Origin of the sequence: Janthinobacterium sp. BJB301, assembly GCF_002735685.1 — a bacterium.
GTDB lineage: Bacteria > Pseudomonadota > Gammaproteobacteria > Burkholderiales > Burkholderiaceae_D > Janthinobacterium > Janthinobacterium lividum.
Genome location: NZ_PDZJ01000001.1, coordinates 512283 through 625442, shown reverse-complemented (window position 1 = coordinate 625442; position 113160 = coordinate 512283). Strand labels below are relative to the sequence as shown.

105 protein-coding genes and 1 tRNA gene (2 of these 106 running past the window's edge) are annotated in these 113160 nt (G+C 63.1%); 45 read left to right on the top strand and 61 right to left on the bottom strand.

Going from position 1 to position 113160, the window contains the following annotated elements; genetic code table 11:
- Positions 1-360, bottom strand: partial view of an NADPH-dependent FMN reductase gene (ssuE, locus tag CSQ91_RS02825; RefSeq protein WP_092610500.1) — the 5' portion only. It extends 261 nt beyond the left edge of the window; the window shows 360 of its 621 coding nt (coding positions 1-360); it begins with the start codon at positions 358-360; its stop codon lies off the left edge, out of view.
- Between the two features lie 253 nt (positions 361-613).
- Between ssuE and CSQ91_RS02820 the strand changes: the two genes are divergently transcribed.
- The 7 genes from CSQ91_RS02820 to CSQ91_RS02790 all read left to right on the top strand — a co-directional run bounded on the left by CSQ91_RS02820 (position 614) and on the right by CSQ91_RS02790 (position 8263).
- Complete coding sequence (locus CSQ91_RS02820; RefSeq protein ID WP_099387325.1) at positions 614-1828, top strand: acyl-CoA dehydrogenase family protein; 1215 nt, start codon at positions 614-616, stop codon at positions 1826-1828.
- Between the two features lie 21 nt (positions 1829-1849).
- Positions 1850-2677, top strand: coding sequence for a MetQ/NlpA family ABC transporter substrate-binding protein (locus CSQ91_RS02815; protein WP_034785687.1), 828 nt, complete (start codon positions 1850-1852; stop codon positions 2675-2677).
- 3 nt (positions 2678-2680) lie between these two features.
- The gene (locus CSQ91_RS02810) at positions 2681-4072 is read left to right on the top strand and encodes an LLM class flavin-dependent oxidoreductase (protein ID WP_034785688.1); all 1392 of its coding nucleotides are present in this window, start codon (positions 2681-2683) and stop codon (positions 4070-4072) included.
- Positions 4073-4460: 388 nt separating this feature from the next.
- A complete protein-coding gene (locus tag CSQ91_RS02805) occupies positions 4461-5825 on the top strand; it encodes a hypothetical protein (protein WP_099387324.1) in 1365 nt (454 codons plus the stop codon).
- Between the two features lie 112 nt (positions 5826-5937).
- Positions 5938-6720, top strand: a complete 783-nt coding sequence (locus CSQ91_RS02800) for a hypothetical protein (RefSeq protein ID WP_099387323.1) — start codon at positions 5938-5940, stop codon at positions 6718-6720.
- 65 nt (positions 6721-6785) lie between these two features.
- Positions 6786-7691 carry a subclass B3 metallo-beta-lactamase gene (bla, locus tag CSQ91_RS02795; protein WP_099387322.1) on the top strand — a complete coding sequence of 302 codons (906 nt, stop codon included), beginning with the start codon at positions 6786-6788 and terminating at the stop codon, positions 7689-7691.
- A gap of 92 nt (positions 7692-7783) precedes the next feature.
- Positions 7784-8263: an META domain-containing protein gene (locus CSQ91_RS02790; RefSeq protein ID WP_099387321.1), complete on the top strand. Its 480-nt coding sequence runs from the start codon at positions 7784-7786 to the stop codon at positions 8261-8263.
- 93 nt (positions 8264-8356) lie between these two features.
- Here CSQ91_RS02790 and epsC read toward each other — a convergent pair whose 3' ends face one another.
- The gene (epsC, locus tag CSQ91_RS02785) at positions 8357-9295 is read right to left on the bottom strand and encodes a serine O-acetyltransferase EpsC (RefSeq protein ID WP_092610475.1); all 939 of its coding nucleotides are present in this window, start codon (positions 9293-9295) and stop codon (positions 8357-8359) included.
- Positions 9296-9484: 189 nt separating this feature from the next.
- Here epsC and CSQ91_RS02780 point away from each other — a divergent pair, with 189 nt between their 5' ends.
- Positions 9485-10660 carry a multidrug effflux MFS transporter gene (locus CSQ91_RS02780; RefSeq protein ID WP_099387320.1) on the top strand — a complete coding sequence of 392 codons (1176 nt, stop codon included), beginning with the start codon at positions 9485-9487 and terminating at the stop codon, positions 10658-10660.
- A 92-nt stretch (positions 10661-10752) separates the two neighbouring features.
- Here the strand turns inward: CSQ91_RS02780 and CSQ91_RS02775 are convergent, their stop codons facing one another.
- Together CSQ91_RS02775 and CSQ91_RS02770 are read right to left on the bottom strand one after the other, a co-directional pair.
- On the bottom strand, positions 10753-11061 hold the full coding sequence (locus tag CSQ91_RS02775; protein WP_099387319.1) for a hypothetical protein: 309 nt from the start codon (positions 11059-11061) through the stop codon (positions 10753-10755).
- Between the two features lie 80 nt (positions 11062-11141).
- On the bottom strand, positions 11142-11582 hold the full coding sequence (locus CSQ91_RS02770) for a carboxymuconolactone decarboxylase family protein (RefSeq protein WP_034785695.1): 441 nt from the start codon (positions 11580-11582) through the stop codon (positions 11142-11144).
- A gap of 104 nt (positions 11583-11686) precedes the next feature.
- On the opposite strand from CSQ91_RS02770, the gene pdxR reads away from it, so the two are divergent.
- Positions 11687-13159, top strand: coding sequence for a MocR-like pyridoxine biosynthesis transcription factor PdxR (pdxR, locus tag CSQ91_RS02765; protein WP_099387318.1), 1473 nt, complete (start codon positions 11687-11689; stop codon positions 13157-13159).
- On the opposite strand, the gene CSQ91_RS02760 is transcribed toward pdxR, so the two are convergent.
- The 5 genes from CSQ91_RS02760 to trxC all read right to left on the bottom strand — a co-directional run bounded on the left by CSQ91_RS02760 (position 13128) and on the right by trxC (position 16073).
- Positions 13128-13718, bottom strand: coding sequence for a DUF1287 domain-containing protein (locus tag CSQ91_RS02760; protein ID WP_099387317.1), 591 nt, complete (start codon positions 13716-13718; stop codon positions 13128-13130). The genes pdxR and CSQ91_RS02760 overlap by 32 nt on opposite strands.
- A gap of 190 nt (positions 13719-13908) precedes the next feature.
- The gene (locus CSQ91_RS02755) at positions 13909-14274 is read right to left on the bottom strand and encodes a DUF6616 family protein (RefSeq protein ID WP_099387316.1); all 366 of its coding nucleotides are present in this window, start codon (positions 14272-14274) and stop codon (positions 13909-13911) included.
- 24 nt (positions 14275-14298) lie between these two features.
- Positions 14299-15045 (bottom strand): DNA alkylation repair protein, encoded by a 747-nt coding sequence (locus CSQ91_RS02750; RefSeq protein WP_099387315.1) that lies wholly within the window; start codon positions 15043-15045, stop codon positions 14299-14301.
- Positions 15042-15551 (bottom strand): MarR family winged helix-turn-helix transcriptional regulator, encoded by a 510-nt coding sequence (locus tag CSQ91_RS02745; protein ID WP_373630471.1) that lies wholly within the window; start codon positions 15549-15551, stop codon positions 15042-15044. Before CSQ91_RS02745 ends, CSQ91_RS02750 begins: the two co-directional genes overlap by 4 nt.
- A gap of 69 nt (positions 15552-15620) precedes the next feature.
- On the bottom strand, positions 15621-16073 hold the full coding sequence (gene trxC, locus CSQ91_RS02740) for a thioredoxin TrxC (RefSeq protein ID WP_099387313.1): 453 nt from the start codon (positions 16071-16073) through the stop codon (positions 15621-15623).
- Between the two features lie 147 nt (positions 16074-16220).
- On the opposite strand from trxC, the gene CSQ91_RS02735 reads away from it, so the two are divergent.
- Positions 16221-17648, top strand: coding sequence for a coniferyl aldehyde dehydrogenase (locus tag CSQ91_RS02735; RefSeq protein ID WP_099387312.1), 1428 nt, complete (start codon positions 16221-16223; stop codon positions 17646-17648).
- Between the two features lie 4 nt (positions 17649-17652).
- Here CSQ91_RS02735 and CSQ91_RS02730 read toward each other — a convergent pair whose 3' ends face one another.
- A complete protein-coding gene (locus CSQ91_RS02730) occupies positions 17653-18258 on the bottom strand; it encodes a LysE/ArgO family amino acid transporter (protein WP_034785705.1) in 606 nt (201 codons plus the stop codon).
- Positions 18259-18460: 202 nt separating this feature from the next.
- Between CSQ91_RS02730 and CSQ91_RS02725 the strand changes: the two genes are divergently transcribed.
- Positions 18461-19351 carry a LysR family transcriptional regulator ArgP gene (locus tag CSQ91_RS02725; protein WP_099379669.1) on the top strand — a complete coding sequence of 297 codons (891 nt, stop codon included), beginning with the start codon at positions 18461-18463 and terminating at the stop codon, positions 19349-19351.
- A 105-nt stretch (positions 19352-19456) separates the two neighbouring features.
- The gene (locus tag CSQ91_RS02720) at positions 19457-20488 is read left to right on the top strand and encodes an alpha/beta hydrolase (RefSeq protein ID WP_099387311.1); all 1032 of its coding nucleotides are present in this window, start codon (positions 19457-19459) and stop codon (positions 20486-20488) included.
- Between the two features lie 105 nt (positions 20489-20593).
- On the opposite strand, the gene CSQ91_RS02715 is transcribed toward CSQ91_RS02720, so the two are convergent.
- From CSQ91_RS02715 to CSQ91_RS02690, 6 genes are all read right to left on the bottom strand, one after another.
- Positions 20594-21232: a phasin family protein gene (locus CSQ91_RS02715; RefSeq protein WP_034785710.1), complete on the bottom strand. Its 639-nt coding sequence runs from the start codon at positions 21230-21232 to the stop codon at positions 20594-20596.
- A 280-nt stretch (positions 21233-21512) separates the two neighbouring features.
- Complete coding sequence (locus CSQ91_RS02710; RefSeq protein ID WP_052140423.1) at positions 21513-21848, bottom strand: hypothetical protein; 336 nt, start codon at positions 21846-21848, stop codon at positions 21513-21515.
- A 26-nt stretch (positions 21849-21874) separates the two neighbouring features.
- The gene (locus CSQ91_RS02705) at positions 21875-22246 is read right to left on the bottom strand and encodes a VOC family protein (protein WP_170846428.1); all 372 of its coding nucleotides are present in this window, start codon (positions 22244-22246) and stop codon (positions 21875-21877) included.
- A gap of 108 nt (positions 22247-22354) precedes the next feature.
- On the bottom strand, positions 22355-23626 hold the full coding sequence (locus CSQ91_RS02700) for a YVTN family beta-propeller repeat protein (RefSeq protein ID WP_034785711.1): 1272 nt from the start codon (positions 23624-23626) through the stop codon (positions 22355-22357).
- 55 nt (positions 23627-23681) lie between these two features.
- The gene (locus CSQ91_RS02695; RefSeq protein WP_099387310.1) at positions 23682-24452 is read right to left on the bottom strand and encodes a creatininase family protein; all 771 of its coding nucleotides are present in this window, start codon (positions 24450-24452) and stop codon (positions 23682-23684) included.
- Positions 24453-24724: 272 nt separating this feature from the next.
- The gene (locus CSQ91_RS02690) at positions 24725-25192 is read right to left on the bottom strand and encodes an SRPBCC family protein (protein ID WP_257217197.1); all 468 of its coding nucleotides are present in this window, start codon (positions 25190-25192) and stop codon (positions 24725-24727) included.
- A 381-nt stretch (positions 25193-25573) separates the two neighbouring features.
- Between CSQ91_RS02690 and CSQ91_RS02685 the strand changes: the two genes are divergently transcribed.
- The 4 genes from CSQ91_RS02685 to CSQ91_RS02670 all read left to right on the top strand — a co-directional run bounded on the left by CSQ91_RS02685 (position 25574) and on the right by CSQ91_RS02670 (position 30500).
- On the top strand, positions 25574-25993 hold the full coding sequence (locus CSQ91_RS02685) for a hypothetical protein (RefSeq protein WP_099387308.1): 420 nt from the start codon (positions 25574-25576) through the stop codon (positions 25991-25993).
- A 213-nt stretch (positions 25994-26206) separates the two neighbouring features.
- Positions 26207-27322: a helix-turn-helix domain-containing protein gene (locus CSQ91_RS02680; RefSeq protein WP_143450932.1), complete on the top strand. Its 1116-nt coding sequence runs from the start codon at positions 26207-26209 to the stop codon at positions 27320-27322.
- A 278-nt stretch (positions 27323-27600) separates the two neighbouring features.
- A complete protein-coding gene (locus tag CSQ91_RS02675; RefSeq protein ID WP_143450931.1) occupies positions 27601-28758 on the top strand; it encodes a nuclear transport factor 2 family protein in 1158 nt (385 codons plus the stop codon).
- 2 nt (positions 28759-28760) lie between these two features.
- The gene (locus CSQ91_RS02670) at positions 28761-30500 is read left to right on the top strand and encodes a serine hydrolase domain-containing protein (protein ID WP_180278324.1); all 1740 of its coding nucleotides are present in this window, start codon (positions 28761-28763) and stop codon (positions 30498-30500) included.
- Positions 30501-30742: 242 nt separating this feature from the next.
- On the opposite strand, the gene CSQ91_RS02665 is transcribed toward CSQ91_RS02670, so the two are convergent.
- The 3 genes from CSQ91_RS02665 to CSQ91_RS02655 all read right to left on the bottom strand — a co-directional run bounded on the left by CSQ91_RS02665 (position 30743) and on the right by CSQ91_RS02655 (position 34830).
- The gene (locus CSQ91_RS02665) at positions 30743-32389 is read right to left on the bottom strand and encodes a methyl-accepting chemotaxis protein (RefSeq protein WP_099387304.1); all 1647 of its coding nucleotides are present in this window, start codon (positions 32387-32389) and stop codon (positions 30743-30745) included.
- 79 nt (positions 32390-32468) lie between these two features.
- Positions 32469-33590, bottom strand: coding sequence for a patatin-like phospholipase family protein (locus tag CSQ91_RS02660; protein WP_070259166.1), 1122 nt, complete (start codon positions 33588-33590; stop codon positions 32469-32471).
- A gap of 313 nt (positions 33591-33903) precedes the next feature.
- The gene (locus CSQ91_RS02655) at positions 33904-34830 is read right to left on the bottom strand and encodes a LysR family transcriptional regulator (RefSeq protein WP_099387303.1); all 927 of its coding nucleotides are present in this window, start codon (positions 34828-34830) and stop codon (positions 33904-33906) included.
- Positions 34831-34953: 123 nt separating this feature from the next.
- On the opposite strand from CSQ91_RS02655, the gene CSQ91_RS02650 reads away from it, so the two are divergent.
- The 12 genes from CSQ91_RS02650 to CSQ91_RS02595 all read left to right on the top strand — a co-directional run bounded on the left by CSQ91_RS02650 (position 34954) and on the right by CSQ91_RS02595 (position 51369).
- The gene (locus tag CSQ91_RS02650) at positions 34954-36519 is read left to right on the top strand and encodes an MFS transporter (RefSeq protein WP_099387302.1); all 1566 of its coding nucleotides are present in this window, start codon (positions 34954-34956) and stop codon (positions 36517-36519) included.
- A 238-nt stretch (positions 36520-36757) separates the two neighbouring features.
- Positions 36758-37975, top strand: coding sequence for a maltoporin (locus CSQ91_RS02645; protein ID WP_034783044.1), 1218 nt, complete (start codon positions 36758-36760; stop codon positions 37973-37975).
- A 312-nt stretch (positions 37976-38287) separates the two neighbouring features.
- Entirely contained in the window at positions 38288-39301 is a 1014-nt protein-coding gene (locus CSQ91_RS02640; RefSeq protein ID WP_099387301.1) for a substrate-binding domain-containing protein, read from the top strand.
- Between the two features lie 283 nt (positions 39302-39584).
- Positions 39585-41222, top strand: a complete 1638-nt coding sequence (locus CSQ91_RS02635; protein WP_099387300.1) for an alpha-amylase family glycosyl hydrolase — start codon at positions 39585-39587, stop codon at positions 41220-41222.
- A gap of 221 nt (positions 41223-41443) precedes the next feature.
- A complete protein-coding gene (locus CSQ91_RS02630; protein ID WP_099387299.1) occupies positions 41444-42529 on the top strand; it encodes an ABC transporter ATP-binding protein in 1086 nt (361 codons plus the stop codon).
- A gap of 98 nt (positions 42530-42627) precedes the next feature.
- Positions 42628-43848, top strand: a complete 1221-nt coding sequence (malE, locus tag CSQ91_RS02625; protein WP_070259175.1) for a maltose/maltodextrin ABC transporter substrate-binding protein MalE — start codon at positions 42628-42630, stop codon at positions 43846-43848.
- A 140-nt stretch (positions 43849-43988) separates the two neighbouring features.
- Complete coding sequence (gene malF, locus CSQ91_RS02620) at positions 43989-45500, top strand: maltose ABC transporter permease MalF (protein WP_071653731.1); 1512 nt, start codon at positions 43989-43991, stop codon at positions 45498-45500.
- 10 nt (positions 45501-45510) lie between these two features.
- A complete protein-coding gene (gene malG / locus CSQ91_RS02615) occupies positions 45511-46401 on the top strand; it encodes a maltose ABC transporter permease MalG (RefSeq protein ID WP_034783032.1) in 891 nt (296 codons plus the stop codon).
- Positions 46359-48038 carry an alpha-amylase family glycosyl hydrolase gene (locus tag CSQ91_RS02610; protein ID WP_257217196.1) on the top strand — a complete coding sequence of 560 codons (1680 nt, stop codon included), beginning with the start codon at positions 46359-46361 and terminating at the stop codon, positions 48036-48038. The genes malG and CSQ91_RS02610 overlap by 43 nt, the downstream gene beginning before the upstream one ends.
- The gene (locus CSQ91_RS02605; RefSeq protein ID WP_099387297.1) at positions 48035-48946 is read left to right on the top strand and encodes a carbohydrate kinase family protein; all 912 of its coding nucleotides are present in this window, start codon (positions 48035-48037) and stop codon (positions 48944-48946) included. Before CSQ91_RS02610 ends, CSQ91_RS02605 begins: the two co-directional genes overlap by 4 nt.
- Before the next feature lie 94 nt (positions 48947-49040).
- Entirely contained in the window at positions 49041-50327 is a 1287-nt protein-coding gene (locus CSQ91_RS02600) for an O-acetylhomoserine aminocarboxypropyltransferase/cysteine synthase family protein (RefSeq protein ID WP_099387296.1), read from the top strand.
- Between the two features lie 49 nt (positions 50328-50376).
- Positions 50377-51369, top strand: a complete 993-nt coding sequence (locus CSQ91_RS02595) for an AraC family transcriptional regulator (protein WP_218963710.1) — start codon at positions 50377-50379, stop codon at positions 51367-51369.
- 18 nt (positions 51370-51387) lie between these two features.
- Here CSQ91_RS02595 and CSQ91_RS02590 read toward each other — a convergent pair whose 3' ends face one another.
- Positions 51388-52191 (bottom strand): SDR family NAD(P)-dependent oxidoreductase, encoded by an 804-nt coding sequence (locus CSQ91_RS02590; protein ID WP_099388544.1) that lies wholly within the window; start codon positions 52189-52191, stop codon positions 51388-51390.
- A gap of 166 nt (positions 52192-52357) precedes the next feature.
- On the opposite strand from CSQ91_RS02590, the gene CSQ91_RS02585 reads away from it, so the two are divergent.
- Entirely contained in the window at positions 52358-52921 is a 564-nt protein-coding gene (locus CSQ91_RS02585) for a TetR/AcrR family transcriptional regulator (RefSeq protein WP_099387294.1), read from the top strand.
- Here CSQ91_RS02585 and CSQ91_RS02580 read toward each other — a convergent pair.
- The 9 genes from CSQ91_RS02580 to CSQ91_RS02540 form a co-directional block, all read right to left on the bottom strand.
- A complete protein-coding gene (locus CSQ91_RS02580) occupies positions 52893-53921 on the bottom strand; it encodes an AAA family ATPase (RefSeq protein ID WP_099387293.1) in 1029 nt (342 codons plus the stop codon). The genes CSQ91_RS02585 and CSQ91_RS02580 overlap by 29 nt on opposite strands.
- Entirely contained in the window at positions 53918-55285 is a 1368-nt protein-coding gene (locus tag CSQ91_RS02575) for an AMP-binding protein (RefSeq protein WP_099387292.1), read from the bottom strand. Before CSQ91_RS02575 ends, CSQ91_RS02580 begins: the two co-directional genes overlap by 4 nt.
- The gene (locus CSQ91_RS02570) at positions 55282-55875 is read right to left on the bottom strand and encodes a hypothetical protein (protein ID WP_070259199.1); all 594 of its coding nucleotides are present in this window, start codon (positions 55873-55875) and stop codon (positions 55282-55284) included. The genes CSQ91_RS02575 and CSQ91_RS02570 overlap by 4 nt, the downstream gene beginning before the upstream one ends.
- A gap of 1 nt (position 55876) precedes the next feature.
- Positions 55877-57640, bottom strand: coding sequence for a vWA domain-containing protein (locus CSQ91_RS02565; protein ID WP_099387291.1), 1764 nt, complete (start codon positions 57638-57640; stop codon positions 55877-55879).
- Positions 57637-58608, bottom strand: a complete 972-nt coding sequence (locus CSQ91_RS02560) for a hypothetical protein (RefSeq protein ID WP_099387290.1) — start codon at positions 58606-58608, stop codon at positions 57637-57639. The genes CSQ91_RS02565 and CSQ91_RS02560 overlap by 4 nt, the downstream gene beginning before the upstream one ends.
- Positions 58609-58617: 9 nt before the next feature.
- Positions 58618-59103 carry a hypothetical protein gene (locus tag CSQ91_RS02555; protein ID WP_099387289.1) on the bottom strand — a complete coding sequence of 162 codons (486 nt, stop codon included), beginning with the start codon at positions 59101-59103 and terminating at the stop codon, positions 58618-58620.
- Positions 59100-60680: an AAA family ATPase gene (locus CSQ91_RS02550; protein WP_070259207.1), complete on the bottom strand. Its 1581-nt coding sequence runs from the start codon at positions 60678-60680 to the stop codon at positions 59100-59102. The genes CSQ91_RS02555 and CSQ91_RS02550 overlap by 4 nt, the downstream gene beginning before the upstream one ends.
- A gap of 75 nt (positions 60681-60755) precedes the next feature.
- Entirely contained in the window at positions 60756-61361 is a 606-nt protein-coding gene (locus tag CSQ91_RS02545; RefSeq protein WP_099387288.1) for a glutathione S-transferase, read from the bottom strand.
- A complete protein-coding gene (locus tag CSQ91_RS02540; RefSeq protein WP_099387287.1) occupies positions 61358-62215 on the bottom strand; it encodes an alpha/beta fold hydrolase in 858 nt (285 codons plus the stop codon). The genes CSQ91_RS02545 and CSQ91_RS02540 overlap by 4 nt, the downstream gene beginning before the upstream one ends.
- A 99-nt stretch (positions 62216-62314) precedes the next feature.
- Between CSQ91_RS02540 and CSQ91_RS02535 the strand changes: the two genes are divergently transcribed.
- On the top strand, positions 62315-63199 hold the full coding sequence (locus CSQ91_RS02535; protein WP_099387286.1) for a LysR family transcriptional regulator: 885 nt from the start codon (positions 62315-62317) through the stop codon (positions 63197-63199).
- On the opposite strand, the gene CSQ91_RS02530 is transcribed toward CSQ91_RS02535, so the two are convergent.
- The 9 genes from CSQ91_RS02530 to CSQ91_RS02490 form a co-directional block, all read right to left on the bottom strand.
- The gene (locus tag CSQ91_RS02530; protein ID WP_143450930.1) at positions 63196-63714 is read right to left on the bottom strand and encodes a hypothetical protein; all 519 of its coding nucleotides are present in this window, start codon (positions 63712-63714) and stop codon (positions 63196-63198) included. The genes CSQ91_RS02535 and CSQ91_RS02530 overlap by 4 nt on opposite strands.
- 2 nt (positions 63715-63716) lie before the next feature.
- Positions 63717-64865: an ABC transporter permease gene (locus CSQ91_RS02525; protein ID WP_099387284.1), complete on the bottom strand. Its 1149-nt coding sequence runs from the start codon at positions 64863-64865 to the stop codon at positions 63717-63719.
- A complete protein-coding gene (locus tag CSQ91_RS02520; protein WP_099387283.1) occupies positions 64862-66043 on the bottom strand; it encodes an ABC transporter permease in 1182 nt (393 codons plus the stop codon). Before CSQ91_RS02520 ends, CSQ91_RS02525 begins: the two co-directional genes overlap by 4 nt.
- A 6-nt stretch (positions 66044-66049) precedes the next feature.
- Positions 66050-67024, bottom strand: coding sequence for an HlyD family secretion protein (locus CSQ91_RS02515; protein ID WP_099387282.1), 975 nt, complete (start codon positions 67022-67024; stop codon positions 66050-66052).
- Between the two features lie 2 nt (positions 67025-67026).
- Positions 67027-68436, bottom strand: a complete 1410-nt coding sequence (locus CSQ91_RS02510; RefSeq protein WP_225317275.1) for a TolC family protein — start codon at positions 68434-68436, stop codon at positions 67027-67029.
- A gap of 177 nt (positions 68437-68613) precedes the next feature.
- On the bottom strand, positions 68614-70224 hold the full coding sequence (locus tag CSQ91_RS02505; protein WP_099387281.1) for a bifunctional aspartate transaminase/aspartate 4-decarboxylase: 1611 nt from the start codon (positions 70222-70224) through the stop codon (positions 68614-68616).
- 56 nt (positions 70225-70280) lie between these two features.
- Positions 70281-71969 (bottom strand): aspartate-alanine antiporter, encoded by a 1689-nt coding sequence (aspT, locus tag CSQ91_RS02500; RefSeq protein WP_070279039.1) that lies wholly within the window; start codon positions 71967-71969, stop codon positions 70281-70283.
- Between the two features lie 56 nt (positions 71970-72025).
- Complete coding sequence (gene aspT / locus CSQ91_RS02495; RefSeq protein ID WP_070279038.1) at positions 72026-73708, bottom strand: aspartate-alanine antiporter; 1683 nt, start codon at positions 73706-73708, stop codon at positions 72026-72028.
- Between the two features lie 261 nt (positions 73709-73969).
- Positions 73970-74842 (bottom strand): substrate-binding periplasmic protein, encoded by an 873-nt coding sequence (locus CSQ91_RS02490; RefSeq protein ID WP_099387280.1) that lies wholly within the window; start codon positions 74840-74842, stop codon positions 73970-73972.
- A 248-nt stretch (positions 74843-75090) separates the two neighbouring features.
- Between CSQ91_RS02490 and CSQ91_RS02485 the strand changes: the two genes are divergently transcribed.
- Positions 75091-75354, top strand: coding sequence for a heavy-metal-associated domain-containing protein (locus CSQ91_RS02485; protein WP_099387279.1), 264 nt, complete (start codon positions 75091-75093; stop codon positions 75352-75354).
- Between the two features lie 23 nt (positions 75355-75377).
- Here the strand turns inward: CSQ91_RS02485 and ubiT are convergent, their stop codons facing one another.
- From ubiT to ubiU, 3 genes are read right to left on the bottom strand one after another with little or no spacing between them, the layout of a single operon-like run.
- Complete coding sequence (ubiT, locus tag CSQ91_RS02480; protein ID WP_081345836.1) at positions 75378-75905, bottom strand: ubiquinone anaerobic biosynthesis accessory factor UbiT; 528 nt, start codon at positions 75903-75905, stop codon at positions 75378-75380.
- 20 nt (positions 75906-75925) lie between these two features.
- Complete coding sequence (ubiV, locus tag CSQ91_RS02475; RefSeq protein ID WP_099388543.1) at positions 75926-76822, bottom strand: ubiquinone anaerobic biosynthesis protein UbiV; 897 nt, start codon at positions 76820-76822, stop codon at positions 75926-75928.
- Positions 76823-76831: 9 nt separating this feature from the next.
- Complete coding sequence (ubiU, locus tag CSQ91_RS02470) at positions 76832-77869, bottom strand: ubiquinone anaerobic biosynthesis protein UbiU (RefSeq protein WP_412101868.1); 1038 nt, start codon at positions 77867-77869, stop codon at positions 76832-76834.
- Between the two features lie 162 nt (positions 77870-78031).
- Between ubiU and CSQ91_RS02465 the strand changes: the two genes are divergently transcribed.
- From CSQ91_RS02465 to CSQ91_RS02435, 7 genes are all read left to right on the top strand, one after another.
- Positions 78032-78442: a hypothetical protein gene (locus CSQ91_RS02465; protein ID WP_099387278.1), complete on the top strand. Its 411-nt coding sequence runs from the start codon at positions 78032-78034 to the stop codon at positions 78440-78442.
- 123 nt (positions 78443-78565) lie between these two features.
- Positions 78566-80314 (top strand): ribonucleoside triphosphate reductase, encoded by a 1749-nt coding sequence (locus tag CSQ91_RS02460; protein ID WP_099387277.1) that lies wholly within the window; start codon positions 78566-78568, stop codon positions 80312-80314.
- Entirely contained in the window at positions 80311-80511 is a 201-nt protein-coding gene (gene nrdD, locus CSQ91_RS02455) for an anaerobic ribonucleoside-triphosphate reductase (protein ID WP_070279034.1), read from the top strand. The genes CSQ91_RS02460 and nrdD overlap by 4 nt, the downstream gene beginning before the upstream one ends.
- Positions 80501-81208 carry an anaerobic ribonucleoside-triphosphate reductase activating protein gene (locus CSQ91_RS02450; protein ID WP_099387276.1) on the top strand — a complete coding sequence of 236 codons (708 nt, stop codon included), beginning with the start codon at positions 80501-80503 and terminating at the stop codon, positions 81206-81208. The genes nrdD and CSQ91_RS02450 overlap by 11 nt, the downstream gene beginning before the upstream one ends.
- Positions 81209-81356: 148 nt before the next feature.
- Positions 81357-85412, top strand: a complete 4056-nt coding sequence (locus CSQ91_RS02445) for a Pls/PosA family non-ribosomal peptide synthetase (protein ID WP_099387275.1) — start codon at positions 81357-81359, stop codon at positions 85410-85412.
- Positions 85413-85423: 11 nt separating this feature from the next.
- Positions 85424-85939 carry a 4'-phosphopantetheinyl transferase family protein gene (locus CSQ91_RS02440; protein WP_180278323.1) on the top strand — a complete coding sequence of 172 codons (516 nt, stop codon included), beginning with the start codon at positions 85424-85426 and terminating at the stop codon, positions 85937-85939.
- Between the two features lie 198 nt (positions 85940-86137).
- Positions 86138-87046, top strand: coding sequence for a LysR family transcriptional regulator (locus tag CSQ91_RS02435; protein WP_034784063.1), 909 nt, complete (start codon positions 86138-86140; stop codon positions 87044-87046).
- On the opposite strand, the gene CSQ91_RS02430 is transcribed toward CSQ91_RS02435, so the two are convergent.
- On the bottom strand, positions 87043-87720 hold the full coding sequence (locus tag CSQ91_RS02430; protein WP_099387273.1) for a phosphoribosylanthranilate isomerase: 678 nt from the start codon (positions 87718-87720) through the stop codon (positions 87043-87045). The two genes, CSQ91_RS02435 and CSQ91_RS02430, sit on opposite strands and share 4 nt — an antisense overlap.
- A 286-nt stretch (positions 87721-88006) precedes the next feature.
- Between CSQ91_RS02430 and CSQ91_RS02425 the strand changes: the two genes are divergently transcribed.
- Positions 88007-88411 carry a hypothetical protein gene (locus CSQ91_RS02425; RefSeq protein WP_070279031.1) on the top strand — a complete coding sequence of 135 codons (405 nt, stop codon included), beginning with the start codon at positions 88007-88009 and terminating at the stop codon, positions 88409-88411.
- A 56-nt stretch (positions 88412-88467) separates the two neighbouring features.
- On the opposite strand, the gene CSQ91_RS02420 is transcribed toward CSQ91_RS02425, so the two are convergent.
- The 7 genes from CSQ91_RS02420 to CSQ91_RS02390 form a co-directional block, all read right to left on the bottom strand.
- Entirely contained in the window at positions 88468-89493 is a 1026-nt protein-coding gene (locus CSQ91_RS02420; protein ID WP_099387272.1) for an RNA methyltransferase, read from the bottom strand.
- A gap of 67 nt (positions 89494-89560) precedes the next feature.
- Positions 89561-89902 carry a zinc ribbon domain-containing protein YjdM gene (locus CSQ91_RS02415; protein WP_034784061.1) on the bottom strand — a complete coding sequence of 114 codons (342 nt, stop codon included), beginning with the start codon at positions 89900-89902 and terminating at the stop codon, positions 89561-89563.
- Between the two features lie 91 nt (positions 89903-89993).
- On the bottom strand, positions 89994-90953 hold the full coding sequence (dmeF, locus tag CSQ91_RS02410; protein ID WP_099387271.1) for a CDF family Co(II)/Ni(II) efflux transporter DmeF: 960 nt from the start codon (positions 90951-90953) through the stop codon (positions 89994-89996).
- A 10-nt stretch (positions 90954-90963) separates the two neighbouring features.
- Positions 90964-91239: a metal/formaldehyde-sensitive transcriptional repressor gene (locus CSQ91_RS02405; protein WP_034784058.1), complete on the bottom strand. Its 276-nt coding sequence runs from the start codon at positions 91237-91239 to the stop codon at positions 90964-90966.
- Between the two features lie 123 nt (positions 91240-91362).
- On the bottom strand, positions 91363-92199 hold the full coding sequence (locus tag CSQ91_RS02400) for a TlpA disulfide reductase family protein (protein ID WP_099388542.1): 837 nt from the start codon (positions 92197-92199) through the stop codon (positions 91363-91365).
- A 58-nt stretch (positions 92200-92257) separates the two neighbouring features.
- A complete protein-coding gene (locus CSQ91_RS02395; RefSeq protein WP_257217318.1) occupies positions 92258-92797 on the bottom strand; it encodes a DUF2325 domain-containing protein in 540 nt (179 codons plus the stop codon).
- Positions 92798-93071: 274 nt separating this feature from the next.
- A complete protein-coding gene (locus tag CSQ91_RS02390; RefSeq protein ID WP_143450928.1) occupies positions 93072-93689 on the bottom strand; it encodes a hypothetical protein in 618 nt (205 codons plus the stop codon).
- A 247-nt stretch (positions 93690-93936) separates the two neighbouring features.
- Between CSQ91_RS02390 and CSQ91_RS02385 the strand changes: the two genes are divergently transcribed.
- Both CSQ91_RS02385 and CSQ91_RS02380 read left to right on the top strand, forming a co-directional pair.
- Positions 93937-94767 (top strand): PoNe immunity protein domain-containing protein, encoded by an 831-nt coding sequence (locus CSQ91_RS02385; protein ID WP_180278322.1) that lies wholly within the window; start codon positions 93937-93939, stop codon positions 94765-94767.
- Positions 94764-95075, top strand: coding sequence for a hypothetical protein (locus CSQ91_RS02380; RefSeq protein ID WP_099387268.1), 312 nt, complete (start codon positions 94764-94766; stop codon positions 95073-95075). Before CSQ91_RS02385 ends, CSQ91_RS02380 begins: the two co-directional genes overlap by 4 nt.
- Before the next feature lie 7 nt (positions 95076-95082).
- Here CSQ91_RS02380 and CSQ91_RS02375 read toward each other — a convergent pair whose 3' ends face one another.
- The 11 genes from CSQ91_RS02375 to cysS all read right to left on the bottom strand — a co-directional run bounded on the left by CSQ91_RS02375 (position 95083) and on the right by cysS (position 109370).
- Positions 95083-96231, bottom strand: coding sequence for an FAD-dependent oxidoreductase (locus tag CSQ91_RS02375; RefSeq protein ID WP_143450926.1), 1149 nt, complete (start codon positions 96229-96231; stop codon positions 95083-95085).
- Positions 96231-98417 carry a LodA/GoxA family CTQ-dependent oxidase gene (locus tag CSQ91_RS02370; RefSeq protein ID WP_099387266.1) on the bottom strand — a complete coding sequence of 729 codons (2187 nt, stop codon included), beginning with the start codon at positions 98415-98417 and terminating at the stop codon, positions 96231-96233. The genes CSQ91_RS02375 and CSQ91_RS02370 overlap by 1 nt, the downstream gene beginning before the upstream one ends.
- A gap of 47 nt (positions 98418-98464) precedes the next feature.
- A complete protein-coding gene (locus CSQ91_RS02365; protein WP_099387265.1) occupies positions 98465-98824 on the bottom strand; it encodes a hypothetical protein in 360 nt (119 codons plus the stop codon).
- Positions 98821-100515 carry a tyrosinase family protein gene (locus CSQ91_RS02360; RefSeq protein ID WP_180278321.1) on the bottom strand — a complete coding sequence of 565 codons (1695 nt, stop codon included), beginning with the start codon at positions 100513-100515 and terminating at the stop codon, positions 98821-98823. Before CSQ91_RS02360 ends, CSQ91_RS02365 begins: the two co-directional genes overlap by 4 nt.
- Positions 100516-100591: 76 nt before the next feature.
- Positions 100592-102643 carry a multicopper oxidase family protein gene (locus CSQ91_RS02355; RefSeq protein ID WP_180278320.1) on the bottom strand — a complete coding sequence of 684 codons (2052 nt, stop codon included), beginning with the start codon at positions 102641-102643 and terminating at the stop codon, positions 100592-100594.
- 370 nt (positions 102644-103013) lie between these two features.
- Positions 103014-103106, bottom strand: a tRNA-Ser gene (locus tag CSQ91_RS02350).
- Between the two features lie 110 nt (positions 103107-103216).
- Positions 103217-104464, bottom strand: coding sequence for an aspartate kinase (locus CSQ91_RS02345; RefSeq protein WP_034784049.1), 1248 nt, complete (start codon positions 104462-104464; stop codon positions 103217-103219).
- Positions 104465-104660: 196 nt separating this feature from the next.
- Positions 104661-106079, bottom strand: coding sequence for a tRNA lysidine(34) synthetase TilS (gene tilS / locus CSQ91_RS02340; protein ID WP_099387262.1), 1419 nt, complete (start codon positions 106077-106079; stop codon positions 104661-104663).
- A gap of 145 nt (positions 106080-106224) precedes the next feature.
- Positions 106225-107199 (bottom strand): acetyl-CoA carboxylase carboxyltransferase subunit alpha, encoded by a 975-nt coding sequence (locus CSQ91_RS02335; RefSeq protein WP_034784047.1) that lies wholly within the window; start codon positions 107197-107199, stop codon positions 106225-106227.
- A 54-nt stretch (positions 107200-107253) separates the two neighbouring features.
- On the bottom strand, positions 107254-107973 hold the full coding sequence (locus CSQ91_RS02330) for a DNA-3-methyladenine glycosylase family protein (protein ID WP_070279786.1): 720 nt from the start codon (positions 107971-107973) through the stop codon (positions 107254-107256).
- Complete coding sequence (cysS, locus tag CSQ91_RS02325; protein ID WP_099387261.1) at positions 107973-109370, bottom strand: cysteine--tRNA ligase; 1398 nt, start codon at positions 109368-109370, stop codon at positions 107973-107975. Before cysS ends, CSQ91_RS02330 begins: the two co-directional genes overlap by 1 nt.
- Before the next feature lie 278 nt (positions 109371-109648).
- Between cysS and CSQ91_RS02320 the strand changes: the two genes are divergently transcribed.
- The 4 genes from CSQ91_RS02320 to CSQ91_RS02305 all read left to right on the top strand — a co-directional run bounded on the left by CSQ91_RS02320 (position 109649) and on the right by CSQ91_RS02305 (position 112504).
- Positions 109649-110278: a peptidylprolyl isomerase gene (locus CSQ91_RS02320; protein WP_180278319.1), complete on the top strand. Its 630-nt coding sequence runs from the start codon at positions 109649-109651 to the stop codon at positions 110276-110278.
- A 73-nt stretch (positions 110279-110351) separates the two neighbouring features.
- Positions 110352-110843: a peptidylprolyl isomerase gene (locus tag CSQ91_RS02315; protein WP_092610294.1), complete on the top strand. Its 492-nt coding sequence runs from the start codon at positions 110352-110354 to the stop codon at positions 110841-110843.
- Positions 110844-110929: 86 nt separating this feature from the next.
- Positions 110930-111685, top strand: coding sequence for a UDP-2,3-diacylglucosamine diphosphatase (locus tag CSQ91_RS02310; RefSeq protein WP_099387260.1), 756 nt, complete (start codon positions 110930-110932; stop codon positions 111683-111685).
- A 69-nt stretch (positions 111686-111754) separates the two neighbouring features.
- Complete coding sequence (locus tag CSQ91_RS02305; protein ID WP_099387259.1) at positions 111755-112504, top strand: DUF72 domain-containing protein; 750 nt, start codon at positions 111755-111757, stop codon at positions 112502-112504.
- Here the strand turns inward: CSQ91_RS02305 and CSQ91_RS02300 are convergent.
- Positions 112501-113160: the end of a hypothetical protein gene (locus tag CSQ91_RS02300; protein ID WP_143450925.1), read on the bottom strand. Its footprint extends 1602 nt past the window's final position; 660 of the gene's 2262 nt are visible here — the last part of the coding sequence; its start codon lies off the right edge, out of view; the stop codon is at positions 112501-112503. The genes CSQ91_RS02305 and CSQ91_RS02300 overlap by 4 nt on opposite strands.

The following is a 113160-nucleotide window of genomic DNA, read 5'->3' as shown; positions in this document are numbered from 1 at the left end:
CGCATAGTCGAGCGCCAGGGTGTGGGCATGGCCGCCGCCCGTGGCCAGCGGCAGCACCAGCTTGCCGGCCAGGCCATCTTGCGGCAACAGGTCGAGGAAGGCTTTCAGCAAGCCGGTATACGAAGCCTTGTAGATGGGCGTGGCGATCACGATGGCGTCCGCGTCAGCCACGGCGCGCACGGCGCGGGCAATCGCCGCGTCGTCGTAGTCGGCCAGCAGCAAGGCTTGCGCCGGCAAGTCGCGCACATGCAGCTTGGCGTAGCTGTGGCCCTGCAGCGCCAGCTGTTCGCCGATATGCAGCAGCAGACGGCTGGAACTCGATGGGAGTTGCGGGCTACCGCCCAATAACAAGATGCTCATGTGATGCCCGTCCCTGTACGTTGTCGGATTGGAGTTGCTCGGATGCTTGCAGCCTATCGCCATCAGCAGCCGTGTAAAACGAATGCTTTCGCGCTTCGATATGCGTTTTTTGACTATCCGGGCCTGACGCCCCGCAAGCGAAGTCGCCGCTCCTTGCGCGGCTTTTTTCGCATATCCATGCGCGGTTTTCTTCGTGTACGGCGCGTGCCTGGGGGTGCAATATCGGCGTCATCGTCTTTCTGGAATGTCACCCATGTCTAGCGTTTTCCTCCATGCCGCCCGTCCCCAGCCACCTGTGCCGGAACCCCTGCAGGACGCCATCAGCATCGCAACAAAGCTGGCCGCTCGCCTGGCTGAAACGGCCAATGCCCGCGACCAGGCCGGCGGGCATGCGGCGCAGGAACGCGAATGGCTGCGCGAGTCGGGTTTGCTCACCTTGTCGATCCCCGTGGAATTCGGCGGCCAGGGCGCGTCGTGGCCCCTCGTGTACCAGGTGATCCGCATCCTGGCGCGGGCCGACAGCGCACTGGCGCATGTCTTCGGCTTCCACCATCTGCAGCTGGCCGGCCTGCAGCTGTATGGCAGCGCGCAGCAGCAGCGCCGCCTGCTCGCCTTGACCGTCGACGAGCGCCTGTTCTGGGGCAATGCCTTGAATCCCCTCGACAAACGGGTCACGGCCAGCGACAGCGACGACGGCTACCTCCTCGACGGCATCAAGAGCTTTTCTTCCGGTTCCGTGGGATCGGACTGGCTGACCGTCTCCGCCTGGCATGCGCCCACGCAAACGGCGCTGATCGCCGCCCTGCCCACGCGCCAGGATGGCGTCACCGTGCAGGCGGACTGGGATGCCTTCGGCCAGCGCCAGACGGACAGCGGCAATGTGCATTTCCACGGCGTCGCCCTGCCGCGCGAACTGGTGCTGCAGGCGCCCGCGCAGGCCGCCACGCCGCAAGCCACCGTGCGCTCGCAGATCGCGCAACTGATCATGGCCAACCTCTATCTGGGCATCGCCGAAGGCGCGTTCGAGGCGGCGCGCCGGTACACGGACGAGCAGGCGAAAGCCTGGTTTGCCTCGGGCGTGGCCAAGGCAACGGACGACCCATTGGTGCAGCACCGCTACGGCCAGCTGTGGCTCTTGCTGCGTCCCGCGCAAGTGCTGGCCGACGCGGCGGCGCAGGAACTGGAAAAGGTGTTCCACAAGGGCGCGCTGGTAACGGCGCGCGAACGGGGCTTGCTGGCCGTGGCCGTGGCCGAAGCCAAGTGCCTGGCGCACAAGGCGGGACTGGAGATCAGCAGCCAGATGTTCGAACTGACGGGCGCCCGTTCCACCTCGGCCCAGTATGGCTACGACCGTTTCTGGCGCAACGTGCGCGTGCATACCCTGCACGACCCCATTGACTACAAGCTGCGCGACCTGGGACGCTTTGCCTTGACCGGCACGGTGCCCGAACCAACCGCGTATTCATAATTCACCCACCAAGGAGCCACCATGACCATCGCCCGCCGCAGCATCCTCCTCAGCGCCCTGACCCTGGCCTTGACGGCCACCTTCGCCCACGCCAAGGACCCGAAGGACATCACCATCGGCACCAGCGCCGGGCCGTACGCGGACCAGATCAAGCTGGGCATCAAGCCCATCCTGGAAAAGCAGGGCTACAAGGTCAAGCTGGTGGAATTCAACGACTACATCCAGCCGAACTTCGCGCTGGCCGAGGGTTCGCTGGACGCCAACGTCTTCCAGCACATCGTCTACCTGAAGAAATTCGCGCTGGAGCACAAGCTGGCCCTGACGGACCTGATCACGATCCCCACGGCGCCGATCGCCATCTACAGCAAGAAGCACAAGACCCTGGACGACGTGAAGGAAGGCACGACGGTGGGCTTGCCGAACGATCCGACCAACCAGGCGCGCGCGCTGGTGCTGCTCGACCAGCTGGGCTGGATCAAGCTGCGCGCCAGCTTCGACCCCGTGCGCGCGTCGGAAAAGGATATCGCCGTCAACACCAGGAAAATCAAGCTGCTGCCGCTGGAAGCGGCGCAGCTGCCACGCTCGCTGGGCGACACCGACTACTCCTTCATCAACGGCAATTACGCGCTGGCGTCGGGGCTGAAACTGACGGACGCGCTGGTGGCCGAGAAAATCTCGCCCAACTACATCAACCTGGTGGCCATCCGCACGGCGGACAAGGACAAACAGTTCGCAAAAGACCTGGCGGCCGCCTACCGCTCGCGCGAATTCCTCGACATCACGAATAAACACTTTGCCGGCTATTCGAAACCCGACTACCAGCAAGCCTTGCAGACGGCGGCCAAGTAAGCCATGGCAAAGACGATACGCTTCAACGCCTTCCAGATGAATACCGTCGGCCACCAGTCGCCGGGCCTGTGGACGCATGCGCGCGACCGCAGCCACCGCTATACCGATCCGCAGCATTGGACGGAACTGGCGCGGCTGCTGGAAGCGGGCCTGTTCGACGCGGTGTTCCTGGCCGACGTGCTGGGCGTGTATGACGTGTACCGGGGCAGCCTCGATGCGGCCCTGGAGCACGGCGTGCAGGTGCCGCTGAACGACCCGCTGGCCCTCGTGCCCATCATGGCGCAGGCGACCACGCACCTGGGTTTCGGCGTCACCTGCGCCCTCACCTATGAACATCCCTACACGTTCGCGCGGCGCATGTCCACGCTGGACCACCTGACTGGCGGGCGCATCGGCTGGAATATCGTCACCGGCTATCTCGATAGCGCGGCACGCAACCTGGGCCTGAACCAGCAACTGGGCCACGACGAGCGCTACGACCTGGCCGACGAATACCTCGACGTCGTCTACAAGCTGTGGGAAAAAAGCTGGGACGACGACGCCGTCGTCAACGACAAGGCACGCGGCATCTATGCCGATCCGGCCAGAGTCCATCCGATCAACCATGCCGGGCGCCACTACCAGGTGCCCGGCATCCATTTGTGCGAGCCGTCGCCGCAGCGCACGCCCCTGCTGTACCAGGCGGGTACCTCGCCGCGCGGCACGCGCTTCGCGGCGCGCCATGCGGAAGCCACCTTTGTCAGTGGCCCCAGCAAGACGGTGGTGAAACGCTACGCCGACGACCTGCGCGCCGCCGTGCGGCAGGCCGGCCGCGATGGCGACGCGCTGCTGATCTACGCGCAGGCGCTGGTCATCACGGGCGCCACAGAGGAAGAAGCGCGCGCCAAGCATGCCGACTACCTGCGCCACGTGAATATCGAGGCAGCCCTCGTGCTGCTGTCCGGCTGGACGGGCGTCGATTTCAGCCGCTACCCGCTCGACGCCACCATCGACTACATCGATTCCCCGGCCGGCCGCTCAGCGCTGGCCTCGTTCAGCCAGGCCGACCCGAGTCGCACGTGGACGGTACGTGAAGCGGCCGAATACATCGGCCTGGGCGGACGCGGCCCGGTGCTGGTGGGCGATGCGCGCCAGGTGGCCGACCAGCTGGAAAACTGGCTCGACGAGACGGGCATCGACGGCTTCAACCTCGCCTTCGCCGTGGCCAACGACAGCATGGCCGACGTGGTGGAACACATCGTGCCGGAACTGCAGCGGCGCGGCCGCTACCGCACGCAATACGAGGAAGGCAGCTTGCGCCACAAGGTCTTCGGCCAGGGCCCGCGCCTGCCCGCCGATCACGCGGGCCGGCAGGTCAGCATCGCCCCCGCCAACGCCGCCTTGGCAGCGGCCTGACGCATCAGATTCCCCATTCAAGGACACCATGAAACGCAGAACCATCTTGCAACTGGCCGCCAGCGGCGCCACCCTCGCCGCTTTGCCCGGCCTCACCAAGCCTGTACCAATGCTAAAAAGGCATCCCCGCTGCTAGCGTTTGAGGCCGCCGTGCGGAATAGATAAGATAATGCTCGTCCTAGGGTTTCGCCAATTCCGGACACTTGATGATATGAGCTGAAGACGGCCGTTAGCTCCGACACGGGTCTCCGGTGACTGGCCAGTCGCACTCACACACTACACGAAAGGCCTACGCTTAAGGGTTACTTCTACCCGCGTAGCTCGGCAACTCAACTACATCTGTCTGTCGTAGAGTAGAATTGGCCAGTCCTCTGACCAACGCGACCAAATGGATATTCCTGCTCTACGCGACCTGCTTCGTCCTATCGTTGGCGACTTCAAAGATCAGTGTACCAACACGTTTATATCGGAACGCTGCATTGAGTTTGGGCTGCCAGTTCCAGACGACGTAGGCAGTAAGCGAGACCGCTGGCACGCTGCTTTCGATGCTTTGGAAGATGTAGATGTCCCCCGCTTTGCGCAAGGATTGATCGACCGGCGGCACTTGAGTCCTCAAGTGCGTAATGACGTCCAAGACATCCTTTGGAGCGATACGCCAACTGCTGTTATACCGAAACGACACCGTCGGGACATCGCGCGCGCACTGCAATCACTCGTGCTCTTTCACCATTGGGAGAACTTTGCCCAACTACTCAAAGATGTGTTTATCATCTATGAGACAGTAAGCTGGGCATCTTTAACTGGCGAGCCCACTGGAATACTCGGAGAAATTTTTCGACATTTTGTCCGCAATGAGGAAGATGCCAACGTCGAATGGCTATTCGACTACCTGACGGCGTTTGATCTTTCTGATAATCGATTTAGTGTCTTTCTCCAAGGCCTCACTTCAGCAGACGTCCAAATAGACATCGAGCACCAGATGTCCATCGTAACGGCGATGAATGTACCTCTTCACGCATGTGGCGTAGAGATGCGTCACACTGACGAACACGAAGGCTACCCGATCTTCAGCCTGATTGCCCTGCATACAGCACACGCTCGGCCGAAAAACCTTATCTTCGCATCCTCCGTTAAACCAGACATTCGTTTCCGAGACGCTGTAAACAACGACATCGAAATTGTGTCAAATGAAAACGACTGCCTCTTCTATGACAGACCAATAGGCGTGGAAGGTTTACGCTGGAAAGACTTACAACAATGGTGGGCCGAGATATCGATGGAAAAGGACCCGCAAACTGCGAAAAAGACGTTATACAAACGACTATTATCTTGCTTGCCAGAATCTTCACCACCCCAGCGCTTACTATTCACATCGTTCTACAGCTCATTCGGCAAGGATATCCCGGATTTGCCAGCACTATTACCAGAAGTCTGGTTGCACTGGGATCCCAAGACAGTGGCGCAGCGTGGTGTGCACGCACTACTCAACCATCGTATGGACTTCCTTCTGCTTCTCCCTGGCGGCGCCAGGGTAGTAATTGAAGTTGACGGGATTCAACACTATGCCGATGATACCTACCGAGCTGACACGCGCCGATATGCTCGATTGGCGGCAGGAGACCGAGAGCTCAAATTGGCAGGGTATGAAGTTTATCGATTTGGAGGGATTGAACTGCAATCCCCTGAGTCATCGATCATGGTTGAACAGTTCTTCAAGTCATTATTTAGACGTCATCACATCAGAGTGAACTGAGTTGTGACCCGCACCAGCCCGCCGCGCGCAATCTGAGGCTTGCACAGCACCGCCAGTGACAAGCCTGGGCATTCATGTTAGTTTGCCATCTTGAAAACAAACAGGCGGCTACGTGCATCTTCCTTTCCTTCCCGTTCTCGCCATCCTTGCCCTCAGCCACATCGCAGCTCACGCGGATACGCAGGCTGACACACCTGCCGACGCAGCGGCCGACACCAGCCAGTCCGTCCACGTCAGCAGCATCCGCAACCCGGAACTCAAGTCCTACCGCGTGATGGCCGCGGGCCTCGATGCCTTTGACGATCACCATGCACTGGCGCCCAGGGCACGCGAAGTGCGCTTCCAGCTGATTCCCGGCCCCGGCGTCGCGACCGATGCCCTGCGGGACGCAACCTTGCGCATCGTCGGCAACGAGACGGCGATCAGCGTGCCCCTGTCTGCAGATGGCAGCTTTGTGCTGCCCCGCAGCGCGCAAGCCGACAGCGACGACGCGGACCTGGTCACCAACCAGAAAAAAGACCGGTTCCGCTGGCAGGCCATCGTCCGCAGCGACGACGTACCGCCCGGCATGCGCCGCCTGGGCGACCTGCGCCTGCAGTGCCAGGTCGGCATCGCCATTGCCAAGAAAGAGACGCCCTTCTTGCTACGCACCCTGGTCGCCACCAAGCTGCGCACCACCGACTGGTGCTCCGCCATTGAACTCAAGATGAGCACGTACAGCGATCCGGCCATCGCCAGCGCCACCCTGCTCGATGGCGGGCGCCGCGTCGCGCTGCAGGTGAAAAATGGCGGCACGTCCTTCCTGGCCCCCTTGGGCGACACCCGCTATGCGGACGATACCCTGATAGAACTGGTGTACCTTGATGCCGCCGGTGCACCGCCCGCATCCTTGTGACCATTTGCGTCGCGCCCCGTTCCATGTCAGCATATGCCACCCTGGCACCACGGATAAGGATCGCAATGCCCCCCACTCTTATACGCGCGCTGGCACTGGCGCTGCTGGCAGGCCATGGCTCCCTGGCATTGGCGCAGGTTCCCGCCACAGCGGCCACGCCTGGCTGCGATGTCTGCGCCACCTGGAATGCGGACCAGGCGCCGTTCCGCATCTTCGGCAATACCTATTATGTGGGCGTCAAAGGCCTCAGTTCCGTGCTGGTGACGTCGCCGCAGGGCCACGTGCTGATCGACGGCGGCTTGCCGGAATCGGCGCCCAAGATCATCGCCAATATCGGCACGCTGGGTTTTCGCATCGAGGACGTCAAGCTGATCCTCAATTCGCACGGCCATATCGACCATGCGGGCGGCCTGGCCGAACTGCAGCGGCGCAGCAATGCGCTGGTGGCCGCCAGCCCGTCGGCCGCGCTGGACCTGGCGTCGGGCGAAGTGGGGCCGGATGACCCGCAATACCACGCGCTGCCCAAGTACCCGCCCGTCAAGGACATGCGCCTGGCGCGCGACGGCGGCCGGTTCAACGTCGGCCCCGTCAACCTGACGGCGCACGCCACGCCGGGCCACACGCCCGGAGGCTTGAGCTGGACGTGGCAATCGTGCGACGGCCCCCGCTGCCTGAACATGGTCTACGCAGACAGCCTCAACGCCGTCTCGCGTCCCGGCTTCAAGTTCAGCGCCAGCAGCGAGTATCCGAACGCGGTGGCGGACTTGCACCGCAGCTTCGAGACTCTGGAAAAACTGCCTTGCGACGTGCTCATTTCCGCCCACCCGGAGGCGTCGCAGCTGTGGGAGCGGCTGGAAGCGAGCGCCACGGCCGGCAGCGAGGCGTTCATCGACCCGCAGGCCTGCCGCGCCTACGTGGCGGCGGCGCGCACCGTGCTCGAGTCCCGGCTGGAACAGGAAAAACAGGAATGAGCTTGCCAGCGAGCTTGTCAACCGTGCACGCTGGCGTGGCGCCGATCTGCTACGCTGGCGGCTATCCCCTATTACGTTAACCAGGAAATACCATGTTCAAACTCGCCAGACTGATTCCCTTCGCCGCCATCGTCGCCATCACTGCCGGCTGCGCGCAAACGCCGGTGCGCAGCGACGCTGCCGCCGCCGCGCCGGGCGCCACCTCGCCCGCCAAGCCGGCACCGAAGCTGACGGGCACGCAGTGGAAGCTGAAGGAATTGAAGGGCAAGCAAGTGGTGCGCAAGACGCCCGAGCAGCGCGAAGTGACCCTGCTGCTGGCTGAAGGCCGCGCCAGCGGCAACAGCGGCTGCAACCAGATGATGGGCGGCTACACCAGCGATGGCGTCAGCACCCTGAACTTTGGACAGATGGCCGGCACCATGATGATGTGCCAGCCGCAGGACATGGACCTGGAACGCCTGCTCCTGACCACCCTGGGCGAAGTCAATGGCTACCGCTACGCCGACCAGGAATTGCTGCTGCTGAAGGATGGCGTGCCCGTGGCGCGCTATGAAGCGCTGACGGTGAAGTAAAACTGCTGCCTTCCCCCAAAGGCAAAGACTGGGGTCGTACCCTCAGGGTACGACCCCGGCATCTGTCAGGGGCTTGCTCCACCTCCACCGCACCTAATCATTGCGCATCTGCGCCTGCGATACATTGCTTTCTGGCGGCACGCTCTGCGTCAGCCACACATTCCCCCCGATAGTCGATCCCGCGCCGATGGTGATGCGCCCCAGCACGGTCGCGCCCGCGTATATGACCACGTCGTCCTCGACGATGGGGTGGCGCGGCGTGCCCTTGATCAGCGCGCCGGAAGCATCCGCGGGAAAACGCTTGGCGCCCAGGGTGACGGCCTGGTACAGGCGCACGCGCTGGCCGATGATGGCCGTCTCGCCGATCACCACGCCCGTGCCGTGGTCGATGAAGAAGGAGGCGCCGATGTGCGCGCCCGGGTGGATGTCGATGCCCGTCAGGGTATGCGCGATGTCGGCGATCAGGCGCGCCAGGAACGGTGCGCCGAGCGCGTGCAGGCGGTGCGCGAGGCGGTGGTACAGGATGGCGATGGTGCCCGGGTAGCACAGCATGATCTCGGCCACCGAGGTGGCGGCCGGGTCGCCCGCATACGCGGCCTGCACGTCCGACACCAGCAGGGCGCGGATATCGGGCAGGCTGGCGGCGAATGCGCGCGTGATGTCGCGCGCCTGCTGCGCCAGGGCCGCGTCGTCGCTGGCGGCATCCCCCTCATCGCCGGCCGGCACTGAGAACAGCAGGCCGCGCCGCACCTGTTCGCTCAGGCGGTTCAGGGTGGTGTTGAGGGTGTCGCCGACAAAATAATCGATGCTTTCGTCCGTCAGGTTGGGCCGCCCGTAATGCGTGGGGAACAGGGCCGCCGACAGGCCGTTGACGATGGTAGTGAGGGCTTCGCGCGACGGCAGTTCGCGCACCCTGCCGTTATGGCGGATCTTGTGCTTGTCTTCGCGCGAGCTGCGCAAGGCCTGGATCACGGGCCCCAGATTCCACTGGGCCGTGTCGTCGGCGGGCGCCGCGGGATAAATACTGTGCATGGCGTATCACTTCCAGAAAATGGCAAACAAGCCGGGTCGCCCAAGCATAGCGGTGGCGACAAGCGATGCAAACGAAGAATTTCAAGATTCCATATGCGAAAAACGCATATGGATGACAAACAAGGCCGGCGCAAAACCCGATTGCGTCCACTAGCGTAAAATGACGGGCTAACAAAAACACTCTTCAACATGACTAAATTATTAACATGGATTTTGGCGGGCCTGGCGATGGTCGGACCGCTTGCAATTGACACCTATCTGCCGTCGTTCCCCGCCATCGTGCAAGATTTCAATGCCAGCCCCCTGCTGGTACAGCAAACCCTGAGCTTTTTCCTGTTCACGTTCGCCTTCATGATGCTGTTTTACGGCACCCTGTCCGACTCGTTCGGCCGTCGTCCCGTGATTCTCGTCTCGCTGGTGCTGTATGTGATCGCCTCCGTGGGCGCCGCGCTGGCGCCGTCGCTGGGCTGGCTGCTGGCCTGGCGCGTGCTGCAGGGACTTTCGGCGGGCGCCGGTTCCGTGATCGGGCGCGCCATCGTGCAAGACCGCTATTCGGGCGCCGCCGCGCAAAAAATCCTCTCGCACATCATGATGGTGTTCGCGCTGGCGCCGGCCATCGCCCCCGTGCTGGGCGGCTGGCTGCAAGTGGGCCTGGGCTGGCGCTGGATCTTCTGGTTCCTGACGGCGTTTGGCGTGCTGATGTTCGTCGTCGTCTGGCGCGCGCTGCCGGAAAGCTTGCCGAAGGAGCAGCGCCACGCCTTCCACCTGGGCGATATCGCCGTCAATTACTGGAAAGTGCTGTGCCACCGCCAGTTCCTGCTGCTGTCGACGGCCATCGGCGCCGCCTTTGGCGGCTTCGCCTTGTACATCGGTTCGGCCGCCTACTTCATCATCAACATCCTGCACCTGCCGGAAACGGCGTTCGCCTGGCTGTTCATTCCATTAATTAGCGGCATGGTGTTCGGTTCGGCCCTGTCGGCGAAGATCGCCCACCGCTACAGCCAGCGCCAGATGATCTGGGCCGGCTTTATCCTGATGCTGGTGGCGGCTGCAGCCAACATCGGCTATAACTATGTCTTCGCCGCCGAAGTGCCGTGGGCCGTGCTGCCGCTGTTCTTCTACTCGTTCGCCCTGTCGATCGCCATGCCGCCGATGACCCTGATGGCCCTGAACCACTTCCCCAACAACAGCGGCCTGGCATCGTCGATGCAGTCGTTCATCCAGATGCTGCTGTTCGCGCTGGTCTCGGGCCTGGTGGCGCCGCTGCTGTTCGACAGCGCCCTGAATCTGGCGTATGGCGTGATGGCGGGATTGCTGGTGAGTTTGGTTTGCTGGGTGTTTGCGCAGGGCAAGGCTGAAGCGTAGGTCGGATTAGGTCCAAAGGACCGTAATCCGACAACATTGTTGGCGACGGACGTCGGATTAAGCGCGAGCGCTAATCCGACCTACGGCCAAGATTATGGCCACGGCGCAGGGGTGACATCAACATACTGCGCGCCACCCTGCTCCGGTTCCGCTTCATTGTTCTGCGACGGCCGGTTCAACGGCCCGGCCGGCGAACGCAAACTCAAAATCTCCTTGCGCGATTCGACGAAGTCGGCGGAACTCAGCGGATGTTGCTGATCGGGCCAGTGGCTCACGGCCCATTCCTGCAGGGTTTCAAAGCGCCGCCACAGTTCGGCGATGAAGGCGCGGCGCGCCTCTTCCTGCGCTTCTTCCTGCTGCCCCGGCGTCTTCTCGACACCCTCCCCGATATGTACCTGCATGGCTGCTCCCTGGCTGATCAATCATCTTGCCAGCCTACCCAGGGACCAGCCAGGCGTCTGTTCGCGAACGAACACAGGATTTATTCGGGCATCTTGCGGAAACCCACGGCCAGGCGGTTCCAGGTGTTGATGGAGCCGATGGCCAGGGTCACATTGACCATTTCCGCCGGCGTCAGTTCGGCCGCCAGCGCCGCGTAATCGTCGTCCGAGGCGTGGTTTTGCGGCAGCAGCGTCAACGCTTCCGTCCAGGCCAGAACGGCCCGCTCGCGCGGCGTGAAGAACGGCGTTTCGCGCCAGACGGACACGGCATACAGGCGGCGTTCCGTTTCACCGGCTTTGCGCGCGTCGCTCGTGTGCATGTCCACGCAAAAAGCGCAGCCGTTGATTTGCGAGGCGCGCAGGCGGATCAGCTCGAGCAGCGAGTGTTCCACGCCCAGCTTGGCGATCGCCGCTTCCAGCGCGTACATGGCCTTGACGGCGTCCGGCGAAGCTTGCGTGAAGTCGAGTCGTTGCTGTGTCATGATGCATTCCTTGATAGAGTAAAGATGCACTATTGTAGAAGCGCAAGCAGTACGCGCGGCAGGCCAATCCCCCCGAAAAACAGCAGACCACCAGCAGACACACCATGGTATTACATATCCTGATCGACGGCACGCGCGACCTGGGCGGCCAGCTGTACCGCCAGCTCAGCGAAGCCATCCGCTCGGGCCGGCTGACGGACGGCCAGCAATTGCCGCCCTCGCGCCTGCTGGCCAGCCAGCTGGGGCTGTCGCGCAAGACGGTCTCCGACGTGTATGACAAGCTCGGTTATGAAAAGCTGCTGGTCGGCAAAGTGGGCGTGGGCAGCTTCGTGCAGACGCCGCACGCCTCGCCGCAGCGCCGCCACGCCAGCACGCCGCTGGCCAGCGCGCAGCGCATCGCCCGCTGGGAAGCGACACCCACGCCCTTGCGCCGTGCCAGCCAGGAAGAGCCCGCGCGCTATGCCTTCATCGGCGGACGCGCCACGCCCGCGCACTTCCCGCAGGATGAATGGCGCGCCTGCATGCTGCACGCGCTGCGCCAGGGTGGACAGGCGCGCGGCCGCTATGCTCCTGTCGCAGGATTGCCGTCCTTGCGCGCGGCGATCGCCGGCCATGCCGCCTTCAGCCGCGGTATCCATTGCACCGAGGAACAAGTGCTCGTCACCAGCGGCGCGCAGCAAGCCTTGCACCTGCTGGCGCTGACCTTGCTGGAGCCCGGTGACACGGTTGCCGTGGAAGAACCCGGCTACCCTGTGGCGCGCGCCGTGTTCGCCAGCCAGGGCGCCCGCGTGGTGGGCATCGAAGTGGACGAGGATGGCCTCGTCGTCGGGCAGATTCCCGACGGTACGCGCTTGATCTATGTCACGCCCGCGCATCAATTTCCGCTGGGCATGCCGATGAGCATGGCGCGCCGACACGCCTTGCTGGAGCGGGCCCAGCAACTGGGTGCCATCATCATCGAGGACGACTACGACAGCGCCTTCCGCTACGAAGGCCGGCCCGAGGATTCCCTGCAAAGCATGGACCGCTATGGCGTCGTGGCCCATGTGGGCAGCTTTTCCAAGATCATGCTGCCGGAATTGCGGCTCGGCTATGCAGTGCTGCCGCAAGCCATCGTGGCCGCCGTGGAAACGGTGAAATACCTGAGCGATTGCCATACGGCCAGCCTCGGCCAGCATGCGCTGGCCAAGTTCATCAGCGACGGCCATTTGCTGCGCCACATACGCCGCTGCCACGACATTTATGCGGGCCGCCGCGAGCGGCTGCAACACTGGTTCAACGGTCCGTTGGCGCCGTGGTTCCGCCTCGTGCCGGCCAGCGCCGGCTTCCACGTGGCGGCCCTGGCCCAGGCGCCGCTCGACATCGCCGAATTGCTGCGCCGTGCGCGCCTGGCCGACATCAGCCTGTATGCGCTATCGGGCTTTTACCATGGCGTGGCGCGTCACGAAGGCCTGTTCCTCGGCTATGGCGCCATCGACAAGCTCGATATCGACACGGCGCTGACCCACGTGCTGGCGATCCTGCAGGAAATAGCACCGCTGGCCGTCAACGGGGCTGCCAGCGATAATGTCCCGTGATGGGATAGCTGAACAAAATATTTTCCTCGCGCGCACCCTCGCCGATGTTGTGGATGATGAGCGGCACGCCGCTCCATGACTGCTTGTCGCTGACGATGCCGATGTGCGTGAGGTTGCGCGGCAGGCGCCAGGTGACGATGTCGCCCGCGCGGTAAGCGTTCGCTTCCTTGCTTGGCGACAGGCTGGTGCCGTGGCGGGCAAAGTATGTGCCCAGGTTCGGCACGCGGCGGTGGTCGATATTGCGGTCCGGCCCCTTCATTTGCCAGCGTCCCTGCTGCTGGTACACCTGCCACGCCTTGCGCATGTCTTCGTGCACCAGCACCTGCAAATCCTGCCCCAGTTGGCGGTAGGCGCGCACGACCACGTCCGTGCACACGCCCCGCTCTATCGGCACGTCGCCGCCCGGATAGGCAAGCCGTTCGTAGCGCGGGTCGTACTGTACGGTCACGCCCACCTGCTTGCGGGCGGCGACGACGAGGGCTTGCGGGGTGGCAGGGATGGCCGACGCCAGCATGGGCGCCAGGGCAAGCATCAGGATGGGGAGCAGTTTGGTCGGCATCAACGTCGGTGATCGGATGAAAATGCCAACTTTACCGCAGCGGCAAGGAAAACGCCGTACGGCTAAGTAACCCCCAATAAATTATTGTGATTTCTGACTTCCATAACCGGCGCTCTGCGGCGTTGCCCGCTGCTAGCAGTGCTCGCACTGCGTCGCAGCGGGCGCCTTGCATAGCATCCGGTTCTGTTCGTCATAATTTCACAATAATTTCCTGAGGATTACTTACGCCGGCCAGCTGCGCCAGGTGGCCAGGAAAATCCACGGCCGGGCCGGCCGCATTGATGGTATCGAAATAATCATGCCAGCCCGTAGCGGCGATGCCGGCCAGCAAGGCGTTCAGTGCCGCCTCGTCCGGGAAGCGCCAGACGGCATAGAATTGCTGGGCAGCCGCATGCAGCTTGCCACCATCGATGGCGCCCATGGCCAGCGCTTCGGCGCCCGTGCCGGACAAGGCCGCCATGCCGCCGCCCACCGTATCGAAATACGCCTGGCGCGCGGCGCCATCGAGGGCCAGCCAGGCCGGTTTCGGACTGTACAGTTCTAACAGGTAATGCATGTTTTCTCCTTCAGTGATCCATCGTCAGGCCAGCGAGCGCTGGGCGCGCTTGCAGATGCGTTGCGTGGCGGCATTGGCACTTTCCAGCAGCCATTGCGCACACAGGCTGCGTACCCAGTCAGGCCGGCTCTTGGCCGCATCGTTGAGCCAGTTGGCCACGGAATCCTGCACGTAGACGGCAGGGTCGGCGCGCAAGGCGTGCAACACGGGCAAGGCCAGCTGTGGCTGTTCTTTTAGCTGGGCGATATGCGCGCACCAGACGCCGCGCGGGCGCAGCGCTTCGCAGGCGAAACGTCGGACTCTTTCCGACGGGTCCGACGTCCACGGCGCCAGCAAGCGAATGGCGTCGTCAAGATGCGCCGCCAGATGGGGCCGCAGGGCGAGCCAGGCCCATTCGCGCACGCCAAAATGGCCATCGTCGGCCAACGGCCGCATCGCGGCCAGCTGTTGCGGCAAGGTCCAGCCAGCCTGGGCGGCGATGGCAAAGCAAACCCAGCCTCGTACCGTGTCGGAAACATGCGCTTGCAATGGCGCCAAGTCAACTTGTGCGTCGAGCAGCAATTGTGCCGCCAGCGCCATGCGCTTGGTGATGCCGGCTGCGGCCTGCGCGCGCATCTGCTCCAGCCGGGCCGCGCCGATAGCGGGCACGGCCGCTACCAGCAGCTGGGCGAAATCGATGGCCAGCCCTTCCGTCAGGGTGGCGTTGGCCACGCTTCCCCCGTTCAGCAGCGCCAGGCGCGCGGGAGCGATGTCGGCGACGCCACGGCTCATGCGGCACCTCGGTCCGTCTTGCGCCAGGCTTTTTCCAGCAGCGCGCTCAACAACTGCATTTCTTCCGACGTGAAATCCGCAAACAGGCTGGCGATCCATTGCGCGTGCTCATCGACTAGGGTGGCTGCGGCCATTTCTCCCTTGGCGCTCAGGCGCACCAGCAGCTTGCGCCGGTCGATCTGGTCCGCGTGGCGCGCCAGGAACCCATCGCGCTCCAGGCCGTCGAGCAAGCCCGTGATGGTGCCGCGCGTCACGCCGGCTCGCTCGGCCAGTTCGTGCGGCGACAGTCCGCCGGACACGTCGCGCAGCAGTGCCAGCAAGACAAACTTGCCTTCCGACAAACCATGCCGGCCCAGGCGCGCGGCGCAATCGCCATCGATGGCGGAGGCCAGGCCCAGCACTTCAAAGCACAGGCGCAACTGACCGATGGAGCGCGTCATGTCGAGACCGCTGGCACGGCGCTGCACGTCACCCAGCAGGGCCGTATATTTTTGTTCGAGTTTTATCATATGGCGCAATATAATATGGCGCCATATGAATTGTCAAATGGAAAACCTCGATGGTTTCCGGCCGGCTCAAAAACGGGCTTTGTCCCGCGACCAGGCGATGATGGCATTCGCATCGATGGCACCGGGCTGGCGCGCCACTTCCACGCCGCGCATAAACAGGGCCAGGGTGGGAATGCTGCGGATATTGAAACGGCTGCCCAGGTCCGGCGACGCTTCCGTATTCACCTTGACGACGCGGAACGCGGGCTCCAGTGTCTTGGCGGCTTGCACATAGAATGGCGCCATGCTGCGGCAGGGACCGCACCACGGCGCCCAGAAGTCGACCAGCACGGGAATGTCGCTGCGTTCGATATGCTTGAGGAAACGGGCACTGGCCAGGTCCACGGGCTGGCCAGTAAATAAATCCTTCTGGCACTTGCCGCACGTGGGCTGTTCAATCAGGCGCGCTGCCGGCAGGCGATTGACGGCGTCGCAATGGGGGCACACGATGTGCAGGGAGTCTGGCGGGGTCGAGGTCATGGCATTCCTGGAAAGCGTAGTGTCAAGTTGATGGACATTTTACGGTGTATCGTACAACGCCGTCGGCACGCTGGCGGCGCTTATCCGCAGAGTCCACTATAGTGTGCTGGAACGGCGCGCACATTGCCGGGCCGGCCAAGGAAAACAATGCCTGATGTCGCAGAAAACATGGAATTGAGCACCGAACTGACTGCCGCCCTGCGCTTGCAGCGCGCCGCCTGCCTGGCCCACCCCGTGCCGACCCTGGCCGAGCGCCAACGCGACCTGCAGACTCTGCAGCGCTTTATCCGCGAGCATAAAGATGCGCTATGCGAAGCGATCAGCGCCGATTATGGCAACCGTTCCCGGCACGAAACCTTGCTGGCGGAGATTTTCCCCGCCATCGATGGCATAGCCCATGTATTAAAACACTTGAAAAAATGGATGCGGCCGCAGCGCCGCGGTGTGGACTGGCGCAGCTTTCCTGGCGCCCGCAACCGCGTGATGCCCCAGCCGCTGGGCGTGGTGGGCGTGATCGTGCCGTGGAATTTTCCCGTGAACCTAAGCCTGGTGCCCTTGACCTACATTTTCGCCGCCGGCAACCGCGCCATGGTCAAGATGAGCGAAAACTCGCGCCACCTGGCGCGGCTGCTGATCGACACCATGCCCGCCTATTTTCCACCGGAAAAGCTGCAGTTTTTTGACGAGACGGGCGGCGTGGGTATGGAATTTTCACAATTGCCGTTCGACCACTTATTGTTTACGGGTTCCGGCCAGACGGGCCGCGCCGTCATGGCGGCGGCCGCGCGCAATCTATGCCCCGTCACCCTGGAGCTGGGCGGCAAGGCGCCGGCCATCGTCTGCGCCGATTTCGACGTGCGCACGGCAGCCGAGCGCATCCTGTTCGTCAAGTACCTGAACGCGGGGCAAATCTGCACCAGCGTCGACCACGCCTGGCTGCCCGAAGCCAGCATCGCCGCCTTCGTCGCGCATGCGCGCGCCATCGTGCCCACGCGCTACCCGCGGCTGGACACGCCCGACTACACCTCCATCATCGACGAGGCCGCCTTTGAGCGCCTGCTGCTGGCGCTCGACGAGGCGCGGGAACGGGGCGCGCAAGTGATTTCGCTGTTGCCGGGCCCAAGCCACGACCGCGCCACGCGCAAGATCGCGCCGCACATCGTGCTCGACGCGCCCGACGATTGCCTGTTGCTGACGCGGGAAATCTTCGGTCCCATCCTGCCGCTGCGCGGCTATGCGAACCTTGACACCGTGATCGACAGCATCAACGCGGGGCCACGCCCGCTGGCCATCTATCCGTTCAGCAAGCAGGCAGACACGGTGCAGTTGCTGATCGACCGCGTGATGTCGGGCGGCGTGTCCGTCAACGACGCCCTCTTCCACGTGGGCCAGCACGATCTGCCCTTCGGCGGCGTGGGCGAGTCGGGCATGGGCCACTACCATGGCGTGGAAGGTTTCCACACCTTCAGCAAGCTGCGGCCCGTGTTTTACCAGGCCCGCTACAGTGTGCTGAAACTGCTGTGGCCACCGTATGGCAAGCTGGCCAGCCGCGTGCTGGCCTTCCTGACGCGTTGATGCTTTACAGGAACAGCGAGGCGGCGATGGCCCACATGACGAGGGCGATGATGCCGTCGAGCACGCGCCAGGCCATGGGCTTGGCAAACACGGGCGCCAGGTAGCGGGCGCCAAAGCCCAGCAGGAAGAACCACAGGGCCGAAGCCATGATGGCGCCGCCGGCGAAGTAGAAACGTCCCACGCCTTCATGCTGGCCGCCGATCGAGCCGAGCAGGATGACCGTATCGAGGAAGGCGTGCGGGTTCAGCAGGCTGAACGCCAGTGCCGCGCCGATCACGGCCCAGTAGCCTTCGGGCGACTTGGCAGCCGACACCGTCAGGGCCGTTGGGCGCCAGGCCGACTTGGCGGCGCGCAAGCCATACGCGATCAGGAAGGTGGCGCCGCCGGCCTTGGCCCACAGCAGGAAATTGGGATTGTCGGCAATGAACGTGCCCATGCCGGCCACGCCGGCCGTGATCAGGATGGCGTCGCACACCAGGCAGACCAGGATGCAGGTGAGCACATAATGGCGCTTCAAGCCCTGCTTGAGCAAGAAAGCGTTTTGCGTGCCGATGGCCACGATAAGGCTCGCTCCGAGCCCCATGCCTTTCAAGAAGATTGCGCTGTCCATATCGATTCCTTTATTGCTTTCCATCACGCGCACGGCCGCCCACGCTCTGCCGGCAACGGCAAAGTCATCAAAGGTAGGTGGAGGGTGTAGCGGTACCAGCAGGACCGCGCGGGAGAGTGGAGTTGTTACCCTATTTCAACAGTGTAAAGAAAAAGTAAATATAAGTATAATGAATGATTCTAACCATATATAAGAGAAACTTATGCGCGTCGTCGATTACCGTGGATTGGCCGCCCTCGACGCCGTGATCGGCCTGGGCAGCTTTGAAAAGGCCGCGCAGGCGCTGGCGATCAGCCAGCCGGCCGTGTCGCAGCGCATCCGCACCCTGGAAAATCTGGAAGGCACTTTATTGATCATCCGCAGCCACCCGCCCCTGCCCACGGAAGCGGGCCAACGCCTGATCGCCCATTACCGGCAAGTCAAGCTGCTCGAAGCGGCGCTCGACGCCCAGCCCGGCCCCACCACGCAATTGCCGGAGCTGGCCATCGCCGTCAACGCCGACAGCGCCGCCACCTGGATACCGGAAGCGCTGGGACCGCTGCTGTCGCCGCCGTCCTGCCTGCTCGATATCCGCCTCGACGATCAGGACCACACCTTGAGCCAGCTGCGCGAGGGGCGCGTGTTTGCCTGCGTCACCAGCGCCAACGACCTGGTGGCCGGCACCACGGCCACGCCGCTGGGCGGCATGCGCTACCTGTGCGTGGCCTCGCCCGCATTCGCGCAGCAATGGTTTCCCCATGGTTTTACGGTGGAAGCCGTCAGCCAGGCGCCGGCCATCACGTTTGGCAGCAAGGATGCACTGCACGAACGCTACCTGCAGCATCGCCTCGGCTACACGGGCCGCTATCCGCACCATGTGCTCGGTTCGGCGCGCGACTTCGTGCGCTTCATCGAAGCGGGCTATGCTTATGGCATGGTGCCCTTGCTGCAGGCGGAAACGGCGCTGGCCGCCGGCAGGCTGGTCGACGTGGCGGCCGGGCAGGCGCTCGATGTGCCCCTGACCTGGCATGCCTGGGATATCCAGACCCCGCTCACGCGCACCCTGTCGGACGCCGTCATCGCCACGGCGCGCAAATGGCTGTTACAGGACTGATTGACGCATGCCACATTTATCTATGCCAGACCGCAACTTCTCCGTGTGCGCCCAGCCCTGCCTGGCCTACACTGCAAGCATCACCCTTAACCATCAGGAGCTGGCATGACGATCCTGCGCACAACCCTGCTCGGTTTGCTGGGGGCCATCCCGCTGGCTGTCGGCCTGGCCGCCTGCTCGCCCTTGATAGCTATCAATGCCTTGTCGTCCGGCAACGCCTCGCAAGTGACGCGCGGCCTGGCTTACGGTCCTCTGCCACGCCAAAAGCTCGATGTCTACGCCCCCAAGACCCGCACGGGGCCCGTGCCCGTGGTGGTGTTCTTTTACGGCGGCAACTGGACAACGGGCGAGCGCGCCGACTATGCCTTCGTTGGTCACGCGCTCGCGGCGCGCGGCTATCTGGCCGTGATCGCCGACTACCGGCTGTATCCGGACGTGCACTATCCCGAAATCTTGCAGGATGCGGCCCGCGCCGTGGCATGGGCCGCGATGGAGTCCAGCCGCCATGGCGGCGACCCGGCGCGGCTGTTCGTCATGGGCCATAGCGCCGGCGCCTACAATGCGGCGATGTTAGCGCTTGACGCCAGCCTGCTGGCGCGCCACGGCATGCGTCCGCACGACTTGCGGGGCTGGATCGGCCTGGCCGGCCCCTATGATTTCCTGCCAATAGAAAACACCATCACCCGCCCCGTTTTCTTTTACCCGGACACGCCCGCCGCTTCGCAGCCCATCCATCACGTGACTGCCGAAGCGCCGCCCGCCCTGCTGATCGCACCGGCGCCCGGCAAGGATAAGCTGGTCGATCCGCAACGCAACACGGGTGGCCTGGCCAGGGCATTGCGGGCGCTTGCCAGGCCCGTGACGGAAACGTATTTCGACAAGGTCAGCCATACCACCCTGGTCGCCTCTCTGGCCAGCCCATTGCGCATGCTGGCGCCCACGCTCGATGCCGTGAGCGCCTTTATCGACGCCAACAGCAAGACAGACAATGCGGCGGACAACACTGCAAACAACGGGGGTACGCCGCAAGATACCAGGCCAACGCCTCCGGCTACGCCGCAGCAGCCGGCAATGGCGCAGGGCACCGCCACGCAGGCTGCCGCGGCGCGCGTCCACGACAAAACGCCCGCCCCCTGAGGGACGGGCGCTCTGCCTGGCCACGACGCGCAACGCTGCGTGTCAACCAGCCGCACCTCAAGGCTCGGCCCCCGAATGCGGATTCAGTTGACTGCAGCGGCCCGCTTACTCTTTACGGCTGGCGCTGCTGCTTTTGCTTTGTGCGGAGCCCGCTTGCGAGACGCTGCCGCTGGCCGAGCTTTCGCTGCCGGCCGACTGCTGGCTACCCTGATGGCTGCCGCTTTGCAGGCTTTGACCGTCACGGCTTTGCGCGCCGCGCTGCTGGTCGCGGCTGGCGCCGTTCTGATGATAGGCCTGGAACGGTTCGGCGATGCGCTGCATGGCTTCCTGCTGCTTGCGCACGTTTTTCTCCGTTTCTTCCGAAGCAGTACGGGCCACTTCTTCGGCCAGGGCCTTGGCAGTACGGCTCGTTTCATTCACATGCCGCTCTGCCACGTTGGCCAGTTCGACTTGCGTATCGGCTGCCAGGCGCGCTACCTGTTGCTGGTACTTGCGCAGCTGCTCGGCGGCAGGTTGGCCCGAGGCGGCAGCCACCTGGAACACATCTTCAGCGCGCTCGACCGTCAGCAGGTTCTGGCTGGTGACCGTGGTTTCTTCCAGCAAGCCTTGAGCCAGCTGCATGTTCAGGTCACTGAAGTGCTGCACCGACTGGAACAGCGACTTCGACAGTCCATTAAAGAAAGCCAGCTGGGCTTCCAGGTGGTTTTTGGCGGCAGGGGTAACACTACGGGAATATGGATACATGGAGTTCCTCATTAAATAGCGGTTGGGTGGACACAAACAAATGGCGACACCACCGGCAGTCGAACGGTGAGGCAAACGGCCAGGCTACGCCACGAAACGCGAAAAAACATATCCGATTGGTGGGAAGATGCTTTGCAACGCGAGTCCCAAGGCTACGTGAGCACCGCTGGTGAGGGATGATCTGGATCAAAGGTGCGCTAGGCTGCGCAGAAAGTTTTGGCTGGACGGCTTGCCTTTGGCAAACGTCAGTGACGGGAAGGAAAATCTGTGCCAGGCAAGCTCAACAAGCGGCGCCCGCGCCCGGCACGACGGGCTTGTAGCCATGGCTGCGCAGCGACGCTTCCAGCCAGCGATTGCCATACCAGCCGCGCGCCAGCAGGTAACTGAGCTCCGAGACGGCCATCAGCAGCATCATCGGGCCGATGCGCAGTTCGGTGGCCAGATGGCTGCCAAACCACAGGCACGCATCCATCGCCAGCATGAGCAGCAGCAGCCACCAGCGTCGCTTGGCGACGGCCCAGAACGAGCCCAGGAACAGGGCCGGCCAGGAAAAACCCGCCTTGACGTAGGCATAGCGGCCGGCATCGTCGGCAAACAGGGTGGCGCTGTGCTTCATGCTGCTCTCTTCAGGAAATAACGGTGTCAGGGCTCGGGATGGTGGCAGACTGCTTCGACATTGTGACCGTCCGGCCCCAGCACGAAAGCGCCATAGTAATTCGGGTGATACAGGGCGCGGATGCCTGGCGCGCCGTTATCCTTGCCGCCGGCTTCCAGCGCGGCCTTGTAAAAGGCGTCCACCTGGGCACGGTTGTCCGCCGCGAAGGCGAGATGCATGCCGGCATGCGGCGTGCCGCCCACGCCGAACCAGAAATCGGGCTTGCCATCCTTGCCCAGGCCGACCCAACCCTGCTCTTCCATCACCACCGCGACGCCCAGGGGCGCCAGCGCGGCCGAAAAGAAGGCCTTGCTGGCCTGTGCATCGCTGACATTCAAACCGATGTGATCAAGAATCATGATGGCGCTCCCTGGCGATAGTGAAATGGAAGTACAGTATGCGCCAACATTGCCTTTTAAGCAACCACAACTGCGAATCCGGCTGCTCAGGAAACGCCATTCGCCAGCCTAGCGCAGGTTGCCCGTGTGGCCCAGCGAATAGCGGCCCGGCTGCGGCCATACGGTCAAGCCGTGCGGTTCCTGGCCAACTTTGACCTTGGCAACGTCGCCGCTGTTCGTATCGATACGGTAGACCACGTCGTCGAAACGGCCGGACAGCCACAGGTACTTGCCATCGGCGGACACATTGCCCATGTCGGGGCTGCCGCCGCCAGGTATCGGCCAGTTCGACACGACTTTTTCCGTGGCGAAATCGATCACGCTGACGCTGCCCTTGCCCTTGGGCTTGCCGTGGATGCGGTGCGTGCCGCGGTTGGCCACGTACAATTTCTTGCCATCGCGGCTAGGGTACAAGCCGTGCGCGCCCACGCCCGTCTGGATGAAGCCGATTTCCTTCAGGGTGGCGCCATCGACGATGTGCACGCCGTCGGCATCCATGTCGGCGATATAGAATTTCTTGCCATCCGGCGAGATGCGTATGTCTTGCGGCATACCCTTCTTGACGCTGCAGATTTCATTTGCCGGGCCGCCCACGGGGCCGGATTCGGCAAAGCGCTTGGCCGGCATCTGCAATTTCAGGTAGCCGTCGACCTTGCGGCCCACCAGGTCGATCTTGGCGATGGTGCCGTCGAACTCGCAGGTAAACATGGCGTAGCGGCCGTCATTGGAGAAATCGGCATGGTTGATGCCGCCGCACTGGGGCGTGTCGATCGAATACTGCACCGCCATGGTCTTCGGATCGCGGAAATCGAGGCGGTGGCGCGCTTCGGCCACGACGATGGCCGATTTGCCGTCCGGCGTGTAATACATATTGTAGGGATCATCGACGGGCACTTCCTTGCCCGGCTTGCCGCTCAAAGGGTCGATAGGCGTCAAACTGCCCTTGTCCGTGCGCTCGGCATTGTTCGCCACCCACAGGGTGCGCAAGTCCCACGACGGCACCACGTGCTGCGGGCCGCTGCCGACCTTGAACTTGTCGACCACTTTCAGGGTCTCCTGGTCGATCACGTAGACATCGTTCGAGCGCAGGTTAGGCACGTAGACACGGCGCAAATGATCCTTGACGACGGGACTCATATTGCTGCTGGCGATGCTGCCGTACACGTTTTTCGGATCCACCAGCGGCGGCATGCCCGGCAGCGGCGAATAGGCGGCGGCCGGCGCGACGGCGGCTGGAGCCGCTGTGCTGGCGCCGGTGACCTGGCTAGCCACGCCCAGGCCGGCCAGTGCGGCAGCCAGGGCGGACAAGGTGACGATGGTGCGTCGTTGAGATTTTTTCATGTGATTTCGCGTCGTTTCGTTGCAAAAGCCGGAAGTTCAGCACTTCCAGCGGAAGTTATTTATTACGTTTCAGCAGCTGTCTGATGGCAGCCACCGAGGTATCCACCTGCAGCTTGACACCGATCTGGCCCAGCTCAGCCGTGGCGCGCGTCGCGTCACCGCGCACGCCGTCCGCCACGCCGGGCTTGGGTCCGTGGGCCATGGCGTCGCTGCGCACCAGCGACGGGTCCGTCGCCAGCATCAAGGCCGCATCCGCCAAGCCCGCGTGCAGGCCGATCTCGGCGCTGCTGTGGCCGCGTTTCTGTAACTCGGCAATATAGGCCGATTGCGTGATGTCATAGTAGTCGAGCAAGGCGTAAGCGCGCGCATCCTTGCCGGCGGAAGCCTTGCCCCAGGCGCGGTTGAGCTTATTCGCCACGTTCTGCTCGTTTTTTTGATAGCCGCCATGGTCGCCGAGAAAAATGATATCGCGGAAACCATGCTGGCGCAGGCTGGCTGCCGCCCCTTCCAGCACGGCCTCGAAGGCGGCAGGCGGAATCGAGATCGTGCCGGCAAAGCGCATGTGGCCGGCCGGCGGAGAAACCGCGCCTTCCGGCACGTAGGAAACGACGGGCGCGACGATGGTATTGCCCAGCTTTTGCGCAATCTGCCGCGCCAGCAGGCCGGCGCGCACATTGTGCTTGCCCAGCGCGATATACGGCCCGCTCTGCTCGACACCGCCAATCGGCACCAGCACGGTCGTGGCGCCGTGGTCGATACGGCTGCGCAACTCCGTGCTGGTCAGCTCTTCCAGCATGACACTGCTGCTGGCAGGCGCAGCCGCCATGACGGGCGCCGTGACCAGCAGGCACGAAAATGTCAGGACGAACAGGGAAACGGGGGGCTTGCGTGAAATGCGGAGCGTGGATGGCGCGCAAGGCGCCGTTCGCTGAGGGAACTGCAGAGTCATAAGCCAACATCTTTCCAAGGTCAAAGGCGCCGTGCCCGGCCTTGCCAGGCAAGCTGGCTGCCACGCAGGAATTGTATTCCATCATGACGGGAACGGCACGTTAATTTGACGGGGCAGTTTGCAAGGAATTGACGAAGAGAAACTATCTATCAGGCTGTTGTCGCGTTAGCTCCGCCCTCCTCGGCATTGTGGCGAGTGTCGTTGCGCTTCTCGGCATAGGCCTTGAGCGAGCGCATCGTCCTGGGAAGCCCGTCCCGGACCTGTCTGGCAACGCCTGGGCCGAACAGAAAGGCAAGGGTTCCAGTGAACCACACGCGGTGGACGACTTGCGATCCGCCCTCTGCCGCAACAACCGTGTGCTCGAAGTGGATACGAAACCAAGGAATGTAGCCCTCGACGGTGAACGAGCGGCCTGCCGAGCGCTCCGTGACCAGCATCGCAATACCCATCCCCTTGCTGGGAACTATCCTGCCCTGTGCTCCCACCGCGAACGGCCCATTGAGCCGGGCTTGCTTTGTATCGGGATCCCACAAGTGCCAGCGGTCGACCTCGCTCCAAATTTGATCGATGACCGTGGGCGGGACGGCAATGTGGATGCTTTCTTCAATTTGCGCCAATTTGGGGGATCTCCCTATCATTGTGTGAAAGTAACTTGGCCTGTTATCCGGCGTCGCGCAGCATATGGAAATTGGGCATATTGGCCCGCGGCATAGCATTCATCACGCAGTATTGCCATGCCATTGCGCCAATTCAAAGATACTCCGCCAGCAGGAACAAATGCCGCAGCTTTTTCTTTGCCTCGACAAAAAATATATCCGCTGGAATTGCAGGATACACTGTTTTTTTATCATGCCAATAGAATCAGATTGTGGTTATACTGGTCGCAGATAAAGTCGGGCCATAATGACAGCCTTGTCTGGCGCCAGGATCAAGGGATGCTCCGGATTCGACCGCAAGCTGCTGCTCGCCATGGCCATGAGCATATGAAACTTTGAGAAATGATGAACACAACACATTGGCGGGTTCAGGAACTACAGCATCACTCAGCGGATATCGCCTGGCTGAATGCCGAAGACGCCCGCCGCGCCTATGAGGTAGCATGCTTTCACGACTCAAAGACCCATTTCGGCCTGAACGTTAACACCGTTGACTCGATCGAGCGCCTCGTATTCGGAAATGATGCGGCCACCGCAACAAAATGGTTACGCGCCCGTATGCCTGGAACTCAGCAGATCGTAGTGGTGTTTGGAGAAGACGAATGTTTCTTGTGCAGCAGTGTGTTCCTAGTCGAGAATTGGTCGGATATTTTTGTTCCATCACGTGACGACGCGATGATCTATTCGAACGGCACTCCGCTTATCCTGTTTTATTGCCATGAAAATGAATTCGAGGTGGGGCAGCGGAATGTCTTTGATTAAACACAGACTTCGGCCATTGAACAAACAGGGCACTCACGGCGCGCAGCGGGGATTCGGGACATACGGCTGCCGGGTTGCCTTGCCGGGCAGCGTATAGTCGAAGGCATCGCGGGGAAGCGTTCTCAGCGATGAGCGACCATGCGCTGATGTGCGCCGCCTTCGATTTTTTACGGGCCCCGGCCCATAACGCAGTCAAACGTCATCAACCGACCAGTGATCTCAAGCCAACTATTATTTCTCTTTAGCGCCCTGGGCTCGGTGAATGGCATATTCCTGGCGTTTTACTTCTTCAGCCGCCGCCCCCATCGATTGACGCATGCCATGCTCGGCGCATTGCTGCTGGCGATCGGTTTTCGCACGGTTAAATCGGCGTTTTACTACTTTAATCCCGACCTTGCGGTCGCGTTTATTCAACTGGGCCTGTCGGCGTGCCTGCTGATCGGGCCGCTGACATATCTGTATGTCCATTGCCATCTGGCCGACGTGACCGACAGTGCCGTCAGCAAGCATTGGCGCTCGCATCTTTTGCTGCCCTTATGCTTAATCGGCATCGCCCTGCTATTCCCGTATTCGCGCAATACGGACACCTGGTTCTATGCAATTTGCGGCATCCATGCTTACTGGTTTTCTTATTTGCTATTGGCGGGCAGGCAGCTATGGCAGGCGCGCGCCGTATTAGGCCGCGTCGATGGTCGGTTTTCCCGTCAAACGGTGCTCCTGCTCAGCGTTTATTTCAGTAGCCTCCTGATACTCGTTGCTTACGTCAGCACGCCATTCACGTCATATATTATCGGCGCGCTCTCGTTTACTTTTTCTATCCACATCACGATCTTGACGTATATCATGAAAAATGAAGCGGTGGACGTGGCAGGCAAGAAGGAAAAATACCACAATAAAAAAATGAGCGGCGACGATGTCCGCGCATTGCTCAATTCCCTCGACAAGGTAATGTGCGAGCAGCAGCTGTATTTGAATCCGGCCTTGAACCTGGCGATGCTGGCGAAGAAAGTCGGCAACCTGCAAACGACGGTTTCCCAGGCGATCAATGAAAATCTAAATAAAAGTTTCAACCTTTATATCAACGAGTTTCGCATTCAGCATGCAAAAAACCTGTTGATCACGGCATCCCACCTCAATATGGAACTCGTTGCCGAGCGCAGCGGTTTCAATTCCAATTCCACATTTTTTTCCGCGTTCAAGAAGATTACGGGGCAAACGCCTGCCAGCTACCGAGCCGTCTTTGCGTCGGTGCCGCCCTCATCTTGTGGCGATGGCGCCGACCGTGCACCGGCGCCATCGCAACGCCATCGCGTCACCAGCGATTCCTGACATACCGCGTCGCACGCAGCGACCGGCCGCTGGCGCCGGTCAGCCCCGTGTGCAGCCTGCCTGAACTTGCGCTTGCCCCCCCTCACGCCCATCGTTGCAATCCCTCTCGAATTATGGATCCGGAGTCCTAAATTGTGGTTTGCGACCATGGGCTTCCCCGTTCGCGCTAACGTGTCATTCGGCAGCGTCGCTTCGTCGCACAGAGTGCGGATCCGATAGCCGCGCGAACAACCGTATTTACCTTCGGCGAATAGGTAATAGTGAACTTTAGGTAATGTATGAATCAATATATTCTTTTGCGCGCCATTCTCCAGATCTTTTTCTTGTTTTGCATGACGGGGCAGACGATGGCTGCCACGGCGCCTGCCGCAGCGAACGCGGAACGCGATCGGATCACAAAAACTTTGACGGACTATATGGATGGAACGGCCAATGGCGAACCGGCCAAATTGAAACAGGCGTTCCATCCTGATTTCAAGTTATACACGGTAACGGAAGACAATGAGTTGCTGATACGTTCCGGCGAACAGTACATCGCGGAAATCAAATCGGGCGAAAAAATGAAGCGCATCGGACGCATCGTATCGATAGACGTCGAGAACAATGCGGCCACCGCAAAGGTTGAAATACTAATGCCCAATTTCAGGCTTTACACCGATTATTTCCTGCTTCTCAAATACGCGGACTCCTGGAAAATCGTGCAAAAGAGTTACACCTGGAAAGCGGTGCCCAAGCAGCAAAACAGGATCTTGTTCGTCACGTCGAACCAGCATACCTATGGCAATACAAAGATCAGCGCGGCCAACCATTTCGAGGAAATAGTCATTGCCTACGACGTTTTCAGGAAAAATGGCTATGCCGTGGATTTCGTCAGTCCCGACGGCGGTGCAATTCCAGTGGGCTACGTCGATACGTCGAATCCGACGCAAAAGGAACACCTGTATGACGCCAGTTTCATGGCCTTGCTGAAGAATACGCTGAAGCCCGAACAAATCAACGCCAGCGAGTACCAGGCCGTCTATTACAGCGGCGGCGGGGCAGCCATGTTTGGTGTTGCAGAAAATAAGAGTATCCAGAATATCGCCGGCACCATCTATGAAAATGGTGGCGTCGTCTCGGCTATCTGCCACGGCACGGCCGGCATTGTCAACCTGAAGAATCCAGGTGGTGCGTTCATCTTCGCGAATAAGAAAGTTACCGGATTCCCCGATATTTTCGAAGACACGAAAGCCGAATATTACAAGGCATTTCCATTTTCCATCGATAAGGAAGTCAGCAAGAACGGCGGAAATTTTGTCTATTCCAAAAGATGGGGCGACAACTTCTTCATCGTCGACGGCAACATCATCACGGGTCAAGATCCGACGGCCACTGCTTCCGTGGCGCAGGAAGTAATCAGGAATCTCCAGCGACGCCATTCAAAAGACAGGGACTGACAATGAACATCCGAACTTTAAAAGCAGCATATTTCATGCTGGGACTCCTTGTATTGCTTCCGTTTTCGGCAAGCGCGAACAACGTCGCCGAATCAATTCCGATAGAGAAGTTCGATCAGATCGTCAGCGAACTCAATTCACCGAACAAGCCGGCATTTGCGGTCGCTATTTTCAAGAAAGAAAAGTTGATATATGAGAAATCTTTCGGAAGCGCTAATCTCGAATACAAGATTCCCGCCACGGTTAATACGAAATTCCAGATCGATACACTTGCCTGGGAATTTATCGCGTACGCCGTATTGAAGCTCGAAGGACAGGGCAAGATAAAATTAAATGACGATATCGGCGTGTATGTGCCGGGGTTGCCGGATTTCGGCAAGAAAATCACCGTCAATCATTTGCTGAGCTCGACCGATGGCTTGCACGGATACAAGGTCTTGAAGTCGCTGTCAGGCTGGGAGCCGGCAGGGGCCGAACAGCACAATACCATCCTGGAACTCGTGAAAAGCCAAAAGAAATTGAACTTCAAACCCGGCGACGTCTTTTCGCCGGGCGGCGATACACGGCTGATACTGCTGGCGAAGATCGTCGAAGTCGCATCGGGCAAACCATTCGACGAGTATTGCAAAAATAATATTTTTACACCGCTCGGCATGACGAACACGGCGTTCCTCTACGGCGACGTGCCGCCGGAAAACACGGCCGTGCCGTATCGCGATGACGGCAAAGGCGCCTATAAAATCGACTATGGCAGCGGAAACGTTCCAGGCCCCGTCAATCTTTACAGCTCGATCCGCGACCTCGCGATCTGGCGCTCCGCCATCTTATCCGACGCGCTCGGTGGGAACGCGCTGGCCACTAAACTCAATGCACCGATTAAGCTTGATAGCCGCGAAATCATCAAGGATATCGCCAGCATTTCGACATACGGACAGCAACACGCCGGCAAGGAACGGGGCATTGCAAAGATTTACCAGATAGGCAGTTTTGGCGGATACGCGAGCTCGATTTTCCGTTTTCCCGATCAGGAAATCACTGCCGTCGTATTGAGTTCCGGCCTGGCGTACAACGGAATGTACGGCATGCGGATTGCCGCCACGATGTTGGAAAATCACTTCCTCGAGCCTGAAACCATCGATTATTCCAAGATAGAAAGCGTGAAGCTGAGCCGTGCGCAGAGTCAGAAATACGAAGGCGTGTACTGGAGCCGTGAACGGGCGCTTGCTGCGAGGGTGCACGTTAAAAATGATGTCTTGTATTACACGCGGACGGAAGCCGATGGCCGCGTACTGATCCCGTTAAGCGATTCGACCTTCCAAATGAAAATTGACGGCGACGATCATTATTTTATTAAATTCGTCGATAAGAAAGGAAAAATGGATATGCACTTCAGCATGGGGGAAAGCGATCCCATTGTTTTTGAACCGTATAAGGCAGTTTCCTACGCAGAAAATGAACTGGCCAAGTTCACGGGAACGTTTTACAGCGAAGAGCTCAATTCCTCTTTCGTTTTTGTCGTCAATAGCGGCCAGCTTACGGCCAACAATGTGCGTGTGGGCTCCGTCACCTTTAAGCCCGTTAAGATCGATGTATTTTCCGGCAATAAATCTTTCATGGGCGGTATTCAATTCAACCGTAATAGCAGAAATCAAATTATCGGATTTCAGGTTGTCGTCGACGAGGTACGGAATCTGGAATTCAAGAAGATGCGCATCGACGATAGCCTAGTTTGCGAGACTTGACTGGGGCGCGCTTGGGAAAGTACTGATCAATTCAATCTCCAGCGATTTCAAGGCGAGGTAACTGACTCACGCGCGCGAAAGGTAGACTCCCTGACGAGCACGGAGCCGGGCGGCGCCTGCACCGTCGCCGCCCCTGCCAGCCCGGCAACTTGACTGACATTCGCCCCAGATGCCGAACATCAACGCTCCCCATTGGACAGCGCCACCACCAAAACCCCGGCATACCGGGGCAGTCACAAGGTTCAAGCGCGGGTACTGCGGCCAGGCAGCGCCAGGCGCCGGCTGGCTGAGGCTGAAGCCGGGGCCGGCAAGCCACCCGCCACTTTCAGCGCTTTGCCCTGGGCGTCGCCACGCAGGCGGAACACGGCCACCACGTCGACCAGTTCCACGGCGCGATCCTGCAGCGACGACGCGGCGGCGGCCGCCTCTTCCACGAGGGCTGCGTTTTGCTGGGTGACCTGGTCCATTTGCGAAATGGCCTGGTTCACCTGCTCGATGCCGGCGCTCTGCTCGTGGCTGGCGTTGGCGATGTCGCCCATGATGTCCGTCACGCGGCGGATGCTGGCGACGATTTCTTCCATCGTCGCGCCCGCCTGGTCGACCAGCGCGCTGCCCGTGTTGACCTTGTCCACGGAATCCTCGATCAAGCCCTTGATTTCCTTGGCCGCCGCGGCCGAACGCTGCGCCAGGTTGCGCACTTCCGTGGCCACCACGGCAAAGCCCCGCCCCTGCTCGCCTGCGCGCGCTGCTTCCACGGCCGCGTTCAGCGCCAGAATGTTGGTTTGGAAGGCAATGCCATCGATCACGCCGATAATGTCGGCGATCTTCTTCGCCGATTCGTTGATCGAACCCATCGTACCCACCACTTGCGCCACCACGGCGCCGCCCTTGCGGGCCACGTCCGAAGCGGACACGGCCAGCGAGTTCGCCTGGCGCGCATTGTCCGTATTCTGGCGTACGGCCGAGGTCAGCTCTTCCAGGCTGGATGCCGTTTCTTCCAGGGAAGACGCCTGCTGTTCGGTGCGCACGGACAAGTCCGCGTTGCCGGCGGAAATTTGCGCAGCCGCCACGCTGACCGTATCGGCCGAGGCGCGCACGGTGGCGATCACGCCGACGATGCGTTCCAGAAACTTGTTGAAGGCGGTAGCCGTGCGGCCCACTTCATCCATGCGCTCGACGGGCATGGCGGCGGACAGGTCCAGCGAAGCGCTGACACGCTCCAGCGTGTGTTCGATATTGCCCAGGCCGCCGCTGATAGTGCGGTAGATATGCCAAGCCAGCGCCCCCGTCAGCAACACGGCCACGCCCAGCACGGCCAGCATGGTGTTGAACGCCGTGTCGTAGGCGGCCAGGCTTTCTGCTTTCACGTCATCGACCAGCTTGTTGTTGTAGGCGATATGGTCATCCATGCTTTTCTTGGCGGCGGCGGCCGTGATGGCCAGCGGCGTGCCGGCCAGCAAGGTGGCGCGTACGCCATCCATGTCGCCCGCGTAGGCGGCGGCAAAGAATGGCGCCAGCGCGCGGCGGTAGGCTTCCATCGCGGCCTGGTCGGCGTCGAGCATCTTGCTGTCCGTCGCGTCATACAGGCGCTCGGCACGGTAGGTGGCGATGACCTTGTCGAAATTCGTGTTGGCATCGGCTACGGCCTTGTCCAGCGCCGTCTTGTCGGCCAGGTTCGAGAATACGGACAGGCGGTAGCCGGCCAGGCGCGAGTCGGCCAGGAAACCCTTGGCCGCATTCAAGCCCTGGATGCTGGGAATGATACGGTTTTGCACGGTATCAAAACGCTCCTGGGCGCGCTGCAGCTGGATGGCGCCGCCGGCGCCCAGCAATAGCAGGGCCAGCAAGGCGATGGTCAGGGTCAGAATTAATTGCTTGGTGATATTCATGGTGTGTCACAGTAAAAAGGTAGCCTGGCAAGGCCAGGCAGGATAAGTAGCTGCCGATCAGGTGGCCGGGGATCGGTTGCTAGGCCGCCAGCGGGGAAGCCTCGGGCGCGCGGCGCAGCAAATCGCCATGCTGGCGGCAAAACGCCAGGCCCGCCTTGTGGCCCACGTCGAACAGCAACTGCATGTTCGAACTGGACCAGTCCAGCGTATCGGGCCAGTGCTGCTCCGGGATGCCGCCCATCAAGTCGAGCTTGAGCAGGCGCCGCTTGGGCTGGCCCGTGCGCGCATCCGTGTTGTGTTCGAGTTCGAACAGGCGCAACTCGCTCTTGGAAATCTTGACCAGCGGCGTGATGATGGAGCGCACCCAGGCGTCGTACAGGTTGCGCGGCTTGCGCAGCAGTCGCTCGTCGCCGAGGATGTCGAGGATGACCAGCGTATCGGCGTCATGGTGCTCACCCTTGCCTTCGATGAACGGGTCGAAGTTCAGCGTATCGAGCGCCGCGCCTTCGATGTAGTCGTCGCCAGCGATGGTCGTGGGCGCATACAGGAAGGGAAACGACAACGCGGCGCGCACGTGGATAGCTTCGATCTCGTGCTTGCCCCAGATTTGCATGCGGTGCTCGCTGAGGTTGTAGGCATTGATGTAGAAATCGGGGCGCATGCGGGCCACGCCCGAGAAATCCACGGCTTTTTCCAGGAAGGGCAAGTGCGCGCACAGGCCCAGGCTTTTCGCCGACAGGTCCGATGGCGACAGCGACGACACCATCAGCTTGCCCCAGTCCGACCAGGCCGTGGGCACGCCCGCAAACGTTTGCTGGAAGGCTTGAAAAAAAGGATTGTTGGCCGGCGGCTGGAATGCGTCGCGGAAAGTACTCGCATGCATGCCCGGCTTCTGGAATACCTTGTAGTTGATCGGAATCATCTTGTAGATGCTGTCGGCCACGCCCGTGTCGGCCCAGCTTTGCAAGGCCTGGCGCGGCGTGGCCTCGTGCGGCGTCGTGTAAAGCAAGCCCATCAACACGCCGGCGCCCGAGGCGGAAATGACGTCGAACTCGATGCCCTCGTCAAGGAAAGCAGCCAGGGCGCCGGCGATCAAGGTGGAATTTGGTGCGCCGCCACCCAGCAGCAAACCCGTTTTGCGGGCCGGTTTCGCTGTCGTGGCTGGCGCCGGATCCTGCGGCGTCGTAGTGACTGTCTTCATGCACACTCCCTGAACGGAACGGGGTTACCATCCCTTAATTGTTGGTTACTACACGCTTATGGCGCCTAATCCTGCACATGTTCCCGCAAGCGACCAGCCGATGCAATGTTGCAGAAACAGATATGAAATTAACATAAATAAATTCCTTATGGCAATTTCCATAACGAATGACGGGTATTCAGGAAGGCCATAAGTTGATGCCGTGCGGCATGGCGTGATGCGGCGCAGCAAATATAAATCCAGCGGCGTTAGGAATAATCGTTTTGGGGTAGGAATATTCCCCAAGCAGCCGCCAGCGCGGCGGCCAGGGCCATCAAAGGGATGATGCAGGGTCGGGAGGGGGCGGAGAAAAATGCAGGTGGGTACACAAATGGTCAACAAAGACGCGAATTTTAGGTGACAGGTGACGGCTCGACGGCCACAGCACCCAGAACTTGCTCGAGTACAGCAGACAATCGGCCAGCACGGCTTGCAGTTCGCCGCGCGCGATAGCGTCGCGCACGATAAAGTCAGGCAGGTAAGCCAGGCCCACGCCCTGCGTGGCGGCGCCGATCAAGGCCTCGATATTGTTGCAAGTCAAGGCGGTCGGCAAGCGCAACTCGCCGCCGCTGTCACCGTCGGCGCGCTGCAGCGCCCATTCCTGCAGCTTGCCCGTGGTGGGAAACTTATAGCGCACGCAGGCGTGCCCTTCCAGCGCGCATGGCGTGGCCGGCACGCCGTGACGGGCGAAATATGCGGGAGAGCCCACGATGGCAAAAGCAAACGGCCCCAGCTCGCGCGCCATCAGCCGCGAATCGGTCAAGGTGCCGCTGCGCACGGCCACGTCGACGCCTTCGGCCACCACGTCGACCAGGCGGTCGTTGAAATCGAGGTCGAGCTCGATCTCCGGGTACCGCCGCGTAAACTCGGCCAGCAGGGGCAGGATGATGCGGTAGCCGATCACGGGCAGGCTGACGCGCAGCTTGCCGCGCGGCGCCTCGGCCAGGTGCGACAGTTCCGCCTCGGCATCACCGAGGTCGGCCAGGATGCGCTGGCAGCGTTCGTAAAACAGCGCACCCTCGTTGCTCAGGCTGATGCGCCGCGTGCTGCGGTTGAGCAGGCGCACGCCCAGCTTTTCTTCCAGCCGCGCCACGCTTTTGCCCACGGCCGAGGCCGACACGCCGAGCAACCGCCCGGCCGCCACATAACTGCGCGTTTCCGCCGCGCGCACGAAGGCGGCAATGCCATTCAGATTATCCATGCCATCTCGCCATCTCGCCATCTCGATTAGGGAATATTTGTCCGTTATGAGTGGATTTTCAGCCACTTTTTCATTGATTACGCCCATATTATCATCGGATTCCCTCTTTATGGAATCATTCCCATGGATACGAATCTTCCCGCGCAAGCTCCGGACCAAGCTACTGCACGGCGCACGCTGGTGCTGGCCGCCGTCTGCCTGGCCGCGCTGTGCATGCCGCTCAGTTTTACGGGACCGGCCATCGCCATTCCCGCCATCGCCGCCGACTTGCACGGCACGCCGCTGGCGCTGGCATGGATCACGAATGCCTTCATGCTCAGCTTTGGCGGCTGCCTGATGGTGGCCGGCGCCCTGGCCGACCGCTATGGCCGCAAGCGCGTGTTCTTGCTGGGCATGGGCGTGTTTTCCGCCGCCGCGCTGGCACTGGCGGCCGCGCCCGGCATCCTGTGGCTCGACGTGCTGCGCGCCGTCCAGGGCCTGGGCTGCGCCATGGCCCTGTCGAGCGGACTGGCGGCCCTGGCACAGGAATTCGACGGTCCCGCCCGCGCGCGCGCCTTCAGCCTGATCGGCACGGCCTTCGGCGTGGGCCTGGCCTTCGGCCCCTTCCTGGCAGGCACCTTGATCACGCACACGGGCTGGCGCGCCATTTTTGTCGCCACTGCCGCGGCCGGCCTGGCCGCCCTGCTGGCCGCCGCGCGCGCCATGCGCGAATCGCGCGATCCGCAGGCGCAGGGCGTCGACTGGCCCGGCGCCCTGACGTTTACAGGCGCATTGTCACTGTTTACGTATGGCTTGCTGCAGGCGCCCGACAGCGGCTGGGGCAGTGCCGCCAGCCTGGGACTGCTCGGCGGCGCGGCCTTGCTGCTGGGCGCATTCATCCGCGTGGAGCGGCGCGCGGCGCGGCCCATGCTGGACTTGACCCTGTTCCGCCTGCCTGCTTTTGCTGGCGTACAACTGCTGGCGGCAGCGCCCGCGTTTTCCTTTGTCGTACTGCTGGTACTGCTGCCGGCCCGCTTCATCGGCATCGAAGGCTACAGCGCGCTGGAAGCGGGACGCATGATGATCGCCCTGTCGGCGCCCATGCTGGTGCTGCCGATCCTGGCCGGCATGGCGGCGCAGCGCATTGCCGCCGCCCACATTTGCGCCAGCGGCCTGCTGCTGGCGGCGGGCGGCTTGCTGTGGCTCTCCACTTGCGCGCCAGGGCAAGCGCCCGCTACCTTGATCGGGCCGCTGCTGCTGATCGGCTGCGGCATCAGCCTGCCCTGGGGCTTGATGGATGGCCTGGCCATCAGCGTCGTGCCCGTCGAGCGGGCCGGCATGGCGGCCGGCATCTTCAATACGACGCGCGTGGCGGGCGAAGGCCTGGCGCTGGCCATCGTCAGCGCGCTGCTGGGTACGCTCTCCGTCGCGGCGCTGGTCAGTACCGGCAGCGGCGCGGAGCAGGCGGCGCATGCCGGCCCCTTCCTGGCGCTGGGCGAGCTGCGCCATGCGGGCGCGTTGCTGCCACACGCTCCCGCCGCCGAGCTGGCGCAAGCGTATGGCACGGCCTTCCGCCACCTGCTATATGTGCTGGCCAGTATCACGACAGCGTCGGCCCTGTTGATCCTCGCCTTCCTGCGCCATCCGGCGAATGCGGCCGATGCCGCACGGGACACAGCCGCCCTGCCCGCCTGCAAGGCGCCAAACTAAGCCGCCCGGCTTTCCCGCGGCAACCATTCCCTGCCCCGCCATACCCGGCGGCGCCCACGCGCCGCCGCCCGCCTTTGATGTTTCTCTGCAACACCTCAAAAGTTTTCAAGAACAAAACGAGTTTACTTTTCAAAGCGCTTTGAACTATACTCAAAGCGCTTTGAAACATAGTTAAAGCGCTTTGGTTGTGCAAATTGATGCGCGCCGATCCCACACCTATAAAAACACTGGAGACACAATGAACAAATTTTTCTTGAAAGCGTTGCCAGCGGCAGTGCTGATGGCCTTGAGTGCGTCGGCCCAGGCCGCCCTGCCGATCGACTTCGGCGGCTATATCCGCTCGGGCTTCGGCACCAGCAGCGAAGGCGGCAAGGAAGCGTGTTTCGGCCTGGCCGGCGCCTCGTCCAAGTATCGTCTGGGCAATGAGTGCGAAACCTACGGCGAGCTGAAATTCGGCGGCGAAGCCTTCAAGGCTGCCAACGGCACCACCTTCCGCATCAATACCCTGGTGGCGTTTTCCGTCAATCAGAACCAGGATTGGGAGCAATCGGACCCGTCGTGGCGCGAAATGAACGTGGTCGCCGACAAGATCGGCACGGGCGCCTTCGCCGAAGCGCGCGCCTGGGTCGGCAAGCGCTATTACGACCGCCAGGACGTGCACATCACCGATTACTACTTCTGGAATAACAGCGGCCCTGGCGCCGGCCTGGAAAACATCGACCTGGGCGCCGCCAAGCTGGCCTACGCCGTCGTGCGCACGGCCGATGACGGCGACAGCAAGCGCATGGGCCTGTCCCACGACCTGCGCTTCTCCGGCATCAAGGTCAACCCCGATGGCGAACTGACCTTGGGCCTGCAATTCAACCAGAAACGCAATGCGCAAGGCGCGGCCCCCATCGCCAGCGGCCACTTGCTGACCATCATGCATACGCAAGGCAATCTGCTGGGCGGCTTCAACAAGGTGGCATTGCAGTATGGCAAAGGCAGCGCCGCCAACACGGGCGGCTTCAGCCTGGGCGCCGGCAAGGATGACAAGGTCGTGCGTCTGACGGAACAGATCATGATCCAGCCCAAAGGCGCCTGGTCGGGCATGGGCACCTTCGTCTACGAAGACAAGGAAACGGCAGGCGTGAGCAGCAAGTGGACATCGATCGGCGCGCGCCCCGTCTACCACTTCACGGACAACTACAGCCTGGCCGTGGAACTGGGCCACGACATCGTCAAGCCGGAAGGCGGCGAAAGCCGCAACCTGACCAAGCTGACCTTCGCACCGCAACTGTCGGCCGGCAACAGCTTCTGGTCGCGCCCCGTGCTGCGCGCCTTCTACACCTACGCCAAATGGAACAAGGCAGCCCAGTCGGCCGCCGCCGCCGAATCGGCGCTGTCGTCGACGGGCGTGTTCGGTGGCAAGACCAACGGCAGCTCCGTCGGTTTCCAAGTGGAATCCTGGTGGTAATAGCAGGCCGCTAGAACGTTGGCAAGCGTCCACGGACGCTTGCCGGTGGCAGCAACACCGCCCGCTTATCCAGGGGCAAGTAATATCCGGACCCACCATTTCGCCGCTGCACGCGATGGCCGGCAGCTTCAATGTAGTGATTCAGCAGTATCCTCTTTTAGCGCGGGCGCCCCTGGGTTTGCCCGCGTATTTTTTTGGGCGCTGCCGCCGCTTGTCATACCCCTGATCATTCCGGCATTTATCAGATAAACTACCCGTCATCGCACCGCATCGCTCCCGACCCACCCTGGATAGACCCCAACTGCAGCATCCATGAACCTCAAAAATCTCGCCAAAACGCTAGGAATATCCGAAACCACCGTCAGCCGCGCCTTGAATGGCTATCCGGAAGTGAGCGAACGCACACGCGAGCGGGTGCTGGCCGCCGCGCAGGCGGCCGGCTACCGTCCCAATCCCATGGCGCGCAGCCTGGCCGTGGGACGCACGAATATCGTCGGCATCATCTACCCGCTGATGCCGAACGACCTGGCCGACCCCATGTTCATCGAAATCGTGGGCGGCATGTCGGAAGCGCTGGAAGCCCAGCAGATGGACATGATGATCGCGCCCGCCTCGGCCGGCAACGAATTCCACACCTATGAACGCATGGTCAAGGGCCGCCGCATCGATGGCCTGGTTGTCGGACGCACGAAACCGTTCGACGAGCGCATCGCCTACCTGGCGCAGCAGGGCATGCCCTTTGTCGCCCATGGCCGCACCCAGCTGAACCAGCCGCACGCGTGGTTCGACTACGATAATGAGGCGGGCATGCGCCTGGCCGTCGAGCGCCTGGCGCAGCTGGGCCACCAGCGCATCGGCCTGATCAGCGCCACACCGGACCTGAACTTCGTGCGCCAGCGCGTCGAGAGTTTCCAGCACGCCATGCAGGCGGGCGGCCTGGCCGTCGACCCGGACAACCTGGTCGACAATGCGCACGACCGCCGCGCCGGCTACCAGGCCATGCAGCGCCTGCTGGCCCGCTCGCCCCGCCCCACGGCCGTCATCGTCGACAATCACATGTCGGGCGTGGGCGCCGTGCGCGCCCTGCTCGACGCGGGCATCGCCATCGGCAGCGAAATGTCGCTGATCGTCTGGGGCGTGATGGAGGATTCCCTGGCCGGCCACAACGTCACCACCGTCGTCCAGCCCGACCCGCGCGGCGCCGGCGCGAAGATGATCCACATGCTGCTGGCCCTGATGGATGGCACGCCCGTCACCGACTTGCAGGAACTGTGGCCGTGCGAACTGCTGCCGGGCGAGTCGGCAGGGCCCGTAATACACGCATGATTTAGCCCTAGAGCAAACTACTGGGGTCGGACCCTCAGGGTCCGACCCCAGCCTCCGCTTGGGGTTTCGTAGAACTCCCTCTTCCGCTCTGCTTTGCCTTCCTGAATCACCCTCATAAAAAAATCGTATGTCTGGCGCGTGTATCGCTTTACTTTTCAAAGCGCTTTGAACTATACTCATTTCATACCCAAAGCGCTTTGAATTTTAAAATAAGACGTTCGCCTACCAACCAGCAGCGCTGCCCTGATAGCCACGGCTACAGGCAACTTTTAAGAAATCATTCATGCCGACCATCCAGAACAATCTCGCCCACCTGCCCGCCGACTGGTGGCGCAGCGCCGTCATCTACCAGGTATATCCACGCAGCTTCCTCGACAGCAATGGCGACGGCATCGGCGACTTGCCTGGCATCACCTCCAAGCTCGATTACATCGCCGCCCTGGGCGCCGACATCGTCTGGATCTCGCCCTTCTTCACGTCGCCGATGAAGGACTTCGGCTACGACGTGGCCGACTTCTGCGACGTCGACCCCATGTTTGGCACCCTGGCCGATTTCGACCGCCTGGTGGCGCGCGCCCATGAACTGGGCTTGAAAGTGATGATCGACCAGGTGCTGTCGCACTCGTCCGACAACCACCCGTGGTTCGTGGAAAGCCGCTCCAGCCGCGACAATGCCAAGGCCGACTGGTATGTGTGGGCCGACCAGAAGCCGGACGGCACGGCGCCGAACAACTGGCTGTCCGTGTTCGGCGGTTCCGCCTGGCAATGGGAGCCGCGCCGCGGCCAGTATTACCTGCACGATTTCCTCGCCAGCCAGCCCGACCTGAATTTCCACAATCCCGCCGTGCAGCAGGCCCAGCTGGACAATCTGCGTTTCTGGCTCGAGCGCGGCGTCGATGGCTTCCGCTTCGATTCCTGCAACTTCCCGTATCACGACCAGCTGCTGCGCGACAATCCGCCAGCCGTGCAGCGCGATGCGAGCAGCGTGTCGGCCATCAACCCGTACGGCATGCAGGCGCACGTGTACGACAAGACGCAGCCGGAAAACATCGCCTACCTGCAGCGCGTGCGCGCCGTGCTCGATGAATACCAGGCCATTTCCATCGGCGAAGTGGGCGACGACAATGCGCTGGCCACCATGGCTGCCTACACGGGCGCCGACAAGCTGCACATGGCCTACAGTTTCAACTTGCTGACGGCGGAGTTTTCGGCCGCGCACATCCGCACCCAGGTGGAAGAGTTCGAAGCCCAAGTGGCCGATGGCTGGGCTTCCTGGTCCGTGGGCAACCACGACAGCGTGCGCGTCATGACGCGCTGGGGTGGCGAAAACCCGTCGCCATCGCTGGCCAAGGTGGTGCTGGCCGTGCAGGCCGCGCTGAAAGGCACGCCTTGCCTGTACCAGGGCGACGAGCTGGCCCTGACGGAAGCGAACATTCCTTTCGAGGCGCTGCAAGACCCGTACGGCATCCCGTTCTGGCCCCAGTTCAAGGGCCGCGACGGCTGCCGCACGCCGATGCCGTGGGTGGCCGATGCGCCGCATGGCGGCTTCAGCAATGCCAAACCTTGGCTGCCCGTGCCGCCCGAGCATCTGGCGCGCGCCGTTGATGTCGAAGAAAACGATGCCGCTTCACCATTGCAGTTTGCGCAGAATATCCTCGCCTGGCGCCGCACCCTGCCGCAATTGCTGCGCGGCGATATCGTCTTCTTCGATGCGCCGGAACCCGTGCTGGCCCTGCGCCGCGACTTGCCCGGCCAACCGTCCGTGCTGGCCGCCTTCAACCTGGGCACGCAAGCGGTCACTTTCGCCTGGCCCGATGCGGCGCCAGCGGCCGACCTGGCCGGTCACGGCTTGCCGGGTAGCAAAGATGGCCAGCAGCTCAGCTTGCCTGCGCATGGCGGCTGGTTCGGCACCCTGGCGTAAATCGCAGGCTTTGGCGGCCATGCCGCCAATTACAATAACGAGCCCCGCGCATCAGCGGGGCCGAACAACAGCGTATCAGTGCCTGGCAAAATCGTAGCGAGCGGATGAAAGTTGTGGCTGAGAAGCGCAGCTGTGCGAATGCACAGTGAGCATCGCCAGCCGCAAGTTCGACGCGCAGTAGATTTGGCCAGGCACATTCAGTGAGATTGAGGACGACAGACATGGCTGGACTGAAGTTAACAGGCCTGAAGAAGGCATATGGCGACGTGCAAACCCTGCACGGCATCGACCTGGAGATCGCCGATGGCGAATTCATGGTGTTCGTAGGACCGTCGGGTTGCGGCAAATCCACCTTGCTGCGCAGTATTTGCGGCCTGGAAGAGATCAGCGGCGGCGATTTATTCATCGGCAAGACCCGCATGAACGACGTGCCGCCCGCCAAGCGCGGCATCGCCATGGTGTTCCAGAGCTACGCCTTGTACCCGCACATGAGCGTGGCGCAGAACATGGCGTTTGGCTTGAAACTGGCCGGCATGAGCAAGGTGCAGATCGCCGACGCCGTGCAACGCGCCGCGCAAATCCTGCGCATCGAACCTTTGCTGGAACGCAAACCGAAGGACTTGTCGGGCGGCCAGCGCCAGCGCGTGGCCATCGGCCGCGCCATCGTGCGCAAGCCCGACGTCTTCCTGTTCGACGAACCGCTGTCCAACCTCGACGCTTCGCTGCGCGTGCAGATGCGCATCGAACTGGCGAACTTGCACCGCGAATTGCGCTCGACAATGATTTACGTCACGCATGACCAGGTCGAAGCGATGACCCTGGCCGACCGCATCGTCGTGCTCAACGCGGGCCGCATCGAACAGGTGGGCGCGCCGCTGGAGCTGTACCACCATCCCGCCAACCTGTTCGTGGCCGGCTTCCTCGGTTCGCCCCGCATGAACTTCCTCAAAGGCAAGATCCACAGCTATGCCGATGGCGTGGCCACCATCGCCACCAACGCGGGCGGCATGCTGCAGGCCGTCCTGACGCAGCCGCTGGCCAGCGGCACCCCCGTCACCGTCGGCGCGCGTCCCGAGCACGTGCAAGCATGCGCGCCCGGCGCCATTGCCGCTATCACGGCCACCGTGCAGGCGGTGGAAAAACTGGGCGACATCAGCTATCTGTATGTGCAGGTACCGGGCGGCGACGAGCCGCTGGTGGTGCGCGCCGATGCGGAAACGGACTGGGCCATTGGCCAATCCGTGGCGTTGCAAGTGGCGCCCGCCCGCGTTCACGTGTTCGACGAGCATGGCCAGACCCGTACCTGATTCCGAATTTAAAGGGCCAGGCGCTACAGGCGCCGCCTGGCCTGGTTGTATCGTCTCAGCCTTGATACTTAACATAAAAAAAGACACTGGAGATTGACATGTCCTTCACACACGCGAAACGCAGCTTCATCAAAACCACCCTGATCGCCGCCGCCCTGGCCGGCATCGGCAACCTGGCCGCCGTCAGCATGGCAAACGCGGCCGAAGCAGGCACCCTCTTGATCTGGATCAATGGCGACAAGGGCTACAAGGGCCTGGCCAAGGTCGGCGAGGAATTCACCAAGAAAACGGGCGTCAAGGTCGTCGTCGAGCATCCGGAAGATGCGCCAAACAAATTCCAGCAAGCGGCGGCCGCCGGCAAGGGTCCGGACATTTGGATCTGGCCGCATGACCGCATCGGCACCTGGATCGACGCCGGCTTGCTGCAACCATTGACGCCAAGCAAGGAAGCGCGCGCCGCCATCCTGCCGCTGGCCTGGAATGCCTTCACGGTGGGCGGCAAGACCTGGGGCTACCCGATCTCCATCGAAGCCGTCGCCCTCGTCTACAACAAGGACCTGGTGCCGACGCCACCAAAAACCTTCGAGGAAATCGCCGCGCTGGACAAGAAATTGTCCGCTCAGGGCAAGAAAGCCATCCTGTGGGATTACACGAACACCTATTTCACGTGGCCTTTGCTGGGCGCGGGCGGCGGCTTTCCGTTTGAAGTCAAGGCCGACGGCCGCTACGATGCAGCCAAGACGGGCGTGAACAATGCCGGTTCGCAAGCGGGCGTGAATGCGCTGATGACCCTGATCAACAGCGGCGCCATGCCGAAGGGCGCGGGCTACGCGGAAATGGAAGCCGGTTTCAACCAGGGCAAGATCGCCATGATGATCAACGGCCCATGGTCGTGGGACAATGCGCGCAAGTCGAAGATCAACTTCGGCGTGGCAACGATCCCTACCGTGGCAGGCAAGACGGCCACCCCGTTCGTGGGCGTGCTGGGCGCGATGATTTCCAAGGCTAGCCCGAACAAGGACCTGGCCACGGAATTCCTGGAAAACCAGATGCTGCAGATCAATGGCCTGAAAACCATCAACGCCGACGTCCCGCTGGGCACGCCAGCGAACAAGGTGCTGTTCGCGGAATTGAAAGCCAATCCGAACATCCAGGCGACGATGGAAAGCGCGCAAGCGGGCCGCCCGATGCCGAACAACCCGGAAATGGGCCGCTTCTGGTCGTCGATGCAATCGGCGCTGGAAAACATCACGCAAGGCCGCCAGACGACCAAGGATGGCCTGGATGCGGCGGCGAAGCGGATTACGACCGCCAATTAAGCAGGTCAAGGCGTAGGTCGGATTAGGCCCGAAGGGCCGTAATCCGACACCAGCAGCCAACAATGTTGTCGGATTACGCGGCATAGCCGCTAATCCGACCTACGCCATCTCGTATCACTCCATCTTCACAGGTATCCATCGTGCGCAAGTTTATCGGCCCTACGGTATTGACCATCAGCATGGCGCTGGGTCTGTATCTGCTCTTCATGTTGTACATTTCCGGCCAGACCATGCTGGCCGCCGTTTTCCTCGGCTTGCTGACCCTGACGACGTTTGTCTTCACGTCGCCGCGCGCCTATGCCTACCGCTATCTGTTTCCCGGCATTACGGCGGTCATCGTCTTCGTGCTGCTGCCGATGGTGTACACGGTGTCGATCGGCTTTACCAATTTCAGTTCGCGCAACCTGCTCACGTATGAGCGGGCCACGCAATACCTGCTCGACGAGACGCAGCGCGTGGAAAGCGCCGGCTATGCCATGACCGTGCATGCCGACAACAAGGAATACCGCCTGCGCCTGGAAAGCCCGGACACGGGCGAAGTGCTCTTGACGCAGCCGCTGGCCCTCAAGCGCGCCGTCCCCCTGAACGTGGAAGTGGCGCCGCTGGATCCCGTGCAGGCGCCCGTGCTGGCCCCGCCGCTGCCCATCAAGGACATCATCGCCCTGCAAAAGGACTTGAAGCTGCTCACCCTGGTCATGCCGAACAAGATCGAGCTGCGCATGGTGGGCTTGCGCGAATTCGGCCCCGTCGCGCATGTCTACAAACAACTGCCCGACAAGACCCTGAAGAAAATCGCCACGGGCGAGCTCGTGACACCGAACTTCAAGACGGGCTTTTATGAAATGCCGGACGGTACCAAGCTGGAACCGGGCTTCAAGGTCAATGTCGGCTTCGCCAACTTCGTGAAGATTTTCTCCGATGAAGCGTTCCGCGGCCCCTTCCTGCGCATTTTCGTCTGGACCATCGTTTTCGCCCTGATCAGCGTGGCCACGACGACGGGCCTGGGCATGGTGCTGGCTGTGCTCTTGAACTGGGATGCGCTGCGCTTCCGCGGCCTGTACCGCACCCTGCTGTTCCTGCCGTACGCCGTGCCGGGTTTTATCTCCATCCTGGTCTTCAAAGGTTTGTTCAACAATAACTTCGGCGAAATCAACCTCGTGCTCGACGCCCTGTTCGGCATCAAGCCCGCCTGGTTCTCGGACACCACGCTGGCCAAGGCCATGATTTTGATCGTCAACACCTGGCTCGGCTACCCCTACATGATGGTGGTGTGCATGGGCTTGATCAAGGCGATCCCGTCGGACCTGTACGAAGCCTCGGCCCTGGCCGGCGCGGGACCGCTGACGAATTTCTTCAAGATCACGCTGCCATTGATCATCAAGCCACTGACGCCGCTGATGGTGGCCAGCCTGGGTTTTAACTTCAATAACTTTGTACTGATCAGCTTGCTGACGGGCGGGCGTCCCGATTTCCTCGACACCACCTTGCCGGCCGGCACGACGGACTTGCTCGTGTCCTACACCTACCGCATCGCGTTCGAGGATTCCGGCCAGAACTTTGGCCTGGCCGCCGCCATCTCGACCCTGATCTTCTTCCTCGTGGCCGCGATTTCGCTGGTCAATATGCGCCTGACGCGCATGAACAAAGCATAAAGGACAGCATATGGCTATCGTTGTCGACCGTTCCAACCGCTGGCGCATCCTGGCGGCCCACGTCGCCGTGATCGCGCTGATCGCGCTGGTGATGTTCCCCTTCCTGATGATCTTGTCGATCTCTTTGCGCCCTGGCAACTTCGCCTCGGGCAGCCTGATACCGCCCGAGATCAGCTTCGAGCACTGGCGCCTGGCGCTGGGCATGTCTTACCAGGCGCCCAATGGCGCCCTGGTCGAACCGGATTTCCCCGTGCTGCTGTGGCTGTGGAATTCCATCAAGGTGGCCAGCATGAGCGCCACCGTCACCGTGCTGCTGTCGACCACCTGCGCGTACGCATTCGCGCGCATGCAGTTCCGCTTCAAGTCGCAAACCCTGTCCGCGCTGATGCTGCTGCAGATGTTCCCCGCCGTGCTGGCCCTGGTGGCCATCTACGCCATCTTCGATGTGCTGGGCAGCTACGTGCCGTGGCTGGGCATCGACCACCACGGCAGCCTGGTGCTGGCCTACACGGGCGGCATCGCCCTGCATATCTGGACCATCAAGGGCTACTATCAAACCATCCCCATCGAAATCGAGGAAGCGGCCAAGGTCGACGGCGCCACGCAATGGCAAGCGTTCATCTACGTGCTGCTGCCGATGACGGTGCCCATCCTGATGGTGGTATTCCTGCTGTCGTTCATCGGCGCCATCATCGAATACCCGATCGCCTCCGTGCTGCTGCATGAACAGAACAACCTGACCCTGGCCGTCGGCTCGAAACTGTTCCTGTACGAGCAAAAATACCTGTGGGGCGACTTCGCCGCGGCAGCCATTTTGTCCGGCCTGCCCATCACGGCCGTATTCCTGCTGGCGCAGAAATGGATGATCTCCGGCCTGACGGCTGGCGGCGTGAAGGGCTGACCATGCGCCGCGCCCTGACTACGCTGGCCGCCCTGTTACTCAGCGCTTCGGCGCAGGCAGGGAGCTTTGCGGACAACCCCATCGTCTACTTCGCCGTAACGGACCGTTTTTCCAACGGCAATCCCGGCAACGACCACAGTTATGGCCGCGCCGCCGACCCGCAAGGCGGCGATGTGGGCAGCTTTCACGGCGGCGACATCGCCGGCATCACGCAGCAGCTCAAAGCCGGCTACTTCCGCGACCTGGGCGTCAACGCCCTGTGGATCACGGCGCCGTACGAGCAGATCCACGGCTGGGTGGTGGGCGGCAAGCAGCAGTTCCAGCACTACGCCTACCACGGCTACTGGGCACTCGACTACACGACCATGGATGCCAACATGGGCACGCGCGAGGAACTGCGCGAGATGATCGATACAGCCCATGCGCAAGGCATCCGCGTGCTGTTCGACGTGGTGCTGAACCATCCCGGCTACGCGGACCTGCGTACCCTGTCCGAATACAAGGTGCCGGTCCTGTGGCCAGGCCATGAGCAGGCCGTGCTGCGCGACTATCACAGCTTCATCGACTACAACAACTTCGAATTCAAGCAGTGGTGGGGTCCGGACTGGGTGCGCGCCGGCTTGCCCGGCTACGCCGACGGCGGCAAGGATGATTTCACCATGCAGCTGGCCTACCTGCCCGACTTCCGCACGGAGAGCGGCAAGGCCGTGGGCTTGCCGCCGATTTTGCAGCGCAAGGCCGACACGCGCGCCGTGGCCCTGCCCGATGCGACTGTCCGCACTTACCTTGTCAACTGGCTGGCCGACTGGGTGCGCGAATTCGGCGTCGACGGCTTCAGGGCCGACACCGTCAAGCACGTGGAGCCGGCAAGCTGGCTGGCCCTGCGCGCGGCGGCCACCGATGCCCTCAAGGATTGGAAGGCGCGCCATCCGCAGCAAAAGATCGATGACGCGCCGTTCTGGATGACGGGCGAAGCGTGGGGCCACGGCCCCGAGCGCAGCAGCTGGCATGACGCCGGTTTCGATTCGATGATCAATTTCGACTTTCAAAGCCGCGCTGGCGGCGACTGGAAAAGCATCGATGGCGTCTACCGCCAGTACGCGGGCTTGCTGGGCAAGGGCCAGGGCCCCCGCTACGACATCCTGTCGTATATCTCGTCGCACGACACCAGCCTGTTCCCGCGCGACCGGCTGAAACATGGCTTGTCCGCCCTGCTGCTGGCGCCGGGCGGCGTGCAGCTGTTCTATGGCGATGAAAGCGCGCGCCAGCCTGGCGCGGCGCCCATCGGCGACGAACAGCAGGCCACCCGCTCCGACATGAACTGGAGCTCGATGGATGGGGCCACCCTCGCGCATGCGCGCAAGCTGGGCCAGTTCCGGCTGCGCCACCCTGCCCTGGCGCGCGGCGAACACCGCTTCATCGACGACAAGCCGTACGCATTCGCCCGCGTGACGGATGGCGACGCCATCATCGCCGTGCCCGAGGCGCAAGGCCCGCTCGAACTGAAAGTGCACGGCGTGTTCGCCGACGGCACCAGTCTGTGCGACGCTTACACGAATCAAACCTATATCGTAAAAAACGGCACCGTCGCGGTGAACGCGGCCGGCACCGTCCTGCTGGAGAAAGCTGCACCATGAGTACCTATGACATTTTAGTGGTCGGCGGCGCCGGCATCGACACGATCGTGCGCGTCCCCGACCTGCAATTGCCCGTCGCCGACTCGCTGCACGTGCCGCCCATCCACGACTACGTGGCGCACACGGGCAATGGCGTGGCGCTGGGCTGCCATGCGCTGGGATTGCGCTGCAAGTTCATCGACTTCATCGGCGACGATGCGCAGGGCGCGGCCATCCTGCAGCGCTATAAGGAAGCCAGGCTCGATTTTTCACACCTTGTCGAACCCTCGGGCACGCGGCGCAGCGTCAACCTGGTCGACCCGCAAGGGCGCCGGCTGTCGCTGTACGACGGCCGCCATCCGGAAGACGTGCGCATGCCGGCCGCTTTTTATCTTCCCTACCTGGGCCCGGCGCGCCATGCGCACTTTTCCATCATGGGCTGGGTGGCCGAGCTGTTTGACGATGCGCAAGTGTGCGGCACCACGGTGTCGACGGACTTGCACGACTGGGATGGCGTCAACCCGCACCACAAGGTCTTTGCGCTGCGCGCCGACCTGGTCTTCCTCAGCACGGCCGCGCTGGGCGAGCGTACGGAGTCCGTCATGCGCGCCATTATCTCGGAAGGCCGCGCGCAGGCCGTCATCGCCATGGCGGGCGCGGATGGCGCCTATCTGCTGGAACGGGGCGGCGAGACCGTGCGTTACACGCCGACGGCAGGCTTGAAACTGCCCGTGGTGGACACCAATGGCGCCGGCGACTCGTTCGTGGCGGCCTTCCTGCATGCCTGGCTGGCCGGCGCGGGCCTGGACGATGCCATGCGCCGCGGCGCCATCGGCGGCGCATTTGCCTGCGCGCAGAACGGCACGCATGAACGGTTCATCGGGCTGGCAGAGCTGCATGACTTATATCAAGACAGCACTAGCTTATGAATTAAAATTCTATCAAGCGTAGCAACCAGCTAACGGGCGCATGGCACAATGGCTGCGGATTTCACCACCGCATACCATAGCAACCGGAGACCACATGAGAATCGAAACCCTGGCCGTGCACGCCGGCTACACCCCCGACCCGACCACCAAGGCCGCCGCCGTCCCCATTTACCAGACGGTGGCCTACGCCTTCGACAATGCCCAGCATGGCGCCGACCTGTTCGACCTCAAGGTCGCCGGCAATATCTACACGCGCATCATGAACCCCACGCAGGACGTGCTGGAAAAACGGGTCGCGGCGCTGGAAGGCGGCGTGGCCGCTCTGGCCGTGGCGTCGGGCATGGCGGCGATCACCTATGCGATCCAGACCATCGCCGAAGCGGGCGACAATTTCATCTCCGCCAGCCAGCTGTATGGCGGCACCTACAACCTGTTTGCCCACACCCTGCCACAGATCGGCATCGAAGTGCGCTTCGCCGACGCGCGCCAGCCCGAGACCTTCGCCGCCCTGGTCGACGCGCGCACCAAGGCCATCTTCTGCGAATCAATCGGCAACCCGCTGGGCAATGTCACCGATGTAGCGAAACTGGCCGAGATCGCGCATGCGCACGGCATCCCGCTGATCGTCGATAACACGGTGCCGAGTCCCTATCTGTTCCGTCCCATCGAGCATGGCGCCGATATCGTCGTGCACTCGCTGACCAAATACCTGGGCGGCCACGGCACCACCGTGGGCGGCGCCATCGTCGACAGCGGCAAGTTCCCGTGGGCCGAACACAAGGAACGCTTCAAGCGCCTGAACGAACCGGACGTGTCGTATCACGGCGTCGTCTACACGGAAGCGTTCGGACCCGCCGCCTTCATCGGCCGCGCCAGGGTCGTCCCTCTGCGCAATATGGGCGCGGCCATCTCGCCACTCTCCGCCTTCCAGCTGATCCAGGGCATCGAGACGCTGGCCCTGCGCATGGACCGCATTTGCGACAACACGCTGGCCCTGGCCAGGCACCTGAAACAGCATCCAAAAGTCGCATGGGTCAATTACGCGGGCCTGGAAGACCACCCGGACCACGCGCTGGTGAAGAAATACATGAATGGCCGCGCCTCGGGCATTTTATCGTTCGGCCTGAAACTGGCGGCTGGTGAGGATCCACGCGCGGCCGGCGCCCGCGTGCTCGACGCCCTGCAACTGTTCACGCGCCTGGTCAACATCGGCGACGCCAAGTCGCTGGCCACGCACCCTGCCTCCACCACGCACCGCCAGCTCAATCCCGAAGAACTGGCGAAGGCAGGCGTGTCGGAAGACATGCTGCGCCTGTCCGTCGGCATCGAGCATATCGACGACTTGCGCGAAGACCTGGAGCAAGCCTTGAACGCGGCGTAAGCCTCTTTTCCACGCCGCCCGGAGGGGACTTCATGCCATAATCGGCGGCATGTCTTCCCCTCCTACTCCCCCTGAGCAGCCGACATCCGGCCATTTCCGCGCCGAATACGCGCGGCGCATGAATGCCGTGCTTGACCATATCGACCGCCACCTCGACACGCCGCTGGACCTGGCCCAGCTGGCCGACGTCGCGCATTTTTCACGTTTCCACTTTCACCGCGTATTCGCCGCCTGGATGGGCGAGACGCTGGGCGGCTATGCGCGCCGCCGGCGCCTGGAAACGGCCGCCCTGCGGCTGGCCTGCCGCCCCGACGAAACGATACTGGACATCGCGCTGGCGACGGGCTTCGGTTCCGGCGAAGCGTTTGCGCGCGCCTTCAAGCTGAAATTCGGCTGCACGCCAACGGCCTGGCGCGCCGGCATCGCCGCAAAAAACGCTGCCATGCTCGCAGCCATGCGCCTGCACCGGCAAGATAGCAATCCGGATCAGGCCATGCGCAATCCTGGTCAGGAAAACGGGCCGAACTTCCAGCACCATGGGCACTCCAATCCACTTCATAGAGAGAGTCCCATGCAAGTCACCATCCTCGACCTGCCGCCCGCCACGGTGGCGTGCCAGCGCCATATCGGCCCCTACGGTCCCGCCATCGGCGCCTTCTGGCGCGACACCATCGCGCCATGGATGCAGTCGCACGGCCTGGGCGACGCGACGTGCTACGGCATCGGCCATGACGATCCCAGCATCACGCCGCCAGACAAATGCCGCTACGACGCCTGCGTCACCGTGCCCGATGCGTTCCAGTCGGGCGGCCGGGCCAGCATCACCACCCTGCCGGGCGGGCGCTATGCGGTGGCGCAATTCAAGGGACCATCCAGCGCCATTGCCGAAACATGGACGCGAATGACGCGCGAATGGCTGCCGGCCAGCGGCCTGCAGTGGGATGAGCGCCCGTGCTTCGAGCGCTTTTCCGCGGCCACGGCGCTGGACCCAGCCACCGGCGAATTCTCCTGCGACATCTGCATCCCCGTGCGGCCCCTGTAGCTTCCTCTTTCGCGTGTATCAGCCCGCGATACCATAACGCGATGCCGGCTTGCCGCGCATCGCGCCTGCGAACAGGGCCAGGCGGGCAGAGTCAAACTGCTGCCACAAGGCCTGGTCTTCGACGGAAGGCAGGGTCACCAGTTCGCCCTGATCCAGGCCCGCCAGCGCCGCATCGACACAGTCTTCGGCGCGCATGATGGTGGCCTGGTCCAGCTGCGCCAACGGCACGCCGCTCAATTCCCAGATTTCCGTCGCCGTCGATGCGGGCAGCACCAGCTGCACCACGATGCCCGTGCCGGCCAGCTCCTGCTGCAAGCCCCGCGTGAAATTCATCACATAGCCCTTGGTGGCGCTGTAGATCGTGCTGACGGGCAAGATGTGGAAGGACAGCACGGAGCCGATATTGATGATGGTGCCGCTGTTGCGCTGCTTGAACTGCGGCAGCACGGCGTAGCTCAACTCCGCCACGGCCGTCACGTTGACCTTGTCCATGGTGGCGATGCCCGCTTTCGGCGTATCGACGACGGGCGCCAGGGTCGAGGCGCCCGCATTATTGACCAGCATGGTGATGGCCGGATTGCTGGCCAGTTCATCGGCCACGCGCTGCAGGTCGGCCGGTGCGGACAGGTCCGCCGCCATGGCGCGCACGGACACGCCATACTTTTCCGCCAGCGACTTGGCCAGCACGCCCAGGCGTTCGACCCGGCGTGCCACCAGGATCAAATCGAAGCCACGGCTGGCCAGGCGGTCCGCATACACGGCGCCCAGGCCCGACGATGCGCCGGTGACGAGGGCCGTGCCTTGGGTAGTAACTGCATTCATGATCATTCCTTCTTCAATATAGGGGGTGGACTGGCTCCATCAAACATGACAACCATCATGCTTCAACACATTAAATATGACGGCCATCATGTTTAATGTGTTGAAGCATGACGAACATCATGTATGATGTCAACCATTATTTTTGAACCGCGATCAGGAGCCTGCCATGCGTTATCCCGCCGAAGAAACCGCTGAAAAGCACCAGCGCATCCTGACGCAAGCGGCGCGGCTATTCCGTGAAAAGGGCTACGACGGCGTCAGCGTGGGACAGATCATGCAGGCGACGGGACTCACGCATGGCCCCTTCTACAACCACTTCGCTTCGAAGGAAGCGCTGATGGCAGAAAGCACGCTGCACGGCTCGGAACACTCGCGCGTGGCGCTCGATGCGGCAACGGCAAGCCCGGAAGCCATGCGCCAGTATGTGCGCGACTACGTGAGCGCGGCCCACCGAGACGCGCCGGGCGATGGCTGTTTGCTGGCTGCCCTGGCCGGCGACGCGCGCAAGCAGCCAGCCGTGCGCCCCGCCTTCACCGTCCACCTGAAATCCATCATCGGCAAGCTGGCCACGCATTTTCCGTGGCAGAAAAAACGCAACCGACAACAGGAAGCCATCGTCATGCTGTCAGCCATGGTGGGCGCCGTGGCGCTGGCGCGCGCCGTCGACGATGCCGCGTTTTCCGATGATATCCTGGCGGCAGTCAGCGCAACACTTGCGCCACCTGCCTGACCCTCTCGGCCACCGTGCCGGACACATTGATAAAAGCGATCCCCCGCCGCGCCAGCTCGTCCTGGTACCACGCATGCTGGCGCGCGCGAAAATCCTCATCGCGGCGCGTGCCATCCTGGATGAAGGGAAAATCGGGCGCGCACAGCAGCACCAGGTCGTAGCGGTGTTCGGCCAGCCGCGCCAATTCCTGCTCGGCCCTGCCAAACATCTCGACGCAGTAAAAATACGTCGTCATGGGCGAGGTATCGCAAAACAGCCAGCGCCGCGCAGCCAATAGCGCCTGCGCTTCGCGGCGCAGCTGTTCCCGGCCGATCTTCAGCAGATCGTCATAGTTCAATATGCCATCCTGGCTTTCCCACAACTCGCGGCCATATTCGGCCACCCAGGCCGTCTCGAAATGCGCCGCCAGTGCTTGCGCCAAGGTCGTCTTGCCGCTCGATTCGCCGCCGAGCACGCACACGCGCGTGACAAAATCGGCGCGCACAATCGGCGACAGAAAAGCGCTGTGCGCATGCGGGTCTTGCCTGGCCCGCGTGCCGGACACGGGCACCACAGTTCTCGCCTGGTCCACGCTCACATGCGCCACCGGCCCGCCGGCATAATGCCGTTCCAGCACCTGGGCAAAGCCGGGGCCATAGTCCTCGCTGGTGAAGACGGCATCGACGGGCAGCGCCAGCACCGTCCAGCACAGCCAGCCCATGAAATGGCGGTGCACATCGCCATCGTCGTCGTTGTGCGGCAGCGTACGCACCGGCACGCCGCGCGCCGCGCACAGGGCGGCCAGGCGCGCATCGTCCAGCACGACGATGCGCGCCTGCGGGAATTGCGCGCGCAGCCACCGTTCCCGGCGCGCCGGCTCGTAACCGGGAAATTCGGGCCTGGTGTAGCTGACCACCAGCAGTTCTTCGCTGGCCTCTTGCGCACGATGGAGCAACAGTTCATGGCCCTGGTGCAGCGGGCAGAATTTACCGACCACGAGGCCGCGTTTATAAAGGTTCATGCCACGGCTTCCTGCAAATCCGAAGTGTATTGAATGATCTTGTCTTCCGCCAGCAAGGTCTCGACCGCGATGGCGCCGAAAAAAGGCGCGAGCAAGGAGCGGGCCCGGTCAGCCTGCGGCATGGCGTTCGGCGCCAGGCGCAGCGCGATGGCGCCGTCGCCATGCTGGTGCACGCCGAACAGGGCGATGGCCAGCGGTTTCAGGGCATGCGTAATGTCGATATTGTTGATCCATTCGCCATTGATCGTCCTGTAGCGCAGGGGACTGCGGCCGGCCAGGCCCACCAGCACGGGACCGTGCGGGCCATGCGCCAGCGAGGCGTAATCACCCGTGCGGTAGCGAACCAGCGGCAGGCAAAAATTGAAGCCGCCCGTCACGGTGATTTCGCCGCGCGCGCCATCCGGCACGGGCTGGCCCGCGCTGTCGAGGATTTCCACGTACAGCCGGTGCTGCAGCAGCACGTGGCCGCCCGCCTGCTCGTCGTAGACGGCCACGGGCCCCACCTCATTGAGCGAATAGATGTCGAGCACGGGGCAGCCGAACGCCGCTTCGAGGCGCGCGCGCATGCCGGGCAACAACATCATCGACACGGACAGCAGCGCGGCCGGCTTGTGCGCCATGGGCAAGGTCAGGAGCTCGGCAAACGAGATGGGGTCGCCCGCAATCAGCTCGGGCGCCATGGCATCGAGGTAGCGCGCGCGGTCGCCCGGGTCGCGCCAGTCGTCCTCGTGCAGGTTGATCTTCGCCAGGCCCGATTCGTTCATCGTCGGCGTGACGGAGACATAGGTGAAGCAGCGGCGCTGATGCCCCAGCAGCATCACGCCCACCTGGCCCGCGCCATGGCGCAGGGTGACGCCGAAGCGGTACAGCGCGCGCTTGTGGAAGGCCAGGTAGCGCCCCGCCACCAGCGGGTGCGAGGCGATCAGCAGCGGGTGGCCAGTCGTGCCTGTCGTCTGGAAGTTGATCATGCGCGCCAGGTCCGCGTCGTCGGGCACGAAGGCGGCGATGTCGTGGGCCAGTTCGGCGCGGCTGATGGGCGCCACGTCCGCCAGGCGCGCGGGCGGCGAACCGCAGGCGCGGTAATGCGGCACGGTGGCGTAGGTCGTCCTGAGAAAATCCGCCAGCCAGGGCGGCGGCGCGTCTTTGCTCCAGCCGATCTCCGCCTGCATGACTTCCTGCTCGTAGGCGCGCAGCGCTTCGACCTCCCCGGCCAGCAGCTTGTTGCCGCTGCGGTTGCGGTACCGGGGTGCCGCGGGATGGCTGCGCAGTTTTTCCAGCATGCGCGCCCCCGCCTGCGTCAGGGTGGGACAGTAGTCGCAGTCCGATTCCCAGGCGCCGTCCGGCAAATTGACGTCCACACTCATTCGCGCGACCACTTGTCGGCCGATTCCTCGGCCGCCTTCTTTGCCAGCGCTTCGCGGATTTCGCGCGCGCGCTGCTCGGCCAGCCGGCTCGCTTCGAGCAGGCGGCGGCGCTCCGTGCCGCTGATGGCGGACAAGCGGTCCGTGGCCTGCGCCACGCTTTCGTCGCGGGGCCGAAAGCCCAGGCGCGCCAGCACGATGCGCGCCAGTTCCTCGCGCCGCTCGGGGTCTTGCGTGAACTGGTGGGCCGGCGTGGCGGCGGCCAGTTCGCGCGCCGCCTCGCCCAGCACCTGCAACAAATCGTGCTGCGGCAACTGCTGGCCGATGAACCAGTCGTCGGCCAGCAGCCAGCACAGGATCATGGCCAGCGCCAGCCGGTTGCGGTCCGCCTTCACCTGCGCGCCGATAAAACCCTGCAAGGACGCGGCCGGCGCACGCGCGCCATGCAACAGCAAAATGTCGTTGACCAGCGCCGCCACCGCCACGGCTTGCGCATTGGCGACGCCGGCGATGCGCGGCTCGGCGAGGAATTCGACGGGGGTGTCGGCCAGGCGGTGGGTCAGGGTTTCGAGGTGGGGACCGTGAGTATGCATGTCATTGTTGTATGTAGTGGCGCCGGCTGAACGCCCGCGCAAAGTCCAGCAAGTCCTCGTAGCGCTCGACGGCGTGGATATCCCAGCCCTGCTCGCGGCGCGCGCGCTTCAGATCGTCATAGGTCTGCTGCAGCCACTTATGGGCCGCCGCGCCATCCCAGTCGCGCTCCAGGTTCAGGGCCATGGTGCCGCCCGCGCCGCCCTGCGCCAGCGCTTTCGCCGAGATATCCCAGCCGCTGTTGCCCAGTTCATCCTTGTCGAACATGGTGGTGATGCCGTCGTCGGAAATCATCAGGATGTGCGCGGGCCGTTCGCGCCTGGCCGCATAGGTCTGGCGCAGGCGGTGGATGGGGAAACAGGTGCCGCCGCCAAAAAATTCCGTCAGCACGCCCAGGATCATGTCTTCATCGCGCACGAAGCCTGGCGTTTGCATCACCTCGTTCTTGCCGCTCCACAGGGTCACCTGCACCTTCGCGCCGGCGCGCAGGGCGGACAAGGCAATCACGGCGCCAGCCAGTGTCAGAAACGAGGTATGCGCCTGCGGGTTCGGCATGGAGCCGGAACTGTCCACGTACATGTCCAGATCGACGGGCACGGCATCGGTGGCGCGCGCCGGTTCGCGGCCGTACACGCGGCGCACGGTGGTCACGCCCGGCACGGGGCGCGGCGATTGCATCACCGATTGCAGCCAGTCGATATCCTCCAGCGGGTCGCCGATTTCCCATGCTTCCAGCCCTTCCATCTGCGGCTCCTGCGACTCGGGCGCGGGGCGGCTGGGGAACGCCACCAGGTGCGGCAATGCCCGTTCGCGGTAATAGCGGATGGCGATTTCATGGTCGCTCAGGTTCACGCCCGACGCCTTTAAGATATCGCCCAGCTCGAACGGTTCGCGCAGTTGCCCGCCGCCCGGCCTGGCGGGCGCCTCGGTCACAGGTTCCTCGCCATCAAGGCCGGAAATGCGCTTGTCGTGCACCGGGTGGATGGCGCCGTCCGCCTCGTCGTCCTCGATCTGCTGCGCGCCATAGGTCTGGCAGCCACGGGCCGCGTCGCGCGTGTCGAGCAGATAGCGGCTCGGGCTCAAGGCATCCGTGTCTTCCACCAGGTAAGGCAGCAGCAAGGTGGCGAAGCGGCCCGCCGCCAGCATCCAGTCGTTCGCGTAAACACGGATCAGGCGTGCGCCCAGCCAGGCATCCGTGTCCAGGCGTTCGTCTGCACTACCGCCTCCGAGTTCGCCCTTTTGCAGCTGCCACAGGTTTTCATAGATGCGCATGTACAGGGTCCATACGCCGCCGCTGCCTTTGGCATTCGCCTCCACAGAGCGTCCATGCTCCAGCTTGCGGTAGATATCGGCCATGCGCAGATTCGCCTGGCGCTGCAAGCGGTCATTGATGAACAGGTCCGTGTACAGGTTGGCCACCATGGGCGCATGCTGTTCCAGGGTCGGCAAGGCGCGGCGCATGCGCGCCAGCAGGCGGAACTGGTCGCTGGCACTGCCCGGCGCGAGAATGTGGTGGCCGATTTCATGGGCGAGCACTTCCAGCGCATAGTCGTCCAGGCCCAGCTCCGTCACCAGCGGCAAGTCCACCACCACGCTCTGGTCCAGCAAGCGGATCATGGCGAAGCTGCCGGACAAGCCCTGCCTGCTGGCCTCGACCCGGCTGGCGCACAGGTTCGGGTCGCGCAGGCGCGTAAATTTGCTCCACGCGGCCAAGGCCTCGGGCCAGGCGGCGCGCCAGCGGTCGATCAAGTCGGCATCGTTCTTCATGCGAGCGGCAGCAAACGGATCGCATGCGTCCACGGCGACGTGAGGGCCAGCGTATGCGCATTCGCGGCAAGCGCGATATCACCGGCCGGCAGGTCGAGCGCGATGCTGCGCGCGCCGATATGCACGGTCGCCCCCTCGAGGCGCACGGACGCCGGCATGGCACTTGGCGCCTGCTCGAACTCCTGCGCCGTCGCGCTGTGCAGCACGGCGCCATAGGCGTCGGCCACCAGCAGGTAGTGGCGCTCGGCGCTGCGCACGACAAAACCGTCCTTTGTCGCGCGCACTTGCGGCGGTGTGCCGAAGTCGCCACCCAGGCCGCTGAAGCTGCCGAACGCCCTGCCCTCGGCATTGCCGCGCCAGGGATTCGCCAGCAACTGCGCATGCACCTGCGGCCATTGCGCGCCCGGCTCGCCAAAGGCGGCCAGCGCCAGCGCTGGCGGCAAGGTGTCGGCGGCAGCCAGCGCGCCCAGGCGGAAATGCGCGACGCCGGCGCGCCAGGCCAGCACCTGGCCCACGGCACGCAGCTGCGCGACGCTGCCGACTTGCGGCGCCACGGCAGCCATCCCGGCCTGCCATTGCGCGGGCCGCGCTCCCGCCACGGCGCCAATGTGGATGGCGGCGTTGCTGAGCATGCCCAATACATCCACGGGCGCGGTGGCCAGCAACGGCGCAAACGAGGGCGCCAGTTCGCGCCAGACGGTATTCAGGAAGGAATTTTTCGCGGCAGGCCCGGCCAGGCCATGGCCCACCAGTTCCAGCGCCATGTCATAGGCGGCAAAGGTAGCGCCGCCCACGCGCTCGGGCGCGGCGGCGGCCAAGGCCACCACCAGCGGATCGACGCCGTCGTGCAGGAAGGCGCCAAAGGCGGCCATGTCGAGCGCGGGAAAGCGCCGGCGCGCTTCCACGGCGCGCGCGTTGAACTGGGCGCGGCCGCCGGCAAGTATCGAGGAAAAGGCAGGGGAAATCATCGCAGCCTGTCAATCGCTGTGCGAAAAGTGCAGCAGATAGCGCTCATCCCCTGACTCGAAGGCGATCTCGTCCCAGTGAATCGCGTACCAGACACCAAGTGGCGGCGTCATCGTCACGGCGTGCACGCTGAATCCGGCCAGCGACATGTCCAGTGCTTCGAGGAAAGCGTTGACGAGGCAGGCGCGAAAACGGCCCGGCGGCGCCGTGCGCATGTGATCCGACGAGAAGAACCAGCGCTGGCATAGCTGCTCCAGCTGCGCGCGCCCGCACGGCACCGCCGCGATCTGCCACAAGGCCGCCGGCAAGTCGCGCGCAGGTTCGATGACAGTCAAGGCATATTCTTCGATGCGCAAGCCCAGCGCCGTGGCCAGGTCTGGCGCGTCGGGCAGGCGTTGCAGCTCGTAAGTTGCGCACAGGTCGCTGGCCTCGCTGTTCAACATGGCCAGCGCATCGAGAAACCCGCGGCAATGGTCGATATTCAGAGCGTCATTCATTGCGAACGCAGCCAAGTGCGGTAGTTCGTATAGCGCTGGTGCAGATACTTGAGCTTCAGCAGGTCGTCGTACAGGGGACCGTACAATTTTCTGCCCTTCGTGCGTTCGCCGATCAGCTTTTCGATGCGGTTCAGGCGCGCCAGAGTCTCGCGCTCGCTGACGCCATCGAGGCCCAGGTCGAATTCGGCCGACAGCACGCCGACAGGATCATCGCGGTCCAGATCCAGGCGGTTGAATTCATCGTTCGACAAATCGAACAGGCGGCGCAGCCAGCCCAGCCTGTCGCTGCGGTAGGCGGCGTTTTCCGGCAGCGCGAAAAATGGCGCATCCGGGTCCGGCTGCAGCTTGTTATGCAGGACGAACGGCAGTACCTGGCGCAAGTCTTCCAGCGCCACCTCGCCATTGCCGCGGAAATAAGCCATGGCCTTGGCGTAGATCATCAGCGCCATCAGGGTGCGCACGGAAATGCCGTTCAAGGTCTGGCAGCCCAGGTCTTTCAGGCGGTCGCGCCCATTGTCGGCCGCCTGCGCGGCGCCCCGGTCGGCTCCGGCCAGGCGGGCCGTATCCTTGGTCATGTATTCAAACTGGCCGCCGGCCGTCTCGAACAGCTCGAACTGGCTGGCAAAGAATTCCAGGCGGCGGCGTACGGCGTCGGGTATGGCCACCTGGCGGATGGATGCGCCGATCTGATCCACCTCCCCTTCCGTGAAGATGATATCGGGCGGCACCAGCTCTTCGGGGCGCACGTTTTCTTCCACGCGCAGCAGCAGTTCGTTCAGGAAGCGCGGGTTGAAGGCCAGCGCCTGCACCGTCACGTCGACCCGGTCGCGCAGCGCTTCGATTACCTGGTAGGTGCCGCCGCCCTGGTCATCGTTGGCCGTCAGATACCAGGCCGCTTCCGGGCATTCGTAAATATGGTTCAGCACTTCCGCGTAATTGTCGCCCATGACGGTGAGCAGCGCGCTTTGCGTGCGCGTGGGGATGCGGTTGTATTCATCGACGATCTTCACGCGCATGCCCAGCCAGGCGCGCCAGGCGATGCGGATATCGTCCATGCTTTGCGCGTTCACCAGGTCCGCCGGCAGCGGGTTGCCCAGCAAATCGGCCACCGTCATCTGCGGGTGGCCATGCTGCATGGCGCGCTTGACTTCCTTGACGGTGGAGCCGGCCAGCACGCCCATCAGCAGGGCGCTGGCCGTCTTGCCCCGCCCCGGCCCGCCGACGAACAGGCATTTGCGGCGCGTGGCAAATGTCAGCAGGGGCAGCAAAATGAAGCTGGAATAGCTTTGCGCCGACGGCAGATTCAGGGTGCGGCGGCTGTCGCCCACGGAATACGTCTGCGACGGGCCATCGTTGTATTCGATGTCGTAATGGGGACTGATGATGGCGTGGTTGACGATCCAAAAGTATGCCTGGCGCAGCTTTTCATCGAACGGCCGCGCTTGCGCCTCGCCTTCCGCTCCCAGCGCGATGGGGCCCTGGTACAGGTCCGCCACGTCGAACTGCCGCGCGGCGGGCGCGGACTTGGGTTTGGTGGGGGCCTGGGACAGGCGCTGGAACAGGTTAAAAGACGGCATGGCAATATTCTTCCATTAAGGAAATGAAATTATTGCACAAGCCACCTGCAAGCACCGGTTCGGATGACAAGCAGCTCAGAGCGCCATCGGCGTGGCCAAAAACACCGGCTGCTGCTCGGCCAGCGCCGTCAAAGCGGCCACGGCCGGATAATCGCTGTCTGCCATCACGTCGGACACCATCTGCTGAGCAAAACTCCAGGCCACCGCAATGGTGATGCCAGCAATACTCAAGCAGTCTGGCGCCTCTTCGCGCAATGACGCCTCCAGCTGCGCCCAGGCCCCATGCAACTGCAGCTGGACGCGGTCCAGCCAGGGCTGGTGCTGTTTTTCCTGCGGGCGCAAGCGCCGTTCATAGACGATCTGCACGGCTTTGTCGCAGGCTGCCAAGGCATAGCTGGTTTGGCACAGCGCGCGCAGGCGAGCCGGACCCGGCTCCGGCCTGATGCGGGGAGCATGCGCGGCCAGTTCCTCCAGATACGCCAGGATCAGGGTCGAGTCCATCAACACCTGGCCGTCGTCCGTGACCAGGGTCGGCACTTTGACGGCCGGGTTGATGCTCCGTACCTGGTCGACATCGGAAAACACGGACAGGGGCCGGTGTTCGTACTCCAGGCCCAGCACTTTCATACCAATGGCAACGCGCCTGACGTAGGGCGAATCGAGCATGCCGATCAATATCATGGCCTTCTCCTCTCCATCTGCTGAATAAACGCGATGACTTGCGCCGCGACGGGCAAGGGCGCGTCTTCCATCAGGAAGTGCCCGGCCTCGTCAAACAGGTGCAAGGTGGCGCCGGGAATATCGCGCTGCAGGCGATGGCCGTAAGCCACCGGCTGCCACTCGTCCTGCTGGCCCCATAACACCTGTACCGGCACTGTCAACTGCGGCAGTCTTTCGGCAAAGTCCATCGTATAGCAGGCGTTATAGTGCGCCACCTGGTGCTGGTAGAACGAGGGCTGGCCCAGCACGCCGCACAGCGGCTCCAGGTAGCAACGCAGCAGCTCGCCCTGCATCCTGTCCTTGTGAAAAACGGCCATGCCCAGCTGGCGCGCCATCGTGCCGCGATGCTCGCTGGCCGGCGTCAAGGCACGCCGGGCGAAATCATCGCGCAGATGCTTCCAGGTGGGCGACGGCCAGGAATCGTAGCTGGGCGCGTCGGCGATGCTCAAGCTGCGCAGGCGCGACGCGTGGTCGAACGCCAGGCGCAGCGCAATGGCGCCGCCGATATCGTGGCCGAACAAATGGGTGGTCGGCAGTTGCCAGTGGTCGAGCAAGGCTGCCAGCAAGGTCACCTGCGCCGCTACCGAGGTATCGGCATCGACGGGCCGCTCCGACCGTCCAAAGCCCAGCAAGTCATACAGGTGCACCTGGCAACCGGCATCGATGAACAGCGGTACCAGTTCGCGCCAGATCATGCTGTGCGCCGGCGTGCCATGCACCAGTACCAGCGGCGTACCTGCGCCATGGATGCCGGTGGCGATACGGTGGCCGTGGATCAGGGCGTGGCCATTCAACAGCGGTTCTTGACTCGTCATCAGATGTCCTTTTGTTTGCGGAACCTGCAGACTAAGGCTTGACTGAACATGACACCAGTGACATTCTTTTGACCTTCAATCCAACTTTTGTCATGACCCATGAATTTGCGCCTATCCGTCGATGCCCTGCGTGTGTTCAGGGCAGTGGTACAAACCGGCAGCATGAGCCAGGCCGCCAGCCTGCTCCATCTGAGCCAGTCGGCCGTCAGCTGGAAAATCAAGCGACTGGAGCAGCAGCTAGATTGCCAGCTGCTGGCGCGCAGCGGCGGGCTGTTTGGCACGACCGACCAGGGAGCCGTGCTGCTGCGGCATGCCGTCAACATACTCGATGCCCACGATGACGCCGTCGCCCATTTTTCGCCATCGGCGATGCATGGCCGGCTGCGCATCGGCGTGACGGAGCAGATTTCATTGACGGACGTGTGCGCGGTACTGTCGCAGTTCTCGCATCACCACCCCAAGGTGGACGTGCAACTGGTGGTGGAGCAAAGCCAGGTATTGCGCGAACGCTTTGCCGACGGCGTGTTCGATGTGATTTTGCATCAGGATTTTGCCGGCATGGCGGCGCCGGCCGACACGCTGTTATGGACAGAAACACTGCATTGGTGCGCTGCCACGGCAGAGCAGACTTTGCCGGGCGAGACCGTCAAGCTGATCACCTACGGGCCGCACTGCTTTTACCGCCGGCTGGCCGAGGAAAAGCTGGGCCAGGCCGGCATGGCCTGGAGCGTGGGCCTGGAATGCCCGTCGGTGGCGGGCGTGCTGACCGCGATTGCCGCCGGCCTGGGCATGGCGGTGGTCAATGAACGCAACCTGGGCCAGGGCGTGCACCGGCATGCGGCACTGGAACGGCTGGCGCCGCTGCCCCGTGTCGCCAGCCTGCTGCGGGCCAATGACAACCTGCCCGACCCCGTGCGTGACGGTTTTTGCCAGCTGCTGCTGGCAGCATTGCAGAACAGGAGGAACGATGGATCCCGTCGCTAGCGATGCGGCCAGAGCAGATCAACCTTCTCGTCGTCGCTCAGCCACCAGCGCTTTCCGTCCTTGTCCTTGTGCACACCGAATATTTTCTGGTAGTTGTAGGTCTTGCAGTGCAGCTTCAGCCAGGCGTGGTAGTAGTCATCAAGAAAAGCGCTGAATATCTGCTGGAAGCGTGGTTCGCTGGCGTCTTTTTCGGGCAGCTCGAAGCTGCCTATCCTGGCAACGATGTGCGCGATATCCGTCCTGCTGACGCCGTCGAGTTTCACGGGATCGGGCAAGGCGATCCTGAACGCCAGCACTTCCGCGCCCTCCTCTTCCCACCACTCGCGCAAATTGAAGCGGGAAATATCTTTTCCGCTTAGTGCCTGCAACTGATCCGCGAGTCTGTCGTATTCGGCGTTGTCGTCGTCGCCATGTATGTCACAGAACTGCGTATAAGCCAGTATCGATGCCAAAATCGTGGCATACCTTTCTTCCGCCACAGCCAGTGGGGGCTCCAGCGCTTGCTCTGATTTCATGCTCATCCTTGTTTGATGACGGGTGCTGCCGCCTCGGCGCGCCAGCGCCACCAGCCCAGCGCCACGCAGGCCAGCAGCAAGGCCAGCAAACCCGCCACTTCATGGCGGATTTCATACAGCGAGGCGCCCATCTGGTTGAGCGCGACAAAGCCCTGGATGCCGGCCGTCGATGGCAGCAGCCAGCGCAGCCATTGCAGCACGACGGGCATGGACGACACGGGCCAGGTCAGTCCCGCGAGGAACAGCACCGGCATCGAGGTGGCGATCATCAGCTGCGTGCCCCGTTCGCGCGTGCGGAACAGCATGCCCAGCAGCATGCCGAAGGCCGCTTCCGCCAGGGAAAACAGCACCAGCAGCAAGAGCATGCCGCCAAAGTTGCCGCCACGGGGGTAATCCTGGAACCAGAAGACAAAGCCGAAGAAATAGCAGCAGTTCAAGAAGGCCACGCAGGCGAACGCCAGCAGCATGCCCATATACCCGCCCGCCGTGCGCGTGCCGGCTACGGGGAAACTCTTGCGCTGATACCAGGTGCCAAACAGCATGGTCATACCGATCAGCAAGGTCTGCTGCACGATCAAGGTCGCCACGCCGGGCACCACATACGCGCCATAGCCTTCCTTGACGTTAAACAGGGGCACGGCGTCGAAGGCGATGGGCGAGCGCTGCTGGTTGGCCTGGATGGTGGATGGCGTACCCGCGCCCAAACGCTTGAGTTCAATACCGGCCGACACCGTGCCCACCACTTCGGCCAGCCCGTTCAGGGCCACCTTGTTCAACATCAGATACAAGCCATTGCCCGCCACCTGCGCGTGGGCGGCGCGGCCGGCCAGCACGTCCGTCTGCAAGCCGTCGGGAATGATCAAGACGCCCATGACCTGGTCGCGCCATAATAAATCTTGCGCGACGGGCAAGTCCGGCGTGACGGCGACCACGTGCAGCGACGGGTGGGCCATGGCGAAGCGCGTCAGCTGGCGCGACATGGCGCTGCGGTCCTGGTCGACGACCGCCACCGGCACGCGCTGGACGATTTCCGTCGAGTACGGCAGCGGATAGAAGAAGGAATAGATGATACCGCCGATGAACAGCAAGGTCAGCGCGCCCTTGTCCGTCAGCATGGCGCGCCAGGTGGCGACAAAGGCCGGCCACATCATGTGCGCCCCCAGGCGGCAGGCGCATTCGCGCGGCGCGCCAGCAGGAATACGCCCACGGCGCCGCAACCGATGGCAAAGCCGGCCAGTATCAGCATTTCCTGCACGCCATAGCGCCACGGCGCGCCGGCCAGCCAGTATTTCGTTTGCAGCTGCAGATAATGCGTGAGCGGCAAGGCTTCCGCCCAGGCGCGCGCCGGCGCCGGCATGGCCATCAGGGGAAAGGCCTGGCCCGCAAACGCAAAGGCCGGCGCCGTGATGAAGGCGGCACCGGACAGCGCCAGGCGCAGCGACAGGGTGGCGGCGATCAGCAAGGTGGCCAGGCCGCAGTAGGCCAGCACCAGCAGCAGCATGCTCAGCAGCAAGGCCGGCAAGCTGCCCGCCACGGCCCAGCCCCGCGCCAGGCTGAAGAACAGCAAGTACAGCAGCGCGAGCGCAAAATAAGCAAGCAAGGGAAACAGCAGCTTGGCGCCGATGGCGCGCAGCCAGCTGCCATCGGCCGAGGCCAGCCATTGCGGCACCGTGCCGTCGCGCAACTCGCGGCCGATACTGGTGACGACGGCAACGACGATGAAAATCTGCAGCATGGCCGGCATCAGGGCCAGGGTCAAAAATGCTTCATAGCTGGTGTTTTCGTTGTATAAACTGTTCAAGGTCGTGCGTATCGGTTCGAACTGGGCCGCCGCCTGCACGCCCGACATGCCTTTCTTTATCCGCGCCGTCATCTCGATGCCGGCCGACAAGGTCGTGCTGACCGTGCGCACGTCGCGCAGCAAGGCGCCCGCGTGCGAGGAAAACTGTGCGTTGTACAGCCATTGCACGGTGGCCTGGCGTCCGCCCAGCAGTTTCTGTTCGAAATCGTTCGGGATCAGCAGATAGCCGAACGCCGTGCGCTCGCGCAGCCGGTGCAGGGCTTCGTCGCTGGACGCCACTTTCGCCGCCACCTCGATGCCGGGCGAGGCGTCGAGCCAGCGCGTGAGCTGGCGCGACAGGGTGGAATTGTCGTTATCGATGACGACGATGGGCAAGTCACGCGCGATGCCGGCGGAAAATACCAGCCACAACATGCCGCACAGCACCACCGGAATCCAGCTGAGCATGCCGATATCCCAGAAGTCGCCACGCAAGCGCCGCCACTCGCGCGCCAGCGCTGAAACCGGCTCTTTATCCGCTTCGTTCATCGCTTATCAGAGCGGCGGGAACACGACCGACATGCCCGGGCGCAAGCCCTCGACCTTGATGGCGGGGCGCAAGCGGATTTCAAACGTGCGCAAATCCGTGCCGCCCGGACGAGCCGCTCGCCACGTGGCGAAGTCCGGCAGCACGGCCACGGAACTGACCTTGAAACTCAGTTGCTGTTTCAGCGCCGGCACATTGGCCGTATGCGTGCTGCCCATGGAAAACGCCGCCATTTCATCTTCGCGCACTTGCAGCACGGCCCAGGCGTCGTCGAGGTTCACCAGGGTGATTACGGGAAAGCCCTGCGGCGCCAGTTCGCCCGGCTGTATCTGGATCTTGCTGACCTGGCCCGCCACGGGCGCGGCGATCTTCGTCTCGGCCAGGGCGATCTGCGCTTCCGTCAGCACGGCGCCCACCTGGCGCGCCTGTGCGGCGGCAGCCGTCTTGTCTTCGGGACGTGCACCCTTTTGCGCCATGTCATATTGCGCGCGGGCAGCTTGCGCCAGCTGGTCGGCCGCGCGCCATTGGGCTTGCGCCTCGTCGCGTTTCTGCTGGGCGATCACGCCTTGCTCGAACATATTGTTGACGCGGGTGTACGTGGTTTTGGCGATGGTGGCCCCTGTCTGCGCCCGCTCCCAGTTCGCCTTGGCGGCGGCGATTTCTTCCGGTCGCGCCCCCGCTTCCGCTTTTTTCGCCACGGCGTCGGCCGCTTGCGTGGCGGCCGTCGCTTGCGCGATCTTCGCATCCACTTCCGGACTCGTCAGCTGGAACAGCAGCTCACCTTTCGGCACCGTCTGGCCCAGCTTGACGTACAGCTCGCCCACCCTGCCCGGCACTTTCGACGAGACATTGACTTCCTGCGCATCCATCTGTCCCTGCAAAGGCAGGCGCTGCGGCTGGAATGCCTGGTACAAGCCCCAGCCGACGAAGGCCAGAACGATGACGGCGGCGACTATGGCCAAGGGTTTTTTGGAGGTGCTCATTATTATTTGTCCACAGGTAATTGGATATCGGCCGCTGCCGCCAGGCTGCCCAGGCGCTGCGTCTCGCCTGTCGCTTCCAGCAATTGCGCCAGCCCCATCACATAGTTATAGGCCGTCTGCGCGCGCTGGGTCTCGACCTTGGCCAGGTTCAGGCGCGCATCGACCACTTCCAGCGACGTCACTTGCCCTTGCTGGAAGGCCACCGTTTGCAAGCGGATATTTTCGCGCGCCAGCTCCACCGACGAGGCCGTGGACAGATACTGGATGCGGGCGTTTTCCAGCGCGCGCCAGTTTTTCTCGATCAGGGTGGGAATGTCGCGCTCGGCCTGGCGCGCCACCACTTCCACCCGCTCCTGGTCGAGCTTGGCGGCGGCAATCATCTTGCCCGTATTGATGCGGTGCACGAGCGGTACAGACACGACCAGGCCGATGGCCCAGTTCGAACGTACGAGTTTTTCATTGCCGCGATTCAAATTGTAATTACCGATGGCGAAGACGGTGGGCGCGTATTCCTTGCCGTGCAGCTTCAAGGCTTGCTCCGCCTGCACGCGCTTGCTGTCGATCTTTTTCCAGTTCGCATTCTCGCGCATGCCCGTGCTGATGAACGATTGCAAAGTACCCACCGGCAAGCTGTTGACGAACAGCGGCGTGCTGGGAAGCACTTGCGTGTTGACGGCAAGCAAACGGTCGAGCGCCACCTGGGCGATTTCCTCGTCGCTGCGCGCCTGCGCTTCCTCGCTGCGGGCGCTGTCCAGGGCCACGTCGGCGCGCAGGCGTTCCGCGCGCGAAATCAGGCCGCCCTTTTCCAGCTTGGCCGCGTCGCGCTGGTGCTGCGTCACGCCGGCCGTCACTTCGGCCCGCACGGCCACCACCCGCTTGGCCAGCAGCAGCTGGAAATAGCGCTGCGCCACCAGCGTGGCCAGCTGCTCTTCCGCTTCCGTGCGCTCCGCTTGCGCGGCCAGGGTCAGGCTGGAAGCGAGGCCCTTGACGGCATCCAGGCGCCCACCCGTGTAGATGGGCCACATGCCCAGCAAGCCGAAGGAGGTCAGGTCCGTCACCACTTCGCGGTTCAGGGAATTGGGAATGTGCGGCGTGGGCAAGCCGGGAATCGGCGGCAGCACGGATTCGATGCCGCCCACCACGCCGGACAAGCCGCTCGTATCGATATTCAAGTCCGTCGACAGACGGCCGCGAAACGCCGTCAAGTCCACGGAAGGGCCATCGATATTCGACAAGGCTTCCGCCTTCAAGGTTTTCGCGCGCACGTCGAGCGCGGCGCCCTGCACGGCGCCCGAAGCCTTGGCCGCTTGCTGCAGCGCCTCGTTGAATGTCAGCGGTTCCGCCAGGGCGGGCAGGGCCGCGCCCAGCGCGCCCGCCAGCAATAATGATAAGTGTCCTTGCAATCTGCCCATGTAGCGTCCAGTCAATGAATGAGGGGAAAGCACGGGGTTGCCATGTTTATACTTTCACAATAGCAATTATATCTACGGATGTCTATTCCAGCCTGCACTATTGGTTACCTGAGCCGACACATAAAAACGGGCGCCTCTTGCGGGGCGCCCGTTGAGCTCAAGCAGCTACCCGGCGAATTACTTTTTCGCCTTCTTGCCGCCCTTCTCCTTTTCCTTTTCAAATACGGCAAAGAACTCGGACGCCATGTTGCGGATGGCGCGGCCGATGTTGGCGTAGTCGTATTCGTTCAGGTTGGCCAGCGACACGCGGCCGGACGGGTGCGTGGTGCCGAAGCCGCGGCCCGGCAACAGGATGACGCCCGTTTCCTCGGCCAGGCGGAACAGGGCTTCGTTCGGTTTGAGCTTTTTCAGCAGCCACTGCGAAAACTCCACGCCATGCATTTGCGCGGCCAGCGACTCCATGTCCAGCAGGTGGTAGTAGCGCACGGAATTGGCGTCGTGCACCATCGGCAAGCCCAGCTCGCGGTACAGCGCTTCCTTGCGGCGCAGCACGATGCGTTTCATCGACTGCTTGTACTTTTGCTCTTCATCCATCAGCGAGAACAGGGAGAACAGGGTCATCTGCGCCTGCACGGGCGTGGACAGGCCGGCCGTGTGGTTCAGCGCCACCGTGCGGCTGTCAGCCACCAGGCGGTCGATGAATTTCAGCTCGCGCGGCTCCGTCGTGATGGAGTGATAGCGGGCATCGAGCTGCTTCTTGATGGTTTCCGGCAACTTGGCAATCTTGGCGTCAAGCACATTGTTTTCATGCGTGGCCACCACGCCCATGCGCCAGCCCGTCGCGCCGAAGTATTTCGAGAACGAATACACGAGGATGGTGTTGAACGGGCAAATGGCGAACAGCGAGACGAAATTATCGGCAAAGGTGCCGTACACGTCATCGGTCAAAATGATCAGGTCCGGGCGCTTCTTGATGATCTTGGCGATGTATTCCAGGGTTTCGTCATCGATCTTGACGGATGGCGGATTGCTCGGATTGACGAGGAAGAAAGCCTTCACCTTCGGATCGAGCAGCTTGTCCAGCTCCTTCTTGGTGAATTGCCAGTTGTTCGATTGCGGCGCATCGATATGCACGGTATTCAGCTTGTAATCATTGAGCTGGGGAATTTCGATGTAGGGCGTGAAGATCGGCATGCCCAAGGCGATCGTGTCACCTTCCTGGATGATGTGGTTCGATTTCAGGCTGGCAAACAGATACGTCATGGCGGCCGTGCCCCCTTCGACGGCGTACATGTCGAAGTTGCCGACGAATGGATGGTCGCCGATCATTTCGCGGTGGATATACTGGCCGACGATTTTCTCGGACAGGCGCAGCATGCGGTCCGGCACGGGATAGTTGCAGCCGAGGATGGCTTCGCACATCTCGTAGATGAAGTCGCCCGCGTCCAGGCCCAGCTGGTCGCGCACATACGACATGGCTGCCTCGATGAAGTGCACGCCCGGCGTCTCAGCATGCTGGCGCACGAAGATTTCGAAGCGCGCCTCGATACCGTCGCGCGTGGGGAAACCGCCCACGTCGTCCATGTACACATAGGAACGCTCCGCTTCCGTCATGGCGAATTGGCCGAACTGGAAGAAGCCATGGCGTGGCGTAGTCGCCAGGAAATTCGGGTTGCCGCGGCCCGCATTGAGCATCAGGCGGTTGCTTTGCTTGGCCGTCTGGATCAGCGCATCCTTCAATTCAAATGGGCTCAACAGGGCGAGTTTGCTTGGGTTACTGAAATCCATTTTTGCTACTCCTTATAGACTGACAATGTTCAGGGTTCTTGCACATACTTGCAGACTCAGACGAAGGCCACAATCAGCGGCCCCAGCAGGGTCAGGAAAACGTTGGCCAAGGCATATGTGATGGCAAACGGTACGGTGGGAATCGAGTTTTGCGCCGCATTCAGCACTTCGCCGAACGCGGGATTGGCGCTGCGCGAGCCGGACAAGGCGCCCGCGAATACGGCCACGTTGTCATAACGCAAGATGTAGCGGCCGATCAGCATGGTCAAGATCATCGGCAGGATGGTCACCACCACCCCCACGCCAAACAGGGTCAGGCCGTGTTCGCGCACGGTTTGCACGGCTTGCAAGCCGGACGTGAGGCCGACGACGGCAACGAAGCCGGCCAGACCCAGGTCTTTCAGGATTTGCACGGCGCCGCTGGGCATGTAGCCAAACGTCTGGCGCTTGGCGCGGAACCAGCCGAATACCAGGCCAGACAGCAGCACGCCGCCACCGCTGCCCAGGGTCAGCGGAATCGAACCGATGCGCGCCACCAGCAAGCCCACCAGCAGGCCGACGACGAGGCCGGCACCCATGTAGACGAAGTCCGTCTTGGCGCTCGGCACGATCATATAACCCACTTCGGCCGCCACGCGCTTGACGTCCTGCTCGGCGCCGTAGATGGTCACCACGTCGCCCGTCTGCACAACGGTTTCCGCCTGCATGGGGAGAATCTTGCCCATGCGGCTCAGCTGCACGACAAAGATGCCGTGGCGCACGCCCGGCGCCGTGGCGCTGCGGATCTCGCCCACCGTCTTGTTGTGGTAAGCCTTGTTGGTCAGCACCATGTCGCGGCGCTGCATCACCAGTTCCATGCCTTCGACGGCCAGCAATTCCTTGCCCAGCTGGGAAGAGACGCTGAGCATGGCTTCGCGGCGGCCCACCAGCAGCACGATATCGTCGGCCGCCAGCACCAGGTCCGGGCTGACGTCGATGATCTGGCCATTGCGTTTCACGCGCTCGATGGTGATGGCCGTGTTCGGATTAGCGCTTTCGATGTCCGCCACGGAGCGGCCGGCACCGGGGCCCACGTCGTAGATGCGGCCGATCAAGTCAGGCGCGGCCGGCGTCTGGCCCGGCCCCAGCACTTGCACACCCGCTTGCAGCGCCGTTTCCGCCTTGATCGCATCTTCGCGGATGGTGCGACCCATGAGCTTTGGCAAGATGTTGACGCAGACAATGATGGCGCCAAACGAGCCGAACACATACGTCACGGCATAGCCGACGGCCACGTTGCCCTGCAAGCGGGCCACCTCGTCGGCCGCCAGGCCCAGCTTGGTGATCGCGTCGCCGGCCGTGCCGATGATGGCCGACTGCGTCAAGCCGCCCGCCGCCACGCCGGCTGCCAGGCCCTTGTCCAGGCCAAACACCTTGGCCAGGATGACCACCGTCAGCAGCGCCGTCACGGCCAGCACGACGGCCAGGATGATTTCGCGCACGGACTGGCGCCCCAGCGAATTGAAGAATTGCGGCCCGCTTTCATAGCCAACCGCGTAGATGAACAGGGCAAACAGCACCGACTTGACGCCGGGATCGATGGCGACGCCCACCTGGCTGACGAGTACCGCCACCAGCAGTGAACCGGCTACCCCGCCCAGCTGGAACGAGCCGAACTTGATCTTGCCGATGTAGTAACCCACTGCCAGGGAGAGAAACAAGGCAATTTCGGGCGACTTCTTGAATAACTCATGCAACCATTCCATGCGGACCGCCTTTCGTGTTGAAGGAATTCTTTACTGCGTGTGCCCTTGCCGGCTGCTCATGCGTGGACGGAGCCGGCCAAGGCCACGATGAGCGGCCCCAGCAGGGGCAGCACCACGTTCGAGATGGCATACGTAATCGTGTAACCCAGCAAGGGCGTGGAATTGCCGGCCGCGTTCTGCACGGCGGACAAAGCCGGCGTACTGCACTGCTGGCCGGCGATGGCGCCCAGCAGCACGGGCGCTTCCAGCTTGAGGAAAAAGTGCCCCACCAGCAAGGACAGCGAGGCGGGGATGACGGCGATCAATACACCCATCAGCGGCAACGACAGCCCGTACTGGCGGATCAGATCGATCGCCTGCGGCCCCGACGCCAGACCCACGCAGGCGATGAAGGTGGCCAGGCCGATATCCTTCATCATGTCGAGCGCGCTGGGCGGGATGCCCTGCATGCCCGGCTTGCGCGCCTGGTACCAGCCGAACACGAGGCCCGTCAGCAAGGCGCCGCCGCCCGTGCCCAGCGAAAACGGGATGCCGCCCAGCTTGGCGGAGAAGCCGCCGATATACACGCCCAGCACGATGCCGATGCTGGCGTAGACGATATTGCTGCGGTCGCCCGTGGGCACGCGCTTGCCGATGGCGGCCAGCGCCGTGTTCAGCTCGCGCCCTTCCGTCGTGCCGTACAGGCGCAGCACGTCGTCGCGCTGCAAGGAAAGATCAGGCAGCGGCGGCATGCTGTGTTCGCCACGAACGACGGCCGCCACATGCACGCCGGACGGCAAGGCCAGCTGGCGCAAGGGCTGGCCGACCAGCGATGCTTGCTGCAGGAGCACTTCGACGGCCGAGACAGCCATGTTCAAGCCCGTCGTGTCGGCAAATTCCTCGCCCAGGATGGCTTCGGCCGCCACCAGCGCGGGACGGTGGCCGATCACCAGCACTTCGTCGTTGTTGCGCAGGCGCAGTTCCGGTTCCAAGGGCAATACCTTGCCGTGCCGGCGCACGCGCGTGATGCTGGCGCGGCCCGCAAAAATATGCTGCAAGGCATCGAGACGGCGTCCCGCGCCACGGCTGATGCGGTAGGCGCGGCCCACCATTTCCGGCGTCGCCTGCACGCCGTCGCCATCGGTCTGCGCGCCGCCCATCTTTTCCCACAATTTATCGGCTTCCTCGCGCAGGTTGACGCGCAACAACAGCGGAAATATCTGGCTGGTGACGATGACGATGGCGATCAGGCCGAAGATATACGTGATGGAATAGGCGGTGACGACGTTGGCCTGCAGCTCGGCGATGCGAGCGGCCGGCAGCGCCAGTTTCGAGATGGCGTCCGTGGCCGTGCCGACGACGGCCGATTCCGTGGCCGCGCCCGCCATCATGCCGGCCGCCGTACCCTGGTCCAGGCCCAGGAAACGCGTGGCCAGCAGCACCAGCGCCAGCACCACCACCACTTCGATCAGGCACAGCAGCCCTAGTCGCAAACCCTTGGCATTCAGGTTGGCAAAGAACTGGGGACCGCCCGCATAGCCGAGGGCAAAGATGAACAGCATGAAGAAGACGTTCTTGACGCTGGCGTCCAGGGTGATGCCCAGCTGGCCGATCAGCAGCGCGGCGATCAGGGTGCCGCACACGCCGCCCAGCTGGATCGGGCCGAAGCGTATCTGCCCTACCGCGTAGCCTAGCCCCAGCGCCAGGAACAGGGCCAGTTCCGGCACCTGGTGCAATATGGACGTGATCGAATCGAGCATGGAAAAACCTTCGAAAAGATAACGGATGGTTACAAGAGAACAGAGCGTTCGGCGGCTGACGGCAGCTGGCTGTTGAACGGGCGCACGGATCCTGCACGGCACTTGCGATAAACGCTTGCGCCGGAGAAATGTTGTTACGAGGAATTATGTTCGGTGAAAATTTTACAAGTGTCAACAGGTGTTCTGTTGAACTTGCTTTGCTTTTCATCAAACATCCTGCGCACGATTGAAGCACTTGTTTGACATCGATCAACAAAACTATTAGTAATGTCTTGGACGATACCAAAGTGCCTTGCGCGCCAGCGGTGTCTCTTCCGGTAAGTCGGAATTGGCCAGCTCCAGCACGTGGCGCCGGGACAGATTCAGGCCCTGCGCGAGGCGGCCAAAATGGCGCTGGAACAGCTGCGCGAAACTGCCGTCGGCAAGCATGGTCTCCAGTCCCGTTTCAATGTGGCGCGCCAGTTCCGGCCGGTGCTTGCCGACAAAAAAGTACAGCGCGGCCGGGTAGCGGATGACCAGGTGAGTGTCCAGCGCCAGCGGCAATTGCGCGTGGCTGGCCAGCTCGCTTTGCGCCTCGATCACGGAACGGGGAAAGTAATCGATGCGCCCTGCCGCCAGTTGCTGGAACAGGCCTTCATAGGTGCTCGACGTATCGAGGCGCAAGCCATTCGCCTGCAGGATGGCGGAGTCGGGCCAGTCGCGCATCTGCCCGGCCGACAGCCGCGCCAGGGCGGCAATGCTGCGCACGCCGCGCAGCAGTTGCGGCCGGCGCGCCTGGATCAATGCCACTCTCCAGCCGATGAGGCCGCGGTCGATGGGGATGCGCACTGGCAACAATTGCGTTTCGCGCGCGCGGCTCGTCATCGCCCAGACGACATCGACGCTGCCCGATGCCATGGCGATTTCCTGCATCGCGCGCGTCTGCACCATGCGCAGTGCGGAACGGCGCAAGGCATAGGCCTGGCCCGAACGGGCCAGCGCCTGCTGCAGCAAGGCCGTCACATAGCCTTGCTGCGGATCGTCGAGCGCCTGATGGCGCGGATACACGAGCGGCAGCGGCAGCGGCGGCACCGCGCCGATGGCCGCGCCCAACGGCCACAGGGCGGCAAGCTTGAGCAGGGGGCGGCGCCGCATGGCCCCTCCTTTCCAGCGCATTCATAGCGTTCTTATCAGAATGACAGTATCGCGCAGCAGAGCACGCTTGTCGACTGGAATACGGCAACTGTGTACAAAACAACAGCAGTTTCAGACTGCAGCAGAGAGGCTGGAGTTAATCCAGATCAACAAAACCGCAAATAGGAAATAAATCTTGCGTGCTGCTCTGGACGGCATGCGCGCCCCTCGCCTACGCTGTTTTTTTATTTGAAAAACAAGAGGAACACATGCAGACAGCGCGCTTGAATATTATCGGGATGGATCACGAAGGCTGCGCCGACAGGCTGACGGGCGCGCTCGAAGCCGTTACGGGCGTGACCACCGTGTGCGTCTCGCTGGCGCGGCACGGCGCCACGGTGCAGTTCGACGAACGTCTGGCCACGCAGGAACGCCTGCTGGCCGCCGTCAACGACGCCGGCTTCATGGGCGAAGCGACGGATGAAGAACAGCTGGCATCGTGCAGCGGCGCTTGCGGCCACTGCCGCCACTGAGCGCCTGCCCTCCCTTTTCCAGCTCAGCCTTCGCGCGCGCCCCGGTCGCGCAGATGCGCCAGCACGCGGCGCGGTCCCAGCGCCTGCAGGTCGAACGGCGGCAACTCGATGGCGTCGAGCGTATTCTTGAACAGCAAGCCCAGTTCCGTATCGCCTTCCAGGCTCAAACGACGGCTGAAGAACAGGGTGTCCGGATCTTCGTGGCGCCGCGCCAGCAGCATCAAATCATGCACGCTGGCCGCGATGCACAGGTCCGGCACGTCGACATAACGCTCGGCCACGAACACCGTGCCCTGCCACTCGAAATCGAAGGCGATGCCCGCGTCCAGCAGCCGCAAACGCAGGCTGCGCCCTTCCAGGCTGCGCCGCACGTCGTCGGGCAATTGCGGCGCCAGCAGGCGGTTCAAGCCTTGCACGAACAGCCAGGAGGCGGGATACGGGGGCAGCTTGGACAGCAATTCGGCCAGCGGTTCCGGCAAGCGGTACGACACGCCGGGCTTGCTCATGGGAGGCTTGGCCGGGATCGGCAATCTTTCCAGTTGATCTTGCATGGTACTTCCTTTCGATGCGTTCAATGTGCGGCGTGCTGTTCCATGCCGGGCTGGCCGTGCCAGTAGCCGTCGCAGGCGCCGGCCGGCTGGCAGGCCGCCAGCTGGGCCTGGGCGCCGATGCCGCTGACCTGCCCACGGCGGGCGCGGTCGAAGATGGCGATGACTTGTTCCGTATGCATGGCTTGCGGGCTGATGCGCGCCACCGCCACGCCCATGTCGCGCATGGCGTCGAGTTCTCGCACCAGGTTGTAGACCAGCGCCGACTGCGTCTGCGTGCCATTCAACACGAGGAATGGCACTTCGTCGCGCGTGCGCAGCAGCAGGCCGTCCGGCTCTTCCAGGCAGCTGTAGCCGCAATCGTCCTTCGGCAGGTTGCGGTTGCGCGCCGTGAAGCAGCGCGCGGAAAACGCCAGCGGCATGCGGCCGTAGGCGAAGACTTCCGTCTCCAGCCCTTCCGGCTTCTGGCGCTGCATCTCGGCCAGCGCAGTCTGCCCCATTTCCAGCGGCATCACCCAGCGCCGCGCGCCCAGGCGCGCCAGCAGTTGCAGGCTGGGACCATTGAACAGGTTCAAATGGGGACCGGCGACGAAGGGCGTGCCCTTTTCCATGCAGTGCACGGCGCCCATGTCGTTGGCCTCGACGCCGTAGCGGCCATTGCCCGTGATGCGGCGCAGGGTCGCCAGTTCGGCGCCCGCCTCGATCAGCGCCTGCGTCGACAGCACCACTTCCTTGCCGGCGGCGGCCAGCATGTCGGCGATATCGAGCCAGTCGGCCAGACGCACCTCATGCCGGCGCGAGCAGACGGTTTCGCCCAGATACACGATATCGACGGCGGTGCCGGCGATCTGCTGGTAAAACTCGAAGACGGTGGCGCGTGGCCAGTAGTACAGCAAGGGGCCCAGTGAAAGCTTCAGCATGTTCATCCTCTATTTCCAAGATCTGTGGTAAGCACCTAATGTGTGCTGCTGGCCTTCGGCCAGCTTGTCCATGGCCGCCATCCAGCCCGGCTTGACGGCGTAGCGCGCATTGCCTTCGCGGCAGGCGTCGATCGCCTCGCGCCACACGCGCGTCACCTGCGCCACGTAGGCGGGGCTGCGCTGGCGTCCTTCGATCTTCACGGCCCGCACGCCCATGGCGATCAGTTGCGGCAGCAGCGCCAGGGTATTCAGGCTGGCCGGCTCCTCGATGGCGTAATACTCTTCATCATTGACTTCGAAACGGCCCTTGCACAGGGTGGGATAGCTGGCGTTTTCGCCGGGCGCATAGCGGTCGATCAGCACGCCGTTCAGGCGCGATTCGAGGCCGTTCGGCGTTTCCAGCCAACGCACGGATTTCGCCGGCGAGCACACGCCATGGGTATTCGGCGCCTCGCCCGTCGCATACGACGACAGCGCGCAGCGCCCTTCGACCATCACGCACAGGGAGCCGAAGCCGAAGACCTCGATCTCGACTTCCGTCTTGGCGATCAGTTGCTCCACCTGCGCCATCGACAGCACGCGCGGCAGCACGGCGCGGGCGATGCCGAAGTGCTCATGGTAAAAATTGATGGCTTCGTAGTTGGTGGCCGAGCCCTGCACGGACAGGTGCAGGCGCAGCTGCGGGTGATGCTCACTTGCGTAGGCCATCAGGCCCGGATCGGCCACGATCATGGCGTCGATGCCGGCCTGCGCGGCGCGGTCGATGGCGCTGCGCCACACGGCCCAGTTGTGCGGCTGTGGATAGGTATTCAGCGCCAGCAGCACCTTGCGCCCATATTGGTGGGCGTAGCGCACGCCCTCGGCGATGGCCTTCTCGTCGAAATTGAGGCCGGCGAAATTGCGCGCATTGGTGGCGTCGCGAAAGCCTAGGTAAACGGTGTCGGCGCCATTGTCGACGGCCGCTTTCAAGGCGGGCAGGCTGCCGGCGGGGCAGACCAGTTCCAGCGGTCCGGCCACGCGGGTGGCGGTGGTTGATTCAAGCATCATGATATTCACAGTCCTGTATCGGCTCAGGGTGCAGACTATAGCCCCGCCCATGCTGCCCAGTCCTTGACGCAGGTGAAGGAATGCATGCATGGCTGGCGCGCGTTCAACTTGCTTGACCTGGCTGTAAAATGCCCCCCTTTTCTCCCTCTTCGATTGCCCGCCATGCCCCGCAAACCGCTGCTGATCTTCCTGCTCACCCTGTTCCTCACCGTGCTGCAAGTGCAGTGGGCCGCGCCGGCCGACGGCTACGATGACGCGACCCTGTCCGTGCTGTCGCCCGAGGTGCTGGGCGCGTATCCGGGCGTGCTGCTGCTGTTCCTGCAAGCCGTCTTCGCGCGCCGCGCCATGCCGGTGCCGCGCCAGATCGCCATCAGCACGGGCTTGCTGGCCGTCTACTGGCTGCTGGCGAACTACGTCACCTTCGATATCCGCGTCGCCAGCTGGAGCACCTTCTCGCCGCTGGAAATCTGGGCGCACGTGCTGCCCGCCTCCGCCATCAGCATCGCCGTCTGCGCCGCCGCGTACTTTGGCCTGAGCTACTTCATCCTGCGCCAGGGCCGCGCGAAAAAGTAAACGGGGGCGCTTTTTTCACCTGCATCAAGGATTCGTCACGCAACTGCACGCGCCCTTTGACGCCACTATATTTAGTGATTAATCTCCATAAAAACACCGCATGTTGTGTTTATTGGAGGTTTCATGACGACAAATGCAGTTTCCCCCACACGCGGCCAGGTCGATGTCGCCGCGTCCATCAATGAATACCTGGAGCGGCGCGACTGGCGTGTCAACGCCAACGCCAACCAGGGCTACTCGCTGGGCGGCCTGATACTCAACGTGTCGGGCAAGGTCATCGCCAACTACTGGCTGGACCAGGTGTATCCGCCGGAAGTGGGCGCGGCGCACCGCGAAGCGGCGCTGCACATCCACGACCTCGACATGCTGGCCGGCTATTGCGCCGGCTGGTCGCTGCGCACCCTGCTGCACGAAGGCTTGAATGGCGTGCCGGGCAAGATCGAATCCGGTCCGCCCAAGCACATGTCGAGCGCCATCGGCCAGATCGTCAATTTTCTCGGCACCCTGCAAAACGAGTGGGCCGGCGCGCAGGCGTTCAGCTCCTTCGACACCTATATGGCGCCCTACATCCGCAAGGACAGCCTGCGCTACGAAGACGTGCGCCAGTACATGCAGGAACTGATCTTCAACCTCAACGTGCCATCGCGCTGGGGCACGCAGACGCCGTTCACCAACCTCACCTTCGACTGGGTCTGCCCGGACGACTTGCGCGAGCAGATTCCCGTCATCGCCGGCCAGGAAATGGACTTCAGCTATGGCGAGCTGCAGGTGGAGATGGACATGATCAACCGCGCCTACATCGAGATCATGATGGCGGGCGATGCCAAGGGCAGAGTCTTCACCTTCCCCATCCCCACCTATAACATCACCGAGGATTTCGACTGGCATAGCGAAAACGCCGAACGCCTGTTCGAGATGACGGCCCGCTACGGCCTGCCCTATTTCCAGAACTTCATCAATTCGGAACTCAAGCCGAACATGATCCGCTCCATGTGCTGCCGCTTGCAGCTGGACTTGCGCGAACTGCTGAAACGGGGCAACGGCCTGTTCGGTTCCGCCGAGCAGACGGGTTCCCTGGGCGTGGTGACGATCAACTGCGCGCGCCTGGGCCACCGATGGCGCGGCGACGAGCCAGCCCTGATGGCGGACCTGGACCGCCTGCTGGAACTGGGCAAGACCAGCCTGGAAATCAAGCGCCGCACCATCGAAGAACTGATGCAGCAAGGCCTGTTCCCGTACACGAAGCGCTACCTTGGCACCCTGCGCAACCACTTTTCCACCCTGGGCGTGAACGGCATCAACGAGATGATCCGCAATTTCAGCGGCGACGCCTGGGACATCACGACGCCAGAAGGCCACGCGCTGGCCGTGCGCCTGCTCGACCACGTACGCGCCCGCATGGTGGCCTTCCAGGAAGAGACGGGCCATATGTACAACCTGGAAGCGACGCCGGCCGAAGGCACGACCTACCGCTTCGCCCGCGAAGACCGCAAGCGCTTCCCCGCCATCCTGCAGGCGGGCACGGTCGACAACCCGTACTACACGAATTCGTCGCAGCTGCCCGTCGGCCATACGGACGACCCGTTCGAGGCGCTGGAATTGCAGGACGCGCTGCAGCGCAAGTACACGGGCGGCACGGTGCTGCACCTGTACATGACGGAAGCGCTATCGGACGCGAATGCCTGCCGCGAGCTGGTGAAACGCGCCCTGAGCCGCTTCTCGCTGCCCTATATCACGGTCACGCCCACGTTTTCCATCTGCCCGCGCCACGGCTACCTGGCCGGCAAACATGAATTCTGTCCCACCTGCGACGCGGAACTGATCGCGCGCAAGCAGTCCGATCTCGCTCACCCACTCAAGGAAACGCCATGAACGCACGTCCCGACTTCACTCCCGCCATCACCCTGCTCGACACCGAACGCCAGCGCTGCGAAATCTGGACCCGCGTGATGGGCTATCACCGGCCCGTCGCCTCGTTCAACATCGGCAAGCAGGGCGAATTCCACGAGCGCCAGTACTTTACGGAAGCGAGCGCGCGGGTTGGCCTGCCCGCCTGCCATGGCGGCTGATTTGAAAGTGGGCGGCCTGACGCCCTTTTCCGCCACCGACTACCCTGGCAAGCTGGCGGCCGTGGTGTTCGTGCAGGGCTGCCCCTGGCGTTGCGGCTATTGCCACAATCCTCACCTGCAGGCGCGCACGCCGGAAGGCGCCATGCCCTGGCACGACGTGTTGACCTGGCTGCGCCGCCGCGCAGGCCTGGTCGACGCCGTCGTCTTCAGCGGCGGCGAAGCGTGCATGGACCCGGCGCTGGGGCGGGCCATGCAGGACGTCAGGGAACTGGGATTCGGCATCGGCCTGCACACGGCCTGCATCTATCCGCAGCGCCTGCAGGAAGTGCTGCCCCTGGTCGACTGGGTCGGCTTCGACATCAAGGCGCCGTTTGCCGACTATCGTCATGTGACCCGCGTGGCCGGCAGCGGCGACCCGGCGCGCGCCTGCCTGGACGCCATCCTCGCCAGCGGCGTCGCCTACGAATGCCGCACCACCACCCACCCGGATCTGCTGCCGGACGAGCAGTTGCTGTCCCTGGCCACCACCCTGGCCGCGAAAGGCGTCGACAACTACGTGCTGCAGCAATTCCGCGCCGAAGGCTGCGCGGACGCGGCGCTGTCCGGCCGCCCCCTGCACGGCTATCCGGCGGCGCATACCTTGGCGCAAATCGGCGCCATGTTTCCGCGATTTACATTCCGTAATCATGGCGGTTGATCCTGCCGCCACATAATTGCTGAAAGCTCTACAAAATTCCCCGTTCTGCAACGCTGAAATGTCTTGCGTGCTGTAATGTATCAACTGTGCCGCGCGCCATGCGCAGCCCGTCAGATTCTTCACTCCGCATTACAGATAAGCGTCATCCATGAACGATTTCACTGCAGTCAGCCCAGGCACTCCCTCCACCCACGCCGACATCCTGTACGGCCCGCCGCGACCGGATCTGCTGCGCGAGGAAGTACTGGCCGACCTGCTGGAAGCGACGGCCCGCCGCTGCCCGCAACAGACCGCCCTGATCGACGGCGAACGCCGCATCACGTATGCGGAACTCGACGCGCAGGCGGGACTGGCCGCGTCGCGCCTGGTGGCGGCCGGCGTCAAGCCCGGCGACATCGTGGGCCTGTGGCTGCCGCGCGGCGCCCATCTGCTGCTGATGCAGGCGGCCATCGCCAAGGCGGGCGCCGCCTGGCTGCCCGTCGATGAAGACACGCCCGTCGAGCGCCTGCAAGTGTGCCTCGATGACGCCAATGGCTTTGGTGTCGTCAGCTGCGCCCAGTTCGCGCCGCGCCTGCTGGATGCCGGCGTCAAGCGGCCCGTGTGGACGGCGGAAAGCCTGCTGGCCCCCGCCGCGCCGGGCGAAGTGCTGCCCGCGCGCGGCGCCGTGCTGCCGGAACACCCGGCCTATGTGATCTACACCTCCGGCTCCACGGGCAAACCGAAGGGCATCCTGATCAATCAACGCAGCATCTGCCACTTCCTGCGCAGCGAAAACGCCGTGCTGGAAGTGACGCAAGACGACACCGTCTACCAGGGCTTTTCCGTCGCCTTCGACATGTCGTTCGAGGAAATCTGGATCGCCTACCTGGTGGGCGCCACCCTGTGGCTGGGGCCCAAAGATATCTCGGGCGACCCGGAAGCCTTGCCGCGCGCGCTGGCCGAGAACAAGGTCACCGTGCTGCACGCCGTGCCGACCCTGCTGGCCCTGTTCGCGGAAGATGTGCCCAGTCTGCGCCTGATCAACCTGGGCGGCGAGATGTGCCCGGAGTCGCTGGTCGAGCGCTGGTCGCGCCCGGGCCGCGCCATGTTCAACACCTATGGCCCCACGGAGGCGACCGTCTCGTGCAGCCTGGCGCGGTTGCGGCCCGGCGAACCGGTGACCATCGGCACGCCGCTGCCCAACTACGGCTTGCTGGTGCTGCAGGTGGCCGAGCCGGGAGAAAACCGTCCCCTGGCCCTGCTGCAGCGCGGCGAGACAGGTGAGCTGTGCATCATCGGCCCCGGCCTGGCCGAGGGCTACCTGGGCCGGCCCGACCTGACGGTGGAAAAATTCCTGCCCAATCCATGGGCGGCCAGCGAGGATGACGCGCGCCTGTACCGCACGGGCGACCTGGCCCGCATCGATGCCGACGGCCAGGTGCTGTGCCTGGGCCGCGCCGACGACCAGGTGAAAATTCGCGGCTTCCGCGTGGAGCTGGGCGAGATCGAGGCCGTGCTGGCGCAGCAGGCGGGCGTGGGCACGGTGGCCGTGTTGCTGCGCAAGGATGACGGCATCGACCAGCTGGTGGCCTACATCGTCGGCAGCGAGGAGGCGTCCGAGGACGCCCTGGCGGCAAAGACCCTGCGCGCGGCCCTGAACCTGCATTTGCCACCCTACATGGTGCCGGGCCGTTTTGAATTGCTGCCGCTGATGCCGCGCCTGACCTCGGGAAAAATCGACAGGAAGGCCTTGAAGGCCATGCCATTGTCCGCGCCGCCGGCAGGCGAGGCAGGTGAATCGGACGTGCCGGAAACGCCGGCCGAAGCGGCCCTGTTCGCGGCCCTGGCCAAGCTGTTCCCGGGCCAGGCGATTTTGCGCCAGCTCGACTTTTTCAGCGACCTCGGTGGCCACTCCTTCCTGGCCGCGCGCCTGGCCTCCGCCCTGCGCGCGGATCCGGCCTACGCCCACATGACGGTGCGCGACATTTACCAGAATCGGCAGATCGGCAAGATCGCCGCCGTCTTGAGCGAGGCGCCCGCGCTGGCCACGCCGGAGGCGGAGTGGACGCCGCCGTCCACCCTGAAGCGCTGGCTGTGCGGCGCCGCGCAGGCGGCAGCCGTGCCTGGCCTCGTCACCCTGCGCATGGCGCAGTGGATGGCGCCCTTCTTCACCTACCACTTCTTCACGGGCGACACGGGAGATACCGTGCCGCGCGCCATCGCCGCCTCCATCGGCGTGTTCCTGCTGGCGACCCTGGCCGAATTTGCCATTGCGATTGCCGGCAAGTGGCTGATCGCCGGGCGTTTGAAGCCGGGCAGCTATCCGCTGTGGGGCGTCACGTATTACCGCTGGTGGCTGGCAGACCGCCTGGTCGAATCGGCTCCCGCCTACCTGCTCAGCGGCTCGTCCCTGAATAGCTGGTGGCTGCGCGCGCTCGGCGCGAAGGTGGGCAAGGAAGTCGTCATCGGCTCGATGACCCTGCGCGCGCCCGACCTGCTGTCCATCGGCGACAACGTCAGCGTGGGCAATGCCGTCAACTTTGAAAACGCCAGGGTCGAGCGGGGCCGTCTGCTGCTGGGCCGCATCAGCATCGGCGACGACGCCTGCATCAGCTCTTACGCGATCATGGAAGGCAATACCACAGTGGGCGCGTTCGGCCACCTGGAGGGCCAGTCGGCGCTGGCCGATGGCGCGGCGGTGCCCGCCGGTCGCGTCTGGACGGGTTCCCCCGCGCGCGACATAGGCGCGTTTGACGTGGCCAGCCAGCCGCCGCGCCCCGCCGTCTCGCGCCTGCGCCTGACGGGCGAAACCCTGTTCTTCTGCTTCGGCATGGTCCTCATCGCCGTACTGTTCTTCATGCCCGTCTTCCCCAGCTTCGTGCTGATCGACTGGTTCGACGAGCGTGAAATGATGCCGTGGCTGCAGGGACGCGACGTGACGACCCAGCTGGCCCGCTACTTCCTGCTGGCCTTCCCCGCCAGCGCCGTGCTGATCGTGCTCACGGCCTTGCTGTCGGCCGCCATCCGCTGGGGTGCGCTGCCCCGCTTGAAGCCGGGTAGCTCGCCCGTGCACAGCAATATCTATTGCGCCAAGTGGCTGGTCAGCCATATCCAGGAATCGAGCCTGAACGTGCTGCACGGCATCTACGCCACCGTGTACGCGCCGTACTGGTACCGCCTGCTGGGCGCCAAGGTGGGCAAGGGCGCGGAAATTTCCACGGCGCTGGGCGTGGTGCCCGACATGCTGACCCTGGGCGACGACACCTTCATCGCCGACGCCGTCATGCTGGGCGACGAGCAGATCGACGGCGGCTGGATGACCATGCGCCCCACCGTCATCTCGCACCGCAGCTTTGTCGGCAACGGCAGCTACATCCCGGACGGCACCACGCTGCCCGAACACGTGCTGATCGGCGTGCACACGCATGCGCCGCGCAATGAGCAGATGCACAGCGGCGACACCTGGCTGGGCTCCCCGCCCATGCATTTGCCCGCGCGCGAGCAGGTCAGCGGCTTTGCCGAGCACCTGACCTTCAAGCCATCGCTGTTGCGCCGCCTGGGCCGCAGCCTGATCGAAGCCTTCCGCATCGTCGCGCCGCACGCGGTGGTGATCGCCGTCGGCTACACCCTGGTGCTGGACGTGATGCCGATCGCGGGTGCGGGACGCTGGGGCGAAGTGGTGAGCGACCTGGCGATTGCCGGCCTGGCCTACGGCATCGGCAATTTTCTGGTGGTCGTGCTGTTCAAGTGGCTGCTGCTGGGACGCTACCGCAAGCACGCGGCGCCCATGTGGACGCCGTTCGTGTGGATTTCGGAAGGCGTGACCAACCTGTACGAAGGCATCGCCGTACCCAACTTCATGCGCTACCTGCGCGGCACGCCGTGGCTGCCGCTGGCCTTCCGCCTGTTCGGCTGCAAGATCGGCCGCGGCGTCTACATGGATACGACCGACATCACGGAATTCGACTGCGTGCACATCGGCGATTACAGCGAATTGAACGCGCTGACCTGCCCGCAAACGCATTTGTTCGAAGACCGCGTGATGAAGATCGACCATGTGGAGATCGGCCAGCGCGTCTACATGGGCCCGCGCAGCTCCGTGCTATACAGCGCCAAGGTGGGCGACAACGCGCGCCTGGGCCCCTTGACCCTGGTGATGAAGGGAGAACACATCCCCGCCGGCAGCAACTGGGCCGGTTGCCCGGCGGCGCCGCTGCGCAACTGATGGATGATAAGGTGCTCTTCTCAAGAGACGGCGTGCTGGTGATCCGCATCGCCGCCGTGCTGCCGCGCGCCGAAGCCCGGTGGCGCATCCGCGCCGCCGTGCGCGAGGCGGCGGCCCGCTGGCTGCATGTCAGTATCGGGGCGATTTCGGTGGCATCAACGCCGGGCACCCCTCCCCGCTTGCTGCTGGCTGGAAGCACGGCCAGCCTGTCGTTCAGCCATGACGAGGGAATCTCGCTGGCCGCCATCGGCCTGCATGGCCCTGTCGGCATCGACGTGATGCGGGTGCAGGAGATTCCCGACTGGTTTGAGCTGGCGCGCGATTACCTGGGGCCGCAGGTGGCCGAAGAGCTGGGCGCCTGCCCCGCCGGTCGGCGCCCATTGGCCCTGGCGCAGGCGTGGACGGCGCGCGAGGCGGCGCTCAAGCGTGCGGGCTTGCCACTGGCGGAGTGGAACGGGGTGGCACCGGCTTGCCGCTTGCACGCCTTTGCGATGCCGGCGCCGCATGTGGCGACCCTGGCATATTAATCTTCCTTCCCTTTGCCAGCCCCGCCGATCTGGACGAAAATCAGTTTTACGATAATACTGACGAGCAATCCCAGCACCCCGATCAATTCCAGCATGGTCTTTCCTTTGCAGTGACAGCAGACCAGCCCACTGTAACGCGAACCCCGGGGCCAGGCTAATATCAAATCAGGCAGTCTCCGATCTCGAAAAGGCATACAATTGATTTCCATCAGACAGTTCCGCTATTTTGTCGAAGTCGTCGATGCGGGCAGCTACTCGCGCGCGGCGGAAAAGCTGTACATCGCGCAGTCGGCCCTGAGCCGGCAAATCAAGGAGCTGGAAGGTGAAGTACAGGCCCTGCTGCTGACGCGCGACGCGCGCCATATCGAACTGACGCCCGCGGGACAGGTCTTTTATGAGCGGGCCAAGCGCATCCTCGAAGACATCGACGAAACCGTGCGCCAGACGCGCCACGTGGGACAAGGGGCGCAAGGCATCGTCCGCCTGCTGCATTCGAGCTCCGTCACCCTCACGCCCGCCATCGGCGCGGTGCTGAACCGCCTGCTGGCGCAATTTCCCGGCGTTTCGCTCGATGTATCGAAAGGGTCGTCGGAAAACCAGGCCGCCGACATCGAGGAAGGCCGCGCCGACCTGGGCCTGGTGCGCCTGCCCACCCTGCGCAAGCATGCCAACATCGTAGTGCGCGAGCTGTTTACAGAAAAGCTGGTAGTGGCCGTGTCAGCGACGTCGCCGCTGGCCGCGCTGGAGCGCACGACCATCGCGGCATTGCGCGACGAAGCCTTCGTCTCGATCCCGCACAAGGACCGCGGAGGCCTGAGCTACCTGGTGGCGGGCCTGTGCCTGGCGCAGGGCTTTTTCCCCAAGGCGGCGCGCGCCCTGTCGCGCAAGACATCGCAGCTGAACCTGATCGAAGCCAATATGGGCATCGCCATCGTCCCTGACAGCATGCGCCTGGTGGCGCCGCCCGGCGTGCGTTTTATTGCGCTGCCGGACGAGGAATCGCATTCCGTCGTCGGCCTGATCTCGCCGCGCGCGGCCAGCGGCATGGTGGCCGCGTTTACAGAGGCGTTCGTGCGCGAGATGAATGCGCTGGCAGCGGCGGATTAACCCTCCGCATACAGCGCCGCATCCACGTCGCGCACGGCCGCCATCAGCAAGGCCAGTTTCATGACATCGAGCTTGCCATCCGTGCGCACGCGCGAGCACAGGTCGATGCCGTAGGGGCGCACCTGGCGCAGCGCATCGGCTACGTTGGTGTCGTCCAGCCCGCCTGCCAGGAAGACGGGACGGGGACTGGCGCGCACAAAGCGCGCGCTGACGGACCAGTCATGCGTGCGGCCCGTGCCGCCCAGTTCCGGGACCTGCGCGCCGGGGCGGCCCGAATCGAGCAAAAAAGCATGCACATGGGGCGCATAGGCGGGTATCAGCGCCAAAGCCTCGGCCCCTTCCACGTGGATCACCTGCACGCGCCGCACGTGCGGCAGCAAGCGCGCCAGCTGCGCCACTTCGCCGGGGTCGATATGGCTGACGATCTGCACGGTGGACGGCTGCGTGGCGCGCACGTGTTCGGCGATGGCTTGCGCCGTCGTCTCGGACGTCAGCAGGAACGTGGCCACGGGCGGCGGCGTCCAGGCGGCGATCTGCGCGATGCGCGCGTCGGGAATCGGGCCGGGGCCGGATGGCATGGCCGCCACCAGGCCCAGCGCGTCGGCGCCGGCGGCAATGGCCAGTTGCGCTTCGTCGATGGAAGCGATGCAGCAGATCTTGATGCGGGTTCTCATGGCCTTGCGTGCTCAGTCGGGATGATCAACATTACAACACAGGGCGGCGCACGCGCCAAGACACGCGGTCAAGGCCGCGCACGATTGTGTGCCGGAATGGGGCGCACCCACCTCGTCTCGACGGAAGGCCACGCCATGCCGCCGCAACACCACCGCCAGCGCAGCAGCGGGCAGGGGCCGCTCCTCTGGCGCCTGATCGTCAGCCCGCGCTGATTGACATGCGCCAGGCGGCGGACGATACTTGCTTTATCCGGAATCGCCATTGGAACGTCACTGGAACACCAGCATGCGTATCGTCGACTTTGAAGTCCGCAAGGAGTGCCCGCCGCAGTTGTGCGATTGCGAACGCGAGCGCCTGCTCGACGATGCGCAGGCGGACCTTGCCATCCTGCGCCTGAACCTGACGGAAGAAAAGCGCCTGCTGGCGCATATCGAGCAGATCGACAGCTATACGCAGCTAAAGAAACTGCAAGAGCGCTTGAAGAGCAACCTGGGCGTGGACTTGCAGATTGCGCCGGGCAGCGGCGAAGTGCGCACCGTGCGCGGCTTCCAGATCCGCCTGCTGGAGCGGCCCGGCCTGTGCCGCAAGACGCGCGCCGCCATCCCGGCCGCCGTGCGCCGCTGCCTGGCCGCGCATCCCGAGATCGCGTTTGCGATATTGAATGAAAACGATTTGCTGGGTGGGGTGTGAGCCGACATCATTGTTGGCCTGGCCGTGTCGGATTACGCGGTTCCCGCTAATCCGACCTACGCCGTGCGGATGGGAATGACCTTGCCCTTCGCTTCACGCGCCCTTAACTGTCCGCAGCCGCCCTCCACGTCCTGCCCGGCCGAATCGCGCAATTTGGTCAGCACGCCGCGCGCGTGCAGGCCGGCGGCAATGGCGCGCGCCTTTTCCCAGCTGGGGCGCTTGAACGGCAAGTCGTCGATGGTGTTATACGGGATCATGTTCAGCACCGCATATTTCCCCTGCAGGAGCGCGACGATGCCGTCCATCTCATCCGGGCCATCGTTGACCCCTTCCATCAGGGTCCACTGGTACTGCACCGGGTAGCCGGTCAGGCGCGCATACGACTCGCCGAAGTCCACCAGTTCGCGCGGCGACAGCCTGGGCGCGCGCGGCAGCAACTGTTCGCGCAGCTCCGGCTTGGTGGTGTGCAGCGACAGGGCCAGCGCCGGCTTGACGCGCCCTTGCGGCAGGCGCTCGAAGGCGCGCGGGTCGCCCACGGTGGAAAACACGAGGTTCTTGTGGCCGATATTGCCCTCGGTGCCCAGCAGCTCGATCGCTTCCATCACATTGTTCAGGTTATGCGCCGGCTCGCCCATGCCCATGAAGACGACTTTTTTCACGGGGCGCAGGGTGCGCGCCAGCACCACCTGCGCGACAATTTCTCCGCTGCTCACTTGCCGTATCAAGCCATCGCGGCCCGTCATGCAGAACTGGCAGCCGACGGCGCAACCGACCTGGCTGGACACGCACAGGCCGTCGCGCGGCAGCAGCACGCTTTCCACCGTCTGGCCATCGTGCAGTCCCACCAGCAGGCGCGCCGAACCGTCAGCGCCCGGATGGGTGCTGAGCAATTTCAGCATGCCCTGCAGCTCGAGATCGAGCGCAGGCAAGGCCTCGCGCACGGGCAGCGGCAAAAAATCCTCGGCGCGGCGCCGGCCCTGGTCGTGCGGCTGGCCCTGTATCCAGTCGCGCAGCACGCGCTGTTCATGCAGGGGCTTGGCGCCCAGGGCGCGCAGGCGCTGGCGGAGATGGTCGATTTGCATGGCGTCTGAAATAAAAAACGGCGCGCCGGCAGGAATGCGAGGCGCGCCGCGGATGGCAAGGAGGAGCTTAGACTTTTTTCACGAACTCGGTTTTCAGGCTCATGGAACCGAAGCCGTCGATCTTGCAGTCGATATCGTGATCGCTGTCGACCAGGCGGATGTTCTTGACCTTGGTGCCCATCTTGACGACACCGCCGCCGCCCTTCAGTTTCAAGTCCTTGATGACGCTGACCGTGTCACCGTCCTGCAGGATATTGCCGGCCGCATCGCGGTACACGCGAGCGCCCTCTTCCGCCGCTTCGCCAGCCGTGGCCGACCATTCATGCGCGCATTCAGGGCAGATCAACTGGCTGCCATCTTCGTACGTGAATTCGGACTTGCATTGCGGGCATGGTGGTAATGTGCTCATTTTATTCTCTGTCTGGTGAACAGCGCGTGCTGTAAAAGCCGACAGTATAGTGCCTACGCCCCGCATCAGCGCGCTTTTTTCGCCATCATTGTCAAGGACGGCGAATAATCTCGATGGTGCTGTGGACAATTTCCTCGTGGATGCCGATGCGCGCGCGCAGCTCGGCGCCTGTCAGCGCGGGATCGCGGCTGACGACGGACAAGGCGCACGAATACAGCTGCTTGCCGACCCGCCACACGTGCAGGTCGACGATGCGCGGCGTGTCGCCGGCGCTTTCCACTTCCACCGCCTCGCGGATTTCATCCACCACCGGATGGTCCATTTCGCGGTCCAGCAAGACCTTGCCCGTCTCCTGCATCAGTTTTTTCGCCCACAGCGCCACCAGCACGGCGCCCGCGATACCCATCACGGGATCGAGCCAGCGCCAGCCGTAAGCCCACGCGCCGCCCAGCGCAAGGATGGCCAGCACGGACGTGGCGGCGTCGGCCAGCACGTGGATGTAGGCGGCCTTCATGTTCAGGTCTTCGCCATGGTGGTGACCGTGATGGTCATGCTCGTCGTGACCGTGACCATGGTGATGGTCATGGTGCCCGCCGAGGATCAGCGCGCACACGAGGTTGACCACCAGGCCGAAAGCCGCCACGGCCATCGCCTGCGGATAGTGGATGGGCTGCGGCGAGAACAGGCGTTCGACGGAAGCGGCCACCATCAGCACGGCCACGCCCAGCAGCAGGATGGCGCTGGTGTAGCCGGCCAGCACCTCGATCTTCCACGTGCCGAAGGCAAAGCGCGGGTCGCGCGCATAGCGGCGCGCGGCCGCATACGCAAACGCGGCCAGGCCGATGGCCAGCGCGTGCGAACTCATATGCCAGCCATCGGCCAGCAAGGCCATGGAGTTGTACCACCAGCCGGCGAGGATTTCCAGCGCCATGGTGGCCAGGGTGATCCACATGACGATGCGCGCGCGGCGTTCGGCCCTGCCATTGCTGCTGTCAAAAACGTGTTCGTGCTGCCAGGCGGAGAGGTCTTCGCCGAGGGATTGCGCTTTCATGGCATTCTCCTTATTTGAGGTAGGTGCGCAGGATGCCCGCGATGTCGTCGGCGCCCCTGGCCCGTTCGTCGCCGGAGATATCGGGACTGGCCACATGCTCGCGCAAGTGCTCTTCGATCACTTCGGCCATCAAGCCGTTCACGGCGCCGCGCACGGCGGCGATCAGCTGCAGCACTTCGCCGCAGTCGCGCCCCTCTTCCAGGCCCCGCTCCAGGCCCTCCACCTGGCCGCGGATGCGCTTGACGCGATTAAGCAACTTGGTCTTGTTGTGCGCCGTGTGTCCCATGATTTCACCTCGATAAATACTATAGGGGGGTATACTATCAGAAACCGCTACGGCAATGGCCAGGCGCAAAAAAGCCGCGCATCGCGCGAACGATGGCGGCTCCGTCAAGAAGGCGTGTCCGCGTCAGGGCGCGGGGGCGATCTTCTGCAGCTTGCTGGCCAGCGAGGCATCGGATAATTCGCCCAGGTGCGTATCGACCAGTCGCCCCTGCGCATCATAAAACAGGGTGGTGGGCAGGGCCGAGGAGCCGGCCGCCTTGCCCAGCGCCGCCTCGCTGTCGAGCACCACATTGCGCAGGGTTACACCGCTCCGGTCCAGGAAAGCGCTGGCCGCCGCCGCATCCTCGCGCTGGTTCGCATACACGAAGACGATATCGGCGCGCGCCTGCTGCGCGGCAGCCAGCACGGGCATCTCGCGCCGGCATGGCGGACACCAGCTGGCCCACAGGTTGACCACCATGGGCTTGCCGCCGGCCAACGCCGCCAGGGTCACCGGCGCGCCACCGATAGCCCGCAGCGCCACGGCCGGCAAGGCCGCCGGCTTGTCGTAGGCCAGCGAGATCCCTGCACTCAGCACGCCCCAGGCCAGCGCGCCGGACGCGACGCTGATGACCAGGGGACGGCGCATGGCCGCCATGGCGGGGCGCCGGCAGCGCCACGCGGCGATGGCCAGGGCAGCCGCGATGCCGGCCGGCGCCATGAAACCGCCATCGCGGATATTGATGATGGACCAGGGCGCCGCCGAGGGGGAGCTGAAATACTGCTCATGCCAGCGCAAGACGAATGCCAGCCGCGCCGCCAGCAGGCCGGCAATCAGCATGTCGGAAACGAGGGGGCCGGCATCCGGCAGCTGGCGATAGCGCCGCAGCCAGCCCGCCACGCCGTAGGCGACGCACAGGAAAACGAACAGCAGGACGAGGCCCGTGGGCAGGGCCAGGGGACCGATTTGCAGGGACAGCATGGGCGCTTTCAGGAACGTCGGGGGACGGCCATTGTGGCCCATGCGGATTAAGCGGGTGTTAAGAAGCGGCCAGCGCTTCCTTGCGCACGAAATGCATGGCTTGCGGCTGGTCGACCAGCACGCACTGCTTGCCCGTGCGCTTGCAGTGGTCATGCACGCGCCAGTAGGCGTCGTGGCTGACGCAGCCCGTCTGGCAAATCACCAGGTCGGCCGCCACCAGGCCCGCTTCCAGCGCCGCCGCATCGTCGGCGCCATCATCGCCGCCCGCGTGATGCAGGAAGCGCCCGCCGGCCTGCTCGATGACTAGTTGCGCCGCGTTGGCGCCACCCGCATCCTGGCCCGGCTCCAGACTTGAATAGTGGCCCACATATAGCACGGCCTTTTCGCGCACGTCGGCCTGCAAGGCGGGCGACGGCACCCACTGCAGGCGCAGCAATTCACGCATCAGGTCCTGCACGCGCTCACCGAGCCACTCGACCTTGCGCGCCAGCCGTGCCCGCGTGGGCAGGCCCGGTGCCGCAGCCGCCAGTTCGGCCAACTCGTCGCGCGCCAGCGCCAGCTTCGTATCGCGGATCACCACCTGCGCCCGCGCGCGCATCAATTCCGATTCCAGCTGCGCGATGCGCGCTGCCTGCGCGGCCAGCTGCGCACTGCAGCGGGCCTGCGCCCGCCCATACTCGCCCATCAGCACGCGATGCTCATGCGCGATCAAATCCTCATTGCCGTACATACTGCCCATCATGCCCTCCCTCACCATGCATGGCGCCATGGCGCCGGCCCATCGCCACCCCATTGAGTCGCATTATAAATGAGAATCATTATTATTTGTCTATGCGCGTGCGCGCAGTAGGGGTATCGGGTGGCCGCCAGCGTCACGCAGCCGGTGGACAAGACAGCAGGCGCTGCCATACGTCGTCCTGCACCTGCCGCACCTGCCGCAGGCCGTCAGGGCCATGATAGATTCCCAGCGTGTTCGGCCACGCCATATCGATGAACAACAACCGTGCCGGATCGATCAGCAGGGACTGCCCTACATAATGACCCCTGATCTCGCCCTTGTTGACGGTCAGCAGGCGCGCGCCGCCTGCAAGCGTCCGCTCGTCCAGCGCCACGCCGCTGCGCTCGGCCACATCGCGCAGCCAGCGTTCGCGCCAGCGCGCCTGCTCCTCGAACTGCCCCTCTGGAGGCCGGTCCAGCTTGACGACGGCCGCCACGGGACCGTCAATGCCCGCCTGCAGCGAAAAACCCATGCGTTGCTGCAGTTCGACCGTGTACGCCTCGCCCTTGACGTCGATCTGGTAGCGCCTCGTCCCGTCCTGCACCAGCAGGTCAGCCTGATGGTAGGAAGGTTTGACGCAATTGGCGTACTGATAGACGAGCACGTCAAGAAACGGCGGTACGACCGGCGTGGATGCCGCCATGGCGGGCGACAGGGCGCCACACAGGGCCGCGGCGGCCGCGCATTGCATCGCGCATTTCATCATACTCATGCTTGCTCCGGTTCATGTGGAAGACGATGGCAGCCGACAAATACCCAGGGCGCGCCATCTTGTCGCTCATAGTAGCTATTTTGTATATTTCTTTCTGGCACACGATTCAATTGAATCACGCTTGTTCGATCACTCTTTCTAAGGTGTAATCTTGCAAACAAATCATTGAGCTACCGTACCTTCACCATACCATTTGTATCCGGATGCGCTCCAGATGCGGATGCCCGGCCTGGAACAAGGAACAAGAATGCAAACGCTGGACGAACAGGATTTTCTGGCCAGGCGCAGGGAACCGCGGCTGTCATATGCCATCTACCTTGAAAGCAAGGAAAGCCAGGACGAGGGCTGCGACATGGTGGAAGCCGGCTTGCAACAGCCGGAAGAAGTGCTGCGAAATATTCCACCAGAAAACTTCATGACGGCTACGCGCCAGCGGGCCTGGGATGGGATCGACCAGCTCGCCCTCGCCTACAGCGCCGGCCACCCGTTCGACGAGTTGCGCGCGTCGTATCCCACGATACTCGGCTACTGGCTGGCGTTTGCCCGGTATGACATGATATTTGACGCTCAGGCCAGCGAAGCCGAACAGGGATTTCCCCACTTCGCCCTGCCCGGCGACGCGTATGAACAAGTCAACCGCATGGTCTGCCTCGGCATTCTGCTCGGCTGGGGCAGTTTGCTGCCCAAGCTGGCGCCGATCATCGATTTCAACAACCATGAAAAGGATGGCTTGCTGGAACGGCTGCTGGCCTGCTTCGTCGCCGGCAGGGATAGCGCCTGGCCCGCATGCACGCGCCACCTGCCCTACATCAACACACTCAAGATATTCGCGGCAGAAAAAGATGCGCGTCCCACGCTGATGCAGGAGTACCTGCGGCAATGGTATGACGCCAGCCGCCGCGAGCCCTATTACGACAGCCACCGGCGCGATACGTCGTTCTGGGGCTACTGGTCGTGGGAAGCGGCCGCCATCACCAGCGTGCTCGGCATCGACGACAGCAGCTATCGCGACGCTCCCTTCTATCCGGCCGACCTGGCGGCATTCTGCCGGATACAAGGGATCGGCCCCTGCGCATGAAAGCCGTCGCCGCCATCGCCGCCGTCACCGTGGTTGCAGGACTCTACTTCGCCCTGCCCGCGCTGTCGCGTGCCGCCGAGCGCAAGGCGCGCCTGACTGGGGAACTGGCGCGGCAAAAACGCTTTTTGAAAGATATGTACAGGCTGCAGGACGAGACCGCCGGGGAATCTGCCGACGGGGCATATCAACTGCGCTACCTGATTGACGAGTACGAAAAATCCATCACCTATCTGGAAACGTTTTCCGCATGCAGCGGCACCCTGGCGGCGTGCGACCAGCAAGCCACTGCAGCGGCCCGCGCGCCATGACGGTTGTTCAGGCCGCCACCTGCGCGCCGGCATGCAAGCGGCGCCAGAACGGCGCAGCGGGCCAGCGCTGCTCCCAGCCGTAATACTGCTGGCGCTGCGCCAGGTACTGCGCATGGCGCTGCGCTACCGTGTGCGCCACCGCGCCCAGGGTGGCGTGGCCGGCGATGGCGCCAGCGGCCGCCATGCCGTTGGCCAGCGCCTTGACGATGCCTTGCGAGGTGACGGGATCGTAGGCCGAAGCGGCGTCGCCGATGGCCAGCCAGCCGTCGCCATGCAATTGGTCGAGGCAGTAGGACGGCGCGGGAAAACTCTGCACGCCGCCTGCCAGCGGCACCGCGCCGCGGGCCAGCGCGGCCGTGTTGGGCGCAGCCGCCAGCCATGCCAGCCAGTGTCCGGCAAGCTGCAGGCGCCGCGCCTTGACGGTGGCCGCATCGCTGTAGAACGCCAGCAGCAAGGTGGCGTCGGGCAGGTGGGCGCCATACCACCAGCCATGTTCGACGGCTTCCAGGTGCGTCAGGCCGGAACGGGAGCCATCGGGCGCCGCGAAGCGCATGGCCAGGCAGACCAGCGGCAGCGTTTCCACCTTGCGGCTGCCGCGCTGGCGCGCGAAGACGGCGCGCGTGCCGCTGGCGTCGACCACCAGGTCGGCATGGATGCTGGCCAGGCGCGGGTGCGCCGGATCGCCCAGCATCAATTCCAGGGCAAAGCCGCCGCCTTGCGCCGGGGCCGACGCGGCCAGGCTGGCGCGCAGCAGCACTTCCGCCCCGCGCAGGCGCGCCTGGCGCGCCAGGAAGCCATTGAAGCGCGACCGCTCCAGGTGCCAGCCGTGGCCCAGCGGATGCAGCAGCGCGTCGTTGTAGCCGCGCTTGGCGCTGCCCCACCAGGAACAGCTGCCATGGCAAGGCGCATGCGCTTCGGCGAAAAATTCCTGCGCAATGTCCAGCGCCTGGAACAGGCGGTTGGCTTCGGGCGGAATGCTCTCGCCGATGCGAAATTGCGCGTAGTCCCCCGCCTCGATCACGAGCACGTCGTGCACGCCATGCTGCGCCAGCGCCAGCGCGCAGGCGCAGCCGGCCGGGCCGCCGCCGATGATGGCGACCCGGTAGAGCTGCCGCGATGGCGCTACCGCGCCGGGACTGTCTGCAAACGCCGCCATCAGGGCTTCGGTTTCGGCTGCGGCTTCGGCCGGTACACCTTGTCGATGGCCGTGTTGCGCCAATACTCGACCAGGTTGCTTTCATCGCTGTCGAACAGGCTCTCGACTTCCAGGTAGTAATCCTTGCAGATGGCCTTTTCGCCCGCCTTGCGCGCAATCGCCGTGCTTTGCACGACCACGCCGATGCGGTGCCAGTTCAGCAGGAACTGCGCGCGGTCCTGGTAACGGCCCACATGCATGGCGGGCCGGTCGATTTCCGCATTTTCCGGGGTGGTCGACGGCACCCCATCGGCCCGCGTGCCTTTGCCGCGCACGGAGTAGCGCGGCGTCGCCAATTCGCCGCCGTTGGCGACGACGTCGTCGTACGTGTACACGGCCACGGGCCGCTGCGCCGGCCAGGAGGAATACAGCAAGGTATTGTAGCCATTGCCCTTGATCGCCGTGGCCGCATCGATCGCCTGCTGGTTATTGCGCACCGTGCCGCCGGGATTCGGATCCGGCAGATGCGTGGCGCACGAGTTGTAATCGGTATGCCACGGCAAGGCCATGAACTTCGACACGTCGCCGGGCTGCACTTCGCCGCCGCGCAGCGGCATATAGCCGGCGCCGAGGAAAGGCTGGTCCCTGACAGCGGCCGGGTAATCGAGATGCTGTGCATTGATGCGGAACGGGCCGCCGCCATCATGGCGCCGCCACGCCTGCCGGTACAGGCCGGGGTCGCGCACGATAAAACCCATCTCGATGCCGGGGCTGTAGCGGCCGCCCAGGCAGTTGAACAGGACGGTACGGTCTAGCGCTTCGCCCGCGCCCAGCAGGAAATCGCCGCTGTCGGCCACATACCGGCCATGCGCCCATTGATCCATGAAAAAATACTGGGCACGGGTCAGGGTCAGCAGGCTGCTGCCCGCATCGCCCAGCGACAGCGGCATTTGCGGCTTCAGCGACGGCGCGCCCGTCTGGTCGGGATGGCGGATGAAATTCATGATCGGGTAGGTCAGGCCTGCCGCCTTCATCTTGCCCAGCGAGTCGTGCTCCTTGATCGCCCTGGGCGGCAAGCTGGTCGTCCAGCGCTGCAGCGAGGCCGCGCGCAGGATGGGCTGGACATCGGTGCTGAAGTTGCTCCGGTAGCCCGTCTGGTAGCTGCCATCCGCATACACGGCGGGCCGCAGCGCCATTTTTTCCAGCCAGGTGCAATACAGGTCGTCCCACAGCGACACGACGTTCGCCGTTTGCGGCGCATACGACGGGTCGCTCGATATCACCCAGGCGCTGCCCTCGACGCTGCGCGCCGTGCCGTCGGCGAAGAGCAGCATGGCCGTGACGGGGCCATCGGCCACGTCATCGAACCAGTTGTCGTTGTTGACATTGTCGTGCAGGACGGCGGCGGCCGAGTAATTGCCTTGCGCGTCGAAGCCACATGCCTTGCCATAGCCGCCCAGCACCAGCAATCTGCCATTCTTTTCCGTCGTGATGGCGCCCAGCGACGCGATGATGGCGCCAGGGCCCTGCGCCGGCGCGCCAGGCTGGCCACCGCGCGGGAACGACACGGGATAGTCGGGCAGGTTGCGCACGGCGCCGCTGGCCGCCTCCGCGCACGACGGCGGCGTGGTGGCGTCGAATTGCTGCACCGACTGGCGCGAGGCTTGCACGCTGCGCGGTCCGGGGTCGATGACCAGCAGCTTCAGCCGCAGCGGGTCGGCCGGCGTGCCGAAGTGCGGCGAGCCCGGCTCGCCAAAGGCCGGATTGCGCAGGGCTGGCGCGCCATTGTTTTGGAAGGGCGCCACGCCGTCCCCGCCCTCCCAGCTATTGGCTTTCTTGTTGGCCAGGTGCACGGTCCAGACGATATCCTTGACGATCTTGCCGTCGACCATGCTGCCGATGGCCACTTCGGCCGCCGCGCCCCGCCTGCCCAGCGGATAGGTTTCCACGCCGTCCGCCGCGTCGAACGCATACTGGTAAATGCGGAAGCGGGCCGCCTGCCGCTTGAGCTTTCCGCTGGCGTCGCGCAATTCGGTGCTGGCGATTACCGTGTCTTCCGTGCCGGGCCGGATCGGCAAGCCGCCCGTGCCATCCTGGCCATCGAGCGGCATGCCGGCCAGGCTTTCCGGGCCCAGATAGTATTCTTCGCTGTTGCCGACGCGGGCGATGCCGATGGCCGGGTGAATTCTCAAACCTGTGTATGCCATGCTGAACTCCTGATCATCAAGGGTGTCTGTGCCGGTTGGCCAACGCATCACGGCTGCATGCCGTCCCTGACCCACTGGTCGTAGATATCGATGCCCTCCTGCGGCATCGGGCCGTCGGGCGGCATCGGGTGCGGTGCGGACTTGACATACTCGCCTTCCCGCCCTCCCGGCGCGCGCAAGCGGTGCCCGGCCTCCACCAGCCATTTTTCCTTGCGGCTGTCATAGTCGTAACCGTGGATGGCCACCTGAATCTGCCACGCAAACGCCTTCACGCTTGCATAGTCGTTCAGATACAGCCGCTGCACGCCCGTCGAATCGGGATTCGACAGCTTGACCTTGTTCATGTCGGCCACATAGCGGGAAAACAGGCCCTGCACATCGCGCTTGAAGCTGGTTAGTTCGCTCATGGCTTGCTCTCCTCATACGTGGGTTCGGCAGGTTTGCGCCGGTCGACAAGCTGGATCACGGGCGTGGAAAAATCGCCTTGCCGTATCAGGCCGCGGCCCTTGTCATTGGTGGTGATGGCCGCCGTGATGCGCCAGGCCTGCCTGCGCTTTTTGGGAACCAGGCTGTCGACGATGCCGGTGATATCCGTTTCGATGACATACTTGTCATGCTGGTGATGGCCGGACAAGGCCCAGTGGCTGGTGCTGGTCACCAGGTAGCGGTCGCGGAACGACTTGTCGCCGATGCGCGCGGCCACGTTGGCCGGATACAGGTAGATATCGGCCTGAAAACTGTAGTCTTCGTCCGCATGGGCGCGGTCCAGCACCATGTTGGCCCGCTTGTCGCTGGCGACCCGCCGCGCCGGGATCTTGTAGGCCCCCGTGACGGTCAGGTCTGGCCTGGCAACCGCGCCATCGGCCGCATCGTCGCTGAGCAGAGCGGCGAACAGGCTTTTCTGGTTGTCGCCAAACACGAAACCCGCCTGCTGGTGCCGGTCGATCAGGGCCTGGATATCCTTCCTGCGGGCAAACTCGCCGCCATAGCGCGGCTGGAAGCCATAGCCCTGCCGGATCGTGTCGAAGTACAGGTTCGCCTGGCCCATGTTGGCCGTGTAGTCGCCCGAATCACCGCGCTGGGCATCGCCGCTGCCTGCGCTCCAGCCGACGGGCCGGGGCAGGCTGGCGTCCTGCTCGCTGCGCATGAACGCCGTGCGCCCGCTGCCGCGTATGCCGGCATCGCCATGCTCGTCGAGCCACTTCTCGAAACTGTAGTCGAGGAAATTATGGAAGGCATAAAACAGCGGATCGAGGCCGGCCGTGACGTTATCGCCCATGTTGCCGCCCATATAGGTCGCGTGCATGTGATTATGGATTTTTGTTTCCAGGTTGCCGCCGCCCAGGCTGCCGTATTCGTCGCCGCCGAAATCGGCCCAATCCATGTAGTAGATCTGGTAGGCCAGCAAGTTGGGCGAAGCCGTGGCCAACGAGCTGTCGAGCCCCTCCCTCTTGCGCGTGGCGTCGTACAGCGGCGAATCGACGTCCTCGAAGGCTTTCGGATAGCGCACGCCGGAAGGCTTGCGGGTGAAGTTCCAGTACGGCAGCGCGACATTGCGCGTGCTGGGTCCCCGCTCGCCGTTCGGGTCGGCGGCCTGCAAGGCTTGCTCATAGAAATACAGCTGCGCCCGGTGCCATTGCAGGAAGGTGTTTTTCTGGTGTTCGCACTCGCCGGGGAATTCCTCATGGGCATTGTCCTCGGTCGCCACCTTGTCGAGAAAATAGGCAATGTCGCAGCTGTTGCGCGTCGGATCGCCCAGCAACTGCTTCAGCTTGTCGCCTGGCAAGGCCGCCTGGCGGTCATTGAAGACGTCGACGGAAGTGCAGTTATGCACCCACGCCTGCCACAGGAAGCCGCGCCGGTCGTACACGTTTTCCTGGCTCTTGCGTTTCATTTCGCTCACCGCATGCTTGAAGGCATCAAGCTCGGCCGGGGTCAGTTCATCGATATTCTTGCGGTAGCGCACGACGCGCGCGCCGCCCGGCTCCGCCTGGGCCAGCAGTTCCGGGCGGCAAGATACGGCCGCCTGCGCTTGCGCCCCGCTACAGACGCCCGCGCACAGCAGGCCGGCCAGGATGGGAAGGAGTGAAGTTTTCATGCGTAACATGGGCAGTTGCTCCAGAAGCAGGTTGGGAGGGGCGGAAGCGCGCCGGGCGCGCTCCCGCCAGGAACGGTCAGTGTCCGTGCCCGTGCCCGCCCATGTCGCCGCCACCCTTGCCATCCGGCAGAACCACCTTGACGTTCTGCATCATGCCCTGGTCTTCATGCTCGAGAATGTGGCAATGCAGCACGTACTCGCCGATGTAGCGCTGGTAACGCGTGGCGATCTCGATCTTGTGGTTGGGGATCACCAGCAAGGTGTCTTTCCACGTGCCGAGCAAATCCTTGTATTGCGCATCGACCGCGCCGCCGTCGGTGCGGGTAATGCCGATGATCTGGAAGGGGTTGACGTGGATATGGAAGGGGTGGCTGCCATTCTTCGACGCCAGCTCCCAGATCTGCTCGGTGCCCAGCACCAGCGTGTGGTCGACGCGGTGCGGATCATAGACATTCTTCAGCTCGGGTACCGGCGAGTCTTCCGGCTTGCCTTCCACCATGAAGCGGGTCTTGCCGTCCAACTTGGCAATATTGAAGGTCGCATACTCCTTCTTCTTGCCGCGCATCGCGTCCTTTGCTTCTGCGCTGAAGCCCGCATGCGGGACGAACTTGGCCAGCTTGAGACCATTCTCCAGATCGCCGAGGATGGTGCCCTTGACGCTGTCGGGCAACTGCGCAACGGGCAGGCGCTTGACGGCATTGCGCAACTCGGCCAGCAGGAAATCGCGCGGCGACTCGCCCGCCCTGGCGCGCGCGGCAGCCTTGGCGCTGGTCTTGGCCGTGATCACGCTGATCAGGCGCGTGTTGTTGACGTCATGCATCGTCGTCATGTTATTGAGGTTGGTTTCCGCATACACGCAATATGCGCCGGCCTTCGGCAGCGAAAACAGGATGTCGCTGCGGTAGCCCGGCTGCAGGTAATTGAGGGTCTTGGGAATGATCCTGTCGTGCGTCAGGCCGTCGCTGGCCACTTCGAATTGCGTGACGTCCTCGCCATCGCACAATTCCATCACGTCCTTGTCCTGGTTGGCCACGCCGAGCGCCTGCAACAGCTTTTGCGGATCATTGGCACGGCGGATGCGCAGCACCACGGAAGCCTGGAAGCCCGTATCGATCAGGCGCCAGCGGTACAGGCGCTGCGTGTCCATCTTCATCACCGGCTGCACCTTGCCGTTGACGGAAGTATAGCGGCCCGACATCAGCCAGGCATCGGGATCCTTGACCTGCTTGAAATCCTCCAGCATGCCCACCGCCTCCTTGTCGCACGGCTTCAGCGGCGTCAGGCTGTTGCTGGGGCAGTCATAGGGAATTTGCTGCAGCAGCATCACTTCGCCGGCGCTGCCGCTGCCATCGTCGGGCTGGAATTGCTTCAGCACGACGTCGAGGTCGCCATTTGCCTTGTCGGTCGGATAGCGGTCGCCTTCGACCACCAGCGCGCCGGCCATGCCGCTGGCGACCTGCATCGCCGTCGCGCCATGCTGGTGCGGGTGATACCAGAACGTGCCGGCCGGATGGTCGATGGGAATATTGTATTCGTACTCGAAATCCACCTCAGGCTTGATCGATATCAGCACATTGTCGCTATTGCCCGAAGGCGAGACCCACAGGCCATGCGAGTGCAGATTGGTGTCGTTGAAGCAGCCCGGCGGACGCGGCGCATTGATATCGTCCGTAGCGCACTGCTCGGCCGGCAGCACCGGCAACTGGTTGTACAACCTGAAGCGCACGGTTTGCCCCGGCGCCATCACGACGGTGGGCGCCATGAAGGTGGCCGCATTCTCGTCGCGTCCATCGAGCGCCAGGCCGCTCGTCTGCTGGTAGGAGCGCAGGCGCACCTTGTCATGCTTGGCCGTGGTCGGGTTATAGATGCTGCCGTTGGCGTAGCGGATGTACAGGTCGTACGCTTTCTCGTACTCGTCGCGCTTGCTTGCCGCGCGGTTGGCGGGCCTGGCGCGCGCCTTCAGTTTCGGCGGCTCCTGCAGCAGGCGCAGTTCGAGTTTGGGCACGGACTTCAGGTTCAGGTCGAGATTCATATTCACCGTGGTTTCCGCGGCGAAGGCGGCACCGCAGGCGAACGGCATGGCGGCCAGGCACAGCGACAGGCAGCTGCGGGGAAGGCGATTGGACATGACAACTCCTTGATTGGACTCGGCAATGGAAGCATGGCTGGGCATGCGTATTTTTTATTAGTAACATTGCTATTATGCATAATGACAAAGAGTCAATACTCACACTAAGTCACTTGTTGTTTTTATTGCTGAGGGGGGACGGGGGTAGGAATGGGGGTACTGATGGGAGCTGATGCAGAGGGGGCGCTTGCCGCCAGAGCCTGAGGTGAGGGGACGGCGTTGGCCGCTGCGCGGCCAACGTGCCGCGCGGAGCGCGGTGATTGGGCGATTCGGAGAGGGCTGGGCCGGCACGGCCCAGCCCTTCGAATCCCACCGTTCCGTCCAGACAAATAAAAAAGCCTCCCGCAGGGGAGGCTTTTTTATTTGATTCTGGCGGAGACGGTGGGATTCGAACCCACGATACAGGTATAAGCCGTATGCATCCTTAGCAGGGATGTGCCTTCGGCCACTCGGCCACGTCTCCTAGCTGATTACTCAACTATGTCTCTGTAGCTAACTGCGCTGCAGCGACGAACGTCATAATATCGATTGCCCCCCCTTTGGTCAAGGGCGTGGGGCAATATTTTTGGATATTTAAGCTTTTTCCAGCTCGAACGCTTTATGCAGCGCGCGCACGGCCAGTTCCATGTACTTTTCATCGATCAGCACGGAGATCTTGATCTCGGAAGTGGAGATCATCATGATGTTGATGCCCTCTTCCGACAAGGTGCGGAACATTTGCGATGCGACGCCAACATGGCTGCGCATGCCCACGCCGACGACGGACAGTTTCGACACTTTCGCGTCGCCCGTGATGCTGGCCGCGCCCAGCGATTCGCGGTTCGCTTCCAGCACGGCCAGCGCGCGCGCGTATTCGCCGCGCGAGACGGTGAAAGTGAAGTCCGTTTTACCGTCGACCGACTGATTCTGTATGATCATGTCGACTTCGATGTTCGCGTCCGCCACCGGTCCCAGGATGTGGTACGCCACGCCTGGGCGGTCGGGCACGCCGAGCACGGTGATTTTGGCTTCATCGCGGTTGAAGGCGATGCCGGAGATGACTGCTTGTTCCATGTTTGTATCTTCCTCAAACGAAATCAGGGTGCCTGAATTGGCTTCTATTTCCAGCGGCAACATCGGGTCGGTCAGCGACGACAGCACGCGCGTGGGAACGCGGTAGTTGCCGGCAAATTCCACCGAACGCGTTTGCAGCACTTTGGAACCCAGCGAAGCCAGTTCCAGCATTTCTTCAAAGGTGATGGTCTTCAGGCGGCGCGCCTCGGAGACCACGCGCGGGTCGGTCGTGTAGACGCCGTCGACGTCCGTGAAGATCAGGCATTCGGCCGCCTTCATGGCGGCGGCGATCGCCACGGCCGAGGTGTCGGAACCGCCGCGGCCCAGGGTCGCGATGTTGTCGTGTTCGTCGACGCCCTGGAAACCGGTAATGATGACAATCTTGCCCGCATCGAGGTCGCGTTTGACTTTTTCGTCATCGATCGACTGGATGCGTGCCTTGGTAAAGGCGGAATCGGTCTTGATCGCGACTTGCCAGCCAGCATAGGATACGGCTTGTTTGCCGATCGCCAGCAGTGCCATCGACAATAGGCCGACGGACACTTGTTCGCCTGTCGAGGCGATCATGTCAAGTTCACGGGGATCGGGTTGATCCATGATTTCCTTGGCCAGTCCAATCAGGCGGTTGGTTTCGCCCGACATGGCGGATGGCACCACCACGATTTGATGCCCAGCGTCGTGCCACTTGGCAACGCGCTTGGCGACATTCTTGATACGGTCAGTCGAGCCCATCGACGTACCGCCATATTTGTGGACGATTAAAGCCATAAGAGTGAAGTTTCCGCTCAAGAAGAATAAAAAAGGAGGGCTTTACTCTACATGCCGCAATGCAAAATAACAAGCTAAAAAGCGCATTAGCTCATACCGATTGCGCATATGGAAATAACCAATCCATACAGTCCAGCTGGCTTGAACAGCCGCTTGGCGGCTACCCCGGGAGTGGCCGTGGCGGCTGCCCTTACGCTCAGCAGGAGAGCCAGCGCAAGGCGACGCGGGGACGATCCAGCAGGCTCAGGCAATGGCAATCGAGGCCAATACCAGCCGCGTACAGCAATTGTTGCGCCGCACAGACAAGGGGCAGGCGTTCGCGCTCCCAGGCGGGCACGTCAAACGCCTGGTAGTGGTATTTCAAGCTCTTGGTGGGACGGTTCAAGGCCAGTTTCAATCGCTCGCCGCCCTGGCGGAAATCGATGGTCAAGGTCTGTGCTTGCAGCCAGGCAATATCAATGCCCTGGCCGCCCTCTTCCACCGCATCGAAATGCAGCACGCCGCCATACGCGGGAAAGGCCAGGCTCGCTTCGCCTTGCCAGGTAAATTGCTGGCTGGCTTTTTCCAGGCCGGGAATGCCCGCATCGTCACGCTCGCGCATGCCGGCCAGGTCATCGAGCTTCGGCGTCAGGTATAAACGGTCGCGGTGGCGCCGCACATGGCATTCGGGATGCGTGACCAGCAATTGCGCATCGGGCCGCGCTTCCAGCAGCTGCGCCAGCATTTCCGCCAGCCACGCCGTCGACGGCATGCGCAAGCCGCGCGTGCCGAACCAGTGGCGCAGCAGGTTGTAGCAGCGGTCCGCACTCAGCGCGCGCAATTTCGCCAGTTCGATGCAATCGCCATCGAGGCACGCTGCCAAATCCTGGGTCGCCAGTTCCGTCAACAGGCGCTGCGCCGATTGCGCGTGCTGGGCGCTGCGGGCGAAGCGCTCCTGGAAGCCGGGAAAGGCCTGCGCCAGCACAGGCATCACCTGGTGCCGCAAGGCATTGCGGGCAAAACGGGGGTCGTCGTTCGATTCATCGTGGATGTGCGCGATCGCATGCTTCGCCACATACGCCTCCAGTTGCCTGCGCGACACGGGCAACAGCGGGCGCGCCATCACCAGGTCCGGGTTGCCCAGCAGCTCGGGCGCGCTGTTGGCGCCATCCATGCCGGACAAGCCCGCCGTGCCGGAGCCGCGCAGCAATTGCAGCAGCACGGTTTCAGCCTGGTCATCCTGGTGGTGGGCCGTCAGCAGCAGGCGCACGCCATGCGTGGCGCACAACTGGCCCAGGGCCGCATACCGGCGCTTGCGGGCCGCCTCTTCCGTGCCCGTTTTCGCATTCTTTTCCAAGGTGACCTTGCGCGCTTCGAAAGCGATGCCCATGCCGGCGCACAATTGCCCGCAGTGGGCCAGCCAGGCATCCGCATTCGGGCTCAGGCCGTGGTGCACGTGGAACGCGTGCAAGGCCACGCCATGCTCTTGCGCCCAGGCATGCGCCAGGTGCAGCAGGGCCGAGGAATCGAGACCGCCGCTCAGGGCGATGCCGACCGTCTCGCCGGCTTGCGGTCCGCAGGTTTCCAGCGCGCTGGCAAAGATATCGGCGACGGTGGCGGTTTGTTGCTTTTTCAATGTGGACTCCGGGAATGCAAAGAGGGACAGGCGGCTAAACGGATGGTGTCGTTTAGCGGACTGTCCCTGGTGTTTTACTATCTTGTCGGCTTACGTCTTGTCGGCTTACGCTGCGCTAAGCCGACCTACGCCGACCGGCGATGGATTACTCGCTCGGCGTGGTTTCCTTGAACTTGCCATAGCTCAGCAGTTTTTCATGGCGCGCGGCCAGCAGGTCCTTGGTTTTCATGCCCTGGAACTGGCGCAGGGTGTCGGCCAGTGCGCGTTTCAGCAAGGTGGCCATCTGTTTCGGATCGCGGTGGGCGCCGCCCAGCGGTTCGTTGATGATCTTGTCGATCAGGCCCATGGCTTTCAGGCGGTGCGCCGTCAGGCCCAGCGCTTCGGCCGCGTCGGAGGCGCGCTCGGCGCTCTTCCACAGGATCGAGGCACAGCCTTCCGGCGAGATCACGGCATAGGTCGAGTATTGCAGCATCAGCACGGCATCGCCCACGGCGATGGCCAGCGCACCGCCGGAACCGCCTTCACCGATGATGGTGGCGATCAGCGGCACTTTGAGTTCAGCCATCACGTACAGGTTGTGGCCGATGGCTTCCGACTGGCCGCGCTCTTCCGCGTCGATGCCGGGGAAGGCGCCCGGCGTGTCGACGAAGGTGAAGATGGGCAAGTTGAACTTTTCAGCCACTTTCATCAGGCGCATGGCCTTGCGGTAGCCTTCCGGTTTCGGCATGCCGAAATTGCGCATGGCGCGCTCTTTCGTGTCGCGGCCCTTCTGGTGGCCGATGACCATGCACGGCTGGCCGTTGAAGCGGGCCAGGCCGCCGACGACGGACAGATCGTCCGCGTAGCTGCGGTCGCCATGCAATTCGTGGAAATCAGTAAAGATTTCATTCACGTAATCCATGGTGTAGGGGCGCTGCGGGTGGCGCGCGATCTGCGCCACTTGCCAAGGCGTCAGTTTGGCGTAGATATCTTTGGTCAGCTGCTGGCTCTTCTTGGCCAGGCGGTCGATCTCTTCCGAGATGTCGACGGCCGAATCGTCTTGCACGAAGCGCAACTCTTCGATCTTGGAATCGAGTTCCGCGATCGGCTGTTCAAAATTGAGGAAAGTCGTTTTAGTCATTGTACCTCCAGGTTTTACCGGCCACGGCGCCAGGGCGCGCGGCGTCATCTATGTTTATTTTACCGTACCGGCTGGTGCGCCGGGGGCTGTATCGGATGCGGCAGGGGCGGCTGCAGGGTCGAGACTGCGCCACAAATACCACGTCGCCACGGTGCGCCACGGTTCCCAATTGGCGGAAACCTCGCGTGCATCGCTGCGGGAAACTGGTTCGCCGGAGAAATAATTGACGCTGATGCCCTGGATCAAACCGGGGTCGTCGAGCGGCAAGACATTCGGCCGGAGCAGATTAAATATCAGAAACATCTCGGCTGTCCAGCGGCCGATGCCGCGGATCTGCACCAGTTCGGCGATGACGGCTTCGTCATCCATCTGGTCCCACTGGCTCGCGTGCACGCGTTTGGCCTTGAAATGGTCGGCCAGGTCGAGGATGTATTCGGTCTTGCGTTTGGACAAGCCACAGGCGGACAGCTGCTCGGCGCCCGCCTTCAACACTTGCGAGGGCGTGCATTTCGGGCAAGCCAGCAACAGCTTTTTCCAGGCAGCATCCGCCGCCTTGGGCGTGATCTGCTGTCCCACCAGCGAACGGGCCAGGGTGGTAAACGGGTCGCTATGGCCGACCAGGTGCAGGTCGCCAAATTGCGGGATAAGCTTTTTCATGATGCGGTCGCGCTTCATCAGCTCGATCTTCGCCTCTTCCCAGTAGTGCGGCACCTGGATCACTTGCGCCAATTCCGTCACCTTGGGCGCTTCCCCGTTTTCCCTGGACGTTGGCATCATGCGCGGCGCCAGTTGGTCGAGCCGTCAGGCTTGTCTTCAAGAATGATGCCCGCCGCCAGCAGCTCGGCACGGATCTTGTCGGACTGGGCAAAGTCGCGCGCCTTTTTCGCCGCGATGCGCGCCGCGATGGCCGCTTCGATGCCGGCCGCCTCGTCCTGTCCACCGGCGGCAGCGCCGACGGTCGCTTGCAGGAATTGCTGCGGCGTGCGTTCGAGCAAGCCGAATACGCCTGCCAGGCCCTTCAGTTGACGCGCCAGCGCTGGCGACTTGCTCTTGTTAACTTCCGTTGCCAGGTCGAACAGGGCGGCCACGGCCAGCGGCGTGTTGAAATCGTCGTCCATGGCTTCGCGCACGCGCACGGCATGCGCTTCGCTCCAGTCGATGGCGCCCTCTTCCACCGCCACGTCGGCCAGCGCCGTGTACAAGCGGGTCAGGGACAGGCGCGCGTCATCGAGATGCACGTCCGAGTAATTCAGGGGGCTGCGATAGTGCGCGCGCAGGATGAAGAAGCGGATCACTTCGGCATCGAACTTTTGCAGCACTTCGCGGATGGTGAAGAAGTTGCCGAGCGACTTGGACATTTTTTCATTATCCAGGCGCACGAAACCGTTATGTATCCAGTAATTCACGCTGGTATGGCCGAACGCGCCTTCGGATTGGGCGATCTCGTTTTCGTGGTGCGGGAATTGCAAATCCGCGCCGCCGCCATGGATATCGAACTGTTCACCGAGCAAGGCGCAGGACATGGCCGAGCACTCGATATGCCAGCCCGGACGGCCCTTGCCCCACTTCGAATCCCATTTCACTTCTTCCGGCTCCGACTCCTTCGACGACTTCCACAGCACGAAGTCGAGCGGATCGCGCTTGCCCGTGCTCACGTCGACGCGCTCGCCCGCGCGCAGGTCGTCGAGCGACTTGCCCGACAGCTTGCCGTAGTGGGGGAAGTTGCGCACGGCGTAATTGACGTCGCCATCCGCGCCCTGGTAAGCCAGATCCTTGGCTTCCAGCTGTTCGATCAGGCGCAGCATCTGCGGCACGTATTCGGTGGCGCGCGGCGTGTGGTCGGGCGTCAGGATGCCCAGCGCGGCCGTGTCTTCATCCATGTACCGGGTGAAACGCGTCGTCAGCTGGGAAATCGTCTCGCCGTTTTCCACGGCGCGGCGGATGATCTTGTCGTCGATGTCCGTAATGTTGCGCACATAGGTGACATCGAAACCGGACGCCTTCAGCCACCGGTAGATGACGTCGAACGCCATCATCATGCGCGCATGGCCGATATGGCAATAATCGTAGATGGTCATGCCGCAAACGTACATGCGTACCTTGCCTGCTTCCATCGGGACGAATACCTGCTTTTCGCGAGCCAGGGTGTTGTAAATCTTTAGATTGCTCATCGTGCTTTGCAAGTGGAGCGGCCGCCAGCCTGGCAAAACGACAGACAGGCGCGGACACCAGGGGTGCCGCGCCACTGAACTGCCGTGTGCGCCGAGACTGTACGACCCGCTATATTGTTGTTCTTGTTTGTTAGAATTAGGGCGTTAGCGGTCAAGTATAACATTGATAAAAACCATACTGGCCCGATATGAATCAGGTTTTTACGATGTTCAACCGAAACTCACTTCTTTTGGCAACAACGCAAGTTTAAAGAAAAATAACGATCAAGGACGCCTTCATGCAAGAAATCAAATCGAAACGCCTGTCTTTCCTGGCCCGCTTTTGCACCCTGTTTGCCGGCCTGACCCTGGGCAGCGCCGTCGTGGCAGCCGCTCCGGCGACCGCTCTCGACCCAACGCCGCACGTGGCCCTGAAAACCAGCATGGGCGAGATCGTGCTGGAACTGGACCAGGAAAAAGCACCGAAAAGCGTGGCCAACTTCCTGCAGTACGTCAACAGCGGTTATTACAAGGGCACCGTATTTCACCGCGTCATCGACGGCTTCATGATACAGGGCGGCGGCTTCGACAAGAACATGAAACAGAAAGCCACCAAGGCGCCGATCAAGAATGAAGCGCAAAACGGCTTGCAAAACGTCACCTACAGCATCGCCATGGCGCGCACGGGCGACCCGCATTCGGCCACCGCGCAATTCTTCATCAACGTCAACGACAATGGCGCGCTCGACTACCCTGGCCGCGACGGCTTCGGCTACACGGTGTTCGGCAAAGTCGTCAGCGGCATGGACGTGGTCGACAAGATCAAGGCCGTGCCGGTAGCCGACAAGGGCCCGCACCAGAACGTGCCGGTCACCCCCGTGGTGATCGAATCGGCGACTTTACTCAAGTCCGTGCCCGCAAAACTGTAAAATAGCGTTTTTGCGGCGCCCGCCTGGCTGGCGCCACTGAATCAATTATTCATCCAATTTATTAAGGATTATCATGACCTCCGTCATCATCACCACCAATCTGGGCAAGATCACCGCTGAACTGGACGCCGAGAAAGCGCCGAAAACGGTTGCCAACTTTCTGGCCTACATGAAAGCCGGTCACTACGACAACACGATTTTCCACCGCGTCATCGACGGTTTCATGATCCAGGGCGGCGGTTTCGAGCCAGGCATGAAACAAAAGCCTGCCGACACCACCGTGGAAAACGAAGCCAAGAACGGCTTGAAAAACGATACCTACACGCTGGCCATGGCCCGCACGTCGGATCCGCATTCGGCATCGGCCCAGTTCTTCATCAACATCAAGAACAACAGCTTCCTCGACTATCCAGGCCAGGACGGCTGGGGCTACGCCGTGTTCGGTAAAGTCACCGACGGCAAGGAAGTCGTCGACGCCATCCGCGCCGTGAAAACCTCGCGCGCCGGCATGTTCGCCGACGTGCCAGTCACCGATGTCATCATCGAAAAAGTCGAAGCAGTTTAATTCGGCCACTGCACCATGAATAACAGGCATTGCAGCGTTTGCGCCTCTCCATGCACTTCACTTTTTGGGAGCGTTGAACGATGACAATGCCTGCCGCACTCTTTATTTCCGACCTGCATCTGCAGAGCTCGCACCCGCGCACCAGTGCGGCGTTTCTTTCTTTCCTGGAACACCATGCGCAATATGCGCAGGCGCTGTATCTATTAGGCGACCTGTTCGAATACTGGGCCGGCGACGATGACCTGGAAGACCCGTTCAATGCGCGCATGACGGCCGCCATCCGCGCCGTCAGCGATGCGGGCGTGCATGTGTACTGGATCGCCGGCAACCGCGACTTCCTCGTCGGCTCCGGCTTTGCCGCCGCCGCCGGCGCTACCCTGCTCAGCGAACCGCACGTGGCCACGATTGCCGGCCAGCGCATCGTCCTGCTGCATGGCGACGCCGAATGCACGAAAGACGTCAGCTACATGGAGTTTCGCGCCATGGTGCGCCAGCCCGCCTGGCAAAAACAGTTCCTCTCCATGCCGCTGGCGCAGCGCAAGGCCATCATCGACGGTTTGCGTCAGAGCAGCCGCCAGCATAATGGCGAAAAATCCATGGACATCATGGATGTCACGCCCGATGCTGTCGCGCAAGTATTTGCCGAACACGCGAGCACCGTCATGATCCACGGCCACACGCACCGCCCTGCCCTGCATAAAGTCGACGCTACCTTGCGCTATGTCTTGCCCGACTGGGAATGCGACGTGACGCCGCCACAACAGCCGCGCGGCGGCTGGATCGCCATCGATGCGCGCGGCAACGTCACGCGCCACGACCTGAACGGCGACATCATCGACTAGGCTTGCGCCGACTGCCGCACGGGCGTTTGTCCGATAGCCGCGCCCGCCTGGCCCTGCTGTAATGGCGCCATGCACACTGTTTACATCGGCACGGCCGGCTGGAGCCTGTCCAGCGCCGCCGCCAGCCACTTCCCCCTCGATGGCAGCCATCTGCAGCGCTATGCCCAGGTCTTGCCCTGCGTGGAAATCAACAGCTCGTTCTACCGCCAGCACCAGAGCGCCACTTACGCGCGCTGGGCCGACAGCGTGCCCGCCCATTTCCGCTTCAGCGTGAAATTACCGCGCAGCATCACGCACGAGCGGCGCCTGCGCGACTGTGCAGCCGAACTGGAACGCTTTGCGGGAGAAGTCATGCAACTGGGGAATAAACTGGGCTGCATGCTGGTGCAGCTGCCGCCCAGCCTGCGTTTCGAGGCGGACGTGGCCGCCGCATTTTTCCTTGCGCTGCGCCAGCGCTTCGACGGCATGCTCGCGTGCGAAGCACGCCATCCCAGCTGGTTCGAGGCAAGCGCAACCGAGCTGTTAACGATGCAGCGCATCACGCGCGTGCGCGCCGATCCGCCTGCGGGACAGCCGGGGCCGCACATACCGACGACCAGCGTGGCCTACCTGCGCCTGCACGGCAGCCCGAAAATATATTATTCCGACTACCTGGCCGACTACCTCACGGCGCTGGCCGCGGAATTGCACACACCAGCGCATGTGGACAGCTGGTGCATCTTCGACAATACGGCGGCCGGGGCCGCCCTGTTCAATGCGCTGGATTTGCAGGCGCGGCTGACGGATGCGCCAGCCACGTCTACGCATCGCTCCATTTAAGGCAACGGCATCTGGATGATGGCGCGGGCGGTATAACCATACAAGGTTCCGTTGCCAAAAGCCAGGACCTCCACGATGGGATTTCCCCATGCCATTTGCGGTGAGGAAATGACCCCGGCCGTATCGATCTTGCGTACGCCATCCTGGCCGCTCACGTACAGGTTGTCGGCCTGATCAATGATCAAACTGGGAAAGCCGGAAAATGACAGGCTGCCCACGCCAGGCGCACCATCGGCATTCTTAGTCGAGTACAAGGTGCCGGCAAACACGCTCACGGCGCCGGAACGATTTACCTTGAATATTACTTGATGATAGTAGTCATCAAAATACATATCCCCCTTGCTATCAAATACCATGCTGTAAGGAAAAATGCTTGGCAAGCCGGGATTACTATCAGCAATGTCACTCAAGAGCGCCTCAAAGGACACAAACAAGGAAAATACGCCACCGGGCGGACGACGATGAATCCCATTGCCGCCAGATACCGTCCACGTGACATAGCCATCCTTGTCAACCGCCAAGGCATACTGCTGAACGCTGACGCTGGTATGCGGCAATTGCTCGATCGTGGACATGATCCCATCACCAGTGATCTTGCGCAAATTAAGCGCATAGGAATTCGGCGCCCTGTCCGCAAAATACACGGCCCCATCCGC

Excerpts from the sequence above, each read along its gene's own strand:
- CSQ91_RS02775 (WP_099387319.1), bottom strand. The coding sequence starts at position 11,061 with ATGCAGGTACATATCGGGGAGGGTGTCGAGAAGACGCCGGGGCAGCAG.
- CSQ91_RS02465 (WP_099387278.1), top strand. The coding sequence starts at position 78,032 with ATGCCCCGCAAACCGCTGCTGATCTTCCTGCTCACCCTGTTCCTCACC.
- CSQ91_RS02635 (WP_099387300.1), top strand. The coding sequence starts at position 39,585 with ATGCCGACCATCCAGAACAATCTCGCCCACCTGCCCGCCGACTGGTGG.
- CSQ91_RS02320 (WP_180278319.1), top strand. The coding sequence starts at position 109,649 with ATGCAAGAAATCAAATCGAAACGCCTGTCTTTCCTGGCCCGCTTTTGC.
- CSQ91_RS02365 (WP_099387265.1), bottom strand. The coding sequence starts at position 98,824 with ATGAGCGAACTAACCAGCTTCAAGCGCGATGTGCAGGGCCTGTTTTCC.
- CSQ91_RS02415 (WP_034784061.1), bottom strand. The coding sequence starts at position 89,902 with ATGAGCACATTACCACCATGCCCGCAATGCAAGTCCGAATTCACGTAC.
- CSQ91_RS02600 (WP_099387296.1), top strand. The coding sequence starts at position 49,041 with ATGAGAATCGAAACCCTGGCCGTGCACGCCGGCTACACCCCCGACCCG.
- ubiT (WP_081345836.1), bottom strand. The coding sequence starts at position 75,905 with ATGCAAGATCAACTGGAAAGATTGCCGATCCCGGCCAAGCCTCCCATG.
- CSQ91_RS02540 (WP_099387287.1), bottom strand. The coding sequence starts at position 62,215 with ATGACGAGTCAAGAACCGCTGTTGAATGGCCACGCCCTGATCCACGGC.
- CSQ91_RS02595 (WP_218963710.1), top strand. The coding sequence starts at position 50,377 with ATGTCTTCCCCTCCTACTCCCCCTGAGCAGCCGACATCCGGCCATTTC.
- CSQ91_RS02520 (WP_099387283.1), bottom strand. The coding sequence starts at position 66,043 with ATGAACGAAGCGGATAAAGAGCCGGTTTCAGCGCTGGCGCGCGAGTGG.
- CSQ91_RS02665 (WP_099387304.1), bottom strand. The coding sequence starts at position 32,389 with ATGAATATCACCAAGCAATTAATTCTGACCCTGACCATCGCCTTGCTG.
- CSQ91_RS02420 (WP_099387272.1), bottom strand. The coding sequence starts at position 89,493 with ATGCAAATCGACCATCTCCGCCAGCGCCTGCGCGCCCTGGGCGCCAAG.
- CSQ91_RS02400 (WP_099388542.1), bottom strand. The coding sequence starts at position 92,199 with ATGCTGTCCCTGCAAATCGGTCCCCTGGCCCTGCCCACGGGCCTCGTC.
- CSQ91_RS02355 (WP_180278320.1), bottom strand. The coding sequence starts at position 102,643 with ATGTCCAATCGCCTTCCCCGCAGCTGCCTGTCGCTGTGCCTGGCCGCC.
- CSQ91_RS02640 (WP_099387301.1), top strand. The coding sequence starts at position 38,288 with ATGAACCTCAAAAATCTCGCCAAAACGCTAGGAATATCCGAAACCACC.
- CSQ91_RS02535 (WP_099387286.1), top strand. The coding sequence starts at position 62,315 with ATGAATTTGCGCCTATCCGTCGATGCCCTGCGTGTGTTCAGGGCAGTG.
- CSQ91_RS02610 (WP_257217196.1), top strand. The coding sequence starts at position 46,359 with ATGGATGATCTCCGGCCTGACGGCTGGCGGCGTGAAGGGCTGACCATG.
- CSQ91_RS02770 (WP_034785695.1), bottom strand. The coding sequence starts at position 11,582 with ATGACACAGCAACGACTCGACTTCACGCAAGCTTCGCCGGACGCCGTC.
- CSQ91_RS02805 (WP_099387324.1), top strand. The coding sequence starts at position 4,461 with ATGGATATTCCTGCTCTACGCGACCTGCTTCGTCCTATCGTTGGCGAC.
- CSQ91_RS02550 (WP_070259207.1), bottom strand. The coding sequence starts at position 60,680 with ATGCCGTCTTTTAACCTGTTCCAGCGCCTGTCCCAGGCCCCCACCAAA.
- cysS (WP_099387261.1), bottom strand. The coding sequence starts at position 109,370 with ATGAGCAATCTAAAGATTTACAACACCCTGGCTCGCGAAAAGCAGGTA.
- CSQ91_RS02755 (WP_099387316.1), bottom strand. The coding sequence starts at position 14,274 with ATGCATTACCTGTTAGAACTGTACAGTCCGAAACCGGCCTGGCTGGCC.
- CSQ91_RS02505 (WP_099387281.1), bottom strand. The coding sequence starts at position 70,224 with ATGGATTTCAGTAACCCAAGCAAACTCGCCCTGTTGAGCCCATTTGAA.
- CSQ91_RS02450 (WP_099387276.1), top strand. The coding sequence starts at position 80,501 with ATGGCGGCTGATTTGAAAGTGGGCGGCCTGACGCCCTTTTCCGCCACC.
- CSQ91_RS02705 (WP_170846428.1), bottom strand. The coding sequence starts at position 22,246 with ATGATTCTTGATCACATCGGTTTGAATGTCAGCGATGCACAGGCCAGC.
- CSQ91_RS02525 (WP_099387284.1), bottom strand. The coding sequence starts at position 64,865 with ATGATGTGGCCGGCCTTTGTCGCCACCTGGCGCGCCATGCTGACGGAC.
- malG (WP_034783032.1), top strand. The coding sequence starts at position 45,511 with ATGGCTATCGTTGTCGACCGTTCCAACCGCTGGCGCATCCTGGCGGCC.
- CSQ91_RS02605 (WP_099387297.1), top strand. The coding sequence starts at position 48,035 with ATGAGTACCTATGACATTTTAGTGGTCGGCGGCGCCGGCATCGACACG.
- aspT (WP_070279039.1), bottom strand. The coding sequence starts at position 71,969 with ATGGAATGGTTGCATGAGTTATTCAAGAAGTCGCCCGAAATTGCCTTG.
- CSQ91_RS02720 (WP_099387311.1), top strand. The coding sequence starts at position 19,457 with ATGACGATCCTGCGCACAACCCTGCTCGGTTTGCTGGGGGCCATCCCG.
- CSQ91_RS02630 (WP_099387299.1), top strand. The coding sequence starts at position 41,444 with ATGGCTGGACTGAAGTTAACAGGCCTGAAGAAGGCATATGGCGACGTG.
- CSQ91_RS02360 (WP_180278321.1), bottom strand. The coding sequence starts at position 100,515 with ATGAAAACTTCACTCCTTCCCATCCTGGCCGGCCTGCTGTGCGCGGGC.
- CSQ91_RS02655 (WP_099387303.1), bottom strand. The coding sequence starts at position 34,830 with ATGGATAATCTGAATGGCATTGCCGCCTTCGTGCGCGCGGCGGAAACG.
- CSQ91_RS02330 (WP_070279786.1), bottom strand. The coding sequence starts at position 107,973 with ATGCCAACGTCCAGGGAAAACGGGGAAGCGCCCAAGGTGACGGAATTG.
- CSQ91_RS02590 (WP_099388544.1), bottom strand. The coding sequence starts at position 52,191 with ATGAATGCAGTTACTACCCAAGGCACGGCCCTCGTCACCGGCGCATCG.
- pdxR (WP_099387318.1), top strand. The coding sequence starts at position 11,687 with ATGGTATTACATATCCTGATCGACGGCACGCGCGACCTGGGCGGCCAG.
- nrdD (WP_070279034.1), top strand. The coding sequence starts at position 80,311 with ATGAACGCACGTCCCGACTTCACTCCCGCCATCACCCTGCTCGACACC.
- CSQ91_RS02810 (WP_034785688.1), top strand. The coding sequence starts at position 2,681 with ATGGCAAAGACGATACGCTTCAACGCCTTCCAGATGAATACCGTCGGC.
- CSQ91_RS02570 (WP_070259199.1), bottom strand. The coding sequence starts at position 55,875 with ATGCATACTCACGGTCCCCACCTCGAAACCCTGACCCACCGCCTGGCC.
- CSQ91_RS02710 (WP_052140423.1), bottom strand. The coding sequence starts at position 21,848 with ATGAAGCACAGCGCCACCCTGTTTGCCGACGATGCCGGCCGCTATGCC.
- CSQ91_RS02510 (WP_225317275.1), bottom strand. The coding sequence starts at position 68,436 with ATGGGCAGATTGCAAGGACACTTATCATTATTGCTGGCGGGCGCGCTG.
- CSQ91_RS02660 (WP_070259166.1), bottom strand. The coding sequence starts at position 33,590 with ATGAAGACAGTCACTACGACGCCGCAGGATCCGGCGCCAGCCACGACA.
- CSQ91_RS02685 (WP_099387308.1), top strand. The coding sequence starts at position 25,574 with ATGATGAACACAACACATTGGCGGGTTCAGGAACTACAGCATCACTCA.
- CSQ91_RS02565 (WP_099387291.1), bottom strand. The coding sequence starts at position 57,640 with ATGAAGAACGATGCCGACTTGATCGACCGCTGGCGCGCCGCCTGGCCC.
- malE (WP_070259175.1), top strand. The coding sequence starts at position 42,628 with ATGTCCTTCACACACGCGAAACGCAGCTTCATCAAAACCACCCTGATC.
- CSQ91_RS02580 (WP_099387293.1), bottom strand. The coding sequence starts at position 53,921 with ATGAACCTTTATAAACGCGGCCTCGTGGTCGGTAAATTCTGCCCGCTG.
- CSQ91_RS02645 (WP_034783044.1), top strand. The coding sequence starts at position 36,758 with ATGAACAAATTTTTCTTGAAAGCGTTGCCAGCGGCAGTGCTGATGGCC.
- ubiU (WP_412101868.1), bottom strand. The coding sequence starts at position 77,869 with ATGATGCTTGAATCAACCACCGCCACCCGCGTGGCCGGACCGCTGGAA.
- CSQ91_RS02650 (WP_099387302.1), top strand. The coding sequence starts at position 34,954 with ATGGATACGAATCTTCCCGCGCAAGCTCCGGACCAAGCTACTGCACGG.
- CSQ91_RS02815 (WP_034785687.1), top strand. The coding sequence starts at position 1,850 with ATGACCATCGCCCGCCGCAGCATCCTCCTCAGCGCCCTGACCCTGGCC.
- CSQ91_RS02735 (WP_099387312.1), top strand. The coding sequence starts at position 16,221 with ATGCCTGATGTCGCAGAAAACATGGAATTGAGCACCGAACTGACTGCC.
- CSQ91_RS02390 (WP_143450928.1), bottom strand. The coding sequence starts at position 93,689 with ATGAGTATGATGAAATGCGCGATGCAATGCGCGGCCGCCGCGGCCCTG.
- CSQ91_RS02575 (WP_099387292.1), bottom strand. The coding sequence starts at position 55,285 with ATGAGTGTGGACGTCAATTTGCCGGACGGCGCCTGGGAATCGGACTGC.
- CSQ91_RS02560 (WP_099387290.1), bottom strand. The coding sequence starts at position 58,608 with ATGATTTCCCCTGCCTTTTCCTCGATACTTGCCGGCGGCCGCGCCCAG.
- dmeF (WP_099387271.1), bottom strand. The coding sequence starts at position 90,953 with ATGAAAGCGCAATCCCTCGGCGAAGACCTCTCCGCCTGGCAGCACGAA.
- CSQ91_RS02790 (WP_099387321.1), top strand. The coding sequence starts at position 7,784 with ATGTTCAAACTCGCCAGACTGATTCCCTTCGCCGCCATCGTCGCCATC.
- epsC (WP_092610475.1), bottom strand. The coding sequence starts at position 9,295 with ATGCACAGTATTTATCCCGCGGCGCCCGCCGACGACACGGCCCAGTGG.
- CSQ91_RS02485 (WP_099387279.1), top strand. The coding sequence starts at position 75,091 with ATGCAGACAGCGCGCTTGAATATTATCGGGATGGATCACGAAGGCTGC.
- CSQ91_RS02730 (WP_034785705.1), bottom strand. The coding sequence starts at position 18,258 with ATGGACAGCGCAATCTTCTTGAAAGGCATGGGGCTCGGAGCGAGCCTT.
- CSQ91_RS02545 (WP_099387288.1), bottom strand. The coding sequence starts at position 61,361 with ATGATATTGATCGGCATGCTCGATTCGCCCTACGTCAGGCGCGTTGCC.
- CSQ91_RS02375 (WP_143450926.1), bottom strand. The coding sequence starts at position 96,231 with ATGGCGGCGTTTGCAGACAGTCCCGGCGCGGTAGCGCCATCGCGGCAG.
- CSQ91_RS02750 (WP_099387315.1), bottom strand. The coding sequence starts at position 15,045 with ATGAGCCGTGGCGTCGCCGACATCGCTCCCGCGCGCCTGGCGCTGCTG.
- bla (WP_099387322.1), top strand. The coding sequence starts at position 6,786 with ATGCCCCCCACTCTTATACGCGCGCTGGCACTGGCGCTGCTGGCAGGC.
- CSQ91_RS02370 (WP_099387266.1), bottom strand. The coding sequence starts at position 98,417 with ATGGCATACACAGGTTTGAGAATTCACCCGGCCATCGGCATCGCCCGC.
- CSQ91_RS02515 (WP_099387282.1), bottom strand. The coding sequence starts at position 67,024 with ATGAGCACCTCCAAAAAACCCTTGGCCATAGTCGCCGCCGTCATCGTT.
- ubiV (WP_099388543.1), bottom strand. The coding sequence starts at position 76,822 with ATGCTGAAGCTTTCACTGGGCCCCTTGCTGTACTACTGGCCACGCGCC.
- CSQ91_RS02715 (WP_034785710.1), bottom strand. The coding sequence starts at position 21,232 with ATGTATCCATATTCCCGTAGTGTTACCCCTGCCGCCAAAAACCACCTG.
- CSQ91_RS02335 (WP_034784047.1), bottom strand. The coding sequence starts at position 107,199 with ATGACTAAAACGACTTTCCTCAATTTTGAACAGCCGATCGCGGAACTC.
- CSQ91_RS02675 (WP_143450931.1), top strand. The coding sequence starts at position 27,601 with ATGAATCAATATATTCTTTTGCGCGCCATTCTCCAGATCTTTTTCTTG.
- CSQ91_RS02585 (WP_099387294.1), top strand. The coding sequence starts at position 52,358 with ATGCGTTATCCCGCCGAAGAAACCGCTGAAAAGCACCAGCGCATCCTG.
- CSQ91_RS02820 (WP_099387325.1), top strand. The coding sequence starts at position 614 with ATGTCTAGCGTTTTCCTCCATGCCGCCCGTCCCCAGCCACCTGTGCCG.
- CSQ91_RS02530 (WP_143450930.1), bottom strand. The coding sequence starts at position 63,714 with ATGAAATCAGAGCAAGCGCTGGAGCCCCCACTGGCTGTGGCGGAAGAA.
- CSQ91_RS02405 (WP_034784058.1), bottom strand. The coding sequence starts at position 91,239 with ATGGGACACACGGCGCACAACAAGACCAAGTTGCTTAATCGCGTCAAG.
- CSQ91_RS02395 (WP_257217318.1), bottom strand. The coding sequence starts at position 92,797 with ATGCGCGCGCGGGCGCAGGTGGTGATCCGCGATACGAAGCTGGCGCTG.
- CSQ91_RS02490 (WP_099387280.1), bottom strand. The coding sequence starts at position 74,842 with ATGCGGCGCCGCCCCCTGCTCAAGCTTGCCGCCCTGTGGCCGTTGGGC.
- CSQ91_RS02445 (WP_099387275.1), top strand. The coding sequence starts at position 81,357 with ATGAACGATTTCACTGCAGTCAGCCCAGGCACTCCCTCCACCCACGCC.
- CSQ91_RS02760 (WP_099387317.1), bottom strand. The coding sequence starts at position 13,718 with ATGCCGACCAAACTGCTCCCCATCCTGATGCTTGCCCTGGCGCCCATG.
- aspT (WP_070279038.1), bottom strand. The coding sequence starts at position 73,708 with ATGCTCGATTCGATCACGTCCATATTGCACCAGGTGCCGGAACTGGCC.
- CSQ91_RS02345 (WP_034784049.1), bottom strand. The coding sequence starts at position 104,464 with ATGGCTTTAATCGTCCACAAATATGGCGGTACGTCGATGGGCTCGACT.
- CSQ91_RS02310 (WP_099387260.1), top strand. The coding sequence starts at position 110,930 with ATGCCTGCCGCACTCTTTATTTCCGACCTGCATCTGCAGAGCTCGCAC.
- CSQ91_RS02780 (WP_099387320.1), top strand. The coding sequence starts at position 9,485 with ATGACTAAATTATTAACATGGATTTTGGCGGGCCTGGCGATGGTCGGA.
- CSQ91_RS02555 (WP_099387289.1), bottom strand. The coding sequence starts at position 59,103 with ATGAATGACGCTCTGAATATCGACCATTGCCGCGGGTTTCTCGATGCG.
- CSQ91_RS02460 (WP_099387277.1), top strand. The coding sequence starts at position 78,566 with ATGACGACAAATGCAGTTTCCCCCACACGCGGCCAGGTCGATGTCGCC.
- CSQ91_RS02315 (WP_092610294.1), top strand. The coding sequence starts at position 110,352 with ATGACCTCCGTCATCATCACCACCAATCTGGGCAAGATCACCGCTGAA.
- trxC (WP_099387313.1), bottom strand. The coding sequence starts at position 16,073 with ATGACCTCGACCCCGCCAGACTCCCTGCACATCGTGTGCCCCCATTGC.
- CSQ91_RS02425 (WP_070279031.1), top strand. The coding sequence starts at position 88,007 with ATGCGTATCGTCGACTTTGAAGTCCGCAAGGAGTGCCCGCCGCAGTTG.
- CSQ91_RS02700 (WP_034785711.1), bottom strand. The coding sequence starts at position 23,626 with ATGAAAAAATCTCAACGACGCACCATCGTCACCTTGTCCGCCCTGGCT.
- CSQ91_RS02670 (WP_180278324.1), top strand. The coding sequence starts at position 28,761 with ATGAACATCCGAACTTTAAAAGCAGCATATTTCATGCTGGGACTCCTT.
- CSQ91_RS02695 (WP_099387310.1), bottom strand. The coding sequence starts at position 24,452 with ATGGCGGCTGCGCCTGCCAGCAGCAGTGTCATGCTGGAAGAGCTGACC.
- CSQ91_RS02305 (WP_099387259.1), top strand. The coding sequence starts at position 111,755 with ATGCACACTGTTTACATCGGCACGGCCGGCTGGAGCCTGTCCAGCGCC.
- CSQ91_RS02725 (WP_099379669.1), top strand. The coding sequence starts at position 18,461 with ATGCGCGTCGTCGATTACCGTGGATTGGCCGCCCTCGACGCCGTGATC.
- CSQ91_RS02385 (WP_180278322.1), top strand. The coding sequence starts at position 93,937 with ATGCAAACGCTGGACGAACAGGATTTTCTGGCCAGGCGCAGGGAACCG.
- CSQ91_RS02380 (WP_099387268.1), top strand. The coding sequence starts at position 94,764 with ATGAAAGCCGTCGCCGCCATCGCCGCCGTCACCGTGGTTGCAGGACTC.
- CSQ91_RS02430 (WP_099387273.1), bottom strand. The coding sequence starts at position 87,720 with ATGAGAACCCGCATCAAGATCTGCTGCATCGCTTCCATCGACGAAGCG.